Source organism: Arthrobacter sp. Sr24, assembly GCF_054511175.1.
The window spans coordinates 1-83700 of sequence record NZ_JBTNDB010000017.1; the positions used below are offsets into that span (position 1 = coordinate 1).

86 protein-coding genes, 4 pseudogenes and 1 riboswitch are annotated in these 83700 nt (G+C 61.5%); of the genes and pseudogenes, 38 read left to right on the forward strand and 52 right to left on the reverse strand.

Going from position 1 to position 83700, the window contains the following annotated elements; translation table 11 throughout:
* On the reverse strand, positions 1-477 hold a 477-nt coding region (locus ACX80D_RS11705; protein WP_459322844.1), incomplete at its 3' end, for a TerC family protein.
* Between the two features lie 538 nt (positions 478-1015).
* Between ACX80D_RS11705 and ACX80D_RS11710 the strand changes: the two genes are divergently transcribed.
* Complete coding sequence (locus tag ACX80D_RS11710) at positions 1016-2206, forward strand: Fic family protein (protein ID WP_459322845.1); 1191 nt, start codon at positions 1016-1018, stop codon at positions 2204-2206.
* Between the two features lie 69 nt (positions 2207-2275).
* On the opposite strand, the gene ACX80D_RS11715 is transcribed toward ACX80D_RS11710, so the two are convergent.
* Positions 2276-2431 (reverse strand): hypothetical protein, encoded by a 156-nt coding sequence (locus tag ACX80D_RS11715; RefSeq protein ID WP_007273076.1) that lies wholly within the window; start codon positions 2429-2431, stop codon positions 2276-2278.
* Between the two features lie 427 nt (positions 2432-2858).
* On the opposite strand from ACX80D_RS11715, the gene ACX80D_RS11720 reads away from it, so the two are divergent.
* Positions 2859-3152, forward strand: a complete 294-nt coding sequence (locus ACX80D_RS11720; RefSeq protein ID WP_176705004.1) for a hypothetical protein — start codon at positions 2859-2861, stop codon at positions 3150-3152.
* A 265-nt stretch (positions 3153-3417) separates the two neighbouring features.
* Here ACX80D_RS11720 and ACX80D_RS11725 read toward each other — a convergent pair whose 3' ends face one another.
* The 6 genes and pseudogenes from ACX80D_RS11725 to ACX80D_RS11750 form a co-directional block, all read right to left on the reverse strand.
* The gene (locus ACX80D_RS11725; RefSeq protein ID WP_051060017.1) at positions 3418-4302 is read right to left on the reverse strand and encodes a glycoside hydrolase family 16 protein; all 885 of its coding nucleotides are present in this window, start codon (positions 4300-4302) and stop codon (positions 3418-3420) included.
* A 328-nt stretch (positions 4303-4630) separates the two neighbouring features.
* A pseudogene (locus ACX80D_RS11730) lies at positions 4631-4834 on the reverse strand (Y-family DNA polymerase); the annotation flags it as partial.
* Between the two features lie 9 nt (positions 4835-4843).
* Positions 4844-5230 (reverse strand): LexA family protein, encoded by a 387-nt coding sequence (locus ACX80D_RS11735; RefSeq protein WP_459322846.1) that lies wholly within the window; start codon positions 5228-5230, stop codon positions 4844-4846.
* A gap of 145 nt (positions 5231-5375) precedes the next feature.
* The gene (locus ACX80D_RS11740) at positions 5376-5525 is read right to left on the reverse strand and encodes a hypothetical protein (protein ID WP_459322847.1); all 150 of its coding nucleotides are present in this window, start codon (positions 5523-5525) and stop codon (positions 5376-5378) included.
* A gap of 107 nt (positions 5526-5632) precedes the next feature.
* A complete protein-coding gene (locus ACX80D_RS11745; RefSeq protein ID WP_459322848.1) occupies positions 5633-5773 on the reverse strand; it encodes a hypothetical protein in 141 nt (46 codons plus the stop codon).
* A gap of 101 nt (positions 5774-5874) precedes the next feature.
* Positions 5875-6747 carry a hypothetical protein gene (locus ACX80D_RS11750; protein WP_459322849.1) on the reverse strand — a complete coding sequence of 291 codons (873 nt, stop codon included), beginning with the start codon at positions 6745-6747 and terminating at the stop codon, positions 5875-5877.
* A gap of 520 nt (positions 6748-7267) precedes the next feature.
* Between ACX80D_RS11750 and ACX80D_RS11755 the strand changes: the two genes are divergently transcribed.
* A complete protein-coding gene (locus ACX80D_RS11755) occupies positions 7268-7858 on the forward strand; it encodes a hypothetical protein (RefSeq protein WP_459322850.1) in 591 nt (196 codons plus the stop codon).
* A gap of 163 nt (positions 7859-8021) precedes the next feature.
* Complete coding sequence (locus ACX80D_RS11760; protein ID WP_459322851.1) at positions 8022-8912, forward strand: hypothetical protein; 891 nt, start codon at positions 8022-8024, stop codon at positions 8910-8912.
* A 109-nt stretch (positions 8913-9021) separates the two neighbouring features.
* On the opposite strand, the gene ACX80D_RS11765 is transcribed toward ACX80D_RS11760, so the two are convergent.
* The 4 genes from ACX80D_RS11765 to ACX80D_RS11780 all read right to left on the reverse strand — a co-directional run bounded on the left by ACX80D_RS11765 (position 9022) and on the right by ACX80D_RS11780 (position 12035).
* On the reverse strand, positions 9022-9894 hold the full coding sequence (locus ACX80D_RS11765; protein ID WP_459322919.1) for an IS3 family transposase: 873 nt from the start codon (positions 9892-9894) through the stop codon (positions 9022-9024).
* Between the two features lie 20 nt (positions 9895-9914).
* A complete protein-coding gene (locus ACX80D_RS11770) occupies positions 9915-10205 on the reverse strand; it encodes a transposase (protein ID WP_459322852.1) in 291 nt (96 codons plus the stop codon).
* Positions 10206-10275: 70 nt separating this feature from the next.
* The gene (locus tag ACX80D_RS11775; RefSeq protein ID WP_459322853.1) at positions 10276-11115 is read right to left on the reverse strand and encodes a hypothetical protein; all 840 of its coding nucleotides are present in this window, start codon (positions 11113-11115) and stop codon (positions 10276-10278) included.
* Positions 11116-11777: 662 nt separating this feature from the next.
* A complete protein-coding gene (locus ACX80D_RS11780; RefSeq protein ID WP_022876876.1) occupies positions 11778-12035 on the reverse strand; it encodes a metal-sensitive transcriptional regulator in 258 nt (85 codons plus the stop codon).
* A 517-nt stretch (positions 12036-12552) separates the two neighbouring features.
* On the opposite strand from ACX80D_RS11780, the gene ACX80D_RS11785 reads away from it, so the two are divergent.
* From ACX80D_RS11785 to ACX80D_RS11810, 6 genes are all read left to right on the forward strand, one after another.
* Positions 12553-13950, forward strand: coding sequence for an MBL fold metallo-hydrolase (locus tag ACX80D_RS11785; protein WP_459322854.1), 1398 nt, complete (start codon positions 12553-12555; stop codon positions 13948-13950).
* A 114-nt stretch (positions 13951-14064) separates the two neighbouring features.
* Positions 14065-14649: a rhodanese-like domain-containing protein gene (locus ACX80D_RS11790; RefSeq protein WP_071214387.1), complete on the forward strand. Its 585-nt coding sequence runs from the start codon at positions 14065-14067 to the stop codon at positions 14647-14649.
* 90 nt (positions 14650-14739) lie between these two features.
* Entirely contained in the window at positions 14740-15036 is a 297-nt protein-coding gene (locus tag ACX80D_RS11795) for a rhodanese-like domain-containing protein (protein WP_047117791.1), read from the forward strand.
* 65 nt (positions 15037-15101) lie between these two features.
* Positions 15102-15998 carry a sulfite exporter TauE/SafE family protein gene (locus tag ACX80D_RS11800; protein WP_096287260.1) on the forward strand — a complete coding sequence of 299 codons (897 nt, stop codon included), beginning with the start codon at positions 15102-15104 and terminating at the stop codon, positions 15996-15998.
* A 54-nt stretch (positions 15999-16052) separates the two neighbouring features.
* On the forward strand, positions 16053-17381 hold the full coding sequence (locus ACX80D_RS11805; RefSeq protein WP_459322855.1) for an MFS transporter: 1329 nt from the start codon (positions 16053-16055) through the stop codon (positions 17379-17381).
* An 86-nt stretch (positions 17382-17467) separates the two neighbouring features.
* Complete coding sequence (locus ACX80D_RS11810) at positions 17468-17887, forward strand: DUF302 domain-containing protein (protein WP_459322856.1); 420 nt, start codon at positions 17468-17470, stop codon at positions 17885-17887.
* A 68-nt stretch (positions 17888-17955) separates the two neighbouring features.
* Here ACX80D_RS11810 and ACX80D_RS11815 read toward each other — a convergent pair whose 3' ends face one another.
* From ACX80D_RS11815 to ACX80D_RS11825, 3 genes are read right to left on the reverse strand one after another with little or no spacing between them, the layout of a single operon-like run.
* Positions 17956-18306 carry a DsrE family protein gene (locus ACX80D_RS11815; protein WP_007273056.1) on the reverse strand — a complete coding sequence of 117 codons (351 nt, stop codon included), beginning with the start codon at positions 18304-18306 and terminating at the stop codon, positions 17956-17958.
* Complete coding sequence (locus ACX80D_RS11820; RefSeq protein ID WP_007273055.1) at positions 18303-19211, reverse strand: cytochrome c biogenesis CcdA family protein; 909 nt, start codon at positions 19209-19211, stop codon at positions 18303-18305. The genes ACX80D_RS11815 and ACX80D_RS11820 overlap by 4 nt, the downstream gene beginning before the upstream one ends.
* Positions 19211-20014, reverse strand: a complete 804-nt coding sequence (locus tag ACX80D_RS11825; RefSeq protein WP_007273054.1) for a DsbA family protein — start codon at positions 20012-20014, stop codon at positions 19211-19213. Before ACX80D_RS11825 ends, ACX80D_RS11820 begins: the two co-directional genes overlap by 1 nt.
* A gap of 134 nt (positions 20015-20148) precedes the next feature.
* Here ACX80D_RS11825 and ACX80D_RS11830 point away from each other — a divergent pair, with 134 nt between their 5' ends.
* From ACX80D_RS11830 to ACX80D_RS11855, 6 genes are all read left to right on the forward strand, one after another.
* Positions 20149-20700, forward strand: a complete 552-nt coding sequence (locus tag ACX80D_RS11830) for a hypothetical protein (RefSeq protein WP_007273053.1) — start codon at positions 20149-20151, stop codon at positions 20698-20700.
* Positions 20697-21095: a BlaI/MecI/CopY family transcriptional regulator gene (locus ACX80D_RS11835; RefSeq protein WP_007273052.1), complete on the forward strand. Its 399-nt coding sequence runs from the start codon at positions 20697-20699 to the stop codon at positions 21093-21095. Before ACX80D_RS11830 ends, ACX80D_RS11835 begins: the two co-directional genes overlap by 4 nt.
* A 366-nt stretch (positions 21096-21461) precedes the next feature.
* Positions 21462-22055 carry a recombinase family protein gene (locus ACX80D_RS11840; protein WP_176704955.1) on the forward strand — a complete coding sequence of 198 codons (594 nt, stop codon included), beginning with the start codon at positions 21462-21464 and terminating at the stop codon, positions 22053-22055.
* 3 nt (positions 22056-22058) lie between these two features.
* Positions 22059-23516: a Mu transposase C-terminal domain-containing protein gene (locus ACX80D_RS11845; protein WP_176704954.1), complete on the forward strand. Its 1458-nt coding sequence runs from the start codon at positions 22059-22061 to the stop codon at positions 23514-23516.
* Complete coding sequence (locus ACX80D_RS11850) at positions 23503-24408, forward strand: AAA family ATPase (protein ID WP_176704953.1); 906 nt, start codon at positions 23503-23505, stop codon at positions 24406-24408. The genes ACX80D_RS11845 and ACX80D_RS11850 overlap by 14 nt, the downstream gene beginning before the upstream one ends.
* A gap of 146 nt (positions 24409-24554) precedes the next feature.
* Positions 24555-25136, forward strand: coding sequence for a recombinase family protein (locus ACX80D_RS11855; protein WP_459322858.1), 582 nt, complete (start codon positions 24555-24557; stop codon positions 25134-25136).
* Between the two features lie 50 nt (positions 25137-25186).
* Here ACX80D_RS11855 and ACX80D_RS11860 read toward each other — a convergent pair whose 3' ends face one another.
* Both ACX80D_RS11860 and ACX80D_RS11865 read right to left on the reverse strand, forming a co-directional pair.
* A complete protein-coding gene (locus ACX80D_RS11860) occupies positions 25187-25969 on the reverse strand; it encodes an HpcH/HpaI aldolase family protein (RefSeq protein WP_459322859.1) in 783 nt (260 codons plus the stop codon).
* Positions 25962-26666 carry an MFS transporter gene (locus ACX80D_RS11865; RefSeq protein ID WP_459322920.1) on the reverse strand — a complete coding sequence of 235 codons (705 nt, stop codon included), beginning with the start codon at positions 26664-26666 and terminating at the stop codon, positions 25962-25964. Before ACX80D_RS11865 ends, ACX80D_RS11860 begins: the two co-directional genes overlap by 8 nt.
* Positions 26667-26984: 318 nt before the next feature.
* On the opposite strand from ACX80D_RS11865, the pseudogene ACX80D_RS11870 reads away from it, so the two are divergent.
* Positions 26985-27182: pseudogene (locus ACX80D_RS11870) on the forward strand (transcriptional regulator); the annotation flags it as partial.
* A gap of 624 nt (positions 27183-27806) precedes the next feature.
* On the opposite strand, the gene thiC reads toward ACX80D_RS11870, so the two are convergent.
* Positions 27807-29537 carry a phosphomethylpyrimidine synthase ThiC gene (gene thiC, locus ACX80D_RS11875; RefSeq protein WP_459322860.1) on the reverse strand — a complete coding sequence of 577 codons (1731 nt, stop codon included), beginning with the start codon at positions 29535-29537 and terminating at the stop codon, positions 27807-27809.
* Positions 29535-29642, reverse strand: a riboswitch (TPP riboswitch). Its footprint overlaps the gene before it by 3 nt.
* A 491-nt stretch (positions 29643-30133) precedes the next feature.
* Between thiC and ACX80D_RS11880 the strand changes: the two genes are divergently transcribed.
* From ACX80D_RS11880 to ACX80D_RS11895, 4 genes are all read left to right on the forward strand, one after another.
* Positions 30134-30808 carry a hypothetical protein gene (locus ACX80D_RS11880; RefSeq protein ID WP_459322861.1) on the forward strand — a complete coding sequence of 225 codons (675 nt, stop codon included), beginning with the start codon at positions 30134-30136 and terminating at the stop codon, positions 30806-30808.
* A 167-nt stretch (positions 30809-30975) separates the two neighbouring features.
* A complete protein-coding gene (locus tag ACX80D_RS11885) occupies positions 30976-31827 on the forward strand; it encodes a DUF4062 domain-containing protein (protein WP_459322862.1) in 852 nt (283 codons plus the stop codon).
* 391 nt (positions 31828-32218) lie between these two features.
* A complete protein-coding gene (locus tag ACX80D_RS11890; RefSeq protein WP_459322863.1) occupies positions 32219-32887 on the forward strand; it encodes a hypothetical protein in 669 nt (222 codons plus the stop codon).
* Positions 32888-33168: 281 nt separating this feature from the next.
* The gene (locus tag ACX80D_RS11895) at positions 33169-34212 is read left to right on the forward strand and encodes a PDDEXK nuclease domain-containing protein (protein ID WP_459322864.1); all 1044 of its coding nucleotides are present in this window, start codon (positions 33169-33171) and stop codon (positions 34210-34212) included.
* Positions 34213-34304: 92 nt separating this feature from the next.
* On the opposite strand, the gene ACX80D_RS11900 is transcribed toward ACX80D_RS11895, so the two are convergent.
* From ACX80D_RS11900 to ACX80D_RS11930, 7 genes are all read right to left on the reverse strand, one after another.
* Positions 34305-34913: a DNA-binding protein gene (locus ACX80D_RS11900; RefSeq protein WP_459322866.1), complete on the reverse strand. Its 609-nt coding sequence runs from the start codon at positions 34911-34913 to the stop codon at positions 34305-34307.
* 250 nt (positions 34914-35163) lie between these two features.
* A complete protein-coding gene (locus tag ACX80D_RS11905; protein WP_459322867.1) occupies positions 35164-35847 on the reverse strand; it encodes a hypothetical protein in 684 nt (227 codons plus the stop codon).
* Entirely contained in the window at positions 35844-36110 is a 267-nt protein-coding gene (locus tag ACX80D_RS11910) for a ParB family protein (RefSeq protein WP_459322869.1), read from the reverse strand. Before ACX80D_RS11910 ends, ACX80D_RS11905 begins: the two co-directional genes overlap by 4 nt.
* Complete coding sequence (locus tag ACX80D_RS11915; protein WP_459322870.1) at positions 36103-36399, reverse strand: hypothetical protein; 297 nt, start codon at positions 36397-36399, stop codon at positions 36103-36105. The genes ACX80D_RS11910 and ACX80D_RS11915 overlap by 8 nt, the downstream gene beginning before the upstream one ends.
* A gap of 9 nt (positions 36400-36408) precedes the next feature.
* Positions 36409-36684 (reverse strand): glutaredoxin family protein, encoded by a 276-nt coding sequence (locus ACX80D_RS11920; protein ID WP_459322871.1) that lies wholly within the window; start codon positions 36682-36684, stop codon positions 36409-36411.
* A 311-nt stretch (positions 36685-36995) separates the two neighbouring features.
* Entirely contained in the window at positions 36996-37217 is a 222-nt protein-coding gene (locus ACX80D_RS11925; RefSeq protein WP_459322922.1) for a helix-turn-helix domain-containing protein, read from the reverse strand.
* A 226-nt stretch (positions 37218-37443) separates the two neighbouring features.
* A complete protein-coding gene (locus ACX80D_RS11930; protein ID WP_459322872.1) occupies positions 37444-37593 on the reverse strand; it encodes a hypothetical protein in 150 nt (49 codons plus the stop codon).
* A 63-nt stretch (positions 37594-37656) separates the two neighbouring features.
* Here ACX80D_RS11930 and ACX80D_RS11935 point away from each other — a divergent pair, with 63 nt between their 5' ends.
* Entirely contained in the window at positions 37657-37929 is a 273-nt protein-coding gene (locus tag ACX80D_RS11935; protein ID WP_459322874.1) for a hypothetical protein, read from the forward strand.
* 295 nt (positions 37930-38224) lie between these two features.
* Here ACX80D_RS11935 and ACX80D_RS11940 read toward each other — a convergent pair.
* The 10 genes and pseudogenes from ACX80D_RS11940 to ACX80D_RS11985 all read right to left on the reverse strand — a co-directional run.
* Positions 38225-38362: pseudogene (locus ACX80D_RS11940) on the reverse strand (DUF4113 domain-containing protein); the annotation flags it as partial.
* Positions 38363-38603: 241 nt separating this feature from the next.
* Complete coding sequence (locus tag ACX80D_RS11945; protein WP_459322875.1) at positions 38604-39035, reverse strand: hypothetical protein; 432 nt, start codon at positions 39033-39035, stop codon at positions 38604-38606.
* Between the two features lie 5 nt (positions 39036-39040).
* Complete coding sequence (locus ACX80D_RS11950) at positions 39041-39874, reverse strand: ParA family protein (protein WP_459322877.1); 834 nt, start codon at positions 39872-39874, stop codon at positions 39041-39043.
* A gap of 518 nt (positions 39875-40392) precedes the next feature.
* On the reverse strand, positions 40393-42153 hold the full coding sequence (locus ACX80D_RS11955; RefSeq protein ID WP_459322878.1) for an ArsR/SmtB family transcription factor: 1761 nt from the start codon (positions 42151-42153) through the stop codon (positions 40393-40395).
* A 264-nt stretch (positions 42154-42417) separates the two neighbouring features.
* Positions 42418-42576, reverse strand: coding sequence for a hypothetical protein (locus ACX80D_RS11960; protein ID WP_459322879.1), 159 nt, complete (start codon positions 42574-42576; stop codon positions 42418-42420).
* A 120-nt stretch (positions 42577-42696) separates the two neighbouring features.
* Complete coding sequence (locus ACX80D_RS11965) at positions 42697-42888, reverse strand: hypothetical protein (RefSeq protein ID WP_459322880.1); 192 nt, start codon at positions 42886-42888, stop codon at positions 42697-42699.
* A gap of 20 nt (positions 42889-42908) precedes the next feature.
* The gene (mobF, locus tag ACX80D_RS11970) at positions 42909-46478 is read right to left on the reverse strand and encodes a MobF family relaxase (protein WP_459322881.1); all 3570 of its coding nucleotides are present in this window, start codon (positions 46476-46478) and stop codon (positions 42909-42911) included.
* A 779-nt stretch (positions 46479-47257) separates the two neighbouring features.
* Positions 47258-47602 (reverse strand): hypothetical protein, encoded by a 345-nt coding sequence (locus ACX80D_RS11975; protein WP_459322882.1) that lies wholly within the window; start codon positions 47600-47602, stop codon positions 47258-47260.
* 217 nt (positions 47603-47819) lie between these two features.
* Positions 47820-48395, reverse strand: coding sequence for a recombinase family protein (locus ACX80D_RS11980; RefSeq protein ID WP_430270375.1), 576 nt, complete (start codon positions 48393-48395; stop codon positions 47820-47822).
* Between the two features lie 438 nt (positions 48396-48833).
* Complete coding sequence (locus tag ACX80D_RS11985; protein ID WP_459322883.1) at positions 48834-49226, reverse strand: MerR family transcriptional regulator; 393 nt, start codon at positions 49224-49226, stop codon at positions 48834-48836.
* A 191-nt stretch (positions 49227-49417) separates the two neighbouring features.
* On the opposite strand from ACX80D_RS11985, the gene ACX80D_RS11990 reads away from it, so the two are divergent.
* Positions 49418-50935 carry a SulP family inorganic anion transporter gene (locus ACX80D_RS11990; protein ID WP_459322884.1) on the forward strand — a complete coding sequence of 506 codons (1518 nt, stop codon included), beginning with the start codon at positions 49418-49420 and terminating at the stop codon, positions 50933-50935.
* Positions 50936-51203: 268 nt separating this feature from the next.
* On the opposite strand, the gene ACX80D_RS11995 is transcribed toward ACX80D_RS11990, so the two are convergent.
* From ACX80D_RS11995 to ACX80D_RS12015, 5 genes are all read right to left on the reverse strand, one after another.
* Positions 51204-52880 carry a ribonuclease J gene (locus ACX80D_RS11995; protein WP_459322885.1) on the reverse strand — a complete coding sequence of 559 codons (1677 nt, stop codon included), beginning with the start codon at positions 52878-52880 and terminating at the stop codon, positions 51204-51206.
* Positions 52881-53344: 464 nt separating this feature from the next.
* Positions 53345-54130 carry a universal stress protein gene (locus ACX80D_RS12000; protein ID WP_459322887.1) on the reverse strand — a complete coding sequence of 262 codons (786 nt, stop codon included), beginning with the start codon at positions 54128-54130 and terminating at the stop codon, positions 53345-53347.
* A 234-nt stretch (positions 54131-54364) separates the two neighbouring features.
* Complete coding sequence (locus ACX80D_RS12005) at positions 54365-55606, reverse strand: MFS transporter (RefSeq protein WP_459322888.1); 1242 nt, start codon at positions 55604-55606, stop codon at positions 54365-54367.
* Positions 55607-55628: 22 nt separating this feature from the next.
* On the reverse strand, positions 55629-57155 hold the full coding sequence (locus tag ACX80D_RS12010) for a SulP family inorganic anion transporter (RefSeq protein WP_459322923.1): 1527 nt from the start codon (positions 57153-57155) through the stop codon (positions 55629-55631).
* Positions 57156-57315: 160 nt separating this feature from the next.
* Entirely contained in the window at positions 57316-57696 is a 381-nt protein-coding gene (locus ACX80D_RS12015; RefSeq protein ID WP_459322890.1) for a MerR family transcriptional regulator, read from the reverse strand.
* A gap of 102 nt (positions 57697-57798) precedes the next feature.
* On the opposite strand from ACX80D_RS12015, the gene ACX80D_RS12020 reads away from it, so the two are divergent.
* On the forward strand, positions 57799-58242 hold the full coding sequence (locus tag ACX80D_RS12020) for a hypothetical protein (protein ID WP_459322891.1): 444 nt from the start codon (positions 57799-57801) through the stop codon (positions 58240-58242).
* 92 nt (positions 58243-58334) lie between these two features.
* On the forward strand, positions 58335-58568 hold the full coding sequence (locus ACX80D_RS12025) for a hypothetical protein (RefSeq protein WP_459322892.1): 234 nt from the start codon (positions 58335-58337) through the stop codon (positions 58566-58568).
* Positions 58569-58653: 85 nt separating this feature from the next.
* Here ACX80D_RS12025 and ACX80D_RS12030 read toward each other — a convergent pair whose 3' ends face one another.
* Positions 58654-60288: a peptide chain release factor 3 gene (locus tag ACX80D_RS12030; protein WP_459322893.1), complete on the reverse strand. Its 1635-nt coding sequence runs from the start codon at positions 60286-60288 to the stop codon at positions 58654-58656.
* A gap of 38 nt (positions 60289-60326) precedes the next feature.
* On the opposite strand from ACX80D_RS12030, the gene ACX80D_RS12035 reads away from it, so the two are divergent.
* The 3 genes from ACX80D_RS12035 to ACX80D_RS12045 all read left to right on the forward strand — a co-directional run bounded on the left by ACX80D_RS12035 (position 60327) and on the right by ACX80D_RS12045 (position 62845).
* Positions 60327-60689 (forward strand): hypothetical protein, encoded by a 363-nt coding sequence (locus ACX80D_RS12035; RefSeq protein WP_459322894.1) that lies wholly within the window; start codon positions 60327-60329, stop codon positions 60687-60689.
* A 588-nt stretch (positions 60690-61277) separates the two neighbouring features.
* Entirely contained in the window at positions 61278-61589 is a 312-nt protein-coding gene (locus ACX80D_RS12040) for a PadR family transcriptional regulator (protein WP_430268581.1), read from the forward strand.
* Positions 61590-61591: 2 nt separating this feature from the next.
* Positions 61592-62845, forward strand: coding sequence for an APC family permease (locus ACX80D_RS12045; RefSeq protein WP_459322896.1), 1254 nt, complete (start codon positions 61592-61594; stop codon positions 62843-62845).
* Between the two features lie 181 nt (positions 62846-63026).
* On the opposite strand, the pseudogene ACX80D_RS12050 reads toward ACX80D_RS12045, so the two are convergent.
* Positions 63027-63326: pseudogene (locus ACX80D_RS12050) on the reverse strand (STAS domain-containing protein); the annotation flags it as partial.
* Positions 63327-63401: 75 nt separating this feature from the next.
* On the opposite strand from ACX80D_RS12050, the gene ACX80D_RS12055 reads away from it, so the two are divergent.
* Positions 63402-66356, forward strand: a complete 2955-nt coding sequence (locus ACX80D_RS12055; protein WP_459322897.1) for a Tn3 family transposase — start codon at positions 63402-63404, stop codon at positions 66354-66356.
* 256 nt (positions 66357-66612) lie between these two features.
* Here the strand turns inward: ACX80D_RS12055 and ACX80D_RS12060 are convergent, their stop codons facing one another.
* The gene (locus ACX80D_RS12060; protein ID WP_459322898.1) at positions 66613-67221 is read right to left on the reverse strand and encodes a hypothetical protein; all 609 of its coding nucleotides are present in this window, start codon (positions 67219-67221) and stop codon (positions 66613-66615) included.
* Positions 67222-67232: 11 nt separating this feature from the next.
* Positions 67233-67529, reverse strand: a complete 297-nt coding sequence (locus tag ACX80D_RS12065; protein WP_363884863.1) for a hypothetical protein — start codon at positions 67527-67529, stop codon at positions 67233-67235.
* A 482-nt stretch (positions 67530-68011) separates the two neighbouring features.
* Between ACX80D_RS12065 and ACX80D_RS12070 the strand changes: the two genes are divergently transcribed.
* Complete coding sequence (locus ACX80D_RS12070) at positions 68012-68575, forward strand: recombinase family protein (RefSeq protein WP_363884864.1); 564 nt, start codon at positions 68012-68014, stop codon at positions 68573-68575.
* 26 nt (positions 68576-68601) lie between these two features.
* Here ACX80D_RS12070 and ACX80D_RS12075 read toward each other — a convergent pair whose 3' ends face one another.
* Together ACX80D_RS12075 and ACX80D_RS12080 are read right to left on the reverse strand one after the other, a co-directional pair.
* Complete coding sequence (locus ACX80D_RS12075) at positions 68602-68955, reverse strand: LPD29 domain-containing protein (protein ID WP_459322900.1); 354 nt, start codon at positions 68953-68955, stop codon at positions 68602-68604.
* An 83-nt stretch (positions 68956-69038) separates the two neighbouring features.
* On the reverse strand, positions 69039-69467 hold the full coding sequence (locus ACX80D_RS12080) for a hypothetical protein (RefSeq protein WP_459322901.1): 429 nt from the start codon (positions 69465-69467) through the stop codon (positions 69039-69041).
* Between the two features lie 691 nt (positions 69468-70158).
* Between ACX80D_RS12080 and ACX80D_RS12085 the strand changes: the two genes are divergently transcribed.
* From ACX80D_RS12085 to ACX80D_RS12120, 8 genes are all read left to right on the forward strand, one after another.
* Positions 70159-70596, forward strand: coding sequence for a hypothetical protein (locus ACX80D_RS12085; protein WP_459322903.1), 438 nt, complete (start codon positions 70159-70161; stop codon positions 70594-70596).
* Entirely contained in the window at positions 70586-71401 is an 816-nt protein-coding gene (locus ACX80D_RS12090) for a zeta toxin family protein (RefSeq protein WP_459322904.1), read from the forward strand. Before ACX80D_RS12085 ends, ACX80D_RS12090 begins: the two co-directional genes overlap by 11 nt.
* A gap of 598 nt (positions 71402-71999) precedes the next feature.
* Positions 72000-72989, forward strand: coding sequence for a dihydroxyacetone kinase subunit DhaK (locus ACX80D_RS12095; protein WP_459322905.1), 990 nt, complete (start codon positions 72000-72002; stop codon positions 72987-72989).
* Positions 72989-73639, forward strand: a complete 651-nt coding sequence (dhaL, locus tag ACX80D_RS12100; protein WP_459322924.1) for a dihydroxyacetone kinase subunit DhaL — start codon at positions 72989-72991, stop codon at positions 73637-73639. The genes ACX80D_RS12095 and dhaL overlap by 1 nt, the downstream gene beginning before the upstream one ends.
* 189 nt (positions 73640-73828) lie before the next feature.
* A complete protein-coding gene (locus ACX80D_RS12105; protein ID WP_459322906.1) occupies positions 73829-74359 on the forward strand; it encodes a type 1 glutamine amidotransferase domain-containing protein in 531 nt (176 codons plus the stop codon).
* A 125-nt stretch (positions 74360-74484) separates the two neighbouring features.
* Positions 74485-76161 carry a GMC family oxidoreductase gene (locus tag ACX80D_RS12110; RefSeq protein ID WP_459322907.1) on the forward strand — a complete coding sequence of 559 codons (1677 nt, stop codon included), beginning with the start codon at positions 74485-74487 and terminating at the stop codon, positions 76159-76161.
* Between the two features lie 15 nt (positions 76162-76176).
* A complete protein-coding gene (locus ACX80D_RS12115; protein WP_459322908.1) occupies positions 76177-76917 on the forward strand; it encodes a gluconate 2-dehydrogenase subunit 3 family protein in 741 nt (246 codons plus the stop codon).
* 628 nt (positions 76918-77545) lie between these two features.
* Positions 77546-77902, forward strand: coding sequence for a hypothetical protein (locus ACX80D_RS12120; RefSeq protein ID WP_459322909.1), 357 nt, complete (start codon positions 77546-77548; stop codon positions 77900-77902).
* A 514-nt stretch (positions 77903-78416) separates the two neighbouring features.
* Here ACX80D_RS12120 and ACX80D_RS12125 read toward each other — a convergent pair.
* The 6 genes from ACX80D_RS12125 to ACX80D_RS12150 all read right to left on the reverse strand — a co-directional run bounded on the left by ACX80D_RS12125 (position 78417) and on the right by ACX80D_RS12150 (position 83561).
* Positions 78417-79133 (reverse strand): FadR/GntR family transcriptional regulator, encoded by a 717-nt coding sequence (locus ACX80D_RS12125; protein WP_459322910.1) that lies wholly within the window; start codon positions 79131-79133, stop codon positions 78417-78419.
* 157 nt (positions 79134-79290) lie between these two features.
* The gene (locus ACX80D_RS12130) at positions 79291-80169 is read right to left on the reverse strand and encodes an SMP-30/gluconolactonase/LRE family protein (RefSeq protein ID WP_459322912.1); all 879 of its coding nucleotides are present in this window, start codon (positions 80167-80169) and stop codon (positions 79291-79293) included.
* Complete coding sequence (locus ACX80D_RS12135) at positions 80169-81113, reverse strand: sugar kinase (protein WP_459322913.1); 945 nt, start codon at positions 81111-81113, stop codon at positions 80169-80171. Before ACX80D_RS12135 ends, ACX80D_RS12130 begins: the two co-directional genes overlap by 1 nt.
* Entirely contained in the window at positions 81098-81730 is a 633-nt protein-coding gene (locus ACX80D_RS12140) for a bifunctional 4-hydroxy-2-oxoglutarate aldolase/2-dehydro-3-deoxy-phosphogluconate aldolase (RefSeq protein ID WP_459322915.1), read from the reverse strand. The genes ACX80D_RS12135 and ACX80D_RS12140 overlap by 16 nt, the downstream gene beginning before the upstream one ends.
* A gap of 65 nt (positions 81731-81795) precedes the next feature.
* Positions 81796-82920: a mandelate racemase/muconate lactonizing enzyme family protein gene (locus tag ACX80D_RS12145; RefSeq protein ID WP_459322916.1), complete on the reverse strand. Its 1125-nt coding sequence runs from the start codon at positions 82918-82920 to the stop codon at positions 81796-81798.
* Positions 82921-83027: 107 nt separating this feature from the next.
* Positions 83028-83561, reverse strand: a complete 534-nt coding sequence (locus tag ACX80D_RS12150) for a type 1 glutamine amidotransferase domain-containing protein (protein ID WP_459322918.1) — start codon at positions 83559-83561, stop codon at positions 83028-83030.
* Between the last annotated feature and the right edge of the window lie 139 nt (positions 83562-83700).

Here is an 83700-nt window from a genome sequence, read left to right on the forward strand (position 1 = left end):
GTTGTTGGCCGGATCGCTTTCGTGGTTTGAGAATGCCTGGCGGTAGGCCAACAAGAGCAACAGGGCGCCGAAGACGTAGAAGATCCAGGACAGGTTCTCGATCAGCGTCGCGCCGACGGCAATGAAGATGCCACGCAGTACCAGCGCGATGATGATGCCTACCATCAGTACCTTCTGCTGGTAGATCTTCGGTACGGCGAACGCACCCATGACCAGCAGGAAAACAAAGAGGTTGTCGATCGACAGTGCCTTTTCGGTGAGGTAACCGGCGAAGTACTCACCCCCGTATGTCCATCCCGAGAGCGTGCCGACGCCGACGCCGAACAGCAGTGCGAGGCTGATGTAAAACACCGACCATCGGGCGGATTCACCGATGGAGGGTTCGTGGGGCTTGCGCACGTGGACGAAGAATTCGTAAACGAAGAAGACGATCGTCACGGCGATGGTGATGATCCAGATCAGGGGCGATACCTGCATGAGGGTACTCCAAAGGGATATGGCGTGGACATGATGCCAAGGTCTCCTCCGCTCTGATCAGTTCAGAACCGATGGCCCGGGATGCACCATTGCACACGTATTGACGGACGATCGCGGACGGGAGTACTCCCCTTGATATAGACCAGAATACAACATGGCCAACCGGTCGTTGAGGCCGTGAGTCCAAGATCCAGGATTCACCCATCGAATTCTTGGCGATTATGGAGCCTTGACATTGCCCCGCTACCAACCAGAAATCCCCCATAGCCCGGATAAGAACCGGAAATCACACGGACGGGGCAACACCTCGTGGGCGTCAAGACCAGGCATCGTCCACCATGCGCCCACAGCCCCGAAGGCCCCCGTTGACGGTCCCCTCTGGCGGCGCGGAGCGTCGACGCACCAAAGGCATGGCGAGCCCGGTGGCACAGCGAGTGCTCTATTTTCCCAAGATCAGATAAGCTTGGGAAAGTAGGACGCTCGGTTTCCCACCCACACCGGAACCAGTCCACGCACCCGGCATCCGCGAGAGGCACCCATGGGCACCGAGAACACCACCTGGCCCTCGATCCGCTTCGAGGAAGTCCCGTGGGACGCGGCGCCCGATGCCAGCCAGTCACGCCGCCAGCGCCTGCTCGCCCGCGGACCCTACCAAGCCGCCGTCGTGCCGCCCATCAAGGACGCCACCGCCCTCATCAGCACCCGGGTCCTGGCCCTGGCTGAGGAGGCAACCATTGACATGGTCCGCTTCGACCGGGATCTGGGTGAGAGTGCGGCCCCCTTCGCGACCCTGCTGCTGCGCAGCGAGTCCGTGGCCAGCTCCGAAATCGAGAACCTCACCGCGGGAGCCAAGAGAATCGCGCTGGCCCAACTGGGAGACCAAACAAGTCCCAATGCCTCTCTGATTGCCTCCAACGTCTCGGCCATGCACGCCGCCATCGCGCTCTCCGATGAGTTGTCCCTGCCCAACATCCTAGCCATGCACCGTGCCCTGCTGCAGGCCTCGCATCCGCAGATCGCCGGGACGCTGCGCACTGCACCGGTGTGGATCGGGGGCAACTCCCCGCACACCGCCATCTTCGTTACGCCACGCCATGAAAGCCTTGAAGCCGCACTGGAGGACCTGGTCGGCTTCATGCGGCGCGATGACCTGCCGATCCTGACCCAGGTCGCCATCGCCCACGCCCACTTCGAGACCATCCACCCGTTCCCCGACGGCAACGGCCGCACCGGCAGGGCCCTGGTCGGTGCCCTGCTGCGCAACAAGGGCGTGACCCGGAGGGTCACCATCCCCGTTTCCTCCGGGCTCCTGGCAAACACCACCTCCTACTTCGAATCCCTGGGCGCCTACCAACACGGCGACCCGGAACCCATCACCGAAATGTTCGCCGAATCAACCTTCGCCGCCACCGACAATGGCCGACTCCTGGCCGCCGACATCACCCAGGTGCAGTCCGACATCCATGCCGCACTGCCCCACAAGCCCAGCGACAGCATGGCCGCCACCATCAGCTACCTGGTGCGGGAACCGGCCCTGAGCGCCGAATCCCTGATCGAGATGACAGGCCAATCCTCAAGCTCCGCCTACCGCAACATCACCACCCTGGAAACCCTCGGTGCGCTCAAAGCCAGCAGCCACATCAAGGGCCGCAAGATATGGATCGCCCCGGCCGTCATCGAAGCCCTGGACGAATTTGCGCTGCGCGCCGGAAAGCGCACCCGCGCCTAACCGTCCGCCAAGATGATCCCTGCATCAGTCACCCGGTGCGGGCATCCATGGTCCCGAATTCGGTAACGCCTACTCTTCGGTGCCCTGGTTTCCTGTCTTGTCGGTGTTGTTCCAGTACAGCGCGGCCTGTTCCTGCAGGACGGCCAGGGCCCCGCGGGCCTCGGCCAGGGCTTCGCATGCCTCCTGGGTGCGGGCCTGCTCGGCTTTCAGGGCCTCGGCCGCCACCCGGCGCTCCCCCTGATGGCGGGCGGCTTCTTCGGTGCGGTGCCCATAGCCGGGCCACCTCTTCCTCCGCGGCGATGGCGATTGCCGCCACCCACGCGCGTCAACAACCCAGCACTAGTGGCCGCTGATTTCCTTGGCCGTCAAAGGCCACGCGTTCCGCCCGATGGAGAAAGGCTCAACGTAGTACCTATTAGGTCTTCTCCGCTTCCGTTTCATGACGAGTCTCCTCCACGAGGATCGGTGTCTCTCAATTTTCTCGTCTGATACATACACCGTCAAGGAACGTCGGGCGCAACCAGCGGCAGAATCCACTCAGTGCCAGCCTGCGCCCGGCACTAGGAGAATTGAGTCAGGTACCCCTTCGCCCTTCGAACCACGGATGACGAGGTAATGACGTCCACTGGTCATCGCTGGCTGGATCGTGGCCATGTGCCGTTGTCAGTGGACCAAGACCACCACCGAGGTCTTTGAAACCGGCGGATTCAAGGGTTTCCGCTGGTCCGATGGCGAAAACACGCCGCACCTCCCCCTGCATAATCCCGCAGAAGCCCAAATCCTGGATGTGGGAACCCGAATCGAGCTCCATGACAACCAATGCCACCCCGCCCGGTGTGGACTGGAACCGCCCCGCAACGAGAACCCCGCCCTGCTCACCGGCTGGATACTCACGGGGACCGGAATCCTGTGCGCCGTGACGGGATTCATCCTGATGATGCCCTGACCCGACTACACGCCATTTCGCAGTCATCCGAATCGGGCCTGGAACCGGTCCCGCCGCCTGGGAAGCCACCGGGTTGCGGGTGTCGGCATACGCCTGGGACTGCAACCACCTTCGCGTCCACAAATCCACCCGCGTCCCATACCCTACGGTGCGCCGACGAAGGGCACCTGCCCGCGCAGGACACAGGAACCACGACCCGGAACCACTGCGAACGAGGGATCTTTCGCATCAATCGCGGTTTGCCACGGAACCCGCAGTGTTCGGATCAGTCATTGCGTCGAATCCGGACATGGTCAATGCTCATGGTCGCCGGGAACCTGGTGCTTTGGTCAGGATCCCCCGGATACTCGCCCCCGACGGCCAGGTTCATCACCAGGTACATCGGCTCGTCCGGCACCTCCTTGCCGTCTAGTCGCCATACGCGCTTTCCATCAAGGATGAAATCCAACCTTCCGGGGGACCAGTCCAGGCCGATGGTGTGCCAACCGCCGGCCAGGGAAGCCCCTCCCGGCAGGAGATAGTCTTTCCCGATGGATGGGGCCGAGTCGTCCTTGGGATGCAGGTGCAGTCGCAGGCGTCCCGTATCCTCACCGGTTACTTCCAGCATGTCTATCTCGGGTCGGGAATTCTCGCTGGCGGGAAGCAACCAGATGGCCGGCCACAGGCCGCGGCCGGCGGGCAGGCGAAACCGGACCTCGACCTTCCCATACGTGAAGGCCAGCCTGGGTGCCCTCTGGTGGGCCGGCGGGCCCGTCGTCACCATGCCCGAGGCGAAGCGATAGTCCTTGCCGTCGGATGCAGATATCGCACTGCGCTCGGCCGTCAGGTGAAGTGCTCCTTCGGAGACCTTGACCTGTCGCGGAAGGTACCATTCGAGTTCGTTGTTGGTCGCTATGGTGCATCCGTCGTCCTGCCACCAGTGGCAGGTGTTCCAGAGGGAGGCATCCAGCGTGTTTTCGTCGAACCCCTCGTCCAGCAGCATCCCGTCCGTGGAAGCTGCATCGGGGTGGATCCCACTGTTGAGGCCGTCAGTTGGCTGAATTTGGGTACTGCCTGGATTTTCGTCCGGAACCTGAGAAGTACATCCCGACAGCAGCGCCAAGGCGATCAATCCGGTGACGGACCCAAAAACTTCTCTCTTCCGGCCCATGACCCGATGATAGCTGTAACGATCATGCCCCGCCACCGGCCATCCTTCCATACAAGATTTCCGGTCGTGGCGGACGGTGCCCGCGTCGGAACGCTCGCCCCATGGCTGGAGAGCAGGCGACCGGACCACTGAATCATTCGGCCCGCCGGATGCCCAGGACATGACTCCATGGGGCACCTTGGACAACCCCGTACCTGGCCGCTGCATACAACTCCTGGGGAACTGCCCACCCAGGTTCCTCTGACTTGATGGAACCGGGACCGACCCCGCCTGGTGCCCGAGCAACTGAAAAAGCGCGAACCCGAATACCGCGGGTCACCTATAATGCCTTGGCGCGGGGCGCGAGCTTGAACCACGGCTCCCCCATCGGGATACCGAGCGCCTTCGCCTCGGCGCTGCGGGTGACGGCGCAGCCGTCATTGTTCGAGAGCACTATCAGCGGTTTGCCCTCCAAGGACGGATCAAAGGCCCGTTCGGCGCTGGCATAAAAGCTGTTGACGTCCACATGGGCAATGGCCTGCATACGTTCCATGACCGCGGCCTACAGGAGATGGTGGAGCGCAACGGAGGCAGTCCCCCAAATTTCGAGCGACGCCAACTCGGGAACACGAATGTCCGGGTAGTCAGGATTTTCCGCCTGCAGAATGACCCCTGTAGGGGTGATGCGCAGCCGCTTGACGGTCAGCTCCCCGTCAAGGACGGCAACCACGATGGACCCGTCTTTGGGTTCAAGTGCGCGGTTGACGATCAGCTCGTCCCCATCACTGATCCCAGCGCCTTCCATGGAATGGCCAGAGACGCGAATGATGTAGGTGCTTGTGACGTCCTTAATCAGGTGATCGTTCAGGTTGATCCTGCCGTCAAAATAGTCCTGTGCAGGAGATGGATAACCAGCTGCCACGGTGACCGGGGCAAGTAGTGGATGCACGACGGGGGCCGCGAAGTCTACAATACAAATTTTCGATACATGAGGCATGACACACCAACTACTAGAAATAAAGTTCTACTAATTGAGTGTAGGTCCTCCCACTGACAACAGCCATGCCGGGGGGCATTGAGATTGGGCACTCTGCCTAGCGTTCGACTCTTACGCTCAACAGCCGGTAACCCTCTTCAAGTGTGCGGCGCATGGCGTCCACGCCTGCCTGATAGTCGGCTGCGTCCACTTCCGTTTGCTCAATGACGCTGCCCTCAATACGTTCCACGGTTCCGAAGATCTTCACCGCATGATTGTAGGCGGATCTGCACCCAGGAGAGCCAGGGGTCCCAGGTCTATGATGTTAAAGATGTAGGAGCCCAGCTGTAACTGGGCCCCTACCGATTGGGACTACTAGATCCAGTCCATAACTACATCAACTGTTTTTGCGATGTAGCTGAGAATCGCAAAGGCGTACGTGCACACCAACAGCGGGTGCGTACGCCTTGCGGTTCCCAGTGCTACAACGGTTCGGTGTTCTTCGCGTTGTCTCACTGGCCCTCCTTTCTTGGGTTGGTTCCTCTTGATTCGGCAACGGTCTGGCCGTCACCAAAACTCTATTAATGCGGTACTTTGCACTTGGCATTCAGTACCAGCTACGCAGCTTTTGGTTCTTTCTTCTTAAGCCTTGCTGCCCGTTCGGTCTTGGCTGCACCACGCGCAAGCTGACGTGATTCTTGGCTGTACTCGCCCGTGAGCCAGTAATATTTGCGACGCGTTCGGCCGATGTCGGACAAGGGCGCCTTGGTCCATTCGTCCCTCTCCCCTAGTAGGTCGAGTTTCCTGAGTTCTTCCAGGCCGTCCTTGACCATCCCCTCTTTGAGTCCGTACCAGGGCAACCCGTCCGCGTGCGTCATGTACATTTCCGCTTTCTGGTTCGTCTCCTTGGCAATGATCAGCAGCATCGCCAGGCCCGGCAGCTTGAGTTTGGCGAAATAGTCCTCCGTCCAGAACACATCGGGCAAAGTGAAGTAGGCATTGGCTCTGTCAGTGCGCCCTCCCGGCGCACTGTAACGTTCTTTGCCGTCTTCGCGGCGGGGAATGATCAGCACTTGTTGTCCCACTCGGACACGTTTCTCGATGAGGCCCTTGTCTTCCAGAACCTTCAACGATCGGGAGAGCGTGGAGGCCGAAAAGGTAAGGCCCTTGGATGTGGGTGGCTCAAGTGCACGCAACCAGATCTTGGCATTGAGCGGCTTTGTCCTATCTTCCAGCCATGGCCAGCAGGTCAAAATCAGCAGGTAGACCAGCAGTGCGCGGTGGTATTTGCCGCTTGCCAGTATCCCCACTGTGCTGCCTCGTTCCTTTTCGTCGTCCGGGAGCTGGACCAGGATGTGCCTAAGTTGCAGATATCCGCGGGCAGACACCCTTGTCATCGCGGCTCGCGTCTCGGCTGGTGTGGCCGAGACGGCTGCCATGGACACGGCCTCTGTGGTGGGGTCAGTTTCGCTGTTCGTTGTTTCGTTCATGAGTACAAGTTGACCACGAAATTCAGAACTACTCTGGTGCACATTTTTGAGGACTCTTGCGTCCTGAGGCCAGATACTGAGATGCCCCTTAATCCTTATAGATGCTACCCATTGCGATTCGTCATTCGAAACGATGACGATGCTCCCCCAAAACCGGTCCGTCACGTGGGGCGTCGACTTTTGGGCTGGGGTTGGGGTTTTTTTGCGTTCTGAGAAAATTCTTGCCATTTTTGGCCACTTTGAGTCAAACGCTTGGTACTTGCACCTCGCGCGCCGAAGGAATCCCTGCGTCCGACTTCGGAAAACTGGCCAGGTCTGGTTGTCTAATGTCATGGGAATCCGCCGCAACGAAGCTCCAAACACCCCTCCCGCTGATGAGGGTTCTCCACTTGTACCTGGGGTGAGCGCGCATCGTGGGGAAAACGACAAGCGGAGGCGCCGTCGACAAATAAGATTCCGCTTCCTGCTCGCCGCCGTGTTCCTGGTCGTGGCAGTGGTCATTCCGATCGTGTGGCCTTCCGTGACATACATACAGACACTCCCCGCAGCTGCCGCCGTGGTGGGTGCCATTATTGCCATACAAAAAGCGGACGCCAGCGCTGACGCTGCGGCTCGTGCGGAGGCGGCACAGGAAACTGCGGAACGCGCATCGCGGGCAGCCCACTACGCACTTGCCTTTCAGGCTCGCCCGATTGTCTCTGTCTTGTGGACTTCCCGTCAGGAAGACCACCCAACGTGGGGACTCCTCCTGTTAGCTGACCGCGAGGCCACGGACATTCAGGGAAAATGGCACTACGCTGACGGTCGACCGCCACTAAATGTGACCTTTCCCGAAGTCATGCCTGGCCCCAGTGGTTCGCTCAGCGTCACCAGTCCGCCCCTGGTGATTCGACTGGGCATCCCGACCACGGTGAAGGTTGCGGAGATTCACAAGCACATCGTTAAGGGATCTCTTGAATTCTCGGATAGTGCTGGTTTGGCTAGGTGGCGAAGCGTTTGGCGTTATCTGCCTCCTGATCTCTCCGATCCTTTCGCATCCCATTCCCAAGCCCCGAACGCCACACATGAATTGACACTGGTCAAACTTCTAGGAATGCCTGACGACCTCTAACCCAAGAAGAGTGCCCTAACCAGTCGTCCAAGTTCCAAGGAAGTGGGACACTCCACGGGCTTGGCCCATTGAGAACTTGCCCGATAGCCGACCACTAATCACAAACAACATTTCTTAGGACTCTAAAGGCCCAACACTGCTTGATTGCCGGTAGATTGGCCTCATGTTGCGAGAAATTCGTCATCCTAGATACGTGGAGTGGGCGGACGAAGTCCTGTCTGTTGCACAGAACGTCCTGCAGGAATGGCCCGGCGAGCAATCGGGGGATGGAGATTTTTTTCCATCAGTTGCACATTCGATCTGCATCACTCAGACGGAACGACTAAGGGCAGCCGTGTCGCTCTACAGAACAGGCCTCGGCAACCATGCTGCAGCGTTCGTGCGAATAGCGTACGAAGAGAACACCTGGCTTTACTACCTGGCCACGATTGAAGATCACCAGTTGAGAAATGACTTGCTCATCACGATGCGAAATCTCAACGTAGGCCAGCGAGTAAGCACACAAAAAGACTTCTTCGGGGAGGACGAAGCCAAGGCAACGGGGTTCCTTAAGTCAGCTCATGATGAACTCGAACCTCAACGTACAGAGAACCTGCGACGGTTCGAAGAGTTGGCTGTCAAACTCGACTGGCCTTCAAAACGTGCCCGTGGTGGTCGTCCAGGTGGGCTGCCCAAGATTGGTTGGCTTGCTGAGAAGCGCTTCGGAGAGAAACACCCCGTGCATGGCTTTCTGGCTGAGTGCTCTTCACAGTATGTGCACTTTAGCGCCTACCAAACCATGCGGGGCGTGGCCAAAGCTTCTGATGGCTCCGCCTCCTATAGTGACGATTTTCAGCGTGGCATCGATTCAGGATTCGCGCTTGGTTGGCTCACGGAACTTCTCATCGGTTGCTTTACCCCGATGAAAAACTGGGCCGCTCCTAGACTCGATTTCAGTGATCAGTGGCTCCAACATTGGCCTACGCACATGGCACGGATACAAAAGGACTTACGCTCATATGGCCTTCCAGCACTGATCTACGCTGCAGATCTAGTGCGCGATCAGAACGATTGAAGTGGAGGCCCACTGTTCCTAAAACACTCTGCCCCCACCCGTTCCACTTCCAAGGAACTGGGACTGAGGTGTGTCAAGGATCTGGGACAGTTGGTTCGGTTCTTTTGGGTTAGGCAGCAGCGAGTTGTTGCTGGTTTTGGGTGGTGAAGTTGGCCATGGCTGTTGCCGGCGGTAGGCCGTTGTTGTGGGTGTGGGGTCTCCACCGGTTGTAGAAGGCCTCGATGTAGCGCATGGTGGCCCGTCTGGCGTCTTGGCGGGTATCAAAGCTGTAGTGGTGGTAGAACTCGTTCTTCAGGGATGAGAAGAATGACTCGGCCACGGCGTTGTCCCAGCAAACACCGGCTAATCCCATGGATTGGCGGATGCGGTTTCCGGTGCACCAGGTCCCGAATTCTCTGGAGGTGAATTGCGTCCCGTGATCGCTATGGAAAATTGCACCAGCACGTAGGTGGCCGTGGTCTCTGGCCATCGTCAGCGCGCTGACGCAGAGGGAAGCGCGCATGTGGTCGGCCATGGCCCAGCCAACGATCATACGGGTGCACAGGTCGATGACGGTGGCCAGATACAGCCAGCCCTCACCAGTCCTGAGGTACGTGATGTCTCCGACCATGCGGGTGCCAGGGGTGTCGGCGGTGAAGTCTCGGCCGATCAAGTCCTTGAAGACTTTATCTGGGTCCGAGGGGATCGTGGTGCGTTTGAAAGCGCGCATCCGCTTGGCCGCCCAGCCGTTCTCTGCCATGATCGAGGCCGTTGTTCCTACGGAAATCTCAACGCCGGCTGTGCTGAGTTTCGCGTGAACCATGCGGTGGCCAAAGATGCCGTCGGAGGAATCAAAGACAGTCTTCACCTGATCAGTCAGCTCCCGGTGGCGAATGGTTGTGGGCGTATCGGTGGCTTCTTTCCACCGGTAGTACGAGGACCGTGGCACTCCGAGGTGTCGGCACATCCAGGCCACTTTCTCTCCAGCGCTCTCCTCCTGCAGAACAAGACGATAGAAGTCATCTACCGTTGCTCTTTGGCGAAGAACGCTGAAACTTTTTTTAGGAACTCATTCTCCCTTTCAAGCTCGCGCATTCGAACTTCCATGGCCTTGTACTTGGCGGCATCCACCGGTAAATCTGGTTTCCGGCCACCGCCTTCTTGGCCCTCGCGGGAGAGTTTGATCCAGCGCTTTAGCGCCGTCAGGGAGATGCCGAGCTCAGCAGCTACAAGAGCTATTGGGCGGCCAGAGGATTCAGCCAAGGCAACAGCATCAGCCTTGAACTCATCGGAATAGGTTGGTCGAGAAGACATGGGAACAATCCTTTCAGGAACTGTCTCACATCATTAGTACACCTCAGTAAGCCGATCCCTCAGCGCGCGATCACGCATCGTCGGGGAACGGAAGACCGGTCTCATAATTAAGCTGCGGCAGCCCTGCATTGCTTCGCCGCAGATTCTCCTGAATGTGCGCCATGCGCTCGGGCCAGTCTTTCCCGTCCGTCGCCCCGCCTGTCAGATGAAGATTTAGTTGGCGAACGAGATCGTTCGCCGCGTCTAGGTCGGGCTGAACTACCCGGTAGAACTCAATGTTGAACCAGTCGAAGAGTGCCACCATGCCCGCCTCGTAAGGATCGACAATGCTGATCAGACGAACTGAATTTCGACTATTCAGATAAGCCCGTGAACCGGCATTCCAGCCCTTCCACTCGACTAGTACATCACTATCCAATCCGACCTCAGTCGTTTGAGTGTCAGGGGTAATCCGGCCGCTGAAATGCCAAGGGGCGGACCGGTAATGAAGCATGTAGTTCCGCAAGTCCCGCAGCACAGTCACCCCATCGATTGCTCGAACGAGCATTGACTGCTTGTTGTAGCTCTCTTCGAACGGGTTTCCAAGCGTTTTGGCAACGCGACGCGCCACGTCGATGACTGTTCCCATGGCCGCCAAGTACGCGCTTAGCGTACTGTCTAGGGCGCCCACATACTGCTCACGAGCGTCCAGCGGGGGGATGTTTCGCATCAACTCGTTTTGCATGTTCTCGTCAGTTTCGCCGTGATGAAGCAGTGCTCGAAGCTCGACAGACCGCTGGTACCAGGGACTAAAGGTCCGCTGAACATCGGCCATCAATTGGTCGGCCTTCTTGCCCGGATGGTTCTTCAGCGACATCTGTAGGCGCTCGTACTCTGCCCTGTGGGCCTCTTGCTCATCGGTCGAAGTCATGCCCCCAATTATGCCGCAGCGCACGAAATGGCTTGTGGGAACACAATCTGCGGTAGTGAATTCGTGAGAGCAAGGTCTCGCCCCTCGAGCACACCTCGACCCAGTCGATCAGCTCAGGCTTTGAAGCGCATCTCGCTGGCGGTCGACCGAGTAGTCAATCGCAACACTTGGCGTCTCCTTGAATCGGGATCAGGTGCCCAATTGCCGGTCGACCAGCGTGCGACCTCGCCGCGGTCGGGGTGCCGCATCAGCACTGTTGTTGGAATGACCGCTTACCCCGCTTGATCTGCTTGCCCCGCACAGGTGCCCCATACTGGCGTCCTGCGGTTTCTCGTAACCCTAGGGTTTCGAGACAATCGATCGAGACACTTCAGGTGTGAGCCACAACGATAAGTGGCCTGTTTTTCACAGTGCTTAGTGGCGGTGTTTTCTGGCCTTGGCTGTTGCATCTTCGGGCCGATGGATCAAGCACCCACATTGACTGCTGTCGCTCGGTGCGCGGCGTCTGATTAGTGAACAGGGGTGCTGATCGCTACGGCTCGCTTGGCGGCAGGGAGTGATTCCTCGGCGGTTGCGGAACCGCCGCACTGCCGAAGTTCGCGCAGTGGTCCTGCCGGACTCCATGGGTGGTCTCGGCGAGAGCTATCGCTGGATGGCTGGGACTAGGCCAGGGAGAGGAAGAGTTTTTCCATGTCGGCACGGTCGGCTGTGGGGTCCTCGCTTTTCAGGCACTGCTCGAGCCCGGTGGCGATAATGGAGAACCCGGCACGGTCTATGGCCTTGGAGGCGGCGGAAAGCTGGGTGACCACCGCGCGGCAGTCGCCGCCTTCCTCCAGCATGCGGATCACGGCGTTAAGCTGGCCCTGGGCGCGCTTGAGCCTGTTGATGGCCGGTTTCATGGTGTCCGCTTCAAGTTCCATGGTGGGTCCCTTCAAGGTGTTGATTTCTTCAATGGTATACCCCCGGGGGTTCCCTTAGCGTATCAATGGCAGTGATTCTCGATACCCCCTTGGGTATATGCCATACTCGAATACAGAGGGGGCGGCCAAGCCTCCATCAACAACCCCAGACGCAAGGAGTCACCATATGTGCCGTGCGACCAAATGCCGTAAGTGCCAGAAAACCACCTGGGCCGGATGTGGCCAGCATGTCAAGCAGGTCATGGCCCACGTGCCGCGGAGCGAGCGCTGCTCCTGCGATCCAAATGCCCCGAAGGAGTCCGGCAAGAAAGGCGGCTTCTTCGCGCGCCTCTTGGGCCGCTAGGCCCAGCCTCGCATGCGCCTGCGGCGATCGGCACCATTCCCGATGGTGTCGATCGCCGCTTTTTTGTGCATCCGTGAACGACTTGACGGATACCCCAGGGGGTATTATTGTTGTCTGTGAACCGGATACCCCCAGGGGTATGAAGGGTAAACTGACCAACCACAAGGAGAACCAATGCTTCTCGAACGAATCTATGACGAGGACCTGGCACAGGCCAGCTACTTCATCGGCTGCCAGGCCAAGGGCGAGGCCCTCGTGGTGGACGCCCGGCGCGACATCCAGGTGTACCGGGACCTTGCCGCAAAAAACGGCATGAAGATCACCGCCGTCACCGAGACCCACATCCACGCCGACTACCTCTCCGGCACCCGGGAGCTGGCCGCCGCCACCGACGCGGAGATTTACGTTTCGGGCGAGGGCGGGCCGGACTGGCAATACGAATTCGAAGCCGAACGCCTCTTTGACCAGTCCACCATCACGCTGGGAAACATCACCGTCACCGCCCTGCACACCCCGGGACACACCCCCGAACACCTTTCCTTCCTGGTCACCGACGGCGCCTTCAGCGACAAGCCGGGCTTCCTGCTCTCGGGTGACTTCGTCTTCTCCGGGGACCTGGGCCGTCCGGACCTGCTCGATGAGGCCGCCGGCGGCACCGACACCCGCTTCGCCGGGGCGCATGATTTGTTCGTCTCGCTGAAGAACAAGTTCCTGACCCTGCCCGACTACGTACAGGTCTACCCCGGCCACGGTGCCGGCAGCGCCTGCGGCAAGGCCCTGGGCGCGATCCCGTCCTCCACCGTCGGATATGAGCGCAGCTTCGCCTGGTGGGGTCCGTACCTGGAGGCCAACGACGAGGCGGGGTTCGTCGAGGCACTGCTTGACGGGCAGCCCGACGCGCACGCCTACTTTGGCCGGATGAAGCGCGAAAACCGCCAGGGCCCTGCCATCCTGGGCGAACGCGCACCGCTGGCCGAACTGGCCACCGGGGACGTCGCGGCCGCCTTGGCCGCGGATGACATCGGCGTGGTCGACACCCGCCACCACACCGAGGTCCATCAGGGCACCGTCGCCGGGGCACTGAATATCCCGGCCGGCACCAAGGCCGCAAGCTACGGCGCCTGGGCCGTGGACCCGGAAACCGACCAACGCCCGCTGGTGCTCCTGGCCCCGAACAGCGAAAGCGCAACCGAGATGTGGGACCACCTCATCCGCGTGGGCATCGACAAGGTCGCCGGATACCTCACTTCCCTGGACGGCCTGCCGGTCTACGTGCCCCGCACGATCTCCCCGGCCGACTTGGCAGGGTTCGATGCCGCCCTGCTGCTGGATGTGCGCAACAAGACCGAGCACACTGCCGGACACGTGCCCGGCTCCGAACAGCTCAACGCCGGACGGGTGCTCTGGAACACCGAGAACCTTCCGTCCGACGGCGTGATCGTGAGCTACTGCCAGTCCGGGGTCCGCAATTCCGTGGCCGCCTCCGCCCTGCGCCGCGCCGGGTTCGACGTCGTCGAGCTCGAGGGCAGCTACGCCGGCTGGGCAGACTGGAAGCAAATGCAGAACGCCTAGGTTCTCCACCACCCATCCTTCACCCATAAATTCCACGTATTCCCGGTCCCGCATCCCCCTTTCCGGATGCGGGACCGGCCGGGCGCCATGCCCGGCAGAAAGGGCCCACAAGCCATGAACCCCATTCCCCAGACCACCAGCCCCGAAGAACTCAAGGACTGGATCGCAGCTGGCTCCGACGTTGTGGTGCTTGACGTGCGCTCAGCCGCCGAATTCGAATCCCTGCACATCCTGGGCTCCTACAACGTCCCCCTCCCGTTGCTGGCCGAACACACCGAGGAACTCGCGGCCAAGCTTGACACCAAGGTGGTGCTGGTCTGCCAATCCGGCGTGCGCGCCACCGAAGCCAAGACCAACCTCGCGTCAGTGGGATTCGGCAACGCCCATGTCCTGGCCGGCGGCGTCCCGGCTTACAAGCAGGCCGGCGGCCGGACCGTGGAAGGTTCCAAGCGCTGGGACCTGGAACGCCAGGTGCGCATGGCCGCCGGTTCCCTGGTGATCGCCGGCCTGGCCGGGGGCAAGTTCCTGTCCCCGCAGATCCGCACCGTTGCCGGGGTCATCGGGGCGGGACTGACCTTCTCCGCGGCCACCAACACCTGCGCCATGGGCAAGGCCCTGGCCAAGATGCCGTGGAACAAGACCGGCAACGAGCCGACCCGTGCATCGGTCCTCGCCCAGCTTCCCCCCAAGAAGTCCTAGCACACACCCGGTTTCCGGGCCCGGGTCGCGTTGATCCGGGCCCGGAAAGCACCCACATACCGCTTGAACACGCCCCCGAAGGAGCAGACCATGCCCGAAATCACCATCACCGACACCGACCAGCGACGTGCCACGGACCAGGTCCTTGACGTCCGCGAAGACTTCGAAGTCGCCGAGGGAATGATCCCCGGCGCCATCCACATCCCCATGGGAGAGCTCAACACCCGCCTGGGGGAGATCGACCGGACCCGCCCCGTCATCGTCATCTGCCGCAGCGGCAACCGCAGCGCCCGCGTCGCCGACGCCCTCACCGGCGCCGGATTCACCGCCGACACCATGGCCGGCGGCATGACCGCCTGGCAACGTGCCGGCCTGCCCGTCACCTAAAGCCATACCCCGGCGCCAACCCCACCCGCGTCCCCTGCCCTTCCTTCCCAGACAAGGCCACCTCCATGACCCTCACCCTCGCACTCACCCTCCTGCTCTCGGTGCTGATCGGGATCTCCCTCGGCCTGCTCGGCGGGGGCGGGTCCATCCTCACCGTCCCGATCCTCACCTACGTCGCCGGCATGAACCCCAAGGAAGCCATCGCCGCCTCGCTCTTCGTCGTCGGCGCGACCTCCGCCGTCAGCGCCGTGACCCACGCCCGCAAGAAACGTGTGCAATGGCGCACCGGACTCGTCTTCGGCGCCGCCGGCATGGCAGGGGCCTTCGGCGGCGGCCTCCTGGGGGGCCATATTCCCGGAACGATCCTCATGATCGCCTTCGCCCTCATGATGGTCGCCACCTCCCTGGCCATGATCCGCGGCCGTAAGAACCCCGCAGGCGCACCCCACCAGGGGGATCTGCCGGTGCCCAAGGTCATCATCGAGGGCCTGGTCGTCGGCTTGGTCACCGGGCTCGTCGGTGCCGGCGGCGGCTTCCTCGTCGTTCCGGCACTCGCCCTGCTTGGCGGCCTGTCCATGCCCGTCGCCGTCGGCACCTCGCTGGTGGTTATCGCCATGAAGTCCTTCGCCGGACTCGGCGGCTACCTCACCACCGTCACCCTGGACTGGACACTTGTCGGCGGAGTCACAGCCGCCGCGATCCTCGGCTCCTTCCTCGGCGCACGCCTGGCCGGACGCATCCCCGAAGCGGCCCTGCGCAAGGGCTTTGGCTTCTTCGTCCTGGCCATGGGCGTCTTCGTCCTCGTCCAGGAACTACCCTCCCCCGCCAACCTCATCCTGGGCCTCGCGGCCACCGCAATCGCCGCGGCCGCGGCCCTGTGCTGGTTTGCCATCCCCGCATGCCCCCTGCGACGCAAGTCCCTGGGTTCACCCGCCACCACCACGGCAACCGAAGCCCGCTAGCCCCGGCTCCCCGCCGTGTTGCCCCTCCAGCCTCGGCACTCCAGGAGTCCGCGCATGAAACCGTCCACCACCAAGATCCTCCCTGTCCTGGGTTTGCGCGCCAACGCGGCCCAGTTCGCGTTGCTTGTCGCGGTCAACGCACTCGTCGGCGGGATGGTCGGGCAACAGCAAACCGTCCTTCCGCTGCTGGCCCACGCGGAGTTCGGCCTGAGCGGATACACGTTCCTCTTCGCCTACGTGGCAGCCTTCGGGATCACCAAGGCGACCTCCAACTGGTTCGCCGGGACCCTCTCGGACCGCTACGGACGCAAGCCCGTGCTGCTGGCCGGGTGGCTCTTCGCCATCCCGGTGCCGCTCATGCTCATTTTCGCCCCGGACTGGAGCTGGGTCGTCGCCGCGAACGTTCTGCTGGGCATCAACCAAGGCCTGACCTGGTCGACCACCGTCATCATGAAGATCGACCTGGTGGGTCCGGCGCAGCGCGGCCTGGCCATGGGACTGAACGAGGCCGCGGGCTACGGTGCCGTGGCCGCCACGTCCCTGCTGGCCGGATACCTCGCCGAACAGTACGGGCTGCGTCCGGCGCCCTTCCTCTTGGGAATCGCCTACACCGCCTTGGCACTGCTGCTGTCGGGCCTTTTCGTCCGGGAGACCCACCCACATGCCCTCCTGGATGCCGGAAACATGGCTGCCCGGGGCGCCTCCGCCCGGCATGGCCTGGACGCCAACCTAGCCAACGGCCAAATCTTTTCCCTGACCAGCTTCCGGGAACCGGCCTTGTCCTCGGCCAGCCTGGCCGGCCTGGTGAACAACCTGAATTTCGGACTCTCCTGGGGCCTGTTCCCACTGCTGTTCGCCACTTCGGATCTCAGCATGGGCCAGATCGGCCTGCTTTTCGCCCTGTATCCCGGGGTGTGGGGCATAGGCCAAATGGCGACCGGTGCTCTATCGGATCGGATCGGGCGCAAACACCTCATCGCCGCCGGCATGTTGGTCCAGGCCGGAGCCCTTGCGATCATCGCGCTCGGGGACGGCTTTGGTGCCTGGGCGGCTGGAACGGTGTTGCTCGGGGCGGGAACCGCCATGGTCTACCCCACGCTGCTGGCAACGGTCGGCGACGTCGCCCATCCCTCATGGCGAGGACGGGCCGTGGGGGTCTACCGGGTCTGGCGCGACCTCGGATACGCCGTCGGTGCCATCGCCGGCGGGATCATTGCCGACCTCATGGGGCTGCACGCGGCCATTTGGATGGCCGCCGCCCTCAGCGCAGCCGCGTCCCTGGTTGTCGCGGTCCGCATGTATGAAACGCACCAACGGCTTTCACCGCCCTTCCATGCCGGCGATACCTTGGCAATGCTTCCGCGCGATCGGCCCAACACGTAGCATGGGCACGGAACCGAGAGTCCCGCCGTGGCGGGACCCGCAGCCGCCCTGGCCGGCCTCCGCACGACAACCCCAGGAGAAACACCATGACGTACACCCACGCCATCACCGTCCCGCTGTCATGGCAAGACGCCGTCGAACGGACACGCGGCGCCTTGGCGGAACAGGGATTCGGCGTGCTGACGGAGATTGACGTGAAGGAGACCTTCGCCCGGAAGCTGGGCCAGGAAGCCGGGGACGCCGTGGGGGACTACATCATCCTCGGGGCCTGCAACCCGCAATTGGCCCAGCGCGGCATCGCCGCCGAACCACAGTTGGGCGCGCTGCTCCCGTGCAACGTCGTGGTGCGTCGCGCCCCCGATGCCAAGGAAACCACCATTGAGGCCATCGACCCGCAAACCATGGTCCAACTCAGCCCGGGTGACGCGACACGCGAGGTCGCCAACGATGCCGATGGCCGCCTTCAGGCGGCGCTGAAGGAAATCTCCGAAAAAGCAGGCTCCTAGGTTCTCCCCTGGTTGGTGAAGGTCACTGGCACGGTCTATTTGCACGGGAGCAGTGCGCCAAGCTCGGGTCAGAGGCGGACATATGCAGCGCCGTCGTGCTGGCGTTGGGCCAGATGCGCGATGGCCGCGGGGACGACCGCGACACCCTCGACCAGCGCATCCGGGGCCAATCCGGCTGCATGCAGACTGTTCGCGCATGCGGTAATGCAAATGCCGGGGATGCCGTGTAGGGCCGCAATGTCGGGGGCGTGCTTCCCGTCCGCGGCCAACTGGGACACCGACGGGCCCTGCACGATGACTTCCACGATGGTGTCGGACATCCGTTCGTGCGCATTGCGGGCCACCTGCAGGGCCGTGGCCACATCCGGGAATGGTTCGGTGCCCGGTCCGGCTAGGTGCAGCAGCAACCGCCAGGTCATGGTCGGGCCTTCGCGGGAACCCCGGTATTATCCCCAAGGATTGCCTCCTCGAGTGATTCAGGGGCCACGGCCGCGTCCTTGGTGCGCAGGGTTCGGCGTACAAGCCCGATCCACCAGGCCAATAGCAGCGCTCCCAGCATGGAAGGCCATGCCCAGTCCGGGAGCACGGCATCGATCCGGGACGCCGCGTCGGAGATCCGGTCCATCAGGCCAGCGGAGAGCAGGTCGGGCATGGTGAGTAGCCCCCCGGTGGTGAGCATGAGGATCCCGACGGTGATTGTTACGGTTCCTGCCAGCAGCGCGTTGGTGTGGAAGCGGAACCGGCCCACAGTCACGGTGCGTCCGCGCAGCCATCCGGTTCGGAAGGTGCCGGCGCGGCGCATGGCCGCGGCCACGCCGAGCACCGGCAGCACCATACCCAGCGCGTAGCTGGCCAGCAGCATGCCCCCGCCCAGTGCGCTGCCGTTGGCCAGGATGAGGGTCAGGATTGCCCCCAGCACCGGTCCGGTGCAGAACCCCGCAACGCCGGCCACCGTCCCAAGCAACACCGCCCCCCACGGCGAGCCTGCCGCGGCGCGTCGGCGCCGGGTACGCAAGGGTAGCAGGCGGGACAGGTCGAAGCCGCCGCCCAAGATCTGGATGAGTCCCAGGGCGACGATGACCCAGGCGGCAGCGACCAGCAGGAGGCGGCGGTCGATGACCAGGACGCCGCCGAGCCATCCGATGCCCAGGCCCAATGGGACCAGCGTGGCCAGCATGCCGGCTAGGAACGCGATCCCCAGTACCCGCAGCCGGTGCCCGGAGGTCGCGGCATGGGCGAAGAACGCGGGCAGCAGCATGGCGTTGCACGGGCTGAAGAGTCCGAGCACACCGCCGGCAAAGGCGAAGACCAGTCCGGCTTCCACTACTGCTGGCCTGCTTCGGCCTGCTGCAATTCGGCGTCAATGGCGGCCACGAAGTTCTCCAGGGGCTGCGCGCCGACGAACGGCATCTGGTTGATCAGGAATACCGGGGTGCTCATGACGGCCAGCTCCTGGGCCTCGTCTAGGTTGCGCTTCACCGCATCCTTGGCCTGTTTGCTGTCCATGTCGGCCAGGAACTGCTCCCCGTCCAGGCCCAGGTCCTCGGCGGTGGCCCTGAGGCTCTTCGCGCTGTAGGCGGATCCGGGGGCGATGGTGCCGCCTTCGGCCATGCGCGTATGGAAGGGCACGTAGCTTCCCTGCATGGCCGCGGCCTGTGCGGCGTGAGCGGCGGTCAGGGAGGCGTCGCCGAACAGGTCAAGGTCACGCCATTCAATGCGCAACTTCCCCTGGTCGACGTACTTGGTGATCAGTTCGGGCAGGGTGCCCTCCGTCCACTTCGCGCAGTATGGGCACTGGAAGTCGGTGAAGGCGACCATGACCACCGGGGCATCCACATCACCCAGCGCAGTGGGATCCTGTGCCTCCAGTCGCGCCACATCGGGAAATGCGGGTGCCGGTGGGTCGGTGTCCTGCCCGGGGGTCTGTGAGCCGGGATTTTGGACTGCGGCGGACGACGCTTCCGGGCCCGGCGCCCGGTCACCGACGGGCAGCTGCGCGCCGATGAGCAGGCCGATGGCCAGGGCCACGGGAATGGGTGCGACCCACAGCCACGGAACCTTGCGCCGTGTTCCAGGCTTGTCCCCCCGCTCCGGTGCGGGCTTGCGGTTCTCGGGGATCTGCTGCACGGTTTCGCTGCCTTCGGCTCGATTGGCTACTATGCTGCATAGTAGGTCTACTATTCTTTATAGTAGACAAGCGGTCCGAAGGGCAAACGGGGACGCTCTCGGGACGGATCACACATCAAGCACACGGAGGAACAATGAGCCGCACGCAACGCTTGCTGATCGATTTCCGCCGCCGCCTGCCGCTGGCCGGCGCGGCGTTGCGCTGGTGGGGTTCCCGGCAATGGGCGGTGGCAGTGGCCTCGGCACTGGCCATGGCGCTGCTGCTGGGTTTCGCCACGGTGCTAATCCCCAACGACGTCTTCAGCCGGGACATCCCGCCGGTGCCGTGGAACTACCCCGTCTGGTTGGCCACCTCCGTCCTGACCGGCCTGCTGGCCGCCAGCTACATCCGGCCAGCGGCCCCGGCAACCCCAGGGACCGCGGAACCAACCGACCGCACCTCCCGCTGGGGGATGGCCGGCGGTCTACTGGCCTGGTTCGCGATCGGCTGCCCGGTCTGCAACAAGATCGCCCTGTTGGCGCTGGGATATTCCGGAGCCATGACCTATTTCGCGCCGTTGCAGCCTTGGCTGGCGGCACTGGCCATGGTGCTGACTGTTCTTGCACTGGTGTTCCGACTGTCTGGGCAGCAGCAATGCGCGATACCCGGTCGCCAGGCCGCTGAGCGGGAAAGGATGGATTCATGACGACCTCCATTGAAGACACCGGCGAACTACCCTTCAAGCCCCGGGAGGCGCCCCCAGTAGGGGCACTGGAACGGCGTGTTTTGGACGTGCTTTGGAAGACCCGCCAGGCACACACCACGCGGGGCATGGTGCAGGAGCTCACGGCGCCGGGAGGCCAGAAACCCGCATACACGACCGTCGCCACCGTCTTGGGCCACCTGGTGGACAAGGCGCTGGCGGAACGCGAACTCATCGGCGGCGTATGGTCCTACCGTGCCACGCTCACCGGGTGCCAGTTCTCCGCCGCGCACATGGTGCGCACGCTGGGAGAGACCAACGACCGCCGGCGCTGCCTCACCCGCTTCGCCGGCATGCTCGACCCCCAGGACGCCGCCTTCCTCAAGTCCCTGCTCTAGTTGATCGGATCCTCACGGATTTCGTTGGTCATTAGAGGCCGGACAGTGTGGGGCTCGTCCAGGTCCAGGTCCAGGTCCACTTCCGCTCAGAAGGGACCCCTCGGGGATAACCCGGCGCATGGCCATGCTGAGCTCGCCCACAGTTCCGAGACAATCCGCCTCGCGGAAGCCGTGTGAGGGTTCCTGAACGAAATAGACGCGTCTGAATGTCTTGAAAAGCTAAAGCTTTTCGAGACACCAGAACCGCGCCTATTTTGACGATCGGCCTCCTTGAAGTCCCGGGAGGCGATTTGCCCCAGAAAGTCGTCTTACCGTAAAACGTCTTACGCGGTTGGCATCCAGGGGTTTTTGAGCCAAAATGGCCAGGTGAGACATTTGGGATACACGCGGGTGAGCACTTCGAGCCAGGATGCGCAGTTGCAGCTCGACGCGCTTCTCAAGGACGGGGTGCAAAAGCGGGACGTGTTTGCCGACGTCACCTCCGGAAGCAGGTCCGCGATCGAGCGACCGGGAATGAAGAAGCTCTTGGAGTATGCCGAGGCCGGGGACACCGTGGTGGTCTGGCGGGTCGACCGGCTCGGCCGGTCCCTGGTCGATGTGCTGAACACCGTGAACCTGTTGCGTGAACGCGGCGTGAATGTCCGCTCCATTTCCGACGGGATCGACCCGGCCACCTCGACCGGGCGCATGATGCTGAACCTGCTGGCCTCCCTGGCCGAGTATGAGCGCGAGCTGATCGTGGAGCGCGTCAATGCCGGGATCGCCGCCGCACGGAAAGGCGGCACTCGTTTCGGCCGGCCGCTCTCGGACCCTGCGGTGATCGCCGACAAGCTCGCGATCGCGAAGGATGCCCGGTTGAGGGGACGCACCGCCGAGGACGCGGCACGCCTGGTCGGGTGGAGCCGGGCGACGCTCTACCGCCACCTCGGACAAGACGCCGGCTCGATCAAGAGCATGTGATCGATGATGGCCCCGCGAAGCGTTTCGGAGAAACTCGCCTTGCTGGGCCAACATGATGGCGGCGCCCCTTGGACTCGCATCGCCGCCGAGTCGGGGGTGCCGCTGCGGACACTGGCGCGCTGGTCCGCGAAGTATCGCGCCGACCCAACATCCAGGGGTTTGCAGCGTACCCGCCGTACCGATCACGGGCGCCGGCGGATCCGGGCCGAACTCATCGAGGCCATCGAGGCACTGGCCCTTCAGCGCCCCGAACCCACCGCCGCCTACATCCACCGCCGCGTGGGCGACATCGCGGCCGACCGCGGACTCAGTCCGCCGAGTTACTCCAGTGTTCGTGCGATCATCGGTGCCATCGCCCCGGGACTTCGCACGCTTGCGCAAGAAGGGGATGCCGCGTACCGGGATCGCTTCGAGTTGGTGTTCCGCCGCGCCACTGCCCGCCCCAACGAGCAGTGGCAGGCCGACCATACACTGCTGGACATCATGGTCCTGGGCAGGAAAGGGACCGCGGTGCGGCCGTGGCTCACGGTCGTGTTGGATGACTATTCCCGCGCCGTTGCCGGATACACCCTCTTCACCGGGGCCCCGTCGGCGGAACAAACCGCGCTGGCCCTGCACCAGGCCGTCAACACCAAGACCAACCCAACCTGGCCGATCTATGGCTTGCCCGAGGTGCTCTACAGCGACCACGGGTCTGATTTCACCTCCGAACGCCTCAACCAAGTCTGCCTGGACACCCACATCCGTCTTATCCACTCCAGGGTCGGCGTCCCGCAGGGGCGCGGGAAGATCGAGCGCTTCTACGGGACCATCACCACCGAGCTCCTGCCCCACCTGCCCGGCCACATCCCGCACGGGACCCGCGGCGCCCCTGTCACCACCCCCGCGCTCACCCTGGAACAGCTCGATGGGATCCTGGAGCAGTTCATCGTCACCGAATACAACTGCCGCCCCCATTCCCAGACGCACGAGGTCCCCGTGCAGCGCTGGGGAGCTTCCGGTTTCATCCCGCGCGCACCGGCGCACCCCGAGGACCTCGACTTGCTCTTGCTCACTGCGACTGCGACCCGGAAGGTGCAACGCGACGGCATCAAGTTCGCCGCCACCCGGTACGTCTCACCCATCCTCGCCGCCTACGTCGGCGAACACGTCACCGTGCGGTTCAATCCCCGCGACGTCGGGGAAATCCGCGTCTACTTCAACGATGCGTTTCTCTGCCGCGCGATCGCACCCGAGCTGGCAGCGGACTCCGTCTCGTTCAAGGAACTGCAAGCCGCTCGGTCGCAACAACGACGAAACCTCAAAAAACAATTGCGGCAACGCCGCAGCCTCGCCGATGCCCTGCCCTCCGATGCCCGCTATGTCCCGCGAACAGCTGCGGATACAGATACGGACGCGAAACAGGACACCATCGAAGAAGTCCCGCCACGACACCGATTGCGCCTCTATGAAACCGACTGATCGCACCCATAGCGTCCTCGGCCCGGGAGATGACGGCCGGCGCTTTCTTTCCGCGGACACTGGCGAGATGAACCTCGGCCCGCCGCCGCAGCACCCGAGGCCGCCATTCCAGCTCACGCGAGAACACCGCCGCTTCACCGAATTCGCAGACGCCGTCCGCGCCCACCGCTACATCGGTCTGTGCTGGGGATCGCCTGGGGTCGGCAAAACCCTTTCGGCCCGGCACTACGCCGGCGCCGACGATTGGGAACAATGGCAGATGCCCTTCCCCGAGCACCTCGATCCCGTACCTGAACGCGTGCTCGAATCCCGCACCGCATTCTTCACCCCCACGGTCTCGGCAAGCGTCCGGGAAATTGACCAAGGGCTCCCGCGCGTCTGCCAACAGATTTCCTATGCTCTCGACTACGCCGAACACGGCGTCGTGGATCCCTTCATCCACCGCGAGTCACGCTCCAGCGGCCGCACCGAACTGCTCATCATCGACGAGGCCGACCGCCTCAAGACCGCCGGCCTCGAACAGGTCCGCGACTATTTCGATCGGCACACCATGGGCGTCATACTCATCGGAATGCCGGGGATCGAAAAGCGCCTGGCCCGCTACCCGCAGCTCTATAGCCGCATCGGCTTCGCGCACGAATACTGCCAACTCACCCCCGAGGAACTCACCGCAGTTTTGACCCGACGTTTCCCGCCAGGGAACGACGAAGCCGATGGCGGTCTCGCACACGCAACAGCCATCGCGACCATCGTCCGCATCACCGGCGGCAACTTCCGCCTCGTCGACCGGCTGACCACCCAGATCGAACGCGTCCAAACGGTCAACGCCCTCGCCGGACTCACCCCCGAGATTGTCGACACTGCACGGCGAGCCCTACTCATCGGCCACTAAGCGCCGCGAAAAAAACGCCACTTACCGTTGCGATTCACACACTAGACGGCGTGTCGCTATGCCCGGTCGTCTCAACAAGGTGTCTCACTCTGATATTCTCAACATCAAGGAAAAGTATCCTTTGATGGGACTTTGAGGGGAAGTACATGACGCGTCTTGGATATGCCAGAGTCAGCACCGCGGAGCAGGACACCGAACTGCAGATTCGGGAACTGGAAGCCGCCGGCTGTGAACGGATCTACCGAGATCATGGGATCAGCGGCACTAAGGCCAGCCGACCGGAACTGGACAAGATGCTGGAGCGACTCAGCCGTGGCGATGAAGTCGTGGTCTGGAAACTGGACCGGCTCGGGCGCACCACCCGTCACCTCCTCGAGCTCCTCGACGACTTCAAGGCGCGCGGGGTCAGGTTTCGGTCGCTGCGCGACGGTATCGTCACCGACCCCGGCAGCGACCTGGGCGGTGCTATGGCCCAAGCCATGGTTACTATCATCTCCGCCTTCGCGCAGCTCGAACGCGACCAGCTCTCTGAACGTACTAAGGCCGGCATGGCCGTCGCCGCCTCCCACGGTCGCAAGGCAGGACGGCGGGAAGTCACCGCCACCCATCCCAAAGTCAAGCGAGCCCATGCTCTGGAAGCTCAGGGACTAAAGCCTGCCGACATCGGCAAGATCATCGGGGCCAGTCGAGCCACCGTTTACCGCTACCTCAGCATGGACGCTGGATAACGGCTCTTTCGTCCCGCCTTGCGACCGTGGGGGCGGCTGAGTTTCGAGCGTCAGTATGCCCTGGCTAGATCGGAACCCACGCCGCGCGCGTTTCCCAGCTGCAGCGCCATGTCGGCCCTTAGCGACGAGACGTCTGTCGCGGCGGTGATGAAGGTGAACCCCTGCTCGGCGCGCCGCGCGGCCTGCAGGCCGTCGGCGCAGTGCACCCCGGCGATTTTTCCGCGTTTCTTTGCAGCCGCGACCACACGCTTCAGCTCCGCGTCCAGCCGCGGCAGAATCGCGTCCTCGAACGGCACCCGTGCGCCGAGTGCCAGTGATAGGTCGTATGGCCCGACGTAGACACCGTCGATGCCGTCTACGTCGAGGATGGACTCGAGTTCACCCAGTCCCGACGCAGTCTCGATCATCGCGAGCACCGTGACCAACGCATCCGTTTCTGCTGGCGTAGCACCGAAGTGCGGTCCGAGTCGCATGGGGCCGAAGGAGCGATGGCCGCCAGAGGTCGGGTAGCGGGCGGCCAATGCCGCCTCACGCGCTTCGTCGGCGGAGTCGATCAGCGGCACGATCACTCCGCGCGCGCCCGCATCGAGCACGCGCCCGATCTCGGCGGCACTGTTAGAGGAGACCCGTGCGAACGGCATGGCGCCACCGGCCGCGATCGCGACCAACGCCCGCACCTGGGCGTCATAGCCGAGCAAGCCGTGCTGGCCGTCAACGCACACGTAGTCGAAACCCGCGCGGGCGATCTGGTCGGTAGCGATAATGGAGTCCAGTGTGACCCAGGCACCCATGCGGGGCGCCTGGATCGGCGTGGTCGAGTGCTGCTCAGACATCGAGCTCCTCGTTGTGGCGCACCTTCACGAATGACACCGAAACGAATCCTACGGCGGCGCAGAACACCACGAAGATCGCTACCGGGATCCAGCTGCCCATGAACGCGGCCAGCAGTGCTGTCGCGATGAATGGAGCCGGCCCACCCACGATCGCGGCGCCGATCTGATAGCCCAGCGAGGCACCCGTGTAGCGGATCTCAGGCGCGAAGTTCTCGGCTAGTATCGTGCCGATGAGCGAGCCGTAGGTCGGCCAGATGAGCGTGAAGGAGACGATGATCGCGGTGCCCATGAGCCAGAGCTCACCGCTCGCGAGCATGGCAAAATAAGGGAAGATGAAGATCGCCACGGCGACCGAGCCGCCCAGGAACACCTTTTTGCGTCCGATGCGGTCAGAGAGCGCGCCATAGAAGAGCATGAAGCCGATGCCGATGGTTGAACCGATGAGAACGAACATCAGAATCGTGCCGAAGTCATAGCCGAGACCGATCGAGTAGGAGATCGAGAACGTTGCGAAGATGAAAAACGAGCTTGTCTCGACAAACTTCGCGCCGGTCGAGATCAGCACCTCGCGCCAGTGGTGCTTAAGTACGGTCGCGATCGGCAGCTTCTGCGTGGTGCCTTCTGCCCGGACTTTGCGGAACGACGGCGTCTCGTCGACGCGTGCGCGGATCCACAGGCCCGCATTGCCGCAGCGGATTCGAACTGGTCAACGAGGTACACCCCAATGGACGCCACACTGTGGCAGAAAAGGCACAGGCCACGTTCAAAGCTTTCAATCTCAACGGGCCGGCCTGCCGGTTAGTCTTTAGCGGCTGTCATAAACGGTCGCTTTCGGTGCTGATGCGCCCGGTGGTTGAAATCGCCTGCCGATAACGCCAACCAGTACTTGCTTTTGTCAGACAGTTTCGGTGCCGGGGTATCACCGGCGCGCGCCTCGGTCGTCGAGCGGTGCACTGCTCTGACGCGTACAACCTGGGTGTTCCTCGTTGGAAAGACCCGGCGTAACGTCGAAGACATGAATGATAACGACAACACGTTCGGAGCCTTCCTGACCTCGCGTCGGGCACGCCTGAGCCCGGAGCAGGCAGGTCTTCCCGCCGGCAAGGGGCGGCGTGTGCCGGGGCTTCGTCGTGGTGAGGTCGCGATGCTCGCCGATGTCAGCGTCGAGTACGTCGCACGCCTCGAGCGGGGAGCGGTCACTGGCGTCTCCGAGGCCGTGTTGGATTCGCTGGCGAGGGCGCTGCAGCTCGACGACACCGAGCGTGAGCACCTGACACATCTTGCGCAACTGATCGGCGGTGGGGTTCCACCGCGTCGGCAGCCGCGGCGCAAGCCTGTGGTTCGGGAGAGCATGCAGCTCGTGCTCGACAGCAAAAAATATGTGGAGCGGCGCAGCACCGAAGGGCTGAGCTACCGGGAAATCAAACGCGTCCTGAAACGGTACCTTGCCCGGAACAAACCCCGATGAGGTTGCAGCGGGTGATCGGCGAGGCACATGACGAGAGGACGCGCCTTCGGGCGGGGCCTGTTCAAGTAGCCACTTTACGGCCGCGCCGTCGCCGGATACAGCGGGGCCGAAGAGCTGGGACGTGGTGACTCCCGTCAGACTCTCTACAGGCACGTGTCACCCGGGGAACTGCGCTCCGACGGGGAAAAGCTGCTCGCTGGTCAACTAGCTGCTCTTCGGTGACGGAAGAGGTCGTGCGGATTCAACTGGCCGGGCTTTCCGAACACGGTGAACCCGCGGCGCCCCTAGCCCGAACGGCAGTGGCTACAACGGCCCTTCGGGGCCGGGGCAGGACCGGCCCCGAAGGGCCGGCCCTGGACGCACTCGCTCCTAGTTCCTGGGCAGGACCGGTTCGGGGAGGTAGACCTTCCCGCCGGATTCGCGGAATTCGGCAGATTTGATGCTCATGCCGGCGATGGCTTCCTGTTCTGACATTCCTCCGAACTGATCGCGGATGTCCTGGGAGAGCCGCATGGAGCAGAACTTGGGTCCGCACATGGAGCAGAAGTGCGCTGTCTTGGCCGGTTCGGCGGGCAGCGTCTCGTCGTGGAAGGATTCGGCTGTTTCCGGGTCCAGGGAGAGGGCGAACTGGTCCCGCCAGCGGAACTCGAAGCGTGCCTTGGACAGAGCGTCGTCGCGTTCGTGGGCTCCGGGGTGGCCTTTGGCGAGGTCTGCCGCGTGGGCGGCGATCTTGTAGGTGATGACTCCGGTCTTGACGTCATCCTTGTTCGGCAGCCCGAGGTGTTCCTTGGGCGTGACGTAGCAGAGCATTGCGGTGCCATAGCGGGCGATCTCGGTGGCGCCGATGGCCGAGGTGATGTGGTCATAGCCTGGGGCAATGTCTGTCACCAGCGGGCCGAGGGTGTAGAAGGGGGCGCCGTCGCAGAGTTCCTGCTGGCGTTCGATGTTTTCGCGGACGAGGTGGAACGGAATGTGCCCGGGGCCTTCGACCATGACCTGCACGTCGTACTTCCAGGCCCGCTTGGTGAGTTCGGCGAGGGTGTCCAGTTCGGCGAACTGGGCGGCGTCGTTGGCATCCGCGGTGGCGCCGGGCCGCAGTCCGTCGCCCAGGGAGAAGGCGACGTCGTACTTAGCGAAAATTTCACACAGTTCATCGAAGTGGGTGTAGAGGAAGTTCTCCTGGTGGTGGGCCAGACACCAGCCGGCAATGATGGACCCGCCGCGGGAGACGATGCCGGTCACCCGGTTGGCGGTCAGCGGCACGTAGCGCAGCAGCACACCGGCGTGGACAGTCATGTAATCCACGCCTTGCTCGCACTGCTCGATCACGGTGTCCCGGTAGATCTCCCAGGTCAGGTCATTGGCCTCGCCGTTGACCTTCTCCAGCGCCTGGTAGATCGGCACTGTCCCGATCGGGACAGGGGAGTTGCGGATGATCCATTCACGGGTGGTGTGGATGTCATCGCCGGTGGACAGGTCCATCACAGTGTCGGCACCCCACCGGGCCGCCCACTGCAGTTTGTCCACTTCCTCGGCAATGGAGCTGGTCACGGCGGAGTTGCCGATGTTGGCGTTGATTTTGACCAGGAACGCTTTGCCGATGATCATCGGCTCGGATTCAGGGTGATTGATGTTGTTCGGGATGATGGCCCGGCCAGCGGCCACTTCGCTGCGCACCAGCTCGACGTCACAGTTTTCCCGCACTGCCACGAACCGCATCTCGGGGGTGAGGATGCCCTGGCGGGCGTAGCGCATCTGGGTAACGGTCTTACCCTCGAGGGCGCGGCGGGGCACCGGCTGCGCGCCCTTCCATTCAGCAGAAGCGGCGCCCCGGCGCACCGCGGATTTACCGTCGTCGAGCAGGTTCCGTTCCCGGCCGCCGTAGGGCTCGGTGTCGCCCCGGGATTCTATCCATTCAGACCGGAACGGCTCCAGGCCGATCACAGGATCGCTTCCGGGCCCGGCCGTCCGGTACACCGTGAACGGTAGATTCTTCACCCCGTTCGGAGAGTCCTCCAAGGCGATCTCCGTGACAGGGACGCTAATGCCGTGTTCGGGGTCGCGGGCGTACGCGAGTGAATGTGAATTCATGGAGCTCATCAGTGGTTTCCTACTTCCTTCGCCGGCATAACCCGGACAGGTTCAACGGTCGCAGACTGCATCAGCCCGATCTCAGCCCCTGCAAGGGCACCCGTGTGGATGGAAAAACCTTAGCACCCCAGCGTGCCCGTTCTACCGTTTGTGTGGATGATGACCGCTGTTCCCCGAACGGCCTCCATCTTCGGCAGCAGGCCCTCCCAGCGACGGGGTGCATGACGAATCACCGGAAGCTGAGGTACTCCTTGGGCCAACCGCCAGCCCGGCGAACGCCCAGCACCCGGGAAAGGTGCAGACGCCTTCATATTCCGTGCAGTCGACTTCTGAAACTGACAAGCCTACTGTCTCGCTTAGCTGTCTTTCAACCCTAGGGTTTCGAGACTGCCTATGTCTTCCGACCCAAGGAGTCATCATCCATTAATCGCAGGGTCCTGGTTCTATAGCAAGCACCAAGCGCGCTCGGGTCGCGTCACCCTTTTACACAGTCACCTTCATCATAGAGTCACAATGCATCTTGACGGATAATGTGTCTCGGCAGAGACTTACATTCATCTTCACCGAAGATGCGTGTATAAATAAAAGATGACTTGGGGCTTCAAATGATCGTTGTAAATATCAACCATTCCTATGCTGAACTCATTCGGCGGGAGCGGCCGGGGTTGCTCTCCTTCGAGCTCAACCGCATCACGACAGGACATTGGCCTGTCATGGCCGACGCCACCATGGACGGTTTTACCGACTACCTGGTCGGAACCTATAACGACATGATCGTCACAGCGTTCAGAATCTTGAGTGTGCAACGGGTCGTCCACGAGGGCAAGGACAAGCTGAAATTTGTTGTGGATGACTTCTATAACCCGGACAAGGAGCAGAACGGCTTCGGCGCATCTACTCAGGAGGTAGATCGGGCTGCATGGCTTGTGGGCGCTCCGATCCCCGGCGGTTCCTGGCGCAAGGGAGAAGCGCGGGGAACCCGCCGCTACGCACTGGATGCATATCTGAAGGATCAGCCCGACTTGGCCGAACGCGCTGATCGGGACTTTCCATCGGCCATGATGGAAAATCTCTTTGCCTATCTTCGCGGCGACAGCAGAATGCCTGTGGACGACTTTCCTGCTCTGGGTCGTTCCAACAATTTTTCTGCACCTCAACCGGCGGGCGGCGTAACAGTCAGCCGACAGCCTGACGGAACGGTCCTCATCGTAATCCCGAGTGGTACACGGGCCCAGCTCACTATTGATCCCGACAGGTCTATAGCTGGACCCATGAGCTAACACCGTCTAGTGGAGTGCCCGCACATGTCCGATGTTCTTGTTTGGTGGGGCGCCCACTGGGCCTCAGCACGGACAACGACGCCGAGTTCCTCTGCCCGGTGAAGGATCGGCTGTTGACACAGCATGAGGTCCCGATCAACACAGTGCCGGGGACGTAGAGTCTGGTCATGAGCTATTCCGCAACAGTTCTGCGCGTGATGATTGCATCACCCTCGGACGTACAAGAAGCCAGAGACGCTGTTGAGCGTGCTATCTACAGCTGGAACGATGCCAACGCCGAGAAGAAAGGGATTATTCTTCAACCGTGGCGGTGGGAGACATCCGCGGTTCCGATGCTAGGTTCCCACCCGCAACGTCTTATCAACGCTCAAGGGGTGGACAGCTCAGACATCGTGTTTGCGATGTTCGCAGGGCGGCTGGGTTCGGCTACTCCCGATGCGATTTCAGGCACAGCTGAGGAAATTAACCGAGCTCTCGATGCGGCTAAACCGGTACATCTATACTTTTCGTCGGCTGGCCTGCCTCAGGACGTGGATATTAAGCAGCTTGAAGCCCTTCGCGCCTTCCGCGCAGACATGGAGTCCAAGGGGCTGCTCGGTGAGTACAGCAACGTCAGTCAGCTAGAACACGAAGTGTGGAAAGCCATTGAGCACGACATCGCACAGGTCACTCCAGCGAGCCAGCCGCCGGTAGTCGAATCGAAGAAGATTGACTTCCTCGTACAGCCCAAGCAGGAAAGGGAAGTGACCTACGACAGCAAAGGCAAGCCGAAGAATAAGACGCGCCATTGGATCGAGGTGACGAACACGGGAACGCAGGACGCTGAAGGGGTGATGTTTGCATCGGTCGGACAGCACACGTCGATGCATCTGGGTAATTCTGAAGAGTCGACGATCGTCCATCACGGGCAAACACGGCGTATCGATACCTTCTACACCTACGGTGGCGGCGAGAGCATTCTCCGCATTACTTGGAGAGGCGATGGTGAGGAACAGTCGAAGGAATACCACGTCGACTGAAAGCCCGGCATCCCGAGCCGATCAGCTCCGACGCCTTGGTCATGCCCGTATTTTCCCGTCCGCAGAGGGTCTCCGTACGGACGGCTGACCAGTTCTTCTGATCCGGCTGGGTGTCTCGTAATCTAAGTGTCTCGAAACCCATGAGTTATGCGACGCTAGGCGTGTTGCAGTCAAGATGCTTCTGTTGCTCTCTCGGCGCGTTTCCATACTCGAATTTGCAGGGCATCTTCCCCGGGAAGACCAGTAACAGCTATCTCTGAGAGCTTCAGCCACGCTCTGATCTCATTCACGCGGTACGGTGGGAAGCAGTGGCCAATGGCTTCAGCTCTTGGCCGGATTCTCGGCCTTTCAGGTCAGGGACTCTTTACAGTCCTACAGTTTGGGGTGTGGGATGGAAGGTCCAGTTTGGGCGGCTTGGATTGCGGCATCGGCTTCGATGCTGGCGTTGCTTGGCAACGTAGCGCTGCAACTTTGGCAAGGAAGAAGAGTCAATCTACATCAAGCCAATCTCCAAAAGCAACAACTAGACTTCCAGCGCGCAGCGCTGGACCAAACCTCTGAAGCGGCATATATGGGCTGGCTGCGGGACAAGCGTCTTGACGCTATGGTTCGTTTGCAGGACGCCTTTGAAGAGGTGATGGCGGTGCGGGATCTCTGGGGCTTCAGCGAGAGCCGGGGGGACAATAAGGCTGCTTGGGATGCCAGGGTGAATGCAGCGAATAAGGAGATGTCCTCGGCGACCTACCGTGTGCGGCTCGTCTTCGGACTGCATCTGGACCTCTTGAAGTATTGCACCGACATATCTGTGCTCGCTGACAAGATGTGCAGACTCCTCTTGTTGCCTTGGGATCTTGGGCAAAAACTCGACGGCTGGGAGAGTCGTATATTAAAGGACCATGGCGAGTGGAGAGATGAGTTCGACAGGAAGTATTCAGTCATCTGGACGAAGATGCACCTGCTGACCACGCCGTTGCCGAAAAAAGAATGGGAAACGGTTCAAGAATCACTTGCTCGAGATGCCGGGGAAGCCTCGACGGAGTGCGACCCAAACGTGTCGTAGGAAGGGTCAGCCGAGTACATCGGTGGCTCCTTCCTGTCTCATATCCTCGATGCCTCAAAACCTATGCCATGCAAGACGGTGTAGGCCTGAGGGCACGGCACCGAACGATTACAGAATGCGGCCACCAAGGGGTGAAGGCCACAATCCGAGATCGCTGCCGCCGTCTCATGATCGGTCGTTTTTGAAGTCCTCCTTGAGGCAGTCCATGTTGCTGGACTCATACCAGGTCCCATGGGACGCTTGTCCATCTCCATCACCTCCTGCTCGATAGGATGATTCCTATGAATAGCCCCGGCGACCTTGCCGTTCCTGATAATTACGGCACGTTCCTCGATGCGCTCAAGGAGCGGATACGGTCAGCTCAAACACAGGTCCGCAGAACCGTCAATACCCAGCTGATCGACTTGTACTGGTCTATCGGCAAGGAGATACTCAGCCGCCAAGATCAGGATGAATGGGGCAGCGGCGTCATTGGCCGGCTGGCACAGGATCTACGCACGGGCTTCCCGGACATGAAGGGCTTGTCCCGTTCCAACCTGTTCTACATGCGCGGGTTCGCTGCCGCATGGCCAGAACCAATTGTCCAACAGGCCGTTGGACAATTGCCATGGGGCCACATCACCGTTCTGTTGGACAAAAAACTCGACCATGCCGCGCGCGACTGGTACGCGGCGGCAGCGGTCGAACACGGCTGGTCCCGCAACGTGCTCATGAACATGATCATGAACAAAACCCTTGAACGCTCCGGTGCAGCGCCGTCAAACTTTGCACAACGGCTCGTTGCGCCCGATTCCGAGCTGGCCCAGCAGATCGCTAAGGACCCCTACAATTTTGAATTCCTCGGCCTCTCGGGCGAAGTCGCCGAACGCGATTTGGAGCAGAGGCTCATGGACCGCATGGTCGAGACGCTGCGCGAGCTCGGGCCCGGCTTTGCCTTTGTCGGCAGGCAGGTGCATTTCGACGTCGACGGCGATGACTTCTACCTCGATCTTCTGTTCTTCCACGTCGAGCAGCTGCGCTATGTGGTGATCGAACTCAAAACTGGCAAATTCAAGCCGGACCATATCGGGCAACTACAGTTCTACATCGCCTTGGTCGAAGACAGGCTCCGCCGAGAAGGCCACGCCCCCACGGTAGGGATACTGGTCTGCGGCAGCCGCAAGGACCACACCGTCCGCTATGCCCTGAACCAGGCCGGCTCCCCCATGGCCGTCTCGACCTACACCTACCAGACACTTCCTGCCCGGGAACAAGCGGCCCTCCCCAGTGAAAATGATCTGGCCACGGCCCTAGATCTGGCCCAAGACCCAACACCACAGGGCTAACCGCGACTGCCTGTATTCCCTATCAGAGGCAGGAGAACGGCGTAGCGATCCGTGGGTCAGGCATCCCTAGTCGCCTTAGCCCTTCTTTTCATTCACTCTGGCGGTGTGGGCTTCTGCTTTTGGGCCGGCTGGATGCGGGCGATGAGGGCATCCTGGGTTTTTTGCAGGGTGGTGATGGTGGCGCGGGCTTCAGCCAACTGGCTTTTGAGCTCTGCCATGTCTTCGGCGTGTTTCCTGGCAGCGAGTGCGAGTTGTTCGCGGGCCTCGGCTGCTGCCGCATCGTTCTCTCGTGCTGCCTGGTTACTTTCCTCCACCTGGGTTTTTAATTCCTTGACGGTTTCCTGGTGGGTGCGGGCCGCGGTGTCGAGGTCGGCGGCAAGTTCGTTAATTTCGCGGTCCTTGTGGGCTTTCTCGTCCCGCCAGGCTTTTTCGATGATGGCATGCTCTGCCGTGGCGGTGCGGACGGCTTCTTCCCAGACGGTGCCGGCAAGGCGCAGAGCTTGCTCGGTGATGGTGGGTGGAGTGGCGGCAATCTTCGAGCCGGCGCTGTCGCGTTCGGCACGCCATTCCTTCAGGTAGCGGGTTGCATCGGCGTTGGACACGCTGGCGGCTTCGCGCACCGTGGCGACGGTGGGGTTGCGGTCGGCGCTGAGGCGCTCGGCGGCGGAGTAAACACGATCCTTGATGGACGACTCAGACATGGCATTCTTCTATAGTAGTAATCGTAGTAGTAATCCTACTACGATTACTACTCAATCACCACCTCTCCCCATTTTATTCTGAGAAATCCTTATTCTCCGTCGTGCCGGGGTTAGCTCGTTGGCGCCAGGTGCCGCTTGGCTGGGCATTCTCGCCGGGGCAGCCACTAATGGCGGCCTCTGGCTCATTCAGGCGGCAGTGGCTGCATTCCGATGAGACAGCGCCTTCATCGGATGACTGTTTGCTGTTTGATTAGTGAGTTCCCATGGCCAGAGTGGGTGTGCCGTCCTTGGTGGACAGCACCCGGAGGCCTCGGTGGGTGTACATCCTCTGGTGTCTGTCGCTGCGTGCTTCGGTGCAGAGGGCTGCACCTGCCGGAACGACGTGATTTATGGCCGTCGTGGCGAAGGTGAGGCCTTCCATGGTGTGTGGGTACATGGCGAGGTAGGAGATTTTGTAGGCCTCCCGCCCAGGCAGCACTTTTTTCCATTGCCGGATGGCGTTCGCGTTCTGGGCTGAGCGTTGGGGGTGCAGTTCCCTGAGTGCGGGGATGACGGCGGGCAACAACAGCATAATGACGATGAGCAGGAATGCCCCGCCGGCTTTCATGATGGCCAGGAGGATCTGCAGCCCTTGGCGGTCAGCGATGGAAATCCATCCCAAGAGTCCAATGATGACCGCAGCGCAGGCCCCGGCGGGTGCGAGCCACCTCCCCCGGGCCGGCGGCTTCTTGCTCTCGATGGCGATGATCGCTTTCTTCTCCCAATGCCACAGCCGTCCCCCACAGGCCAACAGGTTCAGGGAGTACAGGTGCCTCAGGTACAAGCCTCGGGCACGGCACCGGACACCGCGTCGGGTGGATTCGGCGGCGAAGGCTTGGGCAGCAATCCACGCCAGGGCCGGGGCGTCGCGTAGACGTGCCCGTTCGATATTCATGTTGTGTCGGGGTGTTCTATGGTTTGTTCGGCTCGGGTGCGTTGTCCCGGACGCAGGCTTCCTGGCCCGGCCCCGTCCCAGGGGCGGGCGTTGTTGTGTTTGCGCTGGAGCCGCCGAACTTCCTTCAAGGTGGCTGTCTCGATCAGCTCGGAGATCGAGGCATAACCCTCAACGGTGCCGGTAGCCAGGAAGGCTGCCCGGACCTGATCCGCATCCGTCGTGGTGAAGTAGGGGGCGAAGGATGAGGGCTTCTTCTTACTCATGGTCTTTCGTCTCCCAGAGAACTGGCCCGCCCTTATAGCTGCCGATACGGGTGTTGTTCCTGGCCCGGCGGACCTCGGCCATGGTCATCGTGTTGACCCGCTCTGTGACGATATGTTCTTGGCAGTGTTCAAGGATGATCTTCCTTCGGGCGACCAGATCGGCCATTGCTTCCATGCCGTCCCGTTCGTCCTGATGCCCATGTCCCAAACCCAGTTCGTAGCCGTTCATCCAGATCCGCCAGGCCAACGGGTCGCGGAGAATGAATTCAACCAGCTCTTCCTCATCCATGCCACTGCCCTACTCGCCCGTGCCGGTTGCCCCAGCCATGGTGGAGGCGTGCAGGGCGGCCACCTGTTCTATGCAGTCCGGACGGAGGCCGGCCCAGTGGAAGTGATCATCCACCACAACCACGGGCGCCTGGGAGTAGCCGAGCTCTTCGCTGACGTACTCCAGCGCGGCCGGCGTGCTCGTCAGGTCGACTTCCTGGAAAGGGACTCCGAGAGCGGTGAACTTCTCTACCGTTTTGCGGCATCCGAAGCATCCGGGCTTTGAATAGAGGGTGATTCTCAGCATGGTCAGTACCTGGTTTCGTATGGTCAAAAGTTTCGTTCGTCTGTGCTGCTGTATACCTCCAATTATACTCTTCATTCATATGAATAAACAGGTGTTTTAGCCCTACAATTCAACGAACTTGACCAGTAATTCCCCGCTGTTTTCGGTGGCGTTTCTGCCGTGCGCGACGCTTGGTAACTGTGGGGTAAGAACGGATAGCACCCAGACGCAGATCCCCTGGCGCTCTGGATTCAACCCACCGTGTCGATGACCTGACATGCCTGGTCTGGACAAAGAACCCCGCCACTCCCCCCAGATGAGCCCTTGAGCACCTACCCCGAGCCAGCGCCAGCCCTTGTGTCGTCATCGGCCCGCTGTTGCTCTTGCTTTGCATGTCGTTGCCACCCGGGCGGGCGTTTCGCCCGTGCCGCTTCATGGGTTGCCCGCAATCCAGGGAGGTGGCTTTCTCGGACTTGCAGGTGCCGCTGCACGGTCGACCGTGCCCAACCCACACGGTCAGCAATTTCGCGCACGGTCAGACCAGCGGCATACATGATCTCCCACTCAGGGTGCCGTGAAGTCTCCCATCCCACCACCGTGAGCCCCACGATAAGCGATGAAACAGATCTGTGGAAGCATGAGTGCTCACCCCAGTACGTCGCGGCAAGAATGCCTCGTCATCGATCGATCCGTCCGGGCTTTTTCTTTCACACCACCCGCATTGAACTTACACACTATTCCCAGTGGTCGATCCGCCTACCACCATCGCGCCCATCGCTTCTACCGGTCTACGCGCACGTGGAGGATTCGGGTTCCTGCGGGCAGGGTTCTCCGTAGCTGGGCGAAGCCCTGGGCGTAGCCCTGGCATTCGACGGTAGTTGTTTCGATAGCTGCAGTCTCGATGGTTTCCAGCATGGCTGTAATGAGCATGATTCAAGGATAGTCCGGCCAGTAACTATGTTCTATGTCAGACCATCAGAGCATACTGTACCAGTGAACAAGTTCGATCCTGATTCAAACGCGATGCTCATGGCCATCATCGATGCCGAGGGGCGTCACCCCAAACCCTCCGACGGGCCCACTCAGCGTTTCCCCCTCTGGAACACGCCCCTGGTGAAGGTAAATAAAATGTACGGAAAAGCGGTCGCCTACACTCGCTCGTACGGCCTCATAGACTGGAACGACGATGCCGGCAACCACCACACGGAATGGTTCCCAGCCGACCTGATTCATCGGGTGGGACGGGAGGACTGGCATGGACGCTAACGAATCGGCACGAGTCCCGGTGGGTGAATTCGTTGAATATTCGACGCTAAGCCTAGGTACATCCGTCAACGATACGTTCGCGAGGCAAGCATCCTCCGGTTAAGTGGTCCGCGGATTTCCGCGGCCAATTTTGTAACGCTTGCCGTGTACGCGCCAATGTAACGGCCTCCGGGCTTTGCTAGAGCCAACGCCTGCGAAGGCCTGACAGATTACTGGACAACGGCTACAGAATTCTGGCGGAAAACTGCGCTCACGTCGGATATTCCACTTTTTCACAATCCACCCCAGAACGTCCTTAGCGTGAATTTCCGTAGAGATCTTCCCCGGACCCCGTGTAGCGCGGTGAAAGCATGTCGCGCTTCATGGACCAGTCCGGCCCACTCTGGCCACCGGCCCGGCTCAGGCCGATACTCCCCCGCCCGTACTTCTTGGCTGTGCCATGGCACCCATCCCCTGCTCTTGACTTCCTGGGAAAGCACCTCATTGTCCGGCCCACCGAGAATCACGGGAGAATTCATACTCACTTACGGTATGAGAATCTTTGTGTACATCAGGTATCTGCTGTCGAGGGTTATGAACTAGCAACGAGCTGCCAGCAGTGACGGCTTGGGCCACAGCTTCTATATCCAGTAGATCTAATGGATACATTGGATCTGTACGCATTATTCGAGAAGTTACCCCTTCCGCCCGGCGCCGATCTTTCCCGCCTTGACCGGGGGAAACTCTGCACCCTTGTTGTACTTCTCTTCACGTTCCCTGGCGCGCACAAGCGCAGCCTCCAGGAGGAAGTCGGAGAATGAGGCTTCCCGCTCTCCCGACATGGTGGGCGTATGGAACCAGGCGGCACGTAGGCGGTCAATGACCTCTTCGTCGGTGAACAATGCGGCCTTGGACTTGTTACGCCCTTGCGGGACCGGTCCTGGCTTCTTCTTCGCTCCAGGCACTTCACCGGCGACCACAACAATCTGGCTGGGGTTCGCCGGTACGGGCGCTTGCCTAGCGGGCACAGCCTGCAATTCAGGCTGCGTCGCAACCTGCGATTCGACATGCTCGATGGGGTGAGATGCCCCAAAATTGCTCTTCTTGGGTGCTGGTCGTTGTGCCATTGCGCCTATTTCTCCTTCATCTGTGAGTAGTCATGGTTCGGGAAGATCGCACTGAGGTGCCCACGGAGGTCCAGACCTTCAATATCTACGAAGTGGCGGGCATAGATCTCGTATGCCTCTCGCGCCCTTTCAGCATCTGACTTCCACTCATCGAGGCCATAGCCGGCTTCCTGGGCATCCTGAATGACACTCCACAGTGGAATGTACGGGGTGAGGATTAGCCATGGTGAGGCATCTTCAAGCTCGCTGATCCAAGAGCGGTGGCTGATGGTGTTCCTGATTCCGTTGACCGTGATACCGGCAACCGTCAAGAGAGGGTTGTAGTACTTCTGCACGCTGTCAAAGCTCTTGTGCAACTCACTGAGGCCATCTAGTGAGAATTTGCCGGGCTGGGTGATCACAACCGCTTGATCCGCTGCTGTAAGCGCATTGACGGTGTGCAGATCCAGGCTCGGTGCGCAGTCAATAAGCACTAGGTCGTAGTCGTCCTGGACGGCGGTTAATGCTTCTTTGAGTCGGTATTCACGCCCATGCTCTGTGTGGAGCTGTTGGGTAGCCTTCGACGTGTTCTGATTCCCTGGGAGTACATCCAGGTTCGGCCAAATGCCGGCAACTTTCGCCTCGGCAAGCTTCTCCCCCACCAGTACATCTGCGAAACTCAGTTGATCAGCGAGCACTTCTTCTGCCGCCAAAATCCCACTCAGGTTCCCCTGAGGGTCAGCGTCAATCACCAAAACCCTCATGCCAGCATTCACGGCAACCCTGGCGTAGTTGATGGTGCAACTTGTCTTACCCACCCCACCTTTTTGGTTAATGAGGGCCTTGATATGCGCTGTCATTGTGTATCCAATCTATCTAATCTATCCATTATATCCAATGGAACGAGCCAATCCAATGGCTCTAGTGGATATCCACGCCCGAGTTGATGCGTCATCTCATGACAAGTGACAGTATCTAATATATCCATAGGTTTCGATGGATATATTAGATACTCAAACAAATTGTATCCATCGTGTCCAACGTATCTAATAGCTCCATTATATCCGATGAGGTGAGACAATCCAAGGGCTCTAGTGGATATTCACGCCCCCCATTGACGCGGCGTTTTTAATGTATCCATAAATAACTATGGATACATTAGATACATTGCTCGGCACAGGGGATTGCGGACACAACTTGGCGCCGGCATGAAGTCCTGACTTCGTGCCTGGGTGGTTTGGGGGCCAATGTTTGAACGGTGACGATGCTGCCTAACCGCCACGTAGTCCGCCGCGAACTTCTCGCACCAACCAGGCCCTTTAGTCTGGCTGTGGGTGCCGCGCTGGTCTTCTGCTTGGACATGTTCATAAGTCACGGGTTAGGTGGCTTGCAGGAAGCGTTGCAAGGCGGATTGGTCGTTGTCGTAGGGGATCCACGGGTCCCATTCGCTTTGTTCCTGGTCGTAGAGGTCTTCCTCGCGAATCACTGGTTCGGTGAAGCGTTCGAGGTAGGCGTGCCATTGCCGGCGCTGTTCCCTGATGAGGGCACTTTGCCGCTCGTAGTCTTCCTGGACACCCAACCATTCGGCAATTTTTCCTAGATTGGTGGTGTGAATGATCTGCCACTGTCCATGACGGCGTTCGACCATGGACAATTCCGCCAAGATGGTGAGCTCTTTGGCGACCGTAGGCCGACTCAACCCGGTGGCCCGCACAATGTCAGCGGTCGTGGGGGAGTGGCGCCCCCTTTCCACTGCCTCGTAGACCAGGGCTGAGGGCGCCCCCAGAGCCCTAAAGACCGTGCGAATCCCGTGGATCTTGCCTTTGCGCCAGGCGGTGGCTTTAGCAACATCCTCGAATTGTTTCGGCAGCCCTAGGACGTAGCTGTCGGCCCATTTCCCGCGGGCGTCCTCGATCTTGGACAGCATCCCACCAGAGTGCTTGACCAGGCGGGGGAGCAGGCGTGCGATAGTGCCGTGGTGTGCGCCCATCTCCCTGGCAAAGGACCGGCAGCCGACATCGATCAGCAATGTCCCCTTGGCCCGGGCAAAGCCCAGAATCGCCCGAAAAAGGAACCGAAGCATGATTCCTTCACGACCAGTTCGGGCCAGACGTTGGTCAAGGAGAGAGTACAGAACATTTTCAAGATCATTGATCTCAGCCTGGACAGAAACGCTGGAACGAAAATTCCCAGCCCCCCCGCTGTGGGTTAAAGACGGCTCTGTGTCGTATTTATTGCTATAGCTCTTACCTGCTTTAGGGGCGTCGTTTTTCTGGGCAACCCAGCTGGCCGCGTTCTCCCATTCCTTCCCAAGCAGTGCTTCTTGACGGGCACTGCTCCCATACAAGGCCCCGAGTCCGGCGAAGTCACCGCTGAGACGTGCCTGAATCTCGGGAAGGCTCACCTGCCAAGCACACAGGTGATTCAGCACAGCCATGCGAGCCTCGGAAGGACTCTTGTACTTAGCCGCGTCGTAGACCCCGGTCCGGGCAACCTGACGCAACACCGAACCACGCAACAAAGCGCTCTCCGTGGAGGCACCGGCTTTGACTGCAGAAACGGTGGCCACAGTCCTGACGGGTTTCAACCTTGCGGTCTTGCGGGCACGCACCTGGTGGATTGACGCCGCCAAGGCCCGGCGCAAGGCTGCAACAGCAGGGGCCGGGTTACGGCGACGCAGCACGTCGTAAGCCTCGGCAAGGGGCGTGTCCAAGATCTGGTGGCCGGTCATGGACTTATGCCAGGACCCAGGAGGGCGGATACAGCCATCGGTCACGTTCTGGTGGGGGCCAGGGTCAAGACTGGGGAAACGGGTGGCAAGGGCTTCCACGAGCTCACGAGCATCCTCGGCTGCCAGGCGTTCCTGCACTGGGACGTAAATGTGCCGGCCACCGCTGGGGGAGTGGTCGGCAACATAGGCCAACCCACAGGAATCAAGCAGAGCGCCGAGGGCGGCCGCGTCAGCATCCACCACAGCCTGCAAAGCCTTGGAGGTGTCAAGGTCCAAACACAATGTCTGCACCGAACCATCCGCCCCATGGACCATGACCGCGGCAGCACGCGTTGGTAGCAACTGGGTGATGGCCGGAGGATTGGAGCGAGGGCGAGGATACTTTCCCTCACGCGTGGCAAACCGCATGACGGGAGAGCCCGCTATAAGCGGCGCCAGCGCAGCCCAGGCCTGAGCATGGACTGAAGGCGTGCCCGACACGGCAGCCGTGTCGCCCGAGGCAGCTTTACCAAAAAAATCGTGTGCGTGTATGATGGAACTATTCCTTAGCAAGAGCGGGCATGACAAAGCCGCTGTTGTCGAACTAGCTGGAAACCGAGAAACTTGCCGGTGTCCGGGTTTCTAGCTAGAGAGTTTTATCAGTCAAGGCCCGCTTCGTGCGGGCCTTCTGCTTTAAGAAGCCTTCGCGATAGGCAAGGCCCCCTGGTTTGAAATTTGGTCTAGTTCGACTGTGGAGAGATGGGCCTTGACCAGTGTCGCGACGTAGTCGCTTACCGTCATGCCATGGGCTTCTGCCACCGCCGAGAGCTTTTCAGCATCGGGGATTGGCATGCGTGATCCAACAAGCCGGCGGTCGCCCTTGCTTCGTCGTCCGCCTCCGCGGTTTCCTGTAGATGCCATATGACCATCTAAGCGGTAACTGTTTCCATTAAGTGGGATTTCCACGGCGTGTTACCTAAAATCCTGCTGCAACTGCGACGCGAGCGGTGAACTGGCGCCCTTGACCCGCCTTGCATGTATTCCGCAAAGTTCAGCGTGGGCAACCACGCGTGAGACTCGGGCGGCAGCTCCTCCGCCATCGTAGGCCATGAGGTTATCGCCAGCCGGAATAAACGTCCGTGAGACCAAGGCACATTGATCCACTTGTTCTTCCTTGAATTGGGCTACATTCCCATGCCAAGGTACTGCGCAGACGTAGTGGCGCGCAGCGGCACGTCAGGTCCTGTGTGATCCGTGGCGGGGTTTGCTGTTGCCTGGCCGGCGCCTGCAATGAACGCTTCGATGCGGTGGCGGTGGTTGGTCATTTCGATGTCCTCCCAGCTGGGTTGGGGTCCGAGCGGCAGGGTTTCATCGGTGACGCCCCATCTGTCTCGGAAGACGGCAACGTCTTGAAGCACCCGCTGGGTGGGCTTCGGGTCGTTCTCAGCTTGGAGCAGTTGCACAAGTTCCTGTTTCCATGGATGGTCCAAGGTGAGCGCACGAGAGGCTACGACGGCGGTGCGCTGCAAGAGTCGGTGTTCGACCTGGTCGAGCAGTGCAGCGATATCCTTGCGGTCACTGTGGATGCGCACCAGACCCTCAGCATGGCGATCCTTGCCCAATGCTGCAGATAGTCGGCTGTGCAGGATTGCAGTTTGATCCCTCACTGGACCCGACGGTGTAAGCGCACCCAGGACTGTGCGTTCAGCCAAGATTCGGTTGTGGCTGAGCAGTCGCTTCCACAGGGTCACGGCAGGACCCCAGGAAGGTGATTCTTGAAGTTCCGCAACCCTGCTCGGGGCGTGGCGTGAGAGGAGATTGATAAGTTGATCGCTGGCTAAGATTTGCGTGAGGTAGTCGTGTTCGGCGGCGATTTGTTCCAGGGTGTCGGTGGTCTCGAGCAGATGCTCCCTGGTCTCGTGAGCGGTGCGTTCGGCGCCTTCCGCGGCAAGAATCCGACCTAGAATTTCGGGCCAGTGGGGGAGAACTGTGGGGTCAAGCCGTTCGCCGTCGTCGGGTTCGGGTTCCACCACGTAGGCGGTGTTGGCGTTCCTGCCGCGAGTCATGCTGACGTAGAACAGCTCGCGGGTAAGCCTGCCTTCACTGACCAATGAATGGCTGGTCTCGACGGTGATGCCTTGGGCCCGGTGGGCGGTAGTGGCATAGCCCAGCTCTGCGCAGAGGGACAGATAAGTGGCGTCCAATCGCACGTTGGCGCCCGTATCTTGGCGCCTGAACCAGGCGTTGCCAGAGCGGTCCGGTGGTTTTGTCATGACCAAAAGGGTGCCGTTGCGGATGTAGTCGCCGCGACTGTCGACGGTGTGCCGGTTGTTCTGTCTGGCGAGTACAACGTCGCCACGTCCCGCTTGTGAACCGTCACTCAGTTTTGTGGTCCGCGTGAAATCAACCATCCGGGCTGATCGTAGATCGGCCTGGGCCCGTTGGTTCAGAGTGTTGACGGTGTCGTTGTCCGGGGCGATGAGGATGGAGCTGCGCCCGGCAGCCAAGTCGCGGTTCCACGCGGCGTAGGCGGCATCGGCCATGTCGCTGTTGTTGCCTGATTTGATACGGCCGTGCTGCTGGTAGTGGTGGATGCCGTCGAAGTCGCCGTTACGCAATTGCAGGCACGCTTCGCGCTCCCAAGCGTGGCTGAAGCGGTGAATGGTGGTCAATCGTGCAGCATGCCCGCTGCGGTCGAGCCAGCCGAGGATGCCGCCGGCGTCGATGGAATCCAGTTGGGCCGGGTCACCCACCAGTAGAACTTTGGCCCCGGCCGCTTGGGCCTGATCAGTCAGGGCGGCGAGCTGGTAGGTGGACACCATGGAGGCTTCATCGACGATGACGAGTTGGTTGGCGTGCAACTGCCAGCGTCCCTGTTCCGCTACCAGCGACGCGAGTGTCTGTATGACGCGTTCCTGCTTGCGCCGCATACCTGACGTTGCGTCCACGTGCAGATTGCGGAGCACTCGTTCGCTGGCCAGGTAACGCTCCGCACGGTTCGCGGCGCCCACGCCGACGGTTTCGTGGAGCCACTTGGCCACGTTTTCGGCGGACAGTCCCAGCGCTGTGGCAAGGACATCGGCCGAGACCGCTGAGGGTGCCAGCGCCACGACGCTGCCCTGGCCAAAGGCGTGTTGCCAGATGGCCGCGAGAGTTTTCATGATGCTGGTTTTGCCAGTTCCGGCCGGGCCCGTGATGGCATCGACGCGGTACCGGCTGGATAGTATTTGCAGGGCAGCGTCCTGCTGATCGCTGTGGAGTGAGGCTTCGGGAGAGGCTCGCAGTGCATCGATGGCATCCCACGGGTCCATCCCTGGCCCGTCAGGGGAGGTGCTCGCGGCCATGATGGCGTCCTCATTGGACAGGGTCCTGACGTCGGAGAAAGTCCGGCCTTCGGGGAGGTCAAAGACGGTGCGGTCGTTGCTGGCAACGTCGGGTCCGGCCGCAACTGGGGTTGAGTATCTGCAGTGGTTCAAGGCAACGGAGCAGGACTCGGCGGCGGTGGCGACGTCGTCGATCATGCGCGCCCGGTCTGCGGCTGTGGCCACGCGAATCTCCGCGCAGACGCGTTCGGCCTCGGCCAGGAGGTTCCAGCGATTCCAAGTGGATCGTTTCTGGGCGACCAGGCTCTGGACGAGCTGGCCAGAGGCGTTCAGCCATTCGGTCATGAGGTCTTCACGTCGTAGGGGTGTTGTGCGTGAGCGGTGGATGGTTTCGGCCACGATCCTCTCAGGGGATTTGCTGAGTCGTTCGGCCCTGTCGCGCCACTGGAGCAAGCGAATCCTGAGCGGGGTTGGCTCGCCAGATTTGGGGGATCGGGTGGCCAGTGTAGCCTGCTGGCGGAGCTTGATGACGGTCGTATCCGACGGGGCATGGCCGTGGTTCTGGATCCATGTCGCAACGAGACGGTCCTTCTCCAGTTCTATGGATTTGGCCCGTGTGGAGAACTCCGCGATCAGCTTTGGGTCGATACCCGCCAGCTCGTGAATGAAGTTGTGACTCTTCACGGCAGGTGCTCGCACTTCTGTCACCGTACCGAGCTGACGCTGGAGTTCATCGAAGAGCAGTCCGTTGTAATGCTCGCTGGCTGCAACAACGGCCTGATAGAGGGTGCGGGCGTCGAGGCTGGTCCAGGCACCATCGGTGATCCGTCGGACGCGGTTGGCGATGACCAGATGGGTGTGGAGCTGCGGATCCCCGGCACGGGACTCCCAATGGTCGAACGCTGCAGCGACGGCACCCCTGACGGGAACGCGAGCCACCCCGTTGTGACCGGCCCGGGTATGAATGGCTTTGGTCTCCAACCATTGGAGCGTGTCCTGCACGGCTCGATGGTGGGCGGCCAGCACTCGGCCTTGGACGTCGTGGTTGCCCAGGGCCCAGAGCACCGAAACGGATTTCGGGACGCTGAACGTCAGATCAAAACCCGCGACCGGCGCCCGAACAGTGGCGGCGGCCCCCGGCTGCCCGACGGGATGGACAACAGTACGGTGACCGTGAGGCCTCCCGAGCGCGTCACCGGTGACCGGATTGGTGGCCTGCTCGAAAACCGCCTTGGCGGCCGCATCTGTGACCGGGGCGCCGGCTTCGACACCAATGCCGTCCACGCCTGCACCCAGCCAGATTCCGCGAGGATTACCAGACTTGGTGTAATAGTCAGTGAGATCCTTGACGCTCATGTCTCCATGGGCGGTGGTCTTCAGCAGGTACTTCACACCCGCGTCAGCTGAGAGCCGGGCAATGGACACGGTCATGGTCCACACCGCCCCGGGTAGGGGAGTGCTGGGACAACCAACTCATGGTTATCGCTGTGACTGTGGATTCCTTTGCAACATTTCACACCTGTCCATGGTGATTGGAAGGCAAAACGACATGACCAAACGAAAATTTTCTGCAAAGCCGGCCGCAGCCGCCGCTTGGATGCAAGACGTGTGACGATCTTGAAGATGGCAGACAATTGGTGGCGGTGACGGCCAAGGGGGAGACCGTGATGCTTAGCTGGGAGAAGCTTGTCTGGGCCAGGACGAGCTTCCAAGGAACATAGCCTTATTTATTGGCACGGCTAAAGTTGACTTGGCGCCACATTCATTCTGAACAGAGCCACGCGTCGAAGCCCAGGCAGTTGCAATCAGTGTCGTGCTGTTCGGATGTAGGCCCTCGATGGGCCGTGCCCTACGCCCACACTACCGATCCTTCTGCGCCTCTGGCGTCGTCGGCGGGTCGGCCATCCCAGGCCCGATCCAGCATGTTCTGCCGCTGTGTGCCCAGCATGAGGTATTCAGGAGCGGGCCGGGCACAAGTGGGGACATTGCAGATGTCCCGTAGAACATCGCCATCTTCGAATGGGGTGCCTGTGTCCAGCTCGTAGGAATAACGATGGGGCGCACGGACGTGTCCTATCTGTTCTGGTGCAGGAAATAGGCCATAGACATCATCGGCAACGGCGCCGGTCCACCACAGCCAACAGTCGCCAGAAACGGTGCCCTTGAGGACCTTGGATCAAAGCGGTCAGTTGGAGCAGCTGCAGTTTTCATCAGGCCGGGTATTTTTCCCGTTTGCGGGAGTGCTGCATCTGATGCACGCCGGCTGTAAGGATCTCCCTGACCAAATCGCTGGAATTGATGTTGCGCTCATCAGCAAGGTCTTTGAGCTGCTGCTTGAGGTCTTCAGTGACGCGGAGGTTCAAATGAGGCGAATGCTTTCCCGGCTTGGCGCCAGGGTCCAAGCTGGGACGGCCGCCAATCAGGCGGTCCAGCTCGGCCGGGTCCATGCCTGCTTCCAGGAGAACGGACCGCCCGTGTGCGGCCGCTTCTGATCCGCGGCGAATGGTGGCAGATGGCTGAGTCTGGGGCAGCTCATTTTCGGCCCAGTCCGCCATCTGCTGGTAGCGGGCTTGGGGTATGAGTAGTAATGGAACAGAATTGCGCGTTTAAGGCAAAACCATCGGTATAGCGGTTGGCGCTAAGCGCGTGATCGTGGTCCTTGGCTGCGGGTGAAGTTGAAGTTGCTCGCGGAGGTCGATCTCTTCGGGCATGTGTCGTTCAGAAGTCGTCTGTACTCCGCTGGGGCATCAGTGATCGCTGGCTTTTGACGGATCAGGCGTTTGGGCCGAGGTGGCGGTAGAGCGTCGCGCGACTCCACCCGACCAGGCGTGCCGCATCTTCGGCGGTGCGTCCCTTCGCGCGGGCGTCCTTCGCGATCGCGAGCTTATCCGCGATCACCAAAGGGTCCGAGAGCGGACGGCCGAACCGGGTGCCCGATTGCCGGGCCGCGGCGATCCCGGCATTGACGCGTTCAACGATCAGCTCGCGCTCGTACTCGGCCAGGGAGGCCAGCAGGTTCAACATCATCCGACCGGTGGATGTCGCCGGGTCGATCCCGTCCGAGATGGAGCGCACGTTCACACCGCGTTCGCGCAACAGGTTCACGGTGTTCAGCACATCGATGAGCGACCGGCCGAGCCGGTCGACCCGCCAGACCACCACGTTGTCCCCGGCCTCGGCGTACTCGAGCAGCTTCTTCATCCCGGGCCGCTCGATCGCGGTCCTGCTGCCGGAGGTGACGTCGGCGAACACGTCGCGTTTCTGCACCCCGGCCTTGACCAGCGCGTCGAGCTGAAGCTGCGCATCCTGGCTCGAAGTACTCACACGCGTGTATCCCAAATGTCTCACGCCACCATTTTGACTCAGAAACCTCTTCGCGGCAATCGGATGAGACGCTTTACGGCGGGATGACTTTTCGAGACACTTGGCGCCCCGCCACCCGGGGCCGGCCGATTTTCGAAGGGGGACCCGCACCAATGTCTCAAAAAGCTAAAGGTTTTCGAGACGCGCGGTTGGGCGATCTCCGCCGGTCTCAAAATGGGCGAATGCGAACGCACGACAGGAGTAGTGCGGGTGTGGCTGCACCTCGGGGTCGTACGTACCCGGCCTCGCAAGCAGCCGCAGGGCCCATTCGTCGGCCTCTCAGCACTGCGACAATGAAGCCATTTACCGCTGCCATTCACGGTGAAGCATTCTTGTGGAACGCTCAGCCGGTAGCGGGGACGGTTGTTTTTCGCTAGGTATCTTGCCTTCTGCTGGTTTGCTTCTGCGGCATCAGCTTGCGGGTTATATGCCGTGCAGGTTTTGGATGAAATCGTCGGCCCGGCGGAGGTTGAGCGCCAGGACCTCGCGCTTTTCATTGGCACGCCGGACGAAATCCTCAAGCTTGGCCCGGGCTTCCGGATCGTTCGTGTCGGCGGCCAGGGTGTCGACGGTGTCCAGCAGCTCGCCCATTTCCTCCAGGGTGAATCCCAGCGGCTTCATCGAACGGATCACCAGCATGCGCTGCAGGTCGGACTCGGTGTAGATCCGGAACCCGCCCTCGCTGCGCGTGGTCGCCGGCAACAGGCCCACCTCGTCGTAGTGGCGGATGGTGCGCTGGGACAAGCCCGTGGCGTCCGCCAAGTCCCCGATATGCATGGTCTGCCCCTTGGCCACCGGTGGTGGGGTGTCGATCATGGGATTCTCCTTTTCCCTAAAATTCCAACTCTACCCTTACGATAAATTAGAATTGATTCTTCTCTCTGTGCTCCGCCGCGGCCAATCCTCGCCGCGGCCCTTCATTGCACAGCCCAAGGGCGAGCCGCCCCCAACGATTCTAAGCACCTGAGTGCCCGAGCGCCCTCACTCACTTTCGAACGGAGCCATCCATGGCCACGAAAACAACGGCAGAACACCCCGTTCTGTCTCCGGAGGAACGGCAATCCGTTCTGCGCACCCTCAAGTCCCCGCGCCTGCTCAAGACCGAGGTCCTCGCCGGCCTGGTGGTGGCCCTCGCCCTGATCCCCGAGGCCATCGCCTTCTCCATCATCGCCGGGGTAGACCCCCGCCTCGGGCTCTTCGCCTCCTTCACCATGGCCGTGTCCATCGCCTTCCTGGGCGGGCGTCCGGCCATGATCTCGGCTGCAACCGGGGCCATCGCCCTGGTGATTGCCCCGCTGGTGAAAAGCCACGGCGTGGACTACTTCATTGCCGCCGTGATCCTGGCCGGAATCTTCCAGGTCATCCTGGCCCTGCTGGGGGTGGCCAAGCTGATGCGCTTCATTCCCCGGCAGGTCATGGTCGGATTCGTCAATGCCCTGGCCATCCTGATCTTCATGTCCCAGGTCCCCGAGCTCCTTGGCGTCCCCTGGATGGTCTACCCACTCACCGCCCTGGGCCTGCTGATTGTCTTCGGCCTGCCCAAACTCACCACCGTGGTCCCCGCGCCCCTGGTTGCGATCGTCGTTCTGACCCTTATTGCCGTTGTAGCATCCCTGGCGGTCCCCACCGTCGGGGACAAGGGTGAGATGCCCGAGAGCCTGCCGGCCCTGTTCCTGCCGAACGTTCCACTGAATTTCGAAACCCTGCAGATCCTGTTCCCCTACGCGCTGGCCATGGCCTTCGTGGGCCTGCTTGAATCCCTGATGACCGCCAAGCTTGTCGATGACGTTACCGACACCCGTTCCAACAAGACCCGAGAATCCTGGGGCCAGGGGGCGGCGAACATCATCACCGGATTCTTCGGCGGCATGGGCGGTTGCGCGATGATCGGGCAGACCATGATCAACGTCAAGGCCTCCGGCGCCAGGACCCGCATCTCCACCTTCCTGGCCGGAGTTTTCCTGCTCATCCTGGTCGTCGCGCTCGGCGGCATCGTGGCGCTGATCCCGATGGCCGCTTTGGTGGCCGTGATGATCTTCGTTGCGGTGGCCACCTTCGACTGGCACAGCATCAAGCCCTCCACCCTGCGCATGATGCCCAAGAGCGAGACCATCGTCATGCTTGTTACCGTGGTCTTCACCGTCTGGACCCACAACCTGGCCGTCGGTGTGGGTGTCGGCGTGTTGACCGCCATGGTCTTGTTTGCCCAGCGGGTCGCCCACTTTGTCACCGTCACACGGGCAGTCAACGAGGAACGCGGAGTCGCGGCATACGTGGTCAACGGTGAGTTGTTCTTCGCCTCCTCCAATGACCTCTACACGCAGTTCGAGTACGCGCTTGACCCGGAACGCGTGGTCATTGACATGCAGGCATCGCACCTTTGGGACGCCTCCACGATCGCCGCGCTGGATGCCATCACCGAGAAGTACGAGAAGTACGGCAAGAGCGTCGAAATCATCGGACTGAACACGGCGAGCCTGAAGATGCGTGAACGCCTGGGCGGGAAACTCGGAGCCGGTCACTAAGCCCCGGCCCATCCCCAGCTCGCATATTGCGAGGCACTATGCGAGCTGGGCGACTGATGCGCCACCGGTACGCCCCCGTCATTGAGCTCCGTGGAGGCGTGTAACAGAGACCTTGTCCTTGATGCGGACCCGGGCCTGGGGAGGGCTCACCCGGGAGGGCCCGGATCTCTCCTGGGGAGGTTCGTGCGGAAGAGGCCGGGGGCCGTTGGCCTGTCCGCTTCCCGTGGCGCGGCCCGAGTGGTCCCGATGGACCTAGGAGTCCCGGTGTTTAGACGGCGTCCACGGTGATGACGGTGACGACCGGCTTGCGACGCAGGGCGCGGTCCGACCATCTCGTCAGCGCCTCACCGACGGCGCGTTCGGCCTCGGGGCCCGTCTTGGGGCCCCTGAGGCCGGAGAAGGCCTTCTGCACAACGCCGGTGGCCTTGCCGAGCTCTTGGGCGGAGAATGTGAATCCCACCGGGAAGAACTCCGGGGTTTCCTCCAGGGAACCGGTCTTGGGATCCACGATGGCCAGGACGCTCAATGCCCCGTCTTCGGCCAGGCGGATGCGGTCTTGAAGGGATTGCTCGGTGGCGGCACCCGCGACCATGTTTTCGACATACACATAGTCGGCCGGGATGCTGCCGGCGACGCGGGCGCGGCCGTTTTCGAGGTCGACAACGGTTCCGTCCTGGGTGATCAGGACGTTTCCGGGCTCGACGCCGGTGCGGATCGCCAGCTCCGCGTTGGCCTTCAGGTGACGCGGCTCGCCGTGAATGGGCATGACGTTCTTGGGGCGGACCAGGTTGTAGCAGTAGACCAGTTCGCCGGCCGAGGCGTGCCCGGAGACGTGGACCTTGGCATTGCCCTTGTGCACGACATTGGCGCCCAGCTTGGTCAGGTCGTTGATGAGCCGGTAGATCGCCGTCTCGTTGCCCGGGATGAGGGAGGACGCCAGCAGGATCGTGTCGTCCTGGACCAGGTCGATGACGTGGTCCTGGCTGGCCATGCGCGCCAGGGCCGCCATGGGTTCGCCCTGCGATCCGGTGCAGATGATGACGACCTTCTCCGGGGCCATTTTTTCTGCCGCCTTGAATTCCACCAGAACCCCGCGCGGGATTGTCAGGTAGCCAAGTTCTTTCGCGGTGCCCATGTTCCGGACCATGGATCGGCCCACGAATGCGACCTTGCGGCCGTGCTTGTGCGCCGAATCGATGACCTGCTGGATGCGGTGCACGTGCGAGGCGAAGCTGGAGACGATGACGCGGCGCGGAGCGGTGCGCATGACGGTGTCGATGGCCGGTGCGAGGTCTGCTTCGGCCGCCATGAAACCCGGGACATCGGCGTTGGTGGAGTCCACGAGGAACAAGTCCACGCCTTCTTCGCCCAGGCGGGCAAAGCCGGCCAAATCGGTGATGCGGCGATCCAGCGGGAACTGGTCCATCTTGAAGTCACCGGTGTGCAGGATTTTCCCGGCCGGGGTGGTGATGGCCACGGCGAGGCCGTCGGGGATGGAGTGGTTGACGGCCAGGAATTCGAGGTCGAACGGGCCGATTTTCTTCTTCTCCCCCTCCTTGACCTGCACGGTCTTGGCGGTGATGCGGTGTTCCTGCAGTTTCGTTTTCACGAACGCCAGGCTCAACCGTGCCGAGATCAGCGGGATGTCGCTCCGTTCCCGGAGCAGGTAGGGGATGCCGCCGATGTGGTCCTCGTGGCCGTGGGTGATGACTAGGCCGACAATGTCGTCGAGGCGGTCACGGATCGCCGAGAAGTCGGGCAGAATGACGTCGACACCGGGATGGTGTTCCTCGGGAAACAGGACGCCGCAGTCCACGATCAGCAGCTTGCCGCCGTATTCGAAGACCGTCATGTTGCGGCCGATCTCGCCCAGACCGCCCAACGGGGTGATCCGCATGGCGCCTGCGGCGAGGGGGCGCGGGGGTGACAGGGGTTTCTTGGTCATGAAAGTCCGTTCTCGAGTTGTAGCTGTCGGGTGTGGCGGTGGGATCGTCGCCGGTGGTGTGGCAACCGGATCCGGTATCCGGGTCCGATGCAGGAAAAGTTTGCGGTGCGCGTCGTTGCGCAGGGGGAGCGGCAGGAATGTCCGGGAAGCGTGATTCCGGAGCTCCAGGTTCCCCGAAGCACCCTCGCCCTTAACTCTAACGTCACGTCAGGGTTAAGGGCACCTTCGTGCAACGCGATGATCCAAGTGAGATGAGCGTCACGGTGATGGAACGGGATGGGGCCGGGCATAGGAGAAGGGCGCCGAAGCGGCAGCCGCACGTACCGTTCCTGGGTGCATCCCGGGCCAACGCCTCGAAGCGGGCCAAGGGGCCATGCTCAACACGGCCGTGCGGGCCAGGGACCTGCGTACTGCCGGGCCCCTGGCCCGCACGGTTCTCGATATCGAGGGGGATGAATCCCTGGTCAGTGAATAACGGCGACCGGGCACTGGGCGTGCTGCAGCACCGACTGGGTGACCGAGCCAAGCAGCAATGCACGGATGGGGCCGTGTCCTCGGGTGCCGATCACCAGGAGGTCGGCCTCGCGGCTTGCCTTGGCCAGTTCCTCGGAGGCGGAACCCAGCACGTGCCGGGTCTCGGCCCGGACGCCGGCGCCGGCCTCGGATACCCCCCAGATCGCTTGCTCGACCTTCGTGTCGGTGGCGTCGTCAGCCTTCTGCTGCACGTGCAGGGCAAGTACGCTCCCCGCCGTCTGCTTCGCGTGACGCATGGCAAATTCCAGCGCCCTGAGGCTGTGTTCGGAACCATCGATTCCGACAACGATCCGTCCCGTGCGCAAGGCGTGCGGCTCCCGGACCACCACCACCGGTCCGGATGCGTGGCGTATCACGTACTGGCTGACGGAACCATTGACCATGCTCTTCAACGGGCCTTGGGTGCGTGCCCCCAGGACCGTCAGGTGGGCCGTTTCCGCCGCGCGCACCAGGGCCTCGCCGGGCGAGCCAAGCACGGTGGACACGGAGGTGTTGGAAGTCTTTGCCGAAGCCAGGAGTTGGTCGAGCTCATCGGTGACGTGGGCTGCCTGATATTCCTTGGGCACCTCCGGCACGTCGGTGACGTGCAAGGCGGAAACCAGGACATGCAACGGTCGCGAGAGCTGGGAGGCGAGTTCATCGGCCCATGTCAGGGCAATCTTACTGTGCTCGGACCCACCATAGCCAAGGAGGATGGCACCAGGGATTGTTGTCATATTTGGACTCTAACACAACGTTAAGGTCTGCCGCGGGTTCCGCCGCCTGCCCAGGGCGAGGATGCGCGTGCCTGGCTATTGCCCTCTGGGCAATCCCCTCGGAGCGGGAGATGCAAGGTGGGGGCAGAAGCGTGGGCCGATTGATCTGCCCCGATCCACCCCGCTCCGTCTTGGGCGCCGTTGGTTCTTGACGCCATCCACCGGCCCGTGGGAGGGGTGCTTGGCCCCGGGGGTTTATGGAGCCGTGCGGAGGCGGGGCTCGCGGACCACCAGTGACACGATTCCCACGGCCAGGGGCAGGGCGGCGAATACCAGGGCCGGGCCCGTGTAGTCCCCGGCCAGGTCGTGGCCCACGGAGAGCAGCAGGGGACCTGCAGCGGTGGAGGCCAGCCCGATGGAGGTGGCGAACCCGCGGATGGCACCGATGTGGGCGGTTCCGTAGTAGCGGGAGAACGCGGCGGCTTCGATGCCGCGCAGGCTGCCACCGGCCGCCCCCAGGACGAGCCCGTAGGCGATGGCCGCCCACCCCGGGGCGACAGTGGGGATGAGGAGCAAGGCCGCGGCCATCGTGGCCATGGAGAATGCCACACAGTACTTGGATGGGATGCGGTCGGCCAGGGCACCTGCCCCCAGGGTGGCGGCGATGCCGCTGATTGTTTGGGGCAGGAAGTTCGCTGCCGCCTCGACCGGGTCCAGGCCTTGGGCGCCAAGGACGGAGATTTGGTGGAAGGCCAGTGCGGTGCTCAGCAGCCCGGTCGCGGACAGCCCGGCGACCAAAGTCCAGAACATTGAGGTGCGCGCGGCCTGGGCCAGCGTCCATCCGACGTCCGGTTCGGCACCGGAAGAGTTGCCATCAAGGACGGGAGCGGCTTGGCGGGAACGGGGACGCAGCAACAGCGCCGTGAGCACGACGATGCAAAGCACCGCGAGGGCCTCGAGCCGCCATGCGCTTTGGATGCCCACCTCGGCCACGAGTCCGGAGAGTGCAAACGGGGCAATCGAAATGCCGCCGGAGCCGATCGCGCTGGCGATGCCCAGGGCCAGGCCGCGGTGGCGGGTCACGGACCGGGCCACCAGCGTCGTTGCCGCGAGCGAGAGCGCACCCTGCCCGGCCATGCGGATCCCGGTGAATCCCAGGGTCAGGCCGGTGGCATCCACGGCGAAACTCAGGCCGAGCAGGAAAGCGGCGAAGGCCACCCCGATCCCGGCGATGGTGGCACGGATGCTCCAGCGGTCCATCGCCCGGCCCAGGAAGGGCAGGGCCATGGCCCCGACGAGCGTGCCGATCAGGTAGCTCAGGGAAACGGCGGACCGGCTGATGCCCAGCCCGGCGATGATCGGATCGGTAAAGACGGACAGGCCCGCGGTCTGGCCGGGGGCGCTCATGGCCGAAAGCACCCCGCCGGCAGCGACGACCCCTATCCATGCTGCGGGAAGGCGGCCGGAAGCCCCGGCGCGGGAACGGGTGCGTGTCATCGCGGGTGTTCCCGGCCGTTTTTTAGTGTCCTCCTCCAAGTTTCCCGCCCAGGCGTTCGCGCATCTTCAGGCTGGCGGTGTTCAGCCCCTCGATTTCGACGGTCTTGCCGTACTTCTCATACTTCTCGGTGATGGAATCCAGGGAGGCGATGGTGGAGGCATCCCACAGGTGGGAGTTGTACAGGTCGATGACGATGTGGTCGGGGTCCTCGGCGTACTCGAACTGCGTGTAGAGGTCGTTGGAGGAGGCGAAGAACAGCTCCCCGGTGACTTCGTACTTGGCGATCTGCTCGCCGAAGTGTTCCTCGATGCGCCGTTCCACGGTGACCAGGTGGGCCACCCGCTGGGCGAACAGGACCATCGCGGTCAGTACCCCGACGCCGACGCCGATGGCCAGGTTGTGGGTGGCGACGGTGACGATGACGGTGGCGAGCATGACGATGGTCTCGCTCTTGGGCATCATGCGTAGAGTGGAGGGCTTGATGCTGTGCCAGTCGAAGGTGGCCACCGCGACGAAGATCATCACGGCCACCAGGGAGGCCATCGGGATCTGCGCCACGATGTCGCCCAGGGCCACGGCCAGGACCAGGACGAACACCCCGGCCAGGAAGGTGGAGATGCGGGTGCGGGCCCCGGAGGCCTTGATGTTGATCATGGTCTGGCCCACCATGGCGCAGCCGCCCATGCCGCCGAAGAAGCCGGTGATGATGTTCGACGCGCCCTGGGCCCAGGATTCACGGGGCTTGTTGGAACGGGTGTCGGTGACGTCATCGACCAGCTTGGCCGTCATCAGGGACTCGAGCAGGCCCACGATGGCCATGCCCAGCGCGAAGGGGAAGAGGATCTGGAAGGTTTCGAAGGTCAGTGGCACGTTGGGGAAGAACAGGCTGGGCAGGGACTGGGGAAGTTCGCCCTTGTCCCCGACCGTGGGGACGTTCAGGGCGAATACCATGGCCGCGGCGGTGAGCAACACGATGGACACCAGCGGTGCGGGGACGACCTTGGTCAGGCGTGGCAGCAGGTAGATCACGGCCAGACCGGCGATGGTCAGCGGGTAGACCAGCCACGGGACACCGATGAGTTCGGGCAGCTGGGAGGTGAAGATCAGGATGCCCAGGGCATTGACGAATCCGACCATGACCGAGCGGGGGATGAAGCGCATGAGCTTGGCAATGCCGAGGATGCCCAAAACGACCTGGAAGATGCCGGCGAGGATGACGGCTGCGATGAAGTAGTCCACGCCGTGGCTTTTCACCAGGGGGGCGATGACCAGGGCGGTGGCGGCGGTGGCCGCGGAGATCATGGCCGGTCGCCCGCCCAGGAAGGCGATGGACACCGCCATCGTGAAGGAGGCGAAGAGCCCGAGGCGGGGGTCCACCCCGGCGATCAAGGAGAAGGCGATGGCCTCGGGGATCAGGGCCAGGGCCACGACCAGTCCGGCCAGGACCTCGGTCTTGAGCAGACGCGGGGATTTGAGGGTCCGCAGGACGGACTGGCGCTCCTCGGGCGAGAACTCGCCCGTGGGGGCGGTGTGAATACTGGTGGACATGAAGTTCCATTCGCGTTGTGGGCGCAGTGGCGCCGGGTGGGTGAGGCAGGGGTAAGACAAGGAAATGGGGGGGGTTCAACGAGGACGGGCTCTTGGGCCCGGGCGGGGCTTGGGGGTCTAGCCGAAACCGGGGGGCGGGGAGTGAAAGCGGATCAGGATGTCATTGCCCCAGGGTGGAATGCAGGTCGGCAATGAGCCGGTCCGCCTCGTGCAGCTTGCGGGCCAGCTTCTGCCTGGCCTCGTGCGCCCGGCGCAGGTACTCTTGTGCCCGTTCCGTATCCCGGGGTGCCAACGGCGCGGTCTTGAGGATGTCAAGCAGCTCCGTCATCTCCTCCAGGGTGAAGCCAAGGGTCTTGATGCGATGCACGTGGTTGAGTCGGTCGAGGTCGTCCTCCGTATACAGGCGGAAGCCGCCGTCCGTCCGTCCGTGCGCCGGAAGAAGACCGACCTCGTCATAGTGACGGATGGTGCGCAGGGATAGCCCGGTGCGCTCGGCAACCTCACCAATGTGCATGAGATGGCCCTTGAGGTGTTGCGGCATTGCTTCGACCTTCCGGCGGGCGGTTGGCAATCCTGCCCGCTACTTTTCTCGCGTCTCCAGCCAAACCCTAACCTACCATAACGTTAGGGTAGAGTTGGGTTCATGAGATCTACATCAACCACACGCTCCCCCCACGCGGTTTCACTGCGTGAAATCTCGAAGACGTCGCAGGTCCAGGGAAAGCACATCAATCGCTACGGTGCCTTGGGATTGATCAACCCGGCACAAGGCGGAGAGGGACGCGAGCTGTACTTCACCGCGGACGTTCCCCTGATTTCGACGCTGCGGCTTTTTGAGCTCCACGGCTACCCGGCATCGGAACTGCGGCACATCGCCGAGACGCTCCAGCATGCGCGAAGCAACGGCGACCAACAGCTGCGAGAGGCGATCGGGGCACTCCTTGGGGCCCCGCTTCCGCCACAGGAGCCCTCGGTGGACGAGGCGGATTCCCGCGACAGAATGTCCTTGCGCTACGCCCTGCGGCGGTTCGCCCAGGGCCGGCCACAGGAAACACCGCACCAAAACCCGGAAGGCGGACCGAGATGACGTGTCAGGTAGGCGGGTGCCCCAATGCGGGGTCCGTGAGCTGGGACGCAGATACCGGCGCGATAGAGGTATGTGAGGACCATGGGGCGGAAATGGAATCGGGGTCCGAATGGATCCTGGATCCATTGACCGGAGGCGTGTTGCTCGGCGAGGCGGCTCCTGCCTCCATCGTGGCGCTCAGCGCCACCCGTGTCACCGGCGGCCGGCCGGGGTTGCTGCTCCGGATGACGACCACCCATTTGGGTGAGGCCGAGGATCTGGTCCTGGTGCTGCCGCCGGAGGAAATGGCGGTACTCGAACTGCTCTTGGACCGCTACAACGCATAGGGCGTGGCCGCGGCTCCGAGCCGACGGGCCGGGCGGGTTCACCCCCGGTCCCAAGCACGGGCCGGCCAGGGCTTCATCCGGAGAATCAACCTTGCGAGAGCTGGCGGTTGCCTGGTTCGCCGAAAAGTTCCGGGCATTGCTCCAGGGTGCGCCCGAGCTTCCATCGATCCCTGAACAGTCCGACGGGTTTCCCATTGGGCCGGTGGGCGACCTCGATGCCCGCGAGCATGGCGGTCTTTTCGGGTTCCTGCCCGAACAGGTCCCGGGCCATCGCATAGGGCAGCGGCTCGTCCACTGCGGCAGGGACGCCGAATTCACGCATCAACCGATCCAGGGCCACCTCAAACTGCAATTCCCCCACCGCCGCCAAGATCGGTGTCTGGCGCGTAGCGGTGCGGGAATAGAGGATCTGGATGGTGCCCTCTTCCTCGAGGTGGGAGATCCCCCGGGCGAAGGCCTTGAAGCGCCCGGCATCCAAGCTGCGCACCACCCGAAAATGCTCCGCATTGAAATGTGGCATGCGCGCAAAGCAAACGGCCGAACCGGCACGCACGGTGTCACCGATCCACAATCCGCCGGCATTGCTGAAACCGACAACGTCCCCTGGCCACGAGACATCTGCCGAACCGCGTTCCCTGCCGCTGAGATGGTGGGCATACTTGGAGGAAACCGGCTTCCCTGTTGACTCGTTCCGCAGTGCCATGCCGCGGTGGAAGATTCCGGAACAGACCCGGACAAAGGCAAGCTTGTCGTGGTGGTTCGGATTCATCCCCGACTGCACCTTGAAGACAAACCCGGAGAATCCGGCATCAAGGGGACGATCCGCACCCACGGAATCCGGGCGCGGTCCGGGCGCGGGCGCACGGTCCACCAGGAAATCCAGGAGCGGGGGGATTCCGAAGTTTGATGCCGCCGCAGCGAAGAGGACGGGCGTGGCTCGCCCTGCCAAAAAATCCTCCGTATCGAAACGGCCATTGACAGAGACGGCAATGTCGCAGTCTTCCCGTGCCTTCTCCCATGCCAACCCCGCATCCAGGGCTGCCTCCGCGGGTCCCAGGTCCTCGGTGGCGGCCAGATGGGCACCGGCATCAACGCGGCCCAGACGCGTGTAAATCCCGCTGTCCGGGGTGTATAGGCCGTGGAAATCACCCGCGATGCCCACCGGCCAGTTCAGCGGCACCGGCACCCGCCCCGTCGCATCCTGCACCTCGTCCAGCAACTCCAGCGTTTCGCGTCCGGGGCGGTCCCATTTGTTGAAGACCGTGAGCACCGGCAGTCCGAGTTCCCGGCACACCCCGAAGAGCTTCAACGTCTGGGACTCCATGCCCCGCGCGGAATCAACCAGCATGATCGCGCAATCAACGGCAGTCAGGACCCGGTAGGTGTCCTCCGAGAAATCCACATGCCCCGGGGTGTCCAGCAGGTTGAACACGATATGGCGGTACTCGAAGCGCAGCGCGGTGGAGCTGATGGAGATGCCGCGATCGCGTTCCATCGCCCCCCAATCTGACACGCTGGCCAGACGCCCCTGCTTCCCGTGCGTCACCCCGGCCTCCTTGATGACGTGCGCGTGCAGGGCCAAGGCCTCGGTGAGTGTCGATTTTCCCGCGTCCGGGTGAGAAATGATGGCAAAGGTCCTGCGCCTGCGCGCCTGGCGAAACACCTCCGTCCCTCCATCGGGGGGCAATGGTGCGAAATCGGTGAGAGAGTCTTGGGTCATACACCAAACATACCCTTACGTTAAGGTAGTGTTAAGCCATGATGCTCCACCAAAAACACCTCACCCCGGAACTGATCCCACTGGCGGACATCTCGGAAGCCACGGGAATACCGGCCGCTGCCATCCACCGCTTTACCGCCCTGCGGCTCCTGGAGGCCGACGGACAATGCGGAGGCGACGACGCATTCCACCACTCCGCCCTGCGCCCGATCATCCTCTTGCGGCTGATGGAACTGCTCGGCTACACCCCGCAGGATATGCGCATCCATGTCACCCAAGGGGAGACCGTAGACCATGTCCATGAGGTGATCGGCCATTTGGCAAGTCAGGCCGCAATGCACTCAACGCACCACCCCGAGATCGACTACCTGCTGGCGCAACTACGCGACCCCACTGACTGAAGTCAGGGCGCCGGGGCCTCACCTTGCCGGGTTCCCATCACCCAACGGCGAACCTCCCGATCCATGCCCACCGCAATCTGGGTCCTTCAACGTGCCACATAAAGATCAGAGAAACCTGCCAATTTCCGCTGCGATTCATACTTTGATCCCTAGATTCCGGGGGACAGAAAAAGCCCCGCGGGGTCCCGTGGGGCTTCCTGGTAAACGTTAGTTTTTCAAGACGCCGCCAAGGGCTCGCTTGGCGGCGCCCTGTCATTGGTGGGTCCATCAGAAGCCGACAGCAGGGTCGGCGCTGGCCTTTTCGGGCCGACTCCCGGATCCCATGTTGATGGGTGGTTCTGCACAGCAAATGCGGCCATTTCTGGTGCCACAAGCAATCGATGGGGAAGGTGGCGTGGCGGACGCCGGTTCCCTGCAGTATGGGAAGGTGCCCTTGGCCTCGAAATGCCACATGCAGCAGAAGAACGACACCGCCCCAGATGAACAGTTCACCAACAAACAGCGCAGCCGCTCCATACGAGCGGAATCGCCACTAATATCGATTCTAGATATCGGTTCCCGATATGACTGGTATTGAACGAGGTGCAAATGCGTGAACTCACCCGTGCCGCCGTCCGGCTGCACATCCTGCACCATGCCGCCGAGGAAGAAATTCACGGCGCATGGATGTCAGAGGAACTCTCCAACCACGGATACTCGATTTCCCCGGGGACGTTGTATCCAACCCTGCACCGGATGGAAGAGCAGGGACTGCTCACCTCCCGCCAGGATGTCGTTGGCGGGCGTCCCCGTCGAATCTACCGAGCCACACCACAGGGCCTTGAAGCGCTGGCCGAAGGCCGCAAGGCCGTTGCCGAGCTAGCCGCCGAAGTGCTCCCTAACGCCGCAAAAGGACAGTGACAATGAGTAATCATCCAACCTTGGCGCGCCGGCTGGGGACTGCCGACGCGGTGGTCATCGGGCTGGGGTCGATGATCGGCGCGGGCGTCTTTGCGGCCTTCACCCCCGCCGCCGCGGCGGCGGGGTCGGGCCTTTTGGTGGGTCTCGTGGTGGCGGCGTTTGTCGCGTTCTGCAATGCCACATCCTCCGCCCAACTCGCAGCGGCCTATCCAACCTCGGGTGGAACCTACGTCTACGGGCGTGAACGCCTTGGCCCGTGGCCGGGGTACCTGGCCGGATGGGGCTTCATCATCGGCAAGACCGCCAGCGCCGCGGCGATGGCCATGACGTTTGCCGCCTACGCGGCCCCGGTCGGATGGGAACGACCGGTCGCCATCGCCGCCGTGATCGGCCTCGCGGCCGTGAATTACCACGGAGTCACCCGCACCGCACGGCTGACGCGAATCCTGGTGGTTGCCGTACTCGTTGCCCTGGCCGTTGGCGTGGCCGCCGCCTGGGGAGGCAGCGAACCCGCTCCGCCGAACATTCTTGGCGAAGGCCTCCTGGCCCACGGGTGGTACGGGATCATGCAATCGGCGGGACTGCTGTTCTTCGCGTTCGCCGGGTACGCGAGGATCGCGACGATGGGCGAAGAAGTCCGCAACCCCCAGCGAACCATCCCGCGTGCCATCGGAATCTCCCTGCTCATCACGATCATCGTTTACGCGATCATCGCCGTGACGCTGCTGGCAGCCCTCGGGCCCGAGGGAATCGCGGCCTCCACAACCCCCTTGGCCGATGTCGTGAGCTCGGGTGCTTGGGCGTGGGCGGCGCCGATCGTACGCGTGGGCGCCGCCGTGGCAGCGCTGGGCGCACTGCTCGCCTTGGTGGCCGGGTTGGGCCGCACCAGCCTGGCCATGGCCAGGGAACACGACCTGCCGCATTGGCTTGCCGCCGTCCACCCTCGCTACCAGGTCCCGCATCGGGCCGAGGTGATCCTGGCGGTCGTGATTTGCGCCGTGATCGCCGCGGCGGATCTGCGTGGAGCCATCGGATTCTCATCCTTCGGCGTCCTGGTCTACTACCTGGTGGCAAACATCGCGGCGTTCACCCAACCTGCCGCTGATCGCCGCTACCCCAAGGCGCTGCAAGCCATCGGCGCCCTGGCCTGCGTTGCCCTGGTCGCGACGCTGCCACCGGCCTCGGTCCTGACCGGAGTGGCCGTCTTTGCTGTCGGGATCCTGCTGCGTGTGCTCCGGTTACGCCAGCACGGGTAGCTTCCGGATACAGGAGAGGAATCCCTAGCTGAAGCAGCAAGTTGGCCGCCAGTCCGCGATAACAGTCCTCGACAAAGAGCGAGGAAATCCACACGCGTCGCCGGGACCCGAGAGCGTCTCCGATCCGGTCGCTACCGGACACCTGAACCGGGGGTGATTTCGTTTGGCGGTTTAGATGCGGTTAGTGTCCGGCTCCGAGTTTGCCCGCCATGCGTTCGCGCATGTTCAGGCTGGCCGCGTTCAGGCCCTCGATTTCGACGGTCTTGCCGTACTTCTCATATTTTGCGGTGATGGCATCCAAGGAGGCGATCGTGGAGGCGTCCCACAGGTGCGAGTTGTACATGTCGATGACGACGTGGTCGGGATCCTCAACGTAGTCGAACTGGGTGTAGAGGTCGTTGGACGAAGCGAAGAAGAGCTCCCCGTTGACCTCGTACTTGGCGATCTGTTCTCCGAAGTGTTCCTCGATGCGCCGTTCCAGGCCCGGTGCTCCTGAACGTGTCGTGAGCCGCCAAGTTTGTAGCGGCACGGTGCCTGTTCATGTGATGGTGGTGGAGTGAATCCTAAACTTGTTGAAGACTGGACTTTGGTCGGGCGCGATTTGGACCTGCTTGGCCAGAAGCCCGGCCCCACGCGCCTGGGGTTCGCCTTGTTGCTGAAGTTCTTCGAGATCGAGGCGAGATTCCCGAGCGGACCGGATGAATTCGATCCCACCGCGGTGGCCTATGTTTCTGAGCAGGTCAGGGTTCCGGCAGAAGACCTTGCTTTGTATTTGTGGACGGGACGGACCATTGAGCGTCATCGCTCCGATATCCGATCTGTGTTTGGGTTTCGGGAGTTCACCTCCGCTGATGAGGCCCGGCTGGCGGGGTGGCTGGCAGAGAGGGTATGCCCCTCGGAAGTTCGTGACTCTGCGCTTCTCGAGGCTTTGCTGTCCAGGTGCCGTCAGGACAAGATTGAGCCGCCGGGGCGTGCGGGCAGGATTATCGGGGCCGGCCGGGCGTTATTTGAGCAGCACTTGTGTGCTGGTGTGGTCAAAGTGCTGGGGCAGGATGGTGCGGCTGGCCTGGAAGCGCTCATAGCTGACAGTGCAGCGGGGTCCTTGTTGTCGGTGTTGAAGGCTGATCCGGGCCCGGCTGGTTTGGAATCGCTGCTGGCGGAGGCGGAAAAGCTTTCAGCGGCCCAGGGCCTGGATCTTCCCTCCGGTTTGTTCGCGGGAGTGTCGGAGAAGGTCGTGAGCGCGTGGCGGTCCAGGGCGGCGCGGATGTATCCATCGGATTTCTGGGACGCGCCAACCCCGGTGCGGTTGACGTTGTTGGCCGCTTTGTGTCTTCAACGCACGGCGGAGATCGCCGACAGCCTGGTGGATCTGTTGCTCGTCCTGGTGCTGAAGATCAACACCAGTGCCGTCAGGAAGGTCGAGAAGGAACTGACCGGGGACCTGCAAAGGGTCCGTGGGAAGACGGTGTTGCTGTTCAAACTGGCAGAAACGGCGGTCGCATGCCCGGATGAGACGGTCCGGAAGGCAGTGTTCCCGGTGGTGAGCGAGAAAACCCTGCGGCAGCTGATCCAGGAAGCAAAATCCAACGAGACCGTGTTCCAGGGCAAAGTCCGGACCGTGCTGCGTGGATCGTACTCGAATCATTACCGCCGCATGCTGCCGGCCTTGCTGTCCGTGCTGCGGTTCCGCTGCCACAACACGGCATTCCGCCCCATCATGGACGCCATCGAGTTGCTGAAACGCTACGCGGACGCCGGAAGTAAAAACCAGTTCTTCGCCGCCACAGAGGCGGTCCCGGTCGCGGGTGTGGTGCCTAAGTCCTGGGAGGGTGCTGTCCGGGATGAGAAGGGCAGGATTGAGCGGATCCCTTATGAGCTCTGCCTGCTCGTGTCCTTACGGGATGCTTTGCGCCGTCGGGAGGTTTTTGTTGACGGTGCTGGAAAGTGGCGTGACCCGGAAGCTGACCTGCCCCAGGACTTCGATGCTTCACGTGAGCTTCACTATGAGGCCTTGCGTAAGCCGTTGGACCCGAACAAGTTCATTTCCGATCTTCGCTCAAGAATGACCAGGTCACTGGAGCAGCTGGACAACGGGCTGCTGGCCGATACCACCGGCGGGGTGACGATCACCAAACGCCGCGGGGCGCCGTGGATCAAGGTACCCAAGCTGGAGAAACTCGACGAGCCGGCCAACCTGGGCAAGCTCAAGGACGAGGTCCTGGCCCGGTGGGGCACCCTGGACCTGCTCGAGGTCCTCAAGGAGGCAGACTTCCTCACCGGATTCACCGAGGAATTCGTCTCCGTCGCCTCCCGCGAGGTCCTTGACCGGGAAACCCTGCGCCGGCGGTTGTTGCTCTGCCTTTTTGGGCTCGGAACGAACATGGGCATCAAGGCCGTGACCGATGCCGGCGGCCACGGGGAGAGCGAGCGGGAGTTGCGCCATGTCCGCCGGACCTTCATCACGAAGGACAACCTGCGCCGGGCCATCGTGAAAGTCGTCAACGCGACGTTCGACGCCAGGAACCCGGCTTGGTGGGGTGAAGGGAACGCGTGCGCATCGGATTCAAAGAAGTTCGGCTCCTGGGAATCGAACCTGATGACGGAATGGCACAACCGCTACGGCGGCCCCGGCGTGATGATCTATTGGCATGTGGAGAAGAAGTCGACCTGCATCTACTCGCAGTTGAAGAACTGTTCCTCGTCCGAGGTCGCGGCGATGATCGAAGGAGTCCTGCGCCACGACACCGAGGCCGAGATTGAGGCGAACTACGTCGACACCCACGGGGCCTCGATTGTCGGATTCGCGTTCACCGAGCTCCTTGGCTTCAAGCTGCTCCCGCGGTTGAAGAACATCGGTTCCATCCGCCTCTACCGTGCCGGCAATGAAGAAACCTATGGGGAGATCAATGACGTACTGTCCCGTCAGGTGAATTGGGAGATCATCGCCCAGCAATACGACCAGATGGTCAAATACGCCACAGCCCTCAAGCTCGGCACCGCCGAGTCGGAGACAATCCTGCGCCGCTTCACCAGGGGCGGCCCGAAACACCCCACCTACCAGGCCCTGGAAGAACTCGGCAGGGCCGTGCGGACGATCTTCGCCGCCGACTACCTCGCCAACGAAGATCTCCGACGCGAGATCAATTCCGGGCTGCAAGTGGTCGAGAATTGGAACAGCGGCAACGACGTCGTCTTCTACGGCAAGAATCGCGACCTGACCGGTCCCGACCGGGAAACGACCGAAGTCTCCATGCTCGCCCTACACCTGCTCCAGTCCTCGCTGGTCCTGGTCAACACGTTGATGCTGCAAACCGTGCTCGAGGTCCCCGAGTTCAACGAACTGCTCGAGCCAGAAGACCGAAGGGGTCTCTCCCCGTTGTTCTGGACCCATATCAACCCCTACGGGCGCTTCACCCTCGACATGACCACTCACTTGGATCTGGGCCCGGTATCTGCGAAACCGCGTCACCGTGCGGCAGACATCCGCCTGGTCCAGTCCGCTGTTTTGTAATGGAAAGGACCGGTATGGCCACGAACGAGAGGTCCATACCAAAAGGAACCGGTAAGCTGCTGCCCGCCAGAGTCTACATGGTCGGTAGCAGACCGAAGATCTGGCGGCTTTTCGACGTCGACTCCAACCATTTCAGGGTCATAAGCAGTAATGGAACGGAATTACACGATAGACCGTTCCATTGCTTCCAAGACCCCCACAATGCAACGCTGGGGCCGGACAAGTGGTGGTCCGGCCCCAGCGTTTATGCGATTCCTTAGTTCTGTGCGGCGAATGTCAGTTGGACACCATCAGGTGTTTTTTGCATGACTGCACCTGGTGGGAGAGCCTTCTCCGCTGTCCATTCGGAATCAACCCCTTCTGGTTGCGCGCTTCGGAAGGAGGCTCCACAGGCAATGCCAAACCACGGCGAGTAGATGGTGTTCGCCGTGTATGCGGGGTTCACGCCGGGAGGCGACTGGAAAGTGTACGATACGCGCGTGCGGAACGTGCCGGGACTTTGCGAACATGCGGTGTTCGCGACGCTTTTGTAAGTCTTACCGGCGACCGCGTTCAGCCACGACTCGGTATTGCCACCCCAGGAGGGTCCACCTGACTTCTCCAGATATGTGCGGATATAGATCTCGGTCATACCGATCGTGCACTTCAACGTGCCTTCGGAGTTGATCGTGCCGCTGACGTGAATGGAGCCATGGGGGTCGTTGGCCTTGATCGTGCAGGCACCGACCACAACAGCGTTCGCCGGAGCCGAGGCGACCGTCAGTCCTGTGAGGGCAAAGGCTATCGACAGCGTTCCCACCACTGCGGCTCTCCAGCGGATGGCAAGACTACGTCGTCTGCCGGTGTTGGGCTTCTTAGTACGCATAAGTACACCTTTCATTGGTTTTCCGATGAATCGGTGTGAAGAATGATGGTCTCTTGAGTGCCGCCGCCGTCAGCTGGTCTACCTCGAAGATGGTAGAAATCCGGTGAGCCAGCCCGCACATACAGCTCAAACGGGTTACCGTCCGAACGCTGCCTCGCCCAATCGAGTACTTCATCAAGATCGCACTCGGTGAGCTCCCAATCGTCCACGCTCCACGCAAAGCCATCCCTAGCAGGTGGTGTCCACAAACGAACACGAAAGATGGGATCATCCTGCACAGCAACCGGCTGTACAAACTCGACCTTCATATCGTCTCCCCCCGACGTATCCCCCCTACCGGTGATGCGCCTCACGCATCCACAACCGGTAATTTGAGCGCACATGCAGTGATGTGCGCTCAACCCTATTCAACATGCAGGACGGGCGAAAAGATAGACTGCCCGTTGACTCATTGAAAACTTCCGCACAGCCACTTACTGCCTCATCCGCTTGACGACTCCACAAATTCTTTCAGTTGGAAATCAGGATCAAGGTGCCTGTAATTGTCCTGCACTGTTCTGGGAATCTACCAAGCTGCCGCCTTGCCCCTGCGACCGCCCTACACTTCGCGGCCGGCTGACTCCTTCACACCCGCGGGAATCTAATCGACCGTCTGGTTGGGGTACACCCCAAATGGACGTCAGGAACTACGCCGTTTCATCTGTCAGGGTAAAGTCATTTTTTCTTTTTATTGACACACGGTGCCGAGGGTCTTAGATTTCATCCTGACAGTTTCAATCGTGGAGGTACTGTGAGCGGTCAGCGTCTGGGATACATCCGCGTCAGCAGTCTGGACCAAAACACACAGCGTCAACTGGAGAACATCCAGGTCGCCAGGATGTTCACGGACAAGGCATCGGGCAAGGACACGAAACGGCCCCAGCTGGAGGAACTGCTGAGGTTTGCCCGCGACGGGGACACCGTTCTCGTACACAGCATGGACCGGTTGGCCCGCAACCTCGATGATCTGCGCGCCGTGGTGCAAAAACTCACCAGGAAGGGCGTGCGGATCGAATTCCTGAAGGAAAACCTCGTCTTCACCGGCGAAGACTCGCCCCTGGCAAACCTCATGCTCTCCGTCATGGGCGCGTTCGCAGAATTCGAACGCGCCCTCATCGGTGAACGCCAACGCGAAGGCATAGCCCTCGCCAAAAAACGGGGCGCCTACCGGGGACGCAAGAAAGCCCTCTCCACCGAGCAGGCGGCAGAACTGACCCGACGCGCCGCTGCCGGAGAACCGAAAGCCGCCCTGGCCCGCGAATACGGCATCAGCCGCGAAACCGTCTACCAATACATCCGCCATGCCGCCAACTAAACCAAACTTGGCGGCTCACGACACCTTCAGGAGCACCGGGCCATAGAAGCCAAAACGTCAGCCCTAATGGCGTCATAGGTAGCCTGGGTAATCATGCGCATTGTGCGGATATGGTCGGCCCCGTACTGGATCCGCTGCCCTTCCTTCTCGTGGATCACGGGATCGCTGAAATCGCCGGATGCGTCCGGCTCTGTACCTTCAAAGCCTTTAACAATGGCGTCCACTTTTGGGGTGGTTGGTCCGCCTGTCCAGTTCACTTCCAAGCTCGCCCCGCCGGCGTATTTGGTGGTGCGGACTGAGAACTTGGTGCCGGGGAAATTCTCTTTCAGAGCTTTACGGACAAGCTTTGCGGTGTCTGTGGCGGAAGTATAAATGGTCATGACGGCTCTTTCTCATGTCGCTGATTGGTCGGGCTGTGGTGGCCCTCCCCGCTTTTTGGGAGGGCCACCACAAATTCACTTGGCTAGTCGAGCCAGCCGGGGTAAGGCTGGGCGTACTGGGCGGGAATGTCCGCTAGCTTTTCCGGGAGGTCCTTGGGGCCGTGTGCTTGGCCGTTGATCCAGCTGAAATGAGCTTGGGCGGTGATGGCTGCCCAGTGGGCTTTTTGCTCGCGGTACCACGTCGTTGATACGTCGCCCTCGCAATAGGTGGCCATGCCCCACAGGGGGCCTTTTTCGTCGGCGGTGCGAGTACCTGCCACCATGACGTAGGGCCACTGGCCCAAGTCCCAGCCGTCAATGCCCCAGTTGGGGATGACGGCCCATCCCTCGGTTTCGATTTCTTCCATCCAGTCGTACCCGTCGCCCTCGTGGAAGTTGCCCAGAATCTGGCCGTGGGTGATGACTTCCTTGGTGTCCTGCGTGGCTACGGCGGTCAGCGTTGTGATGCTCATAATGGTTGTGCTCCTTGTGCAAGGTGTGGGTGAGAGAGCGGCGTATCCTGGCCAGCTACTTTCTTTTCTCTCTCTTTACCCGTTGTTTTTTGGTTGCTGGCGGAGCTTGCGTAGCTGTGGCCGACGGAGCCGTGTCTACCCGCTAGGGCAAGGGCGGGAAAATGTGTGGAGGAAATAAGCGCAGCGCCGGAACATAATTTCCTGCCCGTAGGCCCCGACGCAGGAGGGGCTAGACGCGGTGGAGCGGACACGTAAAATCCGAAGGACAGCAACCAAAAAACGCGCAAGCGTTTTCAAAAACAAGGGGTGGGCACGGCCGAGCTTGCGACAGCCGGGCCCACCCCTAACAGTCGGCCGCGCAGCGGACGCCCATCAGTGGGTTGCGAGCGAGCGAGTACCAAACCTCTTCAAGGAGCTGAAAAATCATAGGCGGTACGCTGTTCAGCTCCAATCGTCCAGAGAGTCTCTGGACGATTGGGGTTTGCCCAGCAATTTGGCCGCTTAGGCCGAAGATTGATCGAACTCGATCTGGGCTACCCGAAGATGACACCACTGCCTTCATGCCATTGAATGACCCAATACGCGCAGGGCACTTCGAGCCTAAGCGGCGTAAAGGCTCGACGTCACCCACCAACATTGATTCATAGTGAATCAAAGGGTTAGACTGGCAATCTCAGGGAGAGGAGAACCGATGATCACCATGGACAGCAACCTTGCAGCGTTGCACCGCCAAGCACTGCAGCGCCAGGCTCGGCAGCGAGTGGATCTGCTGGATGAGTTGCGCGCAGTTCAGAACGCGGCACATCGCAATCTTACGCAGCGTGAAATCGCGGAGATCCTGGCAACGAGCCAAGCCAAGGTTTATAGGATGCTTAAAGCCATCGAGCGCCGCAACGACAACCTCGAGCTCGATCCCGAGGAGATCATCCTCCGCGCTTTCGCGTACGACACACCCCGGGAAAAATTGTTATCGGACTTGAAAGCATTCTCATACACCTTTGGGGAAGACGCACCTTACCCGCACGAAGGTAGGCTCCCCGGGACATGGGATCAAGTCGTTGCAGGCTTTGCCAAGGATCTGCTCACGGACGCTGAGTTCAATGAAGTGAGAGCGGCGATTGGCCGCTGAACAGGATGACGTACATGGTGCGCTGAGCGATCTATTGCGGCCTACTGGAAGCTTAGCTGTGCCGCCGCGTGAGCTGGCCGTGTACTTCGACGACCTCGCTATTGCCCGCTTGGCGAAAGCGTACATGGCTCTACAGCGCGATATATCTTCTGGAGGACACGCTGTGGTGGTCACGGCAGGTCCTCCCGGGGCTGGGAAGACGGAAGCGTTGGCTACCCTCGCGCTGCCTGGCTATCGAAGGATTGATCCTGATGTAGCCAAGGATCTAATCCTCAGAGAAGCAGAGCACCATGGTTTGCTCTTCTATCGCCATTCCTTTGTCCTGCCCGATGGCAAGCCTGTCGGGGTTCGTGAACTGGCGTCTCATGTTCACTCAATTTCGACAAAGACCACAGATATTGTCCGCCAGTTGGCGCTCTCAGCCGGGGAGAATGTTGTTATTGACGGGACTCTCTCTTGGGAACCACTGGCTGATCAGTACCTCAGTGAACTCTTCAGTGCAGGGTATGAAGAGCTCGAGGTAGTAGATGTTGAGGCGCCCTTGGCGACAGCCATCGCCCGAGCGCGAACCCGCTGGTGGGATGGGCGGCAAAAGGATCCACAGATGGGAGGCCGTTTTGTGCCAGATGACGTCATTGCACGCATCTTCACTGGCACTGCGGGAGTGTCCAACTGCGCAGCCAACGCCTGGGCCCTCGCAGAACGCGCCGCGGACGAACTAGGCAAAGGCGTTCTACGCCGATTCGATGTGGACCCTGCAACCGGAGTAGTCCGCCTTACCCAAGCCACTGCATTTAGCAGCTAAGTAACTTCCACCGCGTCAACCCAAACTCTGATAATTCTTTGCTGAAATGGCCCACCCGGAGCCCCTCCGAATTTGACACTTTCTTTTCACCGATAATAAAGATTATGTCAAGGCGCAGCTATCTGTATTCCGGAATGAAAATTGGGGCGAAGTGTCCTTGTCCTGTCTCATCTAAAGTGGACCAATCTCACTACATGAACCATTAGCAGGATTTCTCACATTACAGGTGGACCATCCACAAAAATTCCCCGAGATTCCGCGATTTTAGGACCCGTTCCAATGTCACCGATTCGATGTTTTGCATCAACTAAAGTGAGACAAAGTCAGATAATCTGACTATCAGGAGCGGACCAGAACTGCTAGATTCCCGGGGTTTTTGGGTTCAACTTCGATGAGACAAGACAGAATTGGCCTTTTGTCATCGCGGCGCCTCCTGCATTCAGGCCAGGACTCAACAGACTGGTCAATCTAGGAACCCTTGACACGCTGACAATCCTCATACAGTATGGAGGTCAGACCACCTGATGAGCTGGTCACCTGCCTATTAAGGCTGCGGTCCGCTACGCCTGGAAGATTTGGAGGTCCAATGAAGAAGTTCATGAATCAACCCGATGAGGTAGTCGAGGATTATCTAAGGGGATTAGTCGGGGCGCATCAACGGACTCTTGCTTGGGATGCCGATACCCGCGTTTTGCACCGCGCCCAGCCCCCGGCCCGGCCCAAGGTCGGGCTGGTCGGTGGAGGCGGATCGGGCTGCGAGCCAATGCACACCGGATTTGTCGGACATGGCATGCTCGATGTGGCCGTGCCTGGGCAAATATTCACCTCTCCTCCGCCCCAACAGATCGTGGCAGCGACCCGAAAGGCCGACACCGGCTGCGGAGTACTGCACATCATCAAGAACTTCACCGGCGAAGTCATGAACTTCGGCATGGCCGAGGAGATCCTCTCGTTCGAGGACATCGAGCTGGCCCAAGTGCTTATCAACGACGACGTCTCAATTCCTGACGATGGCGAGACAGCTGGTCGCCGGGGCCTAGGGGCGACAGTTCTGGTGGAAAAGATTGCCGGCGCCGCAGCGGAGGAAGGCGCCTCCTTGGCCGAGGTCAAAGTTCTCGCAGAGCGCGTCGTCGAACACTCCGGTAGCTTTGGGATCGGTCTGTCGTCGTGCACACCCCCGCTCCGGGGCCGACCTGTTTATGATCTGGCGGGGACGGAAATGGATTTGGGGATCGGAATCAGCGGTGAGCCAGGACGCGAAAGGATTGCCTTGGCCGGTGCCAAACGAATTGCGGAGATCATGGTTGCAGAGGTCTTGCACGACATCGCCCCTGCCGTTGATGCCGACCTGATCATGATCGTCAATGGCATGGGAGGCACGCCGCAAAATGAGCTGTATCTCCTAGCCGGCGAACTCGCCGCCGCGGCACAGGCACGGGGGTGTCAGGTGGTGCGGCAGCTGGTGGGCAGTTTTATCACGTCCTTGGATCAGCTGGGGGCGGCAGTGACGTTTCTGGAGGCGGACGAGGAAATGCTTAGATACTGGGATGCACCCGTTGAGACCCCGGCCCTGCGATGGGGACGATGATGACTGGGGTGCAAAATGAGTTGACGCGCAGCGATCTGGAACGGTGGATCCGGGATTTTTGCCAGCAAATCATGGTGCACCATGAGAGCCTGAGCAACCTCGACGCAGCGACAGGTGATGCCGACCACGGATCTAACATGGAGCGGGGAATGTCATCTCTCCTGGTCTCCCTGCCCGGATGGGACCCCACCTCTTTGCCGGGTCCTTTCCTCAAGGACGTGGGCCTGCATGTGGTCTCCAAGGTGGGCGGCTCCAGCGGTGCCCTCTACGGCACGATTTTCCTCAGAATGGCACGGACTCTCGGCGATCACGACCCCCACGTCTCCGATGGGGCTCTCGCCTCGGCTTTTGAAGCCGCGGCTCAGGGAATCGTGGACCGCGGCAAGGTGAAGCCCGGGGACAAGACGATGCTTGACGCCCTACACCCGGCAGTCCGCACCCTGCGGGACGAGTTGGCGGCGGGCAGATCACGAGCGGAGGCACTGGCCGCTGCAGCGCGCGCCTCAGATGCCGGACGGGAGGCGACCGCTGACATGGCTGCACGCCGAGGAAAGTCCAGCTACGCGCGGGAAAACTCCCGGGGAACCATCGATCCGGGGGCCGCCTCGGTGGCCATACTCATCCGCTCGGCACAACAAACCCTAGGATAACAAGCCCAGGAGAGCTCTCCGCCGTCAAGAAAACGCTTGACAAGGTTTCACTACTACGGAAGAGTTCAGACCACCTGATCAACAGATGACAAACCAGCATCTACCCCGCCGGTTACGGCGGGCGCCGGCTCAACGATCTGCTTGAATCCGTACCAAGATCCCCAGAATTGAACCACTAAACCGAAGGGCATGACCATGAGTTTGACCGGCAAGAAAATCGCTCTCCTCATTGAGGATGACTACCAAATTCTCGAGGGCTGGTACCCGCTGTTGAGAATGCAAGAAGCCGGTGCGGACGTCACCGTCGTCGGCAGCGGTACAAAGAGCTCTTATGACTCCAAAGAGCATTACCCGATGGAAGCCGATGCTGCAGCCAAAGATGTGGTGGCGGATGACTTTGACGCTGTCATCGTTCCGGGCGGGTTCGCCCCGGACCATATGAGGCTCCACCCGGAGATGATTGATTTCGTCAGGTCGATGGACGAAGCCGGAAAATTGGTTAGTTCAATTTGCCATGGCGGCTGGATCCTCGCCTCCGCAGGTGTGTGCCGCGACCGGAACATCACCGGTTATCTGCCCATCAAGGACGACGTCGTCAACGCTGGTGGCACCTGGGTCAACGAGGCGGTCGTGGAAGATGGCAACGTCATCACTTCCCGAACCCCGCCGGACCTGCCGTATTTCACAGCAGCCATCATTTCCTATTTGGAAAAGAAATAGGCCTCCCTGCCTTACTGCTCCCCGGCTGCCACTCGGCACCGGGGGCACATTAAGAACACTGGCGGACCCTTACCCCATGGAAGCGGCCCCCGGAACAAGTCGATTTAGATTCAAAGGAGAATTCTATGGGTACAAAAAAGAAGCCCGACCAGGTCGACGTCATTGTCGTCGGCCTCGGTGCCACCGGCGGAACTACGGCCAAGGTGCTCAGCGAGGCGGGTCTGAAAGTTGTCGGATTCGACCGGGGCCCATGGCTGCGCAACCATGAGCATTATTCAGGCGACGAGCTGAAGTTCGTGAACCGTGACTACATGTGGCCAGATCCGGGCCTGTTTCCCCGGACCGTCAGGTATTCCGAAACAGAAGAAGCCAAGCGCTTTGCCTTCTCTCCCACGCCACAAATGGTCGGTGGCGGAACCAACCACTGGGCCGGCTGGGTGCCACGCCCGCGCGAATCCGACTTCATGCTGCGCTCCCTTCACGGTGAACTCGAAGGCGCAAGCCTGGCCGACTGGCCGTTCCGCTACGAACACCTCGAACCCTATTTAACCAAGGTTGAGTGGGCGTTCGGAGTTTCGGGAATAGCTGGTGCCGACAAATATGAGCCGCATCGCAGCAAGGGCTACCCCAGCCCCCCGCTGCGGCCGACCCGATACGGCAAACGCTTCTATGACGCCTGCAACAGCATGGGCATCAATGCCTTCCCCCTTCCACACGCTATGGTCACCAACAACCACAACGGGCGTGACCCCTTCAACAAGACCAGCTTCTGGAACCAGTACGGCGACCCCTCGGGAGCACGGTCAAACATTTTGACCACCTTCATCCCCGACGCACTAGCCACGGGAAACTTTGAAGTCCGGGCGGAGAGCTTTGTCCGTGAGGTCAAGATGGGCAAGGACGGCAAGGCCACAGGGGTCATTTACATCGACCCGGACGGCGACGAAGTCGAGCAAGACGCCAAAGTGGTCATCTTGGCCCTAGGCGCTATCGAATCCGCCCGCCTGCTGCTCGTCTCCCGCAGCCCCCAGTTCCCTGACGGACTGGCCAACAGTTCCGGGCTGGTGGGAAAGAACGCCACGTTCCACGAATATCTCTTCGCCGTCGGACTGTTCGATAACGAAGTTGACGAACCACTGAACGGTTTTGCGGGGAACTACATCTCAGGTGGATCCCTCGAGTTCTACGAAACCGACACTAATCGCGGCCACATCGGCGGCAGCATCATTTCCGCCTCCCAGACGGCCCACCCCATCAACTGGGTTTTCCCTGGCCGGCCTAGTTGGGGCGAGGCCCTCAAGGATGCCGACCGGAACTACTTCAGCTACGCGATGAAGATCGGGATGATCCTGCACGACATGCCCGTTGAAGCCAACCGCGTCGACCTGGATCCGACGGTCAAGGACGCGTGGGGGCTGCCGGTGGCACGGATCACCCACAAACCCCATGCCAACGACATTGCCATGGGCAAGTGGCAGGTAGACAAGAATGCCGAAATCCTGCAAGCCGCTGGGGCACGCAAAACCGTCCCGGTCTACCTCGACAAAATGACAGGCAACACCTGCCATCAGCACGGCACAGCCAGAATGGGGTTTGACCCCAGCAAGAGCGTGCTCAACGAGTGGGGGCAGGCACACGACGTCGAAAACCTTTTCATCCTTGATGGCTCCGGTTTCCCCACTGCCACGGGCGTGAACCCCACTCTGACCATGATGGCCAATGCGTGGCGATGCTCGGACTACATCGCAGACATCTACTCGAAGGGTCGCGTCGAGCGGCTCGCCCCATCAACACTGATCTAGGAAGGAGCTCTCCCCATGACCCTCAAAGCAGACTGGGAAATCGTCGGGGCACCGGTAGACCCGGATTCCCAGGAACCATTGTTCTTTACCGACCACGAGTGGAACACTATCGAGGCCGCCACGGCCCGGATCATGCCAACCGACCACGATCCGGGAGCCAAGGAAGCCCGCGTGGTCGTCTTTATCGACAGATACATTTCAGGTATCGATTACGTCTATGCCGCTGCAGATGGTTCCGGATTCCTGAAGATCTCGGGCAAGGCGGCCGATGCCTGGCGTGCACGGCAATTCAAGATGCAGGAACTCTACCGCCACGGCCTCAAAGTCCTGGATGAGCTGTCCCAGCGCCTCCATGGCGGGAACTTCGTGGATCTCACGGCGGACCAGCAGGACCAAGTCTTCGTGGAGCTCTCGGGAGCCCCCAAACCCACGAAGGTCACCCACGGGACCAAAGAGCCTGTGACCACCTTTCTGCAGGGAGTCTTCGACGAGGATCTCTCCTTCTTCCAGACATTGTGCCTGCATACCAGGCAGGGATTCTACTGCGACCCTGTCTACGGTGGAAACAAAAATCGGATGGGATGGGAGACCATTGGGTTCCCCGGCCCCCTCTCCCTCAAGGACACCATGGACGGCACCTACGACACGACGCCGTATTTCTACGAGGGCGACTACGACTGGTACGACTTGATCCCGTATCTGCGTGAATCCACCGTGGCACAGCTGGACAATGAGCAGATGAACGACAAATCCTAAACGACAGCGCTCAGAAGGGGGCTTGAGGTCCGTCATTCATCCTCACGCCCCCTTCACACTGTCACCGATTCGAAGCCGGACTGGAACTGCGAAAGCCGGGCCAGTCCGGGTGGCCAGCAATCATGGATGGGTGGACCGGCGTCCATACCGTGTATGGAGGTGGCCCGCTATGTATAGCGGGCCACCTCGGACCTCATCGACCGCGCATGCACGGACGCCGCCCGGATACCTGCGGCCAACGTGACCGACGCACCCTGAACGGTAAAACTGTCGCCGTCTCAAGAGGGTCAGTGCCCGGTTGAGCTATTGAAAAATCACCCCTTGCTTTAATGCCCTGCTCAGAAGAGTCCTGCTGACACTGCAGACGACATATCTCTCAGGGCTCGTGGCCAGACCGTGAAGGGTTGGCAGCGGAAAGACGGCTGTGGCCGGGCTTTGTTTTTCACATATCTGGCCGGCTTTGCGGCAATCCCTGGACGCTGACACTTCTTACCGGTCAGAGCGGCCCTATCCGGACAATTCCCGAGGGCCTGATGAAGGTTTTCCCACACCCGTGTCGTCGGCATCGATACCCATGTGTACGTGTGACCCGGAACCTGCTCCTTCTTTTTACCGGCGACTGGACAGGTTGCAGACACTGCAATCTTCCGACGCGACCACCGGACTTGGGCGTGCCCTCACCCGGATTGACCGCCGTGCCACCGGCGCGACGGTCTTGGTCTCCATCAAGGGCGCAGTCTCCTTCGGTGCCGACTTGGCCCGTATCCCCTTGGAAACAGGAATTGCGGTTTGCGGGTCCCGCTCCCATCGTCCTCGGCAGCGACCTCCAGTGCCTGCTCCAGCCGCGGACTGGCGGAGATCGCAACAGCCCGTGCGCACCCTCCTGAATGCGCGGTGCAGCAAAAACATTCAGCGCTCCGGTGGCCGTGGCGCGTCCACCGCCCGAACGGTGGACTGGGATCGGCTCCCCGTTACCAAGCACTGATGCCCAAATCCTTGTCCTCTGGCTGGCGCGCTCATCTCCGCATTGACTACAAGGCCGACGTGGCACGAGCCGTCGGCTTGCGCCGGCCATGTCTAACATCTACTGTATGGCTGGCCATGGAGGGGCACCAGGGAGGACTAAGCGAAATCCTGGAGGCGAAGGTCCTCGGACTTCTGGACGTTTTTTGTCCTGACCCGTTATGGCGGCAAAAACTTGGTCGTTACTCACTCCAGAGGCGCGTTCGTTCCGGACCCGCCTTGACCGCCCTCGCCGGAGAGCCTCCGCTCTCAGACTCATCCGCTACCTCTCCGGTCGGCACAAGAGTCGGCAGTTGAATCGGGCGTGGGCAGCAGGGCTAGGACCCGCACGGGGATGGGCACTGCAAACCGGACTTAATGGGATGCACGCGGGAAGGCGGCCCACTCGCGAGATCCCCCGTGCTCCAGCAAGTTCCCGCTGGGCAGCTCTGCCGGAAAATCGGCACCACTATGCCCTATCTGGCCAGAGTAAAGGGTCAAATTGGGGTCGATGCCAGTTTCTTGGCAAGGTCACTTTCGACATCACTAATGTGGTCCAGAGCCGCTTTGCGTGCCACACCGGCCTGCCGGGCGATGATGGCGTCGACGATCTTTACATGCCCGGCGTGCGCCAGTTCCCGGCGCCCGGGCAGCGCAATCACTCGATGAGAGTATTCGACCAAGAGTGGCTCCAGGCTCTCATACAGTCTGCTCAGCAAACCGTTTCCGGCCGCCTTGGTGATGGTCTGGTGCAGCAGCACATCCAGCGCGATGAATTCCGTGTCGGTCAGGTCGGGATTGGCTGACTGCTCCAAGATGCCCTGCATCTGGGCAGTCACTACTGAGGTGTGGCGGTTGGCAGCCAGGCTGGCGGCTTCGCTTTCAAGCGTCCTCCGGACTTCAAAAAGTTCCGGCACGGTGAAATCGTCAAAAACCAAAATGTCGGCAGCGCCCGGGGTGTGCTTGACGTTGCTGACAACAAAAACCCCTACACCATGGCTGCTGCTCAGGAGGCCGCTGGATTCCACGCCCCTGATCGCTTCGCGCATGGAACTGCGGCTGACACCAAACTGGTCTGCCAGATCCCGTTCGGGCGGCAGCTTGTCGCCCACGCTGTAGTCCCCCCGGAGAATAAGCTGCTCCAGCTGGGCCGCAACGGCGTCGGACACTCTGAGCCGCTCGACGCGCTCAATCTTTGCAGGTTGTACGTTCATTTCCTGTCTCCTCCCCTGAAGTCCAGGTCTTCGTCCGAGAATGGTTCTCAGCCGACGTCCAGGCAGGACCTCAACTTAAACATCATCGGTCAACTCAAGTCTAACTGGTCCGGCCACCTGATAACGAGACCGTGGGTGTGGGCGAGTTGGGACGGTTTCATCCGCCAAACCGGTAAGGGGGCAATCCGCAGGTCCCGCTGTCGAGGGCAAAGATGGCACCCGCCAGCGGTTCAGCGGCCAGCTGTGCAGATGAGAGCCCGTGGCGGGCGCTGGTAATATAGAGCTGGCTCATTCCGGGCCCACCGAAGGCAACGCTCGTGACTCGTGAGACGGGCAGGTCGATGCTCTCCAGTAACGTGCCATTGGGCCGGTACCGGCGGACACAGCCGCCGTCCCACATGGCCACCCATACAGTGTCCTCGGCGTCGAGGGCCAACCCGTCAGGCGTCGCCGGTTCGCTAGGCATCTCCACCAAGGGCCGGGGTCGGCTAAGGGTTCCATCCCCCACATCGAAATCGTAGGCGTCTATTCTGCGTGCGGTGGAATCCACGTGGTAAAAGGTTTTTCCGTCCGCGCTCCAGTCCAGACCATTGGAAATGGACACACCGCTCAGCATGGTCTTGGCGGTCAACTGGGCGTCGATTCTGTAGAGACAACCTTGCCCGTCGGAAAGATCAGAGGCCATGGTGCCGGCCCACAGGCGACCGGCGGGATCGCAGGCCCCATCGTTCATCCGGTTGCCTGGGTTGTCTGCTTCGATGCCAAGCGCGAGAGTAAAGGATGAATTGTGGTCGTCGATGAAGCCGATGCCGTCACGAACAGCACAAACAAGACCACCCGTCTGGCGACGGGCAACCATGCCGACTGGTTGGCCGACGTTGTTGAGGCACTTGTCGACTCCGTCACGGGGGTTGAAAGCATGAACTTCACCGGCGAAGATGTCGACCCACAGCAGCTCCTGGCGCGCATCATCCCACCAAGGGCCCTCGCCCAGATCAGCCTTCGCGTCGAGGACGACTTCCGGTCTGCGGGACATTACCGGGCCGAGTCTTCTGCAGGGTCTGTGGTGGTCGCGTCCCGTGGGATGATGGCTCCATGCCAGCGAATGACCTCCGCGGCCAGGTAGTGGCCCGCCAAGGCGGCGGCCTGCGGAGATTGCCCCACCAGCCGTGCCGCGAGGTAACCTGCATTGAACGAATCCCCTGCCCCCGTGGTGTCGACCACCTCCGTCACCTGCTGGGCTGGGACCATCAGTTGTTTTCCGTCCGCGTGCACGAGGCATCCGTCGGCACCGTTTTTGATCACGATTTCCCTCACGCCCAGGGCCGCGATTCGTGCCGCGCAGGTCGTGGGATCCGGATCTCCGAAGAGGTGGTGTTCATCGTCAAAGGTTGGAAAGGCGTAGTCGGTTCGCCCGAGGGTTTTTTCGATGGCATCGCGTGCCTCGGCGGCATTCTGCCAGCCGGCGGGACGGTAGTTGGTGTCGAAGGCGACTAGCCCACCCCGGCGCCGTTGGGCGTCCAAGACATTCCATAGCCGCCGGCGGGCCAGCGGCGTGAGAATCTGCAGGGTGATCGCGGACAGATAGAGCACGTCGTAGCCGGTGAGCAGATGGTCTAGCTCCGGAGAATGTTGCGGGCCAAACAAGGACCTGGCTGGAGACCCGGAGCGATGGTAGGTAAACGACCGTTCCCCCGATGGATCGGTGCGCACAAGGTACAGCCCCGGGGTGGCGTCAGCCACGTGTTCAATCAAGGAGGTGCCGATACCGTTGTCCTCCATGCTGGCCACCATCTGATCGCTGTACCAGTCTGCACCCAACCGAGTAACGTAGTCCACGGTCACGGAGTCACCACCCAGACGGGCCAGATATGTGGCCGTATTGAGCGTGTCACCGCCATAGCCAAGCGATAGCGTCGAATCGTCGAGGTGGGTAAGTTCCAGCATGCATTCGCCGATGGCGGCTATTCCGATAGACATACGTCCATTCCGATCTCTGCGAGCAGTGCAGGGATGGTGATGTCCGCATCATTGCCGGAATAGAGGTCCCGTCCGACACCTACGGCGAAGGCACCAGCTGCAAGCCAGGAGGAAACGTCGGCCACAGGGATTCCCCCGGTCGGAATGATCCGGGATCCGGGCAGGATGGCCAGCATCGATTTCAGGTAGGACGGGCCACCCACATGGGCAGGAAATAGTTTGGCGACGCCTTTACCGGCCGCCGCGGCCAGCTCCCTGGGAGTGAATCCGCCCTCAATGAAGAGGCTGCCGGCTGCTTCGGCAACGCTGCGGACGGGCTCCGACGGATAGGGGCTGACCAGGAAGTCAGCGCCACTGTCGAGCGCTTGCTTGGCGGTGTTCTCGTTCACAATCGTGCCCACCCCGATCAGGGCCCTCGGCGCTTCCCGGCGCAGGTCCGCCAGCAAATCCTGCCAATCGGGTGTAGTGGCCGTCAGTTCCAAGGCGGTAAGGCCGCAGCGCAGAAGGCGCAGGGCGAGATCGTAACCCTCCTGCGCCGTAGCGCAGCGCAAGACCGGGAGGATTTTGGCGGCTCCCAGGCGCTCAACTATTTGCGTGGGTTCGGGGAGGTTGCTCATTATGGCCCTTCTACCTGCGGATGAGGCAGGTTGCATTGTCTGAAAGAGGTGTCGACGTGCGGCGGCTAGAGTGCGAGTTCGTACGTCGAGAACGCCTGGGGGGACAGCTCCACCCCGAGCCCGGGGGCGTCCTTAGCTTCGACGAAGCCGTCTTTAACCTCCAAGGCATCGACGAGCATTCCGTCCCACCCGGGTCCTCCGTATGCATCGAACTCGATCATGGGTGCGTTGTCACAGGCCAGGATCATGTGAAGTCCCGCAGCCAGCGCGATTCCCGTTCCGGAGGAGCAGGCGATGTGCGGAACACAGGTGATATTCCAAGCGCTGGCCATGTCGGCGACGCGCTTAGCCTCGGTAATGCCGCCGACGCTGGTGCAATCGGGTTGCAGCACGTCGAAGGTGCGACGGCTGAGAAGGTCGATGTACTCATACCTGGTCAAGAGGGATTCTCCGCCTGCTAACGGAATGTTGATGCGGTCGCTGAGCCAAGTATTGTCTTCGACATATTGGCTCAAACTCCGCGAGAGGATGGGCTCCTCAAGCCAGCGGAGCCGGAACGGTTCGAGTTCTTTGGCAAGTTCATACGCCCCTCGCCTGTCGTAGGACATGTTGGCGTCGACCATGATCTCCGGCGTGAAGCCGATGGCATCGCGAACCGACCCCAGGAGTTCCACTGCGGATTCGATATCGCCGGTGACCCGCAGCTTCATGGCAGTAAATCCATCGGCAACTGCCACCTTGACCTCCTCCACGATCTCCCCTGCTGGCTTAAGCGCGGGGGCGAAGTAGGCGCGGACCTTGGGCTTGGATGCGCCTAAGAGACGGTACACTGGCTGGTTGCTGATTTTTCCCAACAAGTCCCACAGGGCGATGTCAACACCGCTAACGGCATAGGTTTCGATGCCGCGCCGACCCCACATATGTGTGGCATCAAGCATTTCCTGCCAGAGGCCGCCGATATCGCGGGGGTCACGGCCAACGAGCATGGGAGCCAACTGCTGGTTGATGATCGGACCAACCGTGGGAAAGTAGACCGCCGAGAAGCCGGCTTCCCCGATGCCTTCAAATCCCTCGTCTGTCGTGATCTTTACGACGATACCGCCCTTGACTTTGACGGCCATCGCGCCCCATCGCAGTTCTTCGTCCAGGGGGACGCCTAGCGGCGTTGCAGTGACACTGGTTATCTTCATTCGACTTTCCTTCAGTTGGCGGACGGGCTTTGCAGTCCTGATGAGTGGCTGTACTCCAGGCGGCCCCGGCTTCAACATCCGGGGCCGCCCGGTCTTACGTGGCGTGGTTAGTTGGCTTCCCGCTGCAGGTAGGCCACCAGGGCGCCGCCAAAGGCCGGCAGGTCTATAGGGGTCCGGGAAGTGATCACGTTGCCGTCTTCAACGACAGCCGCATCGACCCATACCCCGCCGGCATGGGTGACGTCATCGCGGATGGGCAGGTAGCCCGTCGCGCGGCGGCCATCCTTGAGAACGCCCGCGGAAGCCAAGATCCAGCCGCCGTGACAAATGGCAGCCACCAACTTGCCGGCTTCGTGGGCGGTGCGGACAAGGTCGATCATTTCCGGATGCAGGCGCATGTTGTCCGGGGCAAATCCTCCCGGAACGATGACGGCGTCGAAGTCGGTTCCGGTGACTTCTCCGGCGGCGGCATCCACCTCCATCGGATAGTGCTCTTTTGAGTCGTAGCTCTTCTTGGTGCCGCTGCCAATGACCGATACCTGGGCCCCAGCCTCCTCGAGGCGCAGTTTGGGATACCAGGCTTCAAGGACCTGGTATTCGTCTTCGATCAAAAGGGCGACTTTCTTGCCGGAGAGTGACATGTGTTTATCCCTAAAATTGGTGAGTGTCGGGGTGGGTTAGGAGGCGTCGAGCATCTCGAGGAATTCAATGCTGGTGCGCACGTCCCCATGGTTGGCTTGGATGTTGCGCAGGGATTCCCAGTGCTGGCCGTAGCCGAGA

Bases quoted from the DNA above. Each gene is read 5' to 3' on its own strand.
- ACX80D_RS11710 (WP_459322845.1), top strand. From the start codon at position 1,016: ATGGGCACCGAGAACACCACCTGGCCCTCGATCCGCTTCGAGGAAGTC.
- ACX80D_RS11720 (WP_176705004.1), top strand. From the start codon at position 2,859: ATGTGCCGTTGTCAGTGGACCAAGACCACCACCGAGGTCTTTGAAACC.
- ACX80D_RS11725 (WP_051060017.1), bottom strand. From the start codon at position 4,302: ATGGGCCGGAAGAGAGAAGTTTTTGGGTCCGTCACCGGATTGATCGCC.
- ACX80D_RS11750 (WP_459322849.1), bottom strand. From the start codon at position 6,747: ATGAACGAAACAACGAACAGCGAAACTGACCCCACCACAGAGGCCGTG.
- ACX80D_RS11760 (WP_459322851.1), top strand. From the start codon at position 8,022: ATGTTGCGAGAAATTCGTCATCCTAGATACGTGGAGTGGGCGGACGAA.
- ACX80D_RS11770 (WP_459322852.1), bottom strand. From the start codon at position 10,205: ATGTCTTCTCGACCAACCTATTCCGATGAGTTCAAGGCTGATGCTGTT.
- ACX80D_RS11775 (WP_459322853.1), bottom strand. From the start codon at position 11,115: ATGACTTCGACCGATGAGCAAGAGGCCCACAGGGCAGAGTACGAGCGC.
- ACX80D_RS11780 (WP_022876876.1), bottom strand. From the start codon at position 12,035: ATGGAACTTGAAGCGGACACCATGAAACCGGCCATCAACAGGCTCAAG.
- ACX80D_RS11785 (WP_459322854.1), top strand. From the start codon at position 12,553: ATGCTTCTCGAACGAATCTATGACGAGGACCTGGCACAGGCCAGCTAC.
- ACX80D_RS11790 (WP_071214387.1), top strand. From the start codon at position 14,065: ATGAACCCCATTCCCCAGACCACCAGCCCCGAAGAACTCAAGGACTGG.
- ACX80D_RS11795 (WP_047117791.1), top strand. From the start codon at position 14,740: ATGCCCGAAATCACCATCACCGACACCGACCAGCGACGTGCCACGGAC.
- ACX80D_RS11800 (WP_096287260.1), top strand. From the start codon at position 15,102: ATGACCCTCACCCTCGCACTCACCCTCCTGCTCTCGGTGCTGATCGGG.
- ACX80D_RS11805 (WP_459322855.1), top strand. From the start codon at position 16,053: ATGAAACCGTCCACCACCAAGATCCTCCCTGTCCTGGGTTTGCGCGCC.
- ACX80D_RS11810 (WP_459322856.1), top strand. From the start codon at position 17,468: ATGACGTACACCCACGCCATCACCGTCCCGCTGTCATGGCAAGACGCC.
- ACX80D_RS11815 (WP_007273056.1), bottom strand. From the start codon at position 18,306: ATGACCTGGCGGTTGCTGCTGCACCTAGCCGGACCGGGCACCGAACCA.
- ACX80D_RS11830 (WP_007273053.1), top strand. From the start codon at position 20,149: ATGAGCCGCACGCAACGCTTGCTGATCGATTTCCGCCGCCGCCTGCCG.
- ACX80D_RS11835 (WP_007273052.1), top strand. From the start codon at position 20,697: ATGACGACCTCCATTGAAGACACCGGCGAACTACCCTTCAAGCCCCGG.
- ACX80D_RS11845 (WP_176704954.1), top strand. From the start codon at position 22,059: ATGATGGCCCCGCGAAGCGTTTCGGAGAAACTCGCCTTGCTGGGCCAA.
- ACX80D_RS11850 (WP_176704953.1), top strand. From the start codon at position 23,503: ATGAAACCGACTGATCGCACCCATAGCGTCCTCGGCCCGGGAGATGAC.
- ACX80D_RS11855 (WP_459322858.1), top strand. From the start codon at position 24,555: ATGACGCGTCTTGGATATGCCAGAGTCAGCACCGCGGAGCAGGACACC.
- ACX80D_RS11860 (WP_459322859.1), bottom strand. From the start codon at position 25,969: ATGTCTGAGCAGCACTCGACCACGCCGATCCAGGCGCCCCGCATGGGT.
- thiC (WP_459322860.1), bottom strand. From the start codon at position 29,537: ATGAGCTCCATGAATTCACATTCACTCGCGTACGCCCGCGACCCCGAA.
- ACX80D_RS11880 (WP_459322861.1), top strand. From the start codon at position 30,134: ATGATCGTTGTAAATATCAACCATTCCTATGCTGAACTCATTCGGCGG.
- ACX80D_RS11885 (WP_459322862.1), top strand. From the start codon at position 30,976: ATGAGCTATTCCGCAACAGTTCTGCGCGTGATGATTGCATCACCCTCG.
- ACX80D_RS11890 (WP_459322863.1), top strand. From the start codon at position 32,219: ATGGAAGGTCCAGTTTGGGCGGCTTGGATTGCGGCATCGGCTTCGATG.
- ACX80D_RS11895 (WP_459322864.1), top strand. From the start codon at position 33,169: ATGAATAGCCCCGGCGACCTTGCCGTTCCTGATAATTACGGCACGTTC.
- ACX80D_RS11900 (WP_459322866.1), bottom strand. From the start codon at position 34,913: ATGTCTGAGTCGTCCATCAAGGATCGTGTTTACTCCGCCGCCGAGCGC.
- ACX80D_RS11905 (WP_459322867.1), bottom strand. From the start codon at position 35,847: ATGAATATCGAACGGGCACGTCTACGCGACGCCCCGGCCCTGGCGTGG.
- ACX80D_RS11910 (WP_459322869.1), bottom strand. From the start codon at position 36,110: ATGAGTAAGAAGAAGCCCTCATCCTTCGCCCCCTACTTCACCACGACG.
- ACX80D_RS11915 (WP_459322870.1), bottom strand. From the start codon at position 36,399: ATGGATGAGGAAGAGCTGGTTGAATTCATTCTCCGCGACCCGTTGGCC.
- ACX80D_RS11920 (WP_459322871.1), bottom strand. From the start codon at position 36,684: ATGCTGAGAATCACCCTCTATTCAAAGCCCGGATGCTTCGGATGCCGC.
- ACX80D_RS11925 (WP_459322922.1), bottom strand. From the start codon at position 37,217: ATGTATGCCGCTGGTCTGACCGTGCGCGAAATTGCTGACCGTGTGGGT.
- ACX80D_RS11930 (WP_459322872.1), bottom strand. From the start codon at position 37,593: ATGCTCATTACAGCCATGCTGGAAACCATCGAGACTGCAGCTATCGAA.
- ACX80D_RS11945 (WP_459322875.1), bottom strand. From the start codon at position 39,035: ATGGCACAACGACCAGCACCCAAGAAGAGCAATTTTGGGGCATCTCAC.
- ACX80D_RS11950 (WP_459322877.1), bottom strand. From the start codon at position 39,874: ATGACAGCGCATATCAAGGCCCTCATTAACCAAAAAGGTGGGGTGGGT.
- ACX80D_RS11955 (WP_459322878.1), bottom strand. From the start codon at position 42,153: ATGCGGTTTGCCACGCGTGAGGGAAAGTATCCTCGCCCTCGCTCCAAT.
- ACX80D_RS11960 (WP_459322879.1), bottom strand. From the start codon at position 42,576: ATGCCAATCCCCGATGCTGAAAAGCTCTCGGCGGTGGCAGAAGCCCAT.
- mobF (WP_459322881.1), bottom strand. From the start codon at position 46,478: ATGACCGTGTCCATTGCCCGGCTCTCAGCTGACGCGGGTGTGAAGTAC.
- ACX80D_RS11975 (WP_459322882.1), bottom strand. From the start codon at position 47,602: ATGGCGGACTGGGCCGAAAATGAGCTGCCCCAGACTCAGCCATCTGCC.
- ACX80D_RS11985 (WP_459322883.1), bottom strand. From the start codon at position 49,226: ATGATCGACACCCCACCACCGGTGGCCAAGGGGCAGACCATGCATATC.
- ACX80D_RS11990 (WP_459322884.1), top strand. From the start codon at position 49,418: ATGGCCACGAAAACAACGGCAGAACACCCCGTTCTGTCTCCGGAGGAA.
- ACX80D_RS11995 (WP_459322885.1), bottom strand. From the start codon at position 52,880: ATGACCAAGAAACCCCTGTCACCCCCGCGCCCCCTCGCCGCAGGCGCC.
- ACX80D_RS12000 (WP_459322887.1), bottom strand. From the start codon at position 54,130: ATGACAACAATCCCTGGTGCCATCCTCCTTGGCTATGGTGGGTCCGAG.
- ACX80D_RS12005 (WP_459322888.1), bottom strand. From the start codon at position 55,606: ATGACACGCACCCGTTCCCGCGCCGGGGCTTCCGGCCGCCTTCCCGCA.
- ACX80D_RS12010 (WP_459322923.1), bottom strand. From the start codon at position 57,155: ATGTCCACCAGTATTCACACCGCCCCCACGGGCGAGTTCTCGCCCGAG.
- ACX80D_RS12015 (WP_459322890.1), bottom strand. From the start codon at position 57,696: ATGCCGCAACACCTCAAGGGCCATCTCATGCACATTGGTGAGGTTGCC.
- ACX80D_RS12020 (WP_459322891.1), top strand. From the start codon at position 57,799: ATGAGATCTACATCAACCACACGCTCCCCCCACGCGGTTTCACTGCGT.
- ACX80D_RS12025 (WP_459322892.1), top strand. From the start codon at position 58,335: ATGGAATCGGGGTCCGAATGGATCCTGGATCCATTGACCGGAGGCGTG.
- ACX80D_RS12030 (WP_459322893.1), bottom strand. From the start codon at position 60,288: ATGACCCAAGACTCTCTCACCGATTTCGCACCATTGCCCCCCGATGGA.
- ACX80D_RS12035 (WP_459322894.1), top strand. From the start codon at position 60,327: ATGATGCTCCACCAAAAACACCTCACCCCGGAACTGATCCCACTGGCG.
- ACX80D_RS12040 (WP_430268581.1), top strand. From the start codon at position 61,278: ATGCGTGAACTCACCCGTGCCGCCGTCCGGCTGCACATCCTGCACCAT.
- ACX80D_RS12045 (WP_459322896.1), top strand. From the start codon at position 61,592: ATGAGTAATCATCCAACCTTGGCGCGCCGGCTGGGGACTGCCGACGCG.
- ACX80D_RS12060 (WP_459322898.1), bottom strand. From the start codon at position 67,221: ATGCGTACTAAGAAGCCCAACACCGGCAGACGACGTAGTCTTGCCATC.
- ACX80D_RS12065 (WP_363884863.1), bottom strand. From the start codon at position 67,529: ATGAAGGTCGAGTTTGTACAGCCGGTTGCTGTGCAGGATGATCCCATC.
- ACX80D_RS12075 (WP_459322900.1), bottom strand. From the start codon at position 68,955: ATGACCATTTATACTTCCGCCACAGACACCGCAAAGCTTGTCCGTAAA.
- ACX80D_RS12080 (WP_459322901.1), bottom strand. From the start codon at position 69,467: ATGAGCATCACAACGCTGACCGCCGTAGCCACGCAGGACACCAAGGAA.
- ACX80D_RS12085 (WP_459322903.1), top strand. From the start codon at position 70,159: ATGATCACCATGGACAGCAACCTTGCAGCGTTGCACCGCCAAGCACTG.
- ACX80D_RS12095 (WP_459322905.1), top strand. From the start codon at position 72,000: ATGAATCAACCCGATGAGGTAGTCGAGGATTATCTAAGGGGATTAGTC.
- dhaL (WP_459322924.1), top strand. From the start codon at position 72,989: ATGACTGGGGTGCAAAATGAGTTGACGCGCAGCGATCTGGAACGGTGG.
- ACX80D_RS12105 (WP_459322906.1), top strand. From the start codon at position 73,829: ATGACCATGAGTTTGACCGGCAAGAAAATCGCTCTCCTCATTGAGGAT.
- ACX80D_RS12110 (WP_459322907.1), top strand. From the start codon at position 74,485: ATGGGTACAAAAAAGAAGCCCGACCAGGTCGACGTCATTGTCGTCGGC.
- ACX80D_RS12115 (WP_459322908.1), top strand. From the start codon at position 76,177: ATGACCCTCAAAGCAGACTGGGAAATCGTCGGGGCACCGGTAGACCCG.
- ACX80D_RS12125 (WP_459322910.1), bottom strand. From the start codon at position 79,133: ATGAACGTACAACCTGCAAAGATTGAGCGCGTCGAGCGGCTCAGAGTG.
- ACX80D_RS12130 (WP_459322912.1), bottom strand. From the start codon at position 80,169: ATGTCCCGCAGACCGGAAGTCGTCCTCGACGCGAAGGCTGATCTGGGC.
- ACX80D_RS12135 (WP_459322913.1), bottom strand. From the start codon at position 81,113: ATGTCTATCGGAATAGCCGCCATCGGCGAATGCATGCTGGAACTTACC.
- ACX80D_RS12140 (WP_459322915.1), bottom strand. From the start codon at position 81,730: ATGAGCAACCTCCCCGAACCCACGCAAATAGTTGAGCGCCTGGGAGCC.
- ACX80D_RS12145 (WP_459322916.1), bottom strand. From the start codon at position 82,920: ATGAAGATAACCAGTGTCACTGCAACGCCGCTAGGCGTCCCCCTGGAC.
- ACX80D_RS12150 (WP_459322918.1), bottom strand. From the start codon at position 83,561: ATGTCACTCTCCGGCAAGAAAGTCGCCCTTTTGATCGAAGACGAATAC.